Source organism: Pseudomonas sp. PAGU 2196, from assembly GCF_022179005.1.
Taxonomy (GTDB): Bacteria; Pseudomonadota; Gammaproteobacteria; order Pseudomonadales; family Pseudomonadaceae; genus Aquipseudomonas; species Aquipseudomonas kermanshahensis.
In genome coordinates, this window is sequence record NZ_BNTL01000011.1 from 936 (window position 1) to 116,278 (window position 115,343).

Genomic DNA, 115,343 nt, shown 5'->3' on the forward strand with positions numbered 1-115,343 from the left:
CTTCGTCACCCTGACCCTGCTGGGGCTGATCGGCGTGTGGTCGGAGTCGATGACCACCCTGGCGCTGGTGCTCACTTCGGTGTTTTTCTGCGCGGTGATCGGCATCCCGCTGGGCATTGTCTGCGCCCGCAGCAACCGCCTGGAAAGCATCATCCGCCCCGTGCTCGATGCGATGCAGACGCTGCCGGCGTTCGTCTACCTGGTGCCGGTGGTGATGCTGTTCGGCATCGGCAACGTGCCGGGCGTGCTGGTGACCATCGTGTTTGCCCTGCCGCCGCTGGTGCGCTTGACCAACCTGGGCATCCGCCAAGTGCCGGAAGACAAGATCGAAGCGGCCCGCGCCTTTGGCTGCACGCCGCGGCAGATGCTGACCCGCGTGCAGCTGCCGCTGGCCACCTCGACCATCATGGCCGGGCTCAACCAGACCCTGATGCTGTCGCTGTCGATGGTGGTGATCGCCTCGATGATCTCGGTCGGCGGCCTGGGCCAGATGGTGCTGCGCGGCATCGGCCGGCTAGACATGGGCCTGGCTACCGTCGGTGGCATGGGGCTGGTGCTGTTGGCGATCTTCCTCGACCGCCTGACCCAAGCCATGGGCGCGCGCACCAATGCCGACCCGAGCCTGCGCTGGTACCACACCGGCCCGGTGGGCCTGGTGCTGCGCCTGTGTGGCGCGGCGCAACCACAAGGGCAGCGCAAGGCCGCCTGAAACACCGCGTTCTATCTGCCGCAACCCTCGACAACAACCCGAAAAGGTACGCGAAGATGTACGAGTCCCCGTTCACCCGTCGTTTGCTTCAGTGCGCTTGTGCCATGGCACTTTCCGTGACGTGCCTGGGCGCCAGCGCCTCCACCGACAAGCCAGGGGAGGGGGTGAAGATAACCCCGTCGTTCCCTTCGGTGGATGAAGAACGCTTCCGCGGCGAAATCGCCATGCAGGGCCTGCGCGAATTGGGCTACAACGTGCAGAAACCCAAGGAAACCGAATACGCCACGATGATTCTGGCAGTCGGCTACGGCGACGCCGACTTCAGCGTCAACCTGTGGGACAAGCTGCACGCTAGCTTCTACGAGAAGGCCGGCGGCGACCAGAACATGGTCAAGGCCGGCGATATCATGCCTGGCGTGTTGCAGGGCTACCTGATCGACAAGAAAACCGCCGATCAATACAACATCAAGTACATCACCGACCTGAAAAAGCCCGAGCTGGCCAAGCTGTTCGACACCGACGGCGATGGCAAGGCCGACCTGACCGGTTGCAACCCCGGCTGGGGCTGCGAACTGGTCATCGCCCACCACATGAAGGCCTATGACCTGGACAAGACCGTGCACGTCAACCAGGGGTCGTATTTCGCTTTGATGGCCGACACCATCACCCGCTTCAAGGAAGGCAAACCGGTGCTTTATTACACCTGGGTACCCCAGTGGGTGGCCGGGGTGATGGTGGAGGGGCGCGACGTGGTGTGGCTGCAAGTGCCCAACACCGACTTGCCGGGCGGCGGCAACAGCGTCGATACCACGTTCGAGGGCAAGAACCTGGGCTTTGCGGTGGACAAGGTCGAAGCGGTGCTCAACCGAGGGTTCGCCGACAAGAACCCGGCGGCACTGAAGTTTCTGTCGCTGGTGCAGATCAGCGCGGCGGACGAGAGCGCGCAAAACCTCAAGATGCAGAACGGCGAGAAGAACCTGAGCGACATTCAGCGCCACGCCCAGGCGTGGATTGCAGCGCATCGTCAGCAGTTTGATCAATGGCTGCAGGCCGCGCGAGCGACGGCGGTGCAAGCCAGCAACTAGCGGCGCCACCTTGCAGGTGGGTGATTCTTCCAACACTACGATCAAGGAAGCCCTCGCACCATGATGACTTCGCCGTTCTCGATCCCCGCCCAGTCACGCCGTATCGACCCGTCGCGCCAGCGTGCTGCCGCGCTCAGGGCCGACGGCTCGGTCGATGACAACGACCGCAGCGAAATCGGCCCGACCCCTTTGGCGTTCGCCGAGTGGGCCGCGCTCGGCCTGCAGGTGCCGCAGTTGGCGACGATGCGTGAGTACCGCCTGCAACGCATCTGCGAGCAGCTCGTGGCCCGTGACCTCGGCGGCATTCTGCTATTCGATCCGTTGAACATCCGCTACGCCACCGACAGCACCAACATGCAGCTGTGGACCACCCACAACCCCGCCCGTGCCTGTTTCGTCGCTGCCAGCGGGCATGTGGTGCTGTGGGATTTTCATGGCTGCGACCACCTCTCGGCACACCTGCCTTTGGTGCGTGAGCTGCGCAGTGGCGCGTCGTTCTTCTACTTCGAAACGGGCGAGCGTACCGACGAACATGCCCGGCGTTTTTGTGCCCAGGTCGACGAACTGCTACGAACCCATGCCGGCGACAACCGCCGCTTGGCCGTGGACCGCATCGAGGTTGCCGGCCTGCGAGCCCTGGACGCCTTGGGCGTGCAGGTGCACAACGGCCAGGCGGTGACCGAGTTCGCGCGTTTGATCAAGGGCCCCGATGAAATCCTCGCCATGCGCTGCGCGGTGGCTTCCTGTGAAGCTGCCATCGCCGAAATGCGCCAGGCCATGCGCGCCGGGGTAACCGAGAACGACGTCTGGGCGGCATTGCACAGCGGCAATATCCGCCGTGGCGGCGAGTGGATCGAAACCCGCATCCTCAGCTCCGGCCCGCGTACCAACCCGTGGTATCAGGAGTCCGGCCCACGGGTGCTGAGCGACGGCGACCTGCTGTCGTTCGACACCGACCTGATCGGCGTGTACGGCTTTTGCGTCGACATGTCGCGCAGCTGGATGTGTGGCGGGCTTGAGCCGACGGCCGAGCAAAAACGCCTGTATCGAATCGCCCATGAGCACATCCAGGTCAACGCCGACATGGTCAAGCCTGGCGTGCGCTTCTCCGAGCTCACTCGTAACGGGCATCGCCTGCCAGAAAGCTGCCGTGCCCAGCGTTATGGGGTGATGTTCCATGGGGTGGGGCTGTGCGACGAGTATCCCTGCATTCGTTACCCGGAAGACTTCGACGCCTACGGTTACGAAGGGGAACTGCAGCCTGGCATGGCGCTGTGCGTAGAGGCCTATGTCGGGGAGGTAGGAGGGCGTGACGGGATAAAACTGGAGAACCAGCTGCTGGTGACGGAGACGGGGTATGAAGTGCTGACCCATTACCCGTTCGAAGACAGTTTTCTCGCCGAGTGACTGAAGCGGCCCGGGCCCGCTTGGCGGCCCCGGGTCGGTGCAGCGTAGGGGTTATCCGTTCAGCTCGGCGTCGGCCAGGGGTTGCGCCTGCTTGCTCGCAGACTTCTTCTCCTGCACCACTATGTAGAACTCCTCGCCGTGTTTCACCGCGCCATACAGCACGGCCTTTTCGATCAGCTCAGTGCCACGCAGGTGGCGCAGCATCATCGGGTCCTTGCGCAGGTCGCGGTACAGCGCCAGGCACAGCAGCACCATCACCACGACAAAGGGCAGCGCCACCACGATGGTCAGGTTCTGCAGCCCGGTAAGCGCTTCGCCGGGGTCGCGTGGGTCGCCGATCGCCAGCATGATCGCCGCCACCGTGCCGGTCAGTGCCCCCCAGAAGATCACGGTGCGCCGTGATGGCGTAGTGGTGCCGTGCTCCGACAGGGTACCCATGACCAGCGACGCGGCATCGGCACCGGAGACGAAGAAGATACCCACCAGGATCATCACCAGCACCGAGGTCACCGAGGCCAGCGGGTAGCTGTCCAGCAACTGATAAAGGGCATGGTTGCTGTTCACGGCGCCATTGACCAGGGCGAAGCTGCCTTCGCGCAGGGCGTCGATGGCGGCACCGCCGAAGATGGTGAACCACACCAGGCTGACCAGGCTCGGTACCAGCAGCACGCCGGTGACGAATTGGCGGATGGTGCGGCCGCGGCTGATGCGGGCAATGAACATGCCGACGAAAGGCGTCCAGGAGATCCACCAAGCCCAGTAGAACACTGTCCAGCCGGCCAGCCAGCTGTCCATCTGCTCACCACCGCTGGCGTTGGTGCGGGCCATCATCTCTGGCAGCATCTTGATGTAGATGCCGATGGAGGTGGGCAGCAGGTTGAGCATCAACAGCGTCGGGCCAACCAGGAACACAAACACCGCCAGCACCAGCGCCAGCACCATGTTGGTGTTGGACAGCCACTGGATGCCTTTGCCGATGCCAGAGACCGCAGAGGTGACGAAGGCGATGGTCAGCAGGGTGATGATCGAGATGTAGAACAGCTTGCCGGGGCTCTCGATCCAGCCGTTGTATTCCAGGCCACCGGCGATCTGCAGGGCGCCAAGGCCGAGCGAGGCGGCAGATCCGAACAAGGTGGCGAAAATCGCCATCATGTCGATCACACGGCCAATCGGGCCGTTGGCGTGTTTACCGATCAGGGGCCGGAAGGCAGTGGAAATCAGCTGCGAGCGACCGCGTCGGAACGTGCCGTAAGCGATCACCAGGCCAACGATGGCATACATGGCCCAGGGGTGCAGGGTCCAGTGGAACAGGGTGGTGGCCATGGCCACCTGCATGGCTTCGCTCGATTGCCCGGTGGTCGACCCGGGAGGCGGCGACACGTAATGCGACAAGGGTTCGGCAACGCCGAAGAACATCAGGCCGATGCCCATACCGGCGCTGAACATCATGGCCACCCAGGAAACCGTGCGGAACTCTGGCGCTTCGCCATCACGCCCCAGCGGAATTCTGCCGTAGCGGCTGGCGGCCAGCCACAGCACGAAGATGACGAACACGGTCGAAGTAAGTACGAAAAACCAGCCAAAGTTGAGAATGACCCAGGATTGTGCCGAGGACGCGCTGGCGGCCAGGCTGGCCTGGCTGATGAAGCCCCAGATGACGAAGCCGATGGCCAGGATGCTGGTGATGCCAAAGACGATCCAGTCGATCTTGCCCTCGAGGTGCCGGTCCTGGCGCGCTTCTGCAGTCTTCGAGGGGTCCGTCACGCCAAGGTCGAGCGTTTCGGTAATGTGTTCCTTTGCCATGAATGGTGTTGCCCCTTTGTGGCTTACCTGCGCGTGCAGGCTTGTTGTTGTGGGCTGCCGGGGTCGATGACGGTCTCGGCGGGGGAGTCTTGCCGGGCCGATTATCCTGTGCCAGTCACAGCGCTTCCTGTCCCGAATGCGCCGTGGGGCATCCATTGAACGACCTGTTTAATACTTTTAGTTCCGGGGGCGATGGCCCTATTTGTCCCGCGTTCTGGTACCCTGATGGGCATTACCCTGGCCCGCACTCCCGAGCACCGTAGAAGCGGCGCTGCCTGCGAGCCTGGCCTTATCAGGAAACGGAGATTCGTCAATGGCCACTGACCGTGTGAGCCTGATTCATTTCGATAAATTGAGCATGAGCCCTGCCGCTGCCCAACGGTTCCAGACTGCCCTCGATGCCCTGGAAACACTCAAGCTGCAGGACCGGTACGTGTACCTCGTTGCTCCTTATCTGGGTGATATCGCCGACGCCTCTGACCGTGAGCAACTGAAAACTGCCGAGGCACAGTGCGTTCGCGTGGTGGAGGAACTGTTGGCCGCCAAGTCGATTACCAAGGCCAAGTCCGAAGAGCTTCGCAAAGTCTTTGAAGAAGCCGCCGAACGTGTGCGCGCTGAAATGCCCGCCTGAATGTTGGTCTTGAGCGTGTAATGGCCAAAGACATCGACAACCCCTGCGTCTCGCTTTGCCAGCTCAACAGCGAGCTGTGCGTAAGCTGTGGCCGCTCCCGCGAAGAAATCCGCAAGTGGCGCGGCATGAAGCGCCCTGAGAAAATGGCTACCGTGCAGCGCGCGGCCACGCGGATGAAGGCCATCGTCAAGAAGAACGCGAAACGGCAGAATGCCGACTGACCGTTGTCTGCTGCCTCAACACTCAACTCTCTGAACGTTAAATCGAGCCTGGAAAATGGATTCTCACTCGCTTCTTGCCTTTACCCTGGTCGCTGCGATCGCCATCGCCAGCCCTGGCCCTGCAACGCTGATGGCGATCAACAACAGCCTGGCCCACGGGCAGCGCAGCGCTGTCTGGTCCTCGCTGGGCAATGGTTCGGGGCTGTTCTGCCTGTCGGCAGCGGCCATGCTCGGGTTGGGCGCCTTGTTGGCCAGCTCTGAAGTTCTTTTCAATGCGGTCAAGATCATCGGTGCCGCGTACCTGTTCTACCTCGGCGCACGGCAGTTGTTGAAGAAAGGCCCGATGCTCGAGGCGGGGGCTGACGCCGGGGTGGCCAAGCAGCGCCCGACGCCGATGAAGCTGTACAAATCGGCGTTCCTGACGGCGGTGACCAACCCCAAGGCGACCATGTTCTTCACGGCGCTGTTCCCGCAGTTCATCGATCAGGGTGCAGCGTTGCTGCCGCAGTTCCTGATCCTGACCGGGATCTTTGTCGCCTTGTCGCTCGTTTCGCTGACCCTTTACGCCGCGCTGGCCTCGCGGGCCAAGGGTGTGTTGACCCGGCCCAGCCTTTCGCGCTGGGTGAGCCGGGTGGTGGGGACGACCTTCATTGGCTTCGGTGCGGCCATTTTGACGATGCGTCGTCAGGCCGCGTAAAGGTTAACCGCAGGGCCCTCAAACCCGTGTATGCATTTGCAGCAAGCACCCTGAGTCCGGTGCATTGCCCAACGCTTCGAGTTTCAGGGCCTGCCGCGCACTGGTGATGAACAAGGTAGCGCCTGCTTCCCCGCCAAAGCACAGGTCTGTAGGGCACGGCACCGGCAGGCCGATCATGCGGTCCAGATTACCGTCGGCATCGAAGCGTGCCACGCTCCAACCGTCCAGTTGGGTGGTCCACACCCCACCTTCACTGTCCAGCGCCAAACCGCCAAGCCGGCCACCCCCCAGGGGCAGCGATGCGAGCCTGCGCACGCTGCTGCTGCCCGGCTGCAGCAGCAGGATGTCACCGGCTTCCGGGGCCAGTGCATACACCGCTGTGCCCTTGGCGTCCCAACGGAAGGCACTGACTTGCTCCGGTAGCGACCAGCCATGGCGCAACTCGCCCTCAGCACTCAGTTCGCCGATCAGGCAACCACTGGCAGTCTTCGCGCACGCCCACAAGGCCCCCGAAGGGTGCGTGGCCAACGCCAGCAGACGGCTGCCGAGCAGGTCCTGACGCGGGTGCTCATGGCCTTCCCAGTCGACCAACGACCACCCGCCAGCCTGGGCCACCAGCAGCCCGTCGGGGTGCAGCTCCATGCCGCGTACCGGCAGGTCAAGGCGCGTCAGCTGGCGGCTGGTGTGCCCGTCCCAGCAGTGGATCGCCGGTGCCAGGGTGTCGGCCCAGTACAAGCGCTTCTGGCCCGCATGCCAGCGCGGAAACGCGCCATGGAATGCCCACGGCCCGGGTACCACGCTGAGTTCGCCCGCGGCTTGCGGTGCGCTGTCGGGGCGCAATTGCTCGCCTACCCGGCGTGCGGCCTCGGCCAGCTCAGGGCCGAGCAGTGTCAGGCGTTCCAAGGTCAGCCGGTAGGCTGGCCCTGCGACACTCAGGGCGCCACGCACCTGACCTTGCTTGTCGACGATCGGTGCGGCGACGCAGCGCACACCCAGGCGGATTTCCTCGTCGTCCAGGGCGTAGCCGCGGGTCTGGGTGATCTGCAGCTCAGCCAGCAGCCGACGACGGTCAGTGATGGTCAGAGGGGTCAACGGTGCCAAAACCAGCCCCTTGAGAATTTCATCGCGAGCGGCTGCAGGCAGCGCCGACAGAATCGCCTTGCCTTGCCCCGTGCAATACACCGGCTTGCCTTGGCCGAGGCTGGCCGCCGAGCGTTGGGTATGCGCGCCCTCGCAGCGCTCCAGCGATAACACCTGGTTGCCATCGAGCACCGCCAGGTACGAGGTCTCCCCGGTAAGGTCGCGCAGCGCGCGCAGTTCTTCGCTGGCCGCCGCCACCAGGTCAGGTTCAAGGTAGGCGTTACGGACCATCTCCAGGTAGTTGAAACCCAGGCGATAGACCTTGCGGGTCGGGTCGCGGCGGATCATGCCGCGCTCCACCAAGGTGGCGATGATGCGGTACAGCGTGGTGCGCGGCAGCGGTACTTGCTCGGCCAGTGCAGCCTGGCTGATGCCCGAAGCGGTAGCGCCAATGGCTTGCAAAACATCCAGGGCTTTTTCCAGTGCTGCGGTGCCTTCACCCGTTTTCATTGTTTTCCCACCCTTTGGAACTCGGTTGCCAAGGGGCACAGTCTGCCTCTTTTCAGCGGGATTTTCCGCCATAGAATCAGCCTCAGCAGGGCTTGAAGCGATTATGTGTCCCACATTGTGGGATTCCGCCTGGGCCGATCATCGGATGAACCCGCGAGGAGAACCTACAACAATGTCCGTCATCCATAACTACGCCGATGCCCACGAGAGCGTCTCAGCCAAACAGGTCGAGGTGAGCGACGAGGTGCTTGCCAAGCTCGCCACGTGCAGCAGCGGCTCGCTGACCACTCAACTGTTCAAGCGTGGCTTCCGCCAGCCGGCGCTGGTTGGCTTGCGTGCCATGACCCGTGATGTAAAACCGTTCGCCGGGCGTGCCTTCACCATGCGCTTCATCCCGGCCCGTGAAGACATCGACACCTATTCGACCATGACCACCAAGCCCAATGACGACAACCTGCAATGGGTGGGTGTGGAGCAGATTCAACCGGGTGACGTGCTGGTCATCGACAGCCGCAACGACCCGGCTGCCGCCTCGGCCGGCAATATTCTGGTAACCCGCCTGCTGGCCCGGGGGGCCAAGGCCATCGTCACCGATGGCGCACTGCGCGATGGCAGCGAGATCGCTGCCATGAACCTACCGGCCTATGCCCGGGAAATTACCGCCACCACGCGTATCTCCTACCACCACGTGGCCGACCTTCAGGTCCCGATCGGTTGTGCCGGCGTGGCCGTGTACCCCGGCGACATCATCGTCGGTGATGCCGATGGCCTGACCGTGGTGCCTGCGCACCTGGCCGAGGAACTGGCCGAGGTGTGCAGCGTGCAAGACGACATCGAGCACTACCTGGCCATGCGCATCGCGGCCGGCGAAGCGCTGTGGGGCGTGTACCCGCCGAGCCCGGCGTCGGTCTCCGACTACCATGCCTGGGTTGCCGCTGGCCGCCCGGCGATCCCGTCGATCATCACCCAGCAGGGGGCCTGAACCATGGCCGAGCACAAGCATGCGCAACTGATCCGCCGTTATTTCGCTGCCTGCAACGCAGGTGATTACGACCAACTGGTGTCCTGCTTCACGCCTGACGCGGTGCACTACTTTCCGGCGGGCTTGCCAGAAATCCCTTGGCGCAGCGCAGACACCATCGCCCGCAAATGGGTGTGGTGCGTTGAGCAACTGGGCTCGCAGTGGACCATCGAAAAGATCCTGGTCAGCCATGACAGCGACGAAGCGGTGATCGAGTGGACCCACTGGAAGCGCAAGCTCGGCACTGCGGTGCGTGGGGACGAGTGGTACCTGTTCGATGAGCAGACCGGGTTGATCAAGGAAATCCGCGCCTATTACGCCTCGCCAGCGCAGCAGGACGTGGAAATCAACGAACTGGTCGATTTCGACTACGTCGGCCGTGGCTATCACCTGGAGCCGAAGGCTCGTTGAGCACGGTGGCTGCACTGAACGATTCAGGAGTAAAGCAATGACCTCTCATCAAGACCCCAACCTGGCCGCCATCGACGCCATCGTGGCCAAATCTGCTGCCGCTGCGCACGTTTGGGCTGACGCCAGCGCCAGCCAGCGCGCCACGTTGCTGCGCGGCCTGGCCGATGCGCTGGAGCAGCACCAGCCGGACCTGGTCGCTATCGCCGACCGTGAGAGCGGGCTGGGCGAGGCACGCCTCAACGGTGAAGTCGCCCGTACCGCGTTTCAGCTGCGCGGCTTTGCCACTGAAGTGGAAGCCGGCGTGCCTTACCGCCGAGTCGACGATGCCGCAGTGGCGGGTGCTCCTCCCGCTGGCCGCCCACGGCTGTCACGTATCCAGCGGCCATTGGGCCCGGTGGCGATGTTTTCAGCCAGCAACTTCCCGTTCGCGTTCTCGGTGCTCGGGGGGGACACCGCCTCGGCGCTGGCTGCCGGCTGCCCGGTGGTGGTCAAGCCGCACGCCGGCCACCCTGAACTGTCTCGCGCCGTATTCACCTTGGCGGCGGCCGTGGTGCGTGCCCAGGGCCTACCGGAAGGCCTGCTGACCTTGGCCGAAGCCCCCAATCGCGCCGCGGGTACCTACCTGGTGCAGCACCCCTCGATTGCCGCAGTGGCGTTCACCGGGTCCTACCAAGGCGGCAAAGCCTTGTGGCAGGCGGCCAATGCCCGTGCTCGCCCGGTGCCGTTCTTCGGTGAGCTGGGGGCGATCAACCCGTTGGTGGCGCTGCCATCCGCCCTGCAGCACGACAGCGAAGGCCTGGCCAAGACCCTGGCCGCCTCCATCACCCTTGGCTGCGGCCAGTTCTGCACAAGCCCCGGCGTGATCGTGCTGCTGGATTCGCCGCTCAGCCAGCGCTTCATCGCTCAATTGGCCGAAGCCATTGCGCCAATCCGCACGCACCGTATGCTCACCCCCGGCATGCAGCAAGGCTTTGAGGCCGCTGCCGCCAGCGTGGCCGAGCATGCCCGGCCGTTGTTCGCGCAGCAGCCCGAGGGTGCCGGCCCGGCGCCGCGGCTGTTTGCCACCGACGCGGCCGCTTTCATTGCCAATGCGCACTTGCGTGAAGAGATGTTCGGCCCGGCCGCGTTGGTCGTCACCGCGCAGTCGATCAGCCACGTCGCCGACGTGCTGGATGCGGTGGGCGGTACCCTGACCACCACGCTGTGGGGCCTGGACGCCGACAGCGAGGACAACCGCCGGTTGTTGCGTGCTGCGCAGCGGGTATCCGGGCGGGTATTGTTCGCCGGCGTGCCCACCGGTGTTGCCGTGTGCCATGCCCAGCAGCATGGCGGGCCATGGCCGGCCTCCACTGCACCACAGACCACCTCGGTGGGTTTTGCGGCCATCGAGCGGTTCTTGCGCCCGGTCGCCTTGCAGGACGCACCGGCCTGGGTGCTGGGGTGAGGAGGGCAGGGCGATGATGCGACATATCGTGTTGTTCCGCCGGCTGGCCGGGGTGGATGCCCAGCCTGAACTGGAAGGCAGACTGGTGGCTCGGATGCGCGGCCTCACGGAAGAAATCGACTTCATTCGCGACTGGAGAGTCGCCGCTAACGAACTGGATCGGCCGATCTGCTGGGACTACATCCTCGAGTCCAGCTTCGACGATGCCCAGGCCGTGCAGCGTTACCTGCCACACCCGGCGCACCAGGCCCTGGTCGCCGAGCTTAAACAGTACTTCGAGTGGGTAGCGGTGGATTACAGCGTCTAGACCTCTGATCAGCGCCCGGCTCGCTGACGGGGCCAGGCGCTATAACAAAAAAGATCCGGCATCACAGGTGCCGGGCGGAGTCGTACATGAACAAGAAAAAGAACTACCGCTGGACGATCCTGACCCTGTTGTTTCTGGCCATGATCATCAACTATGTCGATCGCGCTGCCTTGTCGATCGCCATGCCTTTCATTACCCAGGAATACCACCTCACGCCCGCCGAGAAGGGCATGATTTTCAGCAGCTTCTTCTTCGGTTACGCGCTGTTCTGTTTCGTCGGTGGCTACTTGGCCGACCGTTACGGCCCCAAACGCGTACTGACCTGGTCCATGAGCTTCTGGTCGGTGCTGTGTGGCTCCACCGCCCTGGCGTTCAACTTCTGGTCGCTGCTGATCGTTCGCGCCCTGTTTGGTGTAGGTGAAGGGCCGGTTTCGACCACGGCCAACAAGACAGTGAACAGCTGGTTCCCGATCAAGGAGCGTGCCCGCGCCATTGGTATCAACCAGGCGGGCGGCCCGTTGGGCGGCGCCTTGGCCGGGCCCATCGTCGGTTTCCTCGCGTTGTGGCTGGGCTGGCGAGTGGCCTTCGTGGTCATCGCAGTGATTGGCGTGCTCTGGGCCATTGCCTGGTGGCGCATGGCAGCGTCCACGCCAAAGGAACACCCGCAGGTTTCGGCCGAAGAACTGGCGCTGATCAACGAGGGCCGCGAAGCCCCCGTGACCGCCGTGGAGGAGGCGCCGCGCACGCCGGTTTTGCAGATCATCCTGCAGCGTTCGGTGCTGGTCACCGGTGTCTCGCTGTTCTGTTACAACTACATTCTGTATTTCTTCATGACCTGGTTCCCCAGTTACCTGATCGACGCCAAGGGCATCGACCTGAAGGCCATGAGTATTGTCACCGCGTTGCCATGGCTGGTGGGCACTGTCGGCTTCGTCTGCGGTGGGCTGCTGATCGACTGGGTGTTCAAACGCACCGGCAAGCAACTGTTTTCGCGCAAGGTGGTGCTGGTTACGTGCCTGCTGATTGCGGCAGTGTGCATCGGTTTGACCGGGCAGGTGCAAAGCGTGACCAGTACGGTCGCGGTCATGACCGTGGCGATCGGCTTCTTGATGCTGACTGCGCCGGCGTACTGGTCGTTGATCCAGGATGCCGTGCCCGATCATCAGGTCGGTACGGCAGGTGGTTTCATGCACGGGCTGGCCAACCTTTCGGGCATCGTTGCGCCGACCGTGACCGGGTTCATTATCCAGTCCACCGGCACCTACGCCAGCGGCTTTGGCCTGGCGGCGGCGCTTGGGGTTGTAGGGGCCTTGATCGTCGCCTTGTTCGTCGGCCAGAAACCGGCAAAACAGGCAGCCGCCGCCGCTACCGCTTGACTTGATTGCACCTCCAGCGGGGCAACCCGCTGGGCTTTTGCACTTCACACGTTTTTGGGAATTCGCCATGCCTACGCTTCTTATCACCGGCGCCGCCGGTATCGTCGGAACCGCGCTGCGCCCTTACCTGCGCGAGCGTTTCACCCTGCGCCTGCTGGACCGTAGGCCGGTCACCGAGTTGAGCGCAGGCGAAGTTGCGCTGGTCGGCGACCTGACCGACCCGGCCTTCGTCCGCCAAGCCACCGAAGGCGTTGACGCGGTGCTTCATCTGGCCTGCGCCCACGGCACCGACATTCACTTTCAGAGCACAGTGCAGCCCAACTACCATGCCACCCTGTACTTGCTCGAGGCCGCGCAACGGGCTGGCGCCAAGCGCTTCGTGTTTGCCAGCAGCCACCATGTGCTGGGCCAGTACCACAGCCAGGCGGCCACTCATTTCGACGACAGCCCGGTGGCCCCGGACAGTTACTACGCCTTGAGCAAAGTGTTTGGCGAAGCGGCCTGCGCCATGTTTTCCCAGCGCAGCGACCTGGCCACATTCGTCGTGCGCATCGGCAATGCCGACCCCAAGGTGGCCGACGCCCGTCGGCTGCGCTTGTGGACCAGCGCCCGCGACCTGGCGCAGTTGGTGCTGATCGGCCTGGAGCACCCGCAGGTGCGTCACGAGATCGTCTATGGCGTGTCGGAGTGCCCGGATGCGTTCTTCCATAACCGCCGCGCCCGTGCGCTGGGCTATTGCCCCCAGGATAATGCCAGCGATCATCTGGCCGACGACTTCCTGGCCTACGAGGCCATGGCGCCGGTTGGCTCTGGCCGTGATCACGTTGGGGGGGCCTACGCCGGTGTGCCTTTGGCCAGTGTTCTGGAGCAAGCATGAAAATCGTCCGTATCGATACCCAGGTCGTGGAAATTCCTTTCCAGGATGGCGGCAAGGGCCTGGGCATCACGCCGACCACCTGGCACACGCTGGAAAACGTGCTGATTCGATTGGAAGACGAGCAGGGTAACGTCGGCTGGGGCGAAGCCTTTGGCTACTTCGTCGCCGATGCCACCAAGGCCCTGATCGATCGCCTGATTGCGCCGCTGCTGCTGCACCGCCAGGTCGATGACATCGCCGCCTTTAACCGCGAACTGCAGTTGCGGTTGCACCTGTTCGGGCGCTATGGGGTGACGATGTTTGCCATTTCCGGGGTCGATATCGCCCTGTGGGACCTCGCCGCCCGCCGCGAGGGCGTGCCCTTGCATCGACTGCTGGGCCAAGCCCACCGCGAGCAGGTGCCAGCCTATGCCAGCCTGGTGCGTTATGCCGATGATGAGGTGGCCCCGGCGATCTGCGAAAAGGCATTGCGCATGGGCTTTGGTGACATCAAGTTGCATGAGGTGACGTTGCCAGAGATCGCCGCCTGCCGCGACGCCGTTGGCAACGACATACCGCTGGCGACCGACGTCAACTGCGCCTGGACAGCTGTGGACACCCGTGCCTGGCTGCCAGCATTGGCGGACCTGCAACTGGCCTGGCTGGAAGAGCCGATATTCCCACCGGAAGATTTCGCCACGTTGGCCAGCTTGCGCGGCCAGGGTGTGCCGTTGTCGGCAGGCGAGAACTGGTGCACTGCCGTGCAGTTCGAGCAGGCGCTGGTGGCAGGTGCGGTCGATTCGATCCAGCCCAGCGTGACCAAGGTCGGGGGTATTTCCGAATGCCTGCGCATCGCCGCGCTCGCCGACCAGCACAACGCCGTGGTATTGCCGCACTGCCCGTACTTCGGCCCCGGCCTGATCGCCACCTTGCACCTGGCGGCGGTGCAACAGCGCGTGCCACAAGTGGAGTACCTGTTCGTCGAACCGGCGGCCTGGTTGTACCCGGTCGAGCAACTGCGCCAGGGCAACCTGTTGCAGATTCCGCAGGGCCCCGGCCTTGGCCTGGACATCGACGTGCAAGTCGCCGAGCGCTACCGCCGCTGACGCTGGCGCGTATCCCGTAATTGCTCCCCTCCGCTGTGCCACGGCGCGGCGGCAGGGGCGACGTGTGCCCGTGAAGGGGCATCGGAGGTCCTATGCAACCGTTGGTTCTGAGCAACGCGACCTGGTCTGTCGGGCTGCTTCCTGCCTGGGGTGGACGTATCGCCCACCTGCGTGCCGAGGGGCTCGACGTGCTGCTGCCGATCTCGGCCGAGCACTTCGACCCGCTCGACTGGCCGCGGGCTGGCGCGTACCCGCTGGTGCCGTACTCCAACCGTATTCGCAATGCCCAACTGCAGTTTGCAGGGCAGGCCTATACATTGCCGGCTCACCCCGCAGCGCGGCCGCACACCTTGCATGGGGTGGCGCACACACTGGCGTGGCACGTGCTGGAACCCTGTGCCGGGCAGTTGACCCTTGCCTGCGATTACCAAGGCGAGCACTGGCCCTGGGCATTTCGTGCCGAACAGCGTTTCGTGCTCGAAGGCAATCGCTTGAGCATCGTCCTGGCGCTGCTCAACCAGGGGGATTCCCCCATGCCTGCGGGCCTGGGGCTGCACCCGTATTTTCAACGTCATGCGGGGCTGAAAGTACGTTACCAGGTTGGGCGGGAATGGCAGATCGATGATCAGTACCTGGCTACCGGCGGCTTTCGGCAGGCCACGCAGCCTGTGTCGATCGACGCCGATGACGCCCAGGCGTTGGCGCACTACCAGTCCTGCTGGGATGGGCTACTGGAACTCGATTACCCGGCGGGCAGCCTCAAACTGCAGGCAAGCCCACCCCTGAGCCATTTCGTTGCCTTTGCCCCGCCCGGCAGCCGCTACCTGTGCCTGGAGCCGGTTTCGCACCTGGCCAATGCCTTCAACCAGCCTGAACGGGCCTGGGACGATACCGGCACCCAGGTGCTGGGCCCTGGTCAGCGGCTTGAAGCCACCCTCGAATTTACCTGGCAGCGACGCTGACAGCTTTGCCGACCGCTGTACCCGACACCCACAATAAAAGAGAACAACAACAATGAAACTCTCCTCGACTGGAGCGGGCTTCGCTCGCGCTGCAAAACCCTTGTCGCTGCTGCTCGGGCTGGGCCCACTGTGTGCCCAGGCGGCCTTTCTGGAGGACGGCAAGGCCAACCTGACATTGCGCAACTTCTACTATAACCACGACCTGCGCGACTCCACCAAGCCTGCGCAGTCCAAGCTGGAGGAGTGGGCCCAGGGCTTCATCCTCAAAGGTGAGTCCGGTTACACCGACACCACGGTCGGGGTGGGCGTGGACGTTTATGCCGGCCTGGGACTAAAACTGGATTCATCGCCATCGCGCAGTGGCTCGGCGCTGCTGCCGGGCGCCTACAACCGTGCGGGTGGGCCCCGCAATGCTGACCCGCGTTCGGCTGACGAGTTTTCCGAGGCTACGGCAGCGGTCAAATTCAAGTATTCGAAAACCGAGTTGAAGGTGGGCGGGCTGTTCCCCAAAATCCCCCTGGTCAGCTCCGGCGATGCGCGCTTGCTGCCGCAGTTTTTCGAAGGCGCGATGCTCGATATACGCGAACTGGACAACCTCGATATTGGCCTGGGCCAGATGCGCAAGGTCAACCAGCGCGAGTTTGCCGGCGCTCGCGACATTCAGGTGGGCAACTACTACAGCGTGTTCAGTGACCGCTTCGACTACTTGGGCGGTACCTGGCGCGCGACCCCGCAGACGTCGCTGGGGCTGTGGACCGGTCGCCTTGCCGACGTCTACCAGCAAACCTTGTATACCGGCACCCAGGCGTTCAAGGCCGGCGACTGGAACCTTTCCGGCACTTTCAACTACCTCGATACTGGCGAGTCGGGCAGTGAGAAGGCTGGCAATCTCGATAGCCGCATGACTTCGGCGATGCTCAGCGCCAACCTCAAAGCCCAGACGTTCCGCCTCGGCTATCAATACAACGCAGGCGACAGCGCCTTGCCGTTCATTCATGACACTGACCTGCCGGGGGTTGCCAACGCCGTACAGGTGCTGCGCTTCGACCGTGCCCAGGAGCGCTCGTGGCAGGCCCGCTACGACCTTGATTTCGCCGCCCTCGGCGTACCGGGGCTGACGGCGTTCGCCCGTTATGTGCGCGGGGACAACTTCAAGGTGGCGGGGGAGGATGGCAGTGAGTGGGAGCGCAACCTGGATGTCACCTACGTGATCCAGAGCGGGCCGCTGAAGAACCTGGCGTTGCGCTGGCGCAACGTCGAACTGCGCGGAGATGCGACCGGGCGGCGCGACGAGAACCGCGTGATCATTGCCTATACCTTGCCGCTGTTTTGAGCCTTTGGCATGGGGCTGCTTTGCAACCCTTTCGCGACGCAAGGCCGCTCCCACAAGGGATCGCGATCTCCTGTAGCAGCGGCCTTGTGCCGCGAAAGGGGCGCAACGCGCCCCCAGCAATCCCGAACCGATTCACAACCCCCCAGGAAGACACCAGTGCCCCAGCCCTTGGACCCCGCCATGCAGGCCTACATCGACAACAGCAAGCGTTTCACCGCGACCGACAACAGCCTGGCCGCCCGACGCTCGGCATTCCTGCAAGCCTGCCGCAATTGCACACCGCCACCGCCTGAAGGCTGGGGTATCAAGGACATCGACCTGCAGGGCCTGCGCCTGCGCTGCTATCAACCCGCCGGCCCGGCACCGGAAGGTGGCTGGCCAACGCTGCTGTACCTGCACGGCGGTGGCTGGGACCTGGGTAACCTCGACACCCACGACTGGTTCGCTTACGCCCTGGCGCGCCGGGCACCGATCGCCATCGTCGCGGTCGAGTATCGGCTGGCGCCAGAGCATGCCTACCCTGCACCGCTGGAGGACTGCCTGAAGGTGTGGTCGGCGTTGCGCAGTGGCCAGGTCGATGCGCGCCTCAGCCAGGCCCGCTTGATGGTCGCCGGCGACAGCGCAGGCGGCACCCTGGCGGCCGGCTTGTGCAGGGTACTGCGCCGTGACGGCCAGCCGCAGCCAGTGGGGCAATTGCTGGTGTACCCGGTACTGACTGCCCGGCGGCAGTTGCCGTCGATGCAGCAGCATGCAGAGGCACCGATGATGACGGTGGCGGGGCTGATGAAGTCCCTAGAAGGGTTTCTGCCGGTCAAGGCCGACCGTGATGACCCCTGCGCGATGCCGTTGGAGGCGGATGACTTCGCTGGGCTGGCCCCGGCCTGGGTGCTGGTGGCCAGTGTCGACCCACTGCGCGATCACGGCATCGCCTACTGTGACGCGCTTGCGGCGCATGGGGTGCAGGCCGATGCCTGGGTAGGCCAGGGGATGGTGCATTCCAGCCTGCGCGCCTTCGGGGTGGCTGAGGTCGAGCAGGCTTGGGACCGAATGGCCGCACAGTTGCTACAGTGGGCGCAGGGCACCCTCGATTCCGCCGACGGCGGGGCATCTGCGCACTGACGAAAAACCTGCCTGCCCGCCATTATGGGCCAGACTGTCTACACCACGCGAAGCCAGATGCTGCAGTCCTCCACGGGATGTGGCAGCCTTTGGCGACCACGCCGGGTCGCCGGGTGCCACTTGTGCCGAGGGTTGTAGATGATCGAGCGTTGCGTTCGCCACGCCTTGCTGTTGTTGCTGTGCGTGTTCCTGCTACCGATGGGCGTGGGTGCGCAGGCGGCATGCCAGCACCTGACGGCCACTGGCAACCCTGAATACCCCCCGTACCTGTGGCGTGACCCACACAACCCTCAGCAGTTGATCGGTGCCAATGCCGACTTGCTCAAGCACTTGGGCAAGCAACTCGGGCTTGAGGTGGAGGTGGTCTATGGCGGGCCTTGGTCGCGTGCCCAGGAGGAAGTGCGCACGGGCCGTATCGACCTGCTGGCCGGGTATTTTCTGACCCAGGCGCGCACCCAGCTGATGGACTTCATAAGCCCCGCGTTCCTGCACACGCCCAGCGTGGTCTGGGTGCGCCAGCAAGGGGCCTTTGCCTATCAGCAATGGGCGGACCTGCAAGGCCGTAAAGGCGGGACACTGGTCAATAACAGCCATGGCCAGCAGTTCGATGACTATGCCAGGGCCAACCTCACGCTCGAAGCGGTGCCCAGCGCCAAGCAGGCCTTCGAGAAACTGTTGCTCAAACGCAGCGACTACGTGGTCTTCGAACAGTACCCCGGCATGGCGTTGGCGCAGACGCTGGGCATGCAGGATAAGCTGCAGGTGCTGGACCCGCCCGTGTCCAGCGAAGGCTTGTACCTGGCGGTGTCACATCAGTCGCCCTGCAATCAGCCGCAGTTGCGCGAAGCGCTGACGCGGGAGATGACCCAGGTCGTGTCCAGCACGTTGCCGGAGCAATTACTGCGGCAGAACCTGGCACGTTGGCAGCAACAGCAGTCGCAAGGGCTCGCTCACTGACCCTCACATCGACGTCAGGGCTTGAGGCACGTCAACGTCCAGCACCACCCCAGCATCGTCGACGGCTACGCTGACACACGCCTGAGGATTGTCCAGGATGACCTGCCTGCCGCCCTGGTCGCCGTGCAACTGCGCCAGTGCCGGCCAGAACGCACGTCCGAAGACCACCGGGTGCCCGCGCTGGCCCTGGTACAGCGGCAGCACGATACGTGTAGCGCTGGCCTGCTCGCACAACGTGTGCAAGGTACGCTGAGCGATCCACGGCATATCCGCCAACAGCACCGCCACCGCCTGGGCGGGGGTCTGCAACAGGGCGGTTACCCCCGCTGCCAGGCTGGCGCCCATGCCATGCTCGGCCTGGTCGGCCCATACGATCCGGGCACGCGGGTCGATGCCCAGTTGTTGCGCGTTGTCGCCCGGGCGCAGCACGATAAGCACCACGGCGAACTGCTCAAATGCCCGCGCCAGCGTCGCTGCCAGCAGCGTCTGCCCCGAAGGCAGCCGTGCCAGGCGTTTGTCGCTGCCAAAACGCTGCGCTCGCCCGGCCGCCAGCACCAGCGCGGCGCAGGTCATGGGGTGTGCAGGCACGCCTCGGCCTCCCGCGCAAACTTTGCCTTGGTCACGTTGACCGCGCCAGGGAGGCTCACGTCGTTCTTGGCGGCAAGGATCTCGGCCATGACGCTGACGGCGATTTCGGCCGGGGTCTTGCTGCCGATGTAGATGCCGATAGGGCCGTGCAGGCGCTGGAGGCTGGCTTCGGTCTCGCCGAAGTGCTCGATCAGGCGCTCGCGGCGCAGCTGGCTGTTGCGCCGCGAGCCGATGGCGCCGATATAGAACGCCGGGCTGTGCAGGGCTTCGAGCAATGCCAGGTCGTCGAGCTTGGGGTCGTGGCTGAGGGCGACGACGGCGCTGCGCAGGTCGGGGGCGAAGGCGCGAACCACGTCGTCCGGCATCCCGGCCAGCTTCACCACGCCTTCGACGCTCCAGCCGCCCATGTACTCGGGCCGAGGGTCGCACACCGACACCGTGAAGCCGTTGAACAGGGCCATGGTCGCCAAGTATTCGGCCAGCGCGCCGGCGCCGATCAGCAGCACGCGGTAGCCAGGGCCGAGGGTGCTGAGCATGCGCTGGCCGTCGAAGCTGAACTGATCCGGTGTGGCGCTGGCCGTAAGCGTGGCTGCGCCGCTGCGCACATCCAGCTCGCGGCGCATTAGGCTACCGCTGTCCAGGCCGGCCAGCAGTTGCGCCAGGTGTGCTGCCGATGGCTCGAACTCGAGGATCAGTTGCAGGGTGCCGCCGCAGGGCAAGCCGAAACGGTGGGCGTCCTCGGCGCTGACGCCGTAGCGAACCACCTCCGGCAGCCCGGTCTGCATGCCGGGGCCGCCATAGGCGGTGGTGTAGCGGTGGATGAGATCGTCCTCGATGCAGCCACCGGACACGCTGCCGACCACGCGACCGTCGCTGCGCAGGGCCATCATCGAACCGACCGGGCGAGGGGAGGAGCCCCAGGTGCGGGCCACGGTGGCCAGCAGGACGCGTTCGCCGCTGGCAAGCCAGTCGCGGGCGGTGCGCAATACCAGCAGGTCGATGCTTTCCATTCTCATTCTCCAAAGCGTAATACCTGTGCCGGCTTCATCGCATATGCAAGATGATTGGGCTGCTGCTGGCCGGGTCGGTGTGCCCGCGCAACGTGCTCACTGCCTGTGCATCCACCGCGCTGCCATGGTTGCCCCAACTGCTGCGCACAAAGCTCAGTACTTCGGCAACTTCCTGGTCCGACAATTGCTCGCGGAAGGCCGGCATGCGGTAGGCATCGGGCAGGCCAGCGGCAACGATGCGTTGTGAGCCGTTGAGGGTGATGTTGATCGCCGAGGCGTTCTCGCTGGCCAAGGCCGAGGTTGCGCCCGCTAACGGCGGCATCCATTCGGCCTGGCCCTTGCCGTCTAGCCCATGGCAAGAGGCGCAGCGCGTGACGTAGGTGTGGGCGCCTGGGCGCTCAAGCGTCGCCGCCGCCGATGCCGCTTGGTACTGCCAGGGCGTGCCGTCACGTTGCGGATCGCCTGGCAGCGATTTCAGGTAGTGGGCGATTGCCGCCAGGTCCTCGTCGGCCATGAACTGCGTGGAGTTGTTGAACGCCTCGGTCATCGAGCCATAGACCACGGCATGCCGGTTACGCCCAGTCTTGAGAAACTGGACGATCTCGGCTTCGCTCCAGCGCCCAAGGCCGGTGTTGTGATCGGCGCGCAGGCTCGGCGCGTACCAGCCATCGAGCAGCGCGCCGGCCAGAAACGGCTTGCCGTCTTCATCCAGAGCCTTCTCGTTGAAAGCCAGGCCGCGCGGGGTATGGCAGCTGCCGCAGTGCCCGGGGCCTTGGACAATATAAGCGCCGCGGTTCCACAGAGGGTCCTGGCCAGCCTTGGTCACGTAGGGCGTAGTGGGCGCAAACAGCCCATTCCACAGCGCGATGGGCCAGCGCAGGTTCAGCGGCCAGGGGATATCGCTGGGGATGTTCGGCTGGCTGGCAGGTTGCACGCCCTGCATGAAAAACGCGTACAACGCACGCACATCGTCATCGCTGAGCTTGGCGTAGGAGGGGTAGGGCATGGCCGGGTACAGCCGCCGGCCACCGGGGGCGACGCCATGACGCACGGCGCGGTCGAAGTCGGCGAGGCTGTAGCCGCCGATGCCGGTGTCCCGGTCTGGGGTGATGTTGGTGGCATGGATCGCGCCTAACGGCGTGGCCATCTCCAGGCCCCCGGCGAACGGCTTGTTGTCGGGCAGGCTGTGGCAGGCCACGCAGTCGCTGAGCCGGGCCACGTACTCGCCGCGGCTGACCAGCGCCGGGTCGACGTTGGCATTGTGTTCGGCCACGAAAGGCGACGCGGGCTCCCGGGTGACATACCAGGCCAGCAGGCCTGCCGCGACCAGGCACGGCAGCGCCAGCCAGCCGGCGGTTCTTGCGAATCGGCTGTGGGTCATGGGCGTTCCTTGTCCTGTCAGGTGAAGGTGTAGCGGCTCAATGGGATGCTGCGGATGCGCTGGCCGGTCAGCCGCGCTACCGCGTTGGCCACCGCCGGTGCAACCGCGGGCAGTGGCGGTTCGCCGATGCCGCCCATCTTCGCGCCGCTTTCGACGATGCGCACATGCACCCGGGCCATGCGCGAAGGCGGCAGGATCGGGTACAGGTCGTAGTTGCGCGCCCGGGGCTTGCCGTCGATGTACACCGCTTCTTCCAACAGGGTCTGCGACAGGCCCAGGGCCACGGCGCCGTTGACCTGCGCTTCGATGATCGCCGGGTTGACGATGCTGCCTGGGTCGATGGCCTGCCAGATGTCGTGCACTTTGACCTGACCGTTTTCGATCGATACTTCGGCGATGACCGCCGCCTCCGAGCCAAACGGCGAGGCCATGGCCACACCGCGTGCCCGTTTGCTGCCGTCCTCGGCGGTGAATGGCCCACGCTTCCAGCCACCGGACAACTCGCCGACCGCCTGTAGCAGGGTGGTCAGGCGCGGGTTGTCGCGCAACAGATGCAGGCGCAATTCATAAGGGTCCTTGCCGCCTTTGTCGGCCAGCTCGTCGAGGAAGGCTTCGTAGAAGAAGTCGTTCAGCGAGTTGCCCACCGAGCGCCAGTAGCCGAGCATGACCGGGCCTTTGACGTAGATTTGGGCAATGCGTTTGTTGGCGATGGCGTACGACTTGCCCGACAGCCCTTCAAGGGCGGTGGGGTCGATCTTGTCACCTTGTTTGCCGGCCAGTGCCTCGGTCGGGCCTTCGGTGGCACTCACGGCTTCTATCGCGACAGGCAGGCCATCGTCATCCAGTGCCCCACGGAACTTGACCACCGCCAGCGGCCGTAACACATCCCGCAGAAACTCTTCTTCGCGGCTCCAGATCAGCTTGACCGGGCGGCCCACCGCTTTGGCCAGGGCGATGGCCTGTGGGTAGGGGTTGGCCGAGTCGTACAGAAAATGCCGGCCAAAAAAGCCGCCCAGCAGGGGTGAGTGCAGGGTGATGCGCGCAGGGTCGAGGCCGGTGCGTTTGGCGATGTCGTCGCGGAACATGTCCGGCGCCTGGTTGGGCAACCACACCTCCAGCGAACCGTCGGGGTTGAAGCGGGCGAGCGCCGAGGGCGGCTCGAGCTGGGCGTGGTTGAGGTACTGGTTGTGGTAGGTCGCCTCGACCTTGGTCTTGGCCTTGGCCAGCACCCCGGCCACATCGCCTTGGTTTTCCTCGTCGCGGGCCGGGCCTTGCTCGGTGGCCAGGCGGTCACGATAGACGTCGCTGGAGAAGTCTGCCGGCATCGACCTTACCGGCGAATCGCTGCCGGGCTCCTGCCAGTCCACCTGGAGGGCCTCGACTGCGCGCTTGGCATGCCACCAGCGTTCGGCGACCACCGCCACCGTGCCAGGTAATTGATGCACCGAATGCACGCCTTTCATGGCCTTGACCTGTGCTTCGTTGCGCAGGCTGCCAACCGTCATGCCCAGGCGCGGTGCGTGCTGGACGGCGGCGTGGAGCATGCCGTCGAGCTTGATGTCGATGGTGTACACGGCTTTGCCGGTGGATTTGTCATAGGCATCAACCCGGCGCACCGGTTTGCCGATCCAGCGGAACTGGCTGGGGTCGCGCAGCTTCACGCTGGCCGGGTCTGGCACCGGCAGGTCGAGGGCGCGCTCGGCCAGTTCGCCGTAGGGCACCGAGCGGCCGGATGCCGCGTGGACGACCTTGCCGGGTTCGGTGGAGAGTTCGTCGACCGGCACCCCCAACTGCTCGGCACCTGCCTGCAGCAACATGGCCCGGGCCAGGGCGCCGAGGCGACGCATGGTTGGGTAGCTCATGCGTACCGACATGCTGCCGCCGGTGATGCGCATGCCGTTTTCCATCACCACGTAAGCCTCGCCAGGCGGCGCGCTGTCGACCAGGAACGTGGCCGGGTCGGCGTCCAGTTCTTCGCCGACGATCTGTGCCATGGCGGTGTAGGTGCCTTGACCGCCCTCCATGAACGGGCAGAGCAGGCGCACGGTGCTGTCCGGGCGAATTTCCAGGAAGGCCGGTACTTGTGTGCCGCGCTCCTGAGCCGCGGCGGTAGCGGCCTGGACCCGTGCCGAGCCCAGCGGCAACCCAAACCCGAGTACCAGCGCGCCTGCGGCGGCGCCCGCCGAGGCTAGCAGGAAGCGACGGCGTGACAGGTTAACCGGCTCACCCAGCGGCAGCGCCGACAGCTCGGCAGGGGTATCGATACGCGTGTTCATCACGCCTCCTCCCGCTGGGCCGCAAGGTCGTGGACGGCGGCATGGATGGCGTTGTAGGTGCCGCAGCGGCACAGGTTGACCATCGCGGCATCGATCTGCGCGTCGCTGGGCTGGGGCGTGTGCTTGAGCAGCGCCGTGGCGGCCATCACCTGGCCTGACTGGCAGTAGCCGCACTGGGCCACCTGGTGCTCGACCCAGGCCGCGACCACGCGCTTGCCAACGGCGTCGTCCTCGATCGCCTCGATGGTGGTCACTTCGCGCCCGACCACGCCTGCCACCGGGGTCACGCAGGCGCGCACCACGCTGCCGTCCACCAGCACCGAACAGGCGCCGCATTGCGCCAGGCCGCAGCCATACTTGGTGCCGGTCAGCCCCAGGTCGTCACGGATCACCCACAGCAGGGGCGTGTCAGCGTCGGCCTCGACCTGATAGGTCTTCTGGTTGATGCGTAGTTCCATGGTTCACCTGCTCATCATCGGTTTGCTGTCGCGTTGTCGTCTTGAGTGGGGATACGTTGCCCCCAATCCAGAAACGCTAGCACAGCGCTACGACCGGCGAGCGGGCGCTGCCGACAGGTCAGGAGGATCAGGCAAGGAATCCGGTGGAATGCGCAAGGCAGGCGTTGGCGGCAGGCAAACAGGACTTCCAGGCGAAAAACCCGGATAATGCCGGCCAATTTCGTTTTGCACGCTTAACTCACGGTAATCCCGCATGGAAATCAAGGTCAATTTTCTCGACAATCTCCGTCTCGAAGCCAAGTTCGACGACTTCACGGTGATCGCCGACCAACCGATCCGTTACAAAGGCGACGGTTCGGCCCCGGGGCCGTTCGACTATTTCCTGGCGTCTTCGGCCCTGTGCGCGGCTTACTTCGTGAAGCTGTACTGCCAGACCCGCGACATCCCCACCGAAAACATTCGGCTGTCGCAGAACAACATCGTCGACCCGGAAAACCGCTACAACCAGATCTTCAAGATCCAGGTCGAGCTGCCTGAAGACATCTCCGAGAAGGACCGCCAGGGCATCCTGCGTTCCATCGACCGTTGCACGGTAAAGAAGGTCGTGCAGACCGGGCCGGAGTTCGTCATCGAGGTGGTGGACAACCTCGACGCCGATGCCCAGGGGCTGCTGATGCCGGTATCGGACACCAGCACCTACATCCCGGGCAAGGACCTGCCGCTGGAGCAGACCATCGCCAACATGTCGGCGATTCTCGCGGGCCTTGGGATGAAGATCGAGATCGCCTCGTGGCGCAATATCGTGCCCAACGTGTGGTCGCTGCATGTGCGCGATGCACAGTCGCCGATGTGCTTCACCAATGGCAAGGGTTCGACCAAGGAGGCCGCGCTGGCCTCGGCGCTGGGTGAGTTCATCGAGCGCCTGAACTGCAACTTCTTCTACAACGACCAGTTCTGGGGCGAGGACATCGCTAACGCGCCGTTCGTGCATTACCCGAACGAGCAGTGGTTCAAGCCGGGCCCCAAGGACGCGCTGCCCAGCGAGATCCTCGACGCGAACTGCCTGGAAATCTACAACCCCGACGGTGAGCTGCGCGGCTCGCACCTGTACGACACCAACTCGGGCAACACTGCGCGGGGCATCTGCTCGCTGCCATTCGTGCGCCAGTCGGACCAGGAGGTTGTGTACTTCCCGTCCAACCTGATCGAGAACCTGTTCCTCAGCAATGGCATGAGCGCTGGCAACACCCTCGCTGAGGCGCAAGTGCAGTGCCTGTCGGAAATCTTCGAGCGTGCGGTGAAGCGCGAGATCCTCGAAGGCGAGCTGTGCCTGCCGGATGTACCGCAGGAAGTGCTGGCCAAGTACCCGGGCATCGTTGCCGGTATCCAGGGGCTGGAAGAGCAGGGCTTCCCGGTGCTGGTCAAGGACGCATCGCTGGGCGGTGAGTTCCCGGTCATGTGCGTGACCTTGATGAACCCGCGCACCGGTGGCGTGTTCGCCTCGTTCGGCGCGCACCCGAGCCTGGAAGTGGCGTTGGAGCGCAGCCTCACCGAGTTGTTGCAGGGCCGCAGCTTCGAAGGCCTGAACGACCTACCGCAGCCCACCTTCGAAAGCCACGCGCTGACCGAGCCGAACAACTTCGTCGAGCACTTCATCGACTCCAGCGGCGTGGTGTCGTGGCGCTTCTTCAGCGCCAAGGCCGATTTCGAGTTCGTCGAGTGGGACTTCTCTGGCCATGGCGAAGATTCCAACGTACAGGAAGCTGCGACCCTGTTCGGCATCCTCGAAGACCTGGGCAAAGAAGTGTACATGGCGGTGTACGACAACCTCGGTGCCACCGCGTGCCGCATCCTGGTACCGGGTTACTCGGAGATCTACCCGGTCGAGGACCTGATCTGGGACAACACCAACCGGGCCTTGTCGTTCCGCGCTGACATCCTCAACCTGCACAGCCTGGACAACCGCTCGCTGAAGTTGCTGCTCAAGCGCCTGGACAACTGCGATGTGGACGATTACACCACCATCACCACGTTGATCGGCGTCGAGTTCGACGACAACACGGTGTGGGGCCAGTTGACCATTCTTGAGCTGAAGCTACTGATCTGCCTGGCCGTGCAGCGCTTCGAAGATGCCAAGGAGCTGGTCGAGGCGTTCCTTCAGTTCAACGACAACACCGTCGAGCGTGGCCTGTTCTACCAGGCGTTGAACGTGGTGCTGGAAGTGGTGCTGGATGATGAACTTGAGATGGAAGACTACGAAACCAACTTCCGACGCATGTTCGGCAACCCGCGGATGGACGCGGTGCTGGGCTCGGTGGACGGCAGCGTGCGCTTCCATGGCCTGACGCCGACCAGCATGAAGCTGGAAGGGCTGGATCGTCATTTGCGTTTGATCGAGAGCTACAAGAAGCTGCATGCAGCTCGGGCCAAGTTTGCCTGATAGACCGAGCGCCGCTTGTGCGGCGCTCGATCCCACAAGCGCCAACCCCCCCAAACGGTACACCTCGCAACCATCCCCATATAGCGGTTAATGCTTTCCGCTATCTCAAATCCGTCTTGCCTCTCACCCCTCACCGCTTGCCGCTTCCTCCATCAGGCGCATAATTTTTTGCTGCCCCCACGGGCTCGACCCCTCAACCTATCCATGGCGCGATGACCGCCAGAAGGACCTCGGCCGCGCACAACACGAAGGCGCAGACCATGAGCACCCCTTTGGATACCAATGCCTTGAAATCCCGCCAGCAAGCCGCATGGGCCAGCGGTGACTACGCCGTGATCGGCACCACCCTGCAGCTGGTGGGTGAACGCCTGGCCGAAGCCTGTGATTTGCGCTGGGACGAGCAGGTGCTGGACGTGGCGGCCGGCAACGGCAATGCCACCCTGGCCGCCGCGCGGCGCGGTTGCCGCGTCACCTCCACCGACTACGTGGCCGAGTTGCTCAAGCGCGGTGAGGCACGCGCTCAGGCCGAGCACCTGAACGTGGTGTTTCAAGTGGCCGATGCCGAAGCGTTGCCGTTCGCCGAGGGTGCATTCGATGCCGTTCTGTCGACCTTCGGTGTGATGTTCACCCCCGATCAGGCCCAGGCCGCGCGGGAATTGAGCCGCGTCTGTCGGTCCGGCGGCCGGATTGGCCTGGCGAACTGGACGCCCCAGGGTTTCGTTGGCCAGATGTTCAAGACGCTCGGGCGCCACGTTCCGCCGCCAGCCGGGGCATTGCCCCCTTCACGCTGGGGTGACGAGGAGCAGTTGCGGGTACTGTTCGACAGGGCGCTGGGCCAGATGCAGGTCACCCGTCAACACTTCAACTTCCGCTATCGCTCTGCAGCGCACTTCATCGATGTGTTCCGCACTTGGTATGGGCCGGTGCACAAGGCGTTTGCGGCATTGGCGCCTGAAGCCGCCAATGCGCTGGAAAGCGACCTGACTGCGCTGTTGAATGAAAACAACGTGGGGGGCGGGGCCTCGCTGGTGGTCCCCAGCGAGTATCTGGAGGTGGTGATCACGCGGCGTTGAGCGTCAGCGACTGCTGCCTAGTTCTTGCACTTGGCCATCACCACCTGGCAGGTCTTCGGCGTCCCCCCAGACCTGCCTGCATAGCGCACACAGTTGTTCAGCGACTTCTGCCGGGCAATGCTCAGGGTATTGCCCCAGGCCAGGCCACCTTCGCCCGTAGTCGGTACGGCCTTGGCGAAGCAGTTGGAGCCAACGGTGGAGGCCGCATAGCGGGCTTGGTTTTTCTTGCTGGAGCAGCCTGCGCTCAGCCCCAGGCCGAGGATGAGCAGCGTGTTCAGTGCCCAGAACGCCCACGTGCGCTCCCGGTAGTCGCTCATGCTGTTCTCCTTGTTCGAATGATGCCGAAGCGCTGAAGGTGGAAAAGCACAGCGCGGGTGCTTGCAGGATACCATTCAAGCGAAACGGTGAACTATCGCGTCGTAGAGACGCTCCTTTCTTTAGCGCACCCCGCGCACGCCTGATGATGTCTTTGCCATCAGGCCCGGGTCACTGAACGATAAGGAGGCGCCGTGACCGCATCTGAGCAAACCCTCTACCGCTGCACGCCAGGCCCATTGCACGCCATGCTGTTGGCCGGGAGTGTTCCGCTGTTCCTTGGCGCGCTGTTGAGCGACATCGCCTACTTCAATAGCTACCAGATCCAATGGAGCAACTTCGCTGCCTGGCTGATCGCCGGTGGCTTGGTGTTTTGTGGGCTGGCGCTGCTGTTCGCGTTGGTCAACCTGATCCGCGCCGAGCGCAAAGGCGGGCGGGCGACCCTGTATTTCGTGCTGTTGCTGGCGACCTGGGTGTTAGGGTTGGTCAATGCCTTCGAGCATGCCAAGGACGCCTGGGCAGTGATGCCGTCGGGGTTGGTGCTGTCGGTCATTGTGACCGCGCTCGCAACCGCAGCGGCGTGGACTGGCCTTAGCAACCTGCGTTCGGGAGGTGTGGCATGAAGCCTTTGCATACCTTGAGCCTGCTGAGCATGGCGTTACTGATAAGTGCCTGTGGTGGGGAAGGCACGCCTACTCAAGCCCATGGCCCGGACCCCAAGCTGCCTGAGCCACAGCGTGGTTTGCTGCCGAGCATGAAGATCGCTGAGCCAGTTGCCTGGGGTGAGCAGAAGCCGACTGTGCCTGAGGGCTTCAGCGTCACGGCAATCGCCACCGGCCTGAACATCCCGCGCCAGAGCCTGGTGCTGCCTAATGGCGATATTCTCGTGGCCGAGGGCCGCGGCGGCAGCGCCGCAAAACTCAAACCCAAGGATGTGATCGCCAGCCAGATCAAGGCCAAGGGCAATACCCAGGTCAAAGGCGGCAATCGCCTGACCTTGCTGCGCGATGCCGATGGCGATGGCACCTACGAGGTGAAGACGGTGTTTGCTGAAAACCTCAACGCCCCTTATGGCCTGGCGTTTGCCAACGGCAAGCTGTACGTGGCCAACCAGGATGCATTGGTGCGTTTCGACTACCAAGAGGGCCAGACCAAGGCCAGCGGCGCGCCGGTCAAGGTCACCGACCTGCCTGCCGAAATCAACCACCACTGGACTAAATCGTTGGCCGTCAGCGCTGATGGGCGCTTCCTTTATGTGGGTATCGGCTCGAACAGCAACATCACCGAGCGCGGCCTGGAAGTGGAGATTGATCGGGCCATGGTCTGGCAGGTCGATGCTCAGACCGGTGCTCACCGGCCCTATGCGACCGGCTTGCGCAACCCGACGGCCTTGGCTGTTCAGCCGCAGAGCGGGCAGGTGTGGGCGGTGGTCAACGAGCGTGATGAGCTCGGCCCTGATCTGGTCCCGGACTACCTGACGTCGGTGCGTGAAGGCGGGTTTTATGGGTGGCCCTACAGTTATTGGGGCCAGAACGTCGATGACCGGGTCAGGCCACAGAACCCGGACAAGGTGGCGGCGGCAATCAAGCCGGACTACAGCCTTGGCTCGCATGTGGCTGCATTGGGGGTCGACTTCTCGGTACCGGCCATGGGCGAGCGCTTCGCCGATGGGGTGTTCGTGGGTGAGCACGGTAGCTGGAACCGGCCAAACCCCGTGGGTTACAAGGTGATCTTCGTGCCGTTCAGTAATGGCAAGCCGGCGGGCGAACCGATCGACTTCGCCACGGGCTTCCGGGGCGAGGACGGCAAGACGCGTGGGCGGCCGGTGGGGGTCACGGTCGACCCGCGCGGTGCCTTGATCATTGCCGACGACCTGGCCAATACGGTCTGGCGGGTGACGCGCAGCCAGTAATGACTATGCTTGTTGGCGCGTGAACCTTTCACGCGCCAACCCGGAAACGAATACAGGGAAGCAGGCCTATGAAACCCATTAGCTCACTCGCTCGCGCTGTTGCACTCGCCTCGCTGGTCTTCGCCGGCAGCTTCACGGCACAGGCCGCTGATGTGCCGATTGGTAGCGAAGCGCTGGAAAGCCATGCCACCACCAAGGTGCAGGCTATCGACCTGGCCAGCCGCCAGGTCACGGTGGAGGGCGCCAACGGCAAGCCTGTGACCTTCCAATTGACCGAGAAGGCCAAGGCGCTGCCCAACCTCAAGGTCGGCGACACGGTCGACATCTACGTGACCCGCGCTGTGGCTTATGTACTCAATACCGACGTGGGCGGCGCGCCTAAAGTGAGTGATGAGTCCGGCAGCATTCGCGCCACCGAGGCCAACCCCAACCCCGGCGGTGAGGCGTTCCGCCAGGTCAAGGTCACGTCGCAGATCAAGAAAATCGACCTCAAGAAGCATGAGGTGAGCCTGCTGCCGCCGGAAGGCAAGCTGCAGGTGGTGAAGGTCGAGAATCCTGACTTGCAGGCGCGCATGAAGAACCTCAAGGTCGGCCAGACGGTCGATGCCATCTACACCGAAGTGCTGCGCGTAGAGACCTCACGCTAAGTTCGGCGTGTGAGGTGCCCGGCTATTCACGCGGCGAATAGTCGGGGTGCATAGGTTTGATTTCCATGACCGGTGCACATCCATCGATCATGGCCTCCATCACACAACAAGGTGAGGGCGGTCATGTTGAGCAAGTCGATGGTTCTGTTGGGTATCCCCGTGGCGATGGCGTTGCTGGCGGGTGCCGTGCTGCCGTTTCAGGCGGCTGGCAATGCTGCTGTTGGTCGGGCCTTGGGCCACTGGTTATGGGGGGCGTTCACCTCGCTGACGGTCAGTTCAGTGGTGGTAATTGCGGCGCTGCTGATACTGCGGGTGCCAACGCCAGACCTGGGCAAGGCGCTCCAGGGGCCCTGGTGGCTGTGGATTGGCGGCGTGCTGGGCGCGCTCTACGTGGCCGGCGCGGCAGCACTGACGCCGAAACTGGGGGCCGCGGGCTTTCTGGTGCTGGTGGTGGCAGGGCAGATCTTGACGGCGGTCATCGCTGACCATTTCGGGGTAATGGGGCTGGGGGGCAAACCGGTTAGCCTGGCCCGGTTGGCAGGCGTGATCCTGATCCTGTGTGGGGTCTTCCTGGTCCAGGGGGCCTGGGGGAGCAGCGCTGCGGCCAAGCCTGTGGTGCTCGAGCAGTCACAGCGCTGATCAAGTGCCTGGCTGGCTGCAGGCCCACACCGCTTCGCGCAGCCAGCGATGCCCGGCGTCGCTGTCTTTGCGGCTGTGCCAGGCCTGCTGATAGGCAAAAGAAGGGATGGCCAGTGGCGGCTCAAACGGGCGCAACGCCTGGTGCTGGCGCAATGAACCTACCGCGCGGCTGGCCACCGTGAGAATCAGGTCGGTGCCCGCAAGCACCTCGACCGCCGCGCTCCAGTGCGGCAGTGCCAGGGCGATGCGCCGCTGCAGGCCGTGGGCGGCCAATGCGCGTTCTATTTCATCATGAGCATCGGGGTGCATGGCCATCAACACATGGGGGCGAGCTAGCCAGTCGGCCAACGCTAGGCCCCCACTGGCAGGCAGCACCTGGCGGTCGGCAACACTGATGAAGTGTTCCTCGAACAGGGGCTGGGCGGTGATGCTCTGCGGCAGCTCGGGGAATAGGCCCAAGGCGAGGTCGAGCTCCCCGTCGAGCAGCTGGGCCAGCATGGTTTCACGGCTGGCCTGGCTGATTGCCAGGTCCACACCGGGTGCTACCTGGCGCACGTGGCGCACCAGGGGCGGAAGGATGATGCGCGAAGCATAGTCGGACAACGACAAACGGAACCGACGCTGCGCCTTGGCAGGGTCGAACAGTGGAGCGGCCAGCAGCGCGTTGAGGTTGCCCAAGGCATCTTGCAGCGGCTTGGCCAGTGCCTGCGCACGTGCGGTCAGGGCCATGCGGCCGTTCTGGCGTATCAGCAAGGGGTCATCGAAGTGCCTGCGCAATTGTGCCAGCGCGTGGCTCACCGCCGGCTGGCTGCGGTGCAGGCGCAGGGCGGCGCGGGTCACGTGCTTCTCTGTCAGCAGTGCATGCAAGGCCAGCAGCAGGTTGAGGTCGATCTTGCGCAGTTCATCCATGGGGCGAATAGTCGAGGCTGGTTGGGCGGGCTTTGATCAGCCTAACAGATGTCCTGGTTTGGGTGCGCGGCGGTGCGAATGGCGGTCAGCTATTGCTGCACAGGTTGCAGAAATCATCTGCACTGCTTCGTATTGTTCAACTTGCTATGCCTAATTAGCCTATATCGAAACCGTCATCCTCACAGGAATCGATCATGGCCAGCCGTATAACACTCAACGCCACCGGCACTGCCGATGTCATGCAGGTGCAGCACGTCCAACCGCAAGTGCCAGGGCCTGGCGAGGTTTGGCTGGAGCAGACCGCCATGGGCGTCAACCCGCTGGACGTACTGCAGCGCAAGGGCGGGGCGCCCCTGGCATTGCCGACTGGCCTGGGGCTGGAGGGCGCCGGGCGGGTGAGCGCGGTGGGTGAAGGGGTGGGCAATGTGCGCGTGGGCGACCGAGTGGCGTATGCGATGGGGCCGGTAGGCGCTTATGCCAGCGGGCGGCTGTTCCCTGCCGAGCGCTTGGTCAAGCTGCCGGACTCACTGGATGACGAAGCCGCCGCAGCCGTCTTGTTCAAGGGCATCACCGCGCAGTACTTGCTCAAGAGCACCTACGCTGTGGGGCCGGGTACCCAGGTGCTGCTGTATGGCGCGGGCGGGGCATTGGGGCAGCTCATGGCGTCTTGGGCCAGGCACCTGGGGGCGACCGTGATTGGCGTCGTGTCGCGACCACAGAGCGTCGAGCGTGCGCGGGCGGCGGGCTGCCATCACGTGCTGGTGTTCGAGGCGGCCACGTTGGCCAGGCAGGTGCGCGAGTTGACTCAGGGCGAGGGCGTGGACGTCGTGTATGACAGTGTCGGCAAGGTGTCGCTGGAGGCCTCGCTGGACAGCCTGCGCCCGCGCGGGTTGCTGGTGTCGTTTGGCGGCACCTCCGGCGCGCCGGCGGCCATTGAAGTGGCCACGCTCAATGCCAAAGGCTCCCTCTACCTGACGCGCCCTTCACTGGCAGCCCATACGCGTACCGTCGAGGAGTACCAGCAGCGCGCCGCCGATGTGCTGGCGGCGGTCGACGCAGGTATCATCCAGCCTCGGGTCTGGCGTCGCTACCCGCTGGCCGAAGCGGCCAGGGCCCACGCGGACCTGGAGCAAGGGCTGTCGGAAGGGGCGCTGATTCTCACTGCCTGACTTTCCTATCTTCTGCCGAGCCTTGCCATGGATGCCTTCGACAGCCGCCGCGCCGATGAACTTGCCACCTTGCTGGCCTTGCACGAGCAGGGGTCGTTCGCGGCTGCTGGACAGCAACTGGCGCGCCACCCCACGGTGCTGTCCAAGCGCCTGAGCGCACTCGAAGCACGCCTTGGCATCCGCCTGGTTGAGCGCAGCACGCGGCAACTGCGCTTCACCGACGAAGGTGAGCGGTTGGTGGCGCGGGTGCGCGAGGCCAGCCGGCTGATCGCCGAAGCCGAACAGGAAGCCACGCAAGGGGCGGTAACGGTGCGGGGGCGTTTGCGCCTCGCCTTGCCGGCGGCCATGGGGCGGCGCTGGTTGAGCGGGATGTTGGCGGATTTTGTGCTGGCCTATCCGCAGGTCACAGTGGAGGCCGAATACGCCGATCGCTTCGTTGACCTGATCGGCGAGGGCTTTGACGCTGCCATCCGTATCGGCGAGTTGGCCGATAACCGCCTGGTGGCGCAAAAGCTGTGCGATCACCGCCGCATCCTCTGCGCCTCGCCGGGCTACCTCGCCCGCCACGGCACGCCGCAGCAGCCTGAGCAGCTAGCCGGGCATAACTGCCTCGGCTTCAGCGGCTTGCGTTCGTTTCCCGAATGGCGCCTCACCCGTCAAGCGCAGCAAGTCAGTGTAAAGGTCAGCGGTTCGTTGCGCAGTAATGACAATGAAGCCCTGCTCGAAGCTGCTCGGCGGGGTGTGGGCATATTGGCTGGCGGCGACTGGCTGATGGGCGAGGACTTGGCCAGTGGGCGCTTGGTGAGGGTGCTGCCGCACTGGCAGCTCGACGTGGCGGCAGGGATCTACCTTGTGCGGCCTACGGCACGGCTGAACACCGCTGCACTCGGGGTTTTCAAAGCGTGGGTGACTGAGCAGTTCAGTGCGGGAGCGCCCTGGCGGCACCAGGGCGATCATCTTTAGATTTAGCCTTAATATTATTGTTTAAGTAATTGAAAATAAACGATAAAACTAATTTTTCTTTCTTTACCTGCTGTTAAGGTTTTGCTGAAAATAATAAGGCTAACCTACTGAAAAATATTAATTTATCGCCTTGCTACGGCATGCTGCACGCATTGCTCGTAATAGGTCTGCTTGATCGCGGCAGGTTTCAATCGCGAACGGCTGTTGTAAGTCTGCTCCGTAATGCCGAACGCGGTCATGCGCATCCACGGCTTGGCGAACTTGCGTGCCTGTAACTTCTTGCGCGTGGCATACAGGGTTACCCCTGATAGCTTGGCCTGCTGGGCTTCTGCGGCGATCTGCGCGCCCCAGCCACAGGTCTGGCGATCGTTCTGGCTCAGCGTCCTGGCCTGCACGCCGAAGGCGGCCGTGGCCAGCAGGCAGCCGGCCATCGTTGCTAGAAGTACTCGCATGTTGCTGTCCTAAGCATCTGAAGGAGAAGGGAGTTTGCCTTCCCTTCAAACACCTGGGGGCCAGCAATTTGCCGTCAGGCAGTGGCCATTCGCAACCGCCCTGAGGCGGGGGCACGCAGGCTGGCACAGGCAAGGCCTGCCACCCAGATGACCGATACGCCGTAGTTCAAGCGTTGGTACAGGCCGAACAGATGGCCGCTTTCAACAGCCTGCCCCATCAGCGCGACGGTCACGATCGCCAGCACTACGGCTGCCAGGGAGAACAGGCTCAAGGCCCGTGAGCCGGCCACCCGGTTGCCTAGCCAGGCCCACAGCGCACTGGCCAGGGTCAACGAAAGGAACATCAGCAAGCCCGAGAGGTTGTGCAACTGCTGCGACAGCGAAGGCTGTGCCGGTGCACACCCTTGGTCGCAGGGGAACCAGCCGGTGCCCAGGCTGCCCAGGCCATGCAGCAGCACCAGGGCCGCGCTGACCCGCGCCAGGGTCGACCCCTGCCAGCGACGGGCCAGGCCCCAGGCAAAGAGTGCGAACAACACGGCCAGTGGGAAGTTGTTGACCAACGAAGACCAGTGCTGGGTGGCTGCACCCACGGCGCCGAGTTGGCTCATGGCCTGTTGCAGGTGGTCATAGCCCGGGTAGGCCTGGGCGGTCAGCCAGACGCCGGCCAATAGCCACAGGGGGATCAGCAGGCCAGTGGAGAGCAGAATTCGGTGGAGGGGTTTCATGCTGTCGTTTCCTTCCATGGATAAGTAAGCGCGAAGCCGCACGGTACAGCCTTTCGCTGGATGTGGGCCAGCGTGTGGCGCTGATTTTTCGCATTCCGCGTGTCGCAGACGCAGTGTGAAATACCGCATTGGGTGTATGTGATCGTACAACTGCTTGCGCTATCATGGGCGCTGTCTTTCAAGGTGAAATACAGGGCATGACAGAGCAGCAGGTACAGGCAAGGACCCGGCGCAAGCCGCGCAGTCTGGCCCAGGAACTGGTCACGGTGCTGACCGAGCGAATTCGCAGCGGCCAGCTCAAGCGCGGCGACAAGCTGCCGACCGAATCGCAGATCATGGCGGAAGAGGGCGTTAGCCGCACGGTGGTGCGCGAGGCCATCTCGCGGCTGCAGGCCGCAGGCCAGGTGGAGACCCGCCATGGCATCGGCACCTTTGTGCTGGACGCACCGGCCACGGGCGGTTTCCGCATCGACCCGGCGACCGTGGTGACCCTGCGCGAAGTGCTGGCAGTGCTGGAGTTGCGCATTGCCCTGGAGATCGAGTCGGCAGGGTTGGCGGCGCAGCGGCGCAGCGATGAACAGCTGATTGGCATGCGCGCAGCGCTGGACGAGCTCAACGAAGGCGCGGCCCATGCGACTGATGCCGTGTCCGCGGACTTCCAGTTCCACTTGCGCATCGCCCAGGCCAGCGGCAACCACTACTTTGCCGACATCATCAACCACCTGGGTACCAGCATCATTCCACGTACCCGGCTCAATTCGGCGCGCCTGGCCCATGATGACCAGGCGCACTACATGAGCCGGTTGATGCATGAGCACGAAGCGATCTACGAAGCGATTGCCCGGCAAGACAGCGAAGGGGCGAAGATGGCCATGCGCATGCACTTGAGCAACAGCCGCGAGCGGTTGCGTCAGGCGCATGAAGAGGCGGAGGCGCAGGGGGTCTGAGCCCTCTGTCGCCCAGGCCGGCCTCTTCGCGGGTAAACCCGCTCCCACAGGATCACTGCAGGCCTGAAATCTGTGCCACCCCTGTGGGAGCGGGTTCACCCGCGAAGGGGCCGGTACAGACAAAGGAAAAAGCCCCGACATGTGCGGGGCTTTTTCCATTCTAAAGACGATCAGATCGCCTCTTCGCTCCACTGCCCATTCACCAGGCGACGCAGCCCCAGCGGGTTGCCATCGCGCAGCGCCTCAGGCAGCAGCGCCTGCGGGTAGTTCTGGTAGCACACCGGGCGCAGGAAGCGGTCGATGGCCAAGGTGCCGACCGACGTGCCGCGTGCATCCGAGGTTGCCGGGTATGGCCCGCCATGCACCATGGCGTCGCACACTTCGACACCCGTCGGGTAGCCATTGACCAGGATTCGGCCGACCTTTTCTTCCAGCAGCGGCACCAGCCAGGCGAACGCTTCGAAATCCTCCGGCTCGCCGATCAGGGTCGCGGTCAGTTGGCCGCGCAGGCCGAGCAGTGCGGCGCGCAGTTGTTCGTTGTCCTGGGCTTCGACGGCCACAGTGGTCGGGCCAAACACTTCTTCTTGCAGCAATGGGTCGGCGTCGACCAACAGGCGGGCGTCAGCCTTGAACAGCTGGGCGCGGGCCTGGTTGCCTTGCTGTGCCTGGCCGGCCAGGTGCTCGATGCCAGCGTGGGCGTGCAGGTGCTCCAGGCCGCCAACGTAGCTGCGCAGGCCGCCGGCGTTGAGCAGGGTTTGGCCAGCCTGTTGGTCGAGGTGCTGGCCGAGGTCGGCCAGCAACTGGCTGAATTGCGGCGATTGCAGGCCGATCACCAGGCCAGGGTTGGTGCAGAACTGGCCGGCACCCAGGCACACCGAGCCTGCCAGTTCGCGGGCGATGGCTTCGCCGCGTTTGGCCAGGGCACCGGGCAAGATGATCACCGGGTTGATGCTCGACATCTCGGCAAACACCGGGATCGGCTGTGGGCGTTCGGCGGCCATGCGGCACAGCGCATCGCCGCCCTTGAGCGAGCCGGTAAAGCCGACGGCCTGGATCGCCGGGTGCTTGACCAGCCATTCGCCGACTCCGCCGCCGAAGACCATGTTGAACACGCCCTTGGGCATGCCGGTGCGCTCAGCGGCGCGCTGGATGGCACAACCGACCAGGTCGGCCGTGGCCATGTGGCCGCTGTGCGCCTTGAACACTACCGGGCAGCCCGCGGCGAGGGCAGCGGCGGTATCGCCACCGGCAGTCGAGAAGGCCAGCGGGAAGTTGCTGGCACCGAACACGGCAACCGGGCCTACGCCAATGCGCATCTGGCGCAGGTCGACACGAGGCAGCGGCTGGCGATCCGGCAGGGCCAGGTCGATGCGTGCCCCCAGGTAATCACCGCGGCGCAGGACTTGCGCGAACAGGCGCATCTGGCCACTGGTGCGCCCGCGCTCGCCCTGGATACGCCCTGCAGGCAGGGCGGTTTCGCGGCAGACGATGGCGACGAAGGCGTCGTCCAGCTCATCCAGTTCGGCGGCGATGGCATCGAGGAATTCGGCGCGGCGCGCCGGGGCCAGTTGACGGAATTCGGCGAAGGCGGCAGCGGCGGCTTGGGCGGCTTGGTCCACTTCAGCCTCGGTGGCCTGGGCAAAGCTGTAGGGCAGGGCCTCGCCAGTGGTGGCGTCCAGGCTCTGCAGGCGTTGCGCGCCAGCGGCGCTGCGCTGGCCGGCGATGAAGTTGTGGCCGAGGATCTCAGGCATGGGGTGCTCCTTTGATGAAATAAAAGGCTGAAGGACGGCACGGTACTTGTGGGAGCGGGCTTGCCCGCGAACACCGGCAAAGCCGGTGCCCTGCATTGCGTTGGCTGCTTCGCGGGCGAGCCCGCTCCCACAGGGGCCATGCCAAACCGCTACATCAGGTAATCGGCGCCGGGTTGAACAGGGTGATGTCGTTGTGCAGCCGGTGTTGTTCGGCCCAGGTCTGCTTGCGGCCGCTGGCCACGTCCAGGTAGTAGTGGAACAGCTCCCAACCCAGTTCCTCGATGCTCGAGCGGCCTGTGGCGATGCGCCCGGCGTCGATGTCGATCAGGTCAGGCCAGCGCTCGGCCAGCTCGGTGCGGGTGCACACCTTGACCACGGGTGCCATGGCCAGGCCGTACGGCGTGCCGCGGCCGGTGGTGAAGACATGCAGGTTCATGCCAGCTGCGAGCTGCAAGGTGCCGCAGACAAAGTCGCTGGCCGGGGTCGCGCAGAAGATCAGGCCTTTGCGGGCGACTCGCTCGCCAGGGCCGAGCACGCCCTGAATAGCGCCGCTGCCGGACTTCACGATCGAGCCCAAGGACTTTTCGACGATATTCGACAGGCCGCCTTTCTTGTTGCCCGGCGTGGTGTTGGCGCTGCGGTCGGCCGCACCTTGCTGCAGGTAGCGGTCGTACCAGTCCATCTCGCGCACCAGCGCATCGGCCACGTCCTGGTTCTCGGCGCGGGAGGTCAGCATGTAGATGGCGTCACGCACTTCGGTCACTTCCGAGAACAGCACGGTCGCGCCGGCACGTACCAGCAGGTCCGAGGCATAACCCAGCGCGGGGTTGGCAGTGATGCCAGAGAAGGCATCGCTGCCGCCGCACTGCATGCCCAGGATCAGCTCGCTGGCGGGCACCGTTTCGCGACGGCGCTGGTCGAGCTTCTTCAGGCGGGTTTCAGCCAGCGCCATGATCTGTTCGATCATTTCGCCGAAGCCCAGGCTGGCGTCCTGCAGGCGATACAGCCACGGGTCGCTGAGGTCTACCGAGGGGTCGTTGTCGTGCATGACCTGGCCGGCCTGCAGCTTTTCACAGCCCAGGCTGATGACCAGCGCTTCGCCGCCAAGGTTAGGGTTGCGCGCCAGGTTGCGCACGGTGCGGATCGGGATGTAGGCATCGCGGGCGTTGATCGCCACGCCGCAGCCGTAGCTGTGGGTGATGGCGACCACGTCATCGACGTTGGGGTACAGCGGCAGCAACTCTTGGCGAATACGCTTGACCGCATGCTCCAGCACGCCGGTCACGCATTGCACGGTGGTGGTGATGCCGAGAATGTTGCGGGTGCCGACGGTGCCGTCGGCATTGCGGTAGCCCTCGAAGGTAAACCCCTCGAGCGGCGGCAAGGCGTCGGGGACGGCGTCGCAGCGCGGCAGGCTGTCCAGCGCTGGGGCTTCTGGCATGGCCAGCTGGCTTTCCTGAACCCAGCTGCCTTGGGGCAAGTCTTCAAGGGCGTAACCGATGATCTGCCCATAACGGCGCACCGGCTCGCCTTTGGCGATCAGTACGGTGGCGACCTTGTGGCTCTGCGGCACGCCTTCGACCAGGGTCAGGCCGTCGGGAAAGCGGGCGCCTTCGCCCAGGCCGCCGTCGTTGACCACTACCACGACATTGTCGTCATCGTGCAGGCGGACGTAGCGGGGCGAGTCGGAATGTTCGATCAACTGCATGTTCGGGCCCTTCTTGTGATTGCTCAGGCTTTATACATCCGCCCGCGGCCGGCAGGTGCCGGGCGCGGGCGTGTTCACTCAGTGTCGGGCGTTTGCCAAGTCACCATTGGCGGTGACGTCGGCTTCAGCCTTTGGGGGTTCATGCAGCTCGATGCGCTTGATCGGGCCGACGATCACCAGGTAGCTGAACACCGCGACCAGGGCGTTGGCGCCTACATACACCAGAGCCCACTTGAACGAACCGGTGGCGCTGATGATGTAGCCGATGACGATGGGCGTGGTGATCGAGGCGATGTTGCCGAAGGTGTTGAACAGGCCGCCGGAAAGGCCGGCGATCTGCTTGGGCGAGGTGTCGGCGACCACAGCCCAGCCCAGTGCACCAATGCCTTTGCCGAAGAAGGCCAAGGTCATGAAACCGACCACCATCCATTCAGCGTCGACATAGTTGCAGAAGACCATGGTGGTCGACAGCAACAGACCGCAGACGATCGGCAGCTTGCGCGAGAAGGTCAGCGAATTGCCGCGGCGCAGCAGCCAGTCCGACAGCACCCCGCCCAACACGCCACCGATGAAACCGCAAATGGCCGGCAGCGAGGCAATGATGCCCGCCTTGAGGATGGTCATCCCACGCTCTTGCACCAGGTACACCGGGAACCACGTCAGGAAGAAGTAGGTGATGGCGTTGATGCAATACTGGCCCAGGTACACGCCCAGCAGCATGCGGCTGGTCAGCAACTGCTTGATGTAACCCCATTTTGGGCCGTCGTTGCCGCGTTTCTGGTCCATGTCCACCAGGCCGCCGTTCTGCTCGATGTGCTCGAGCTCGCTTTGGCTGATGCGCGGGTGTTGCTTGGGGTTGTAGATGGTCTTCATCCACACGAACGAGAACAGGATGCCGAGGCCGCCCATGACCACGAACACGTGTTCCCAACCGAAGCTGAAGACGATCCAGCCCATGATTGGGGCAAACAGTGCGGTGGCGAAGTACTGGGCCGAGTTGAAGATGGCCGAGGCCGTGCCGCGTTCTGCGGTGGGGAACCAGGCCGCGACGATGCGGGCGTTGCCCGGGAACGACGGGGCTTCGGCAAAACCGACCAGAAAACGCAGGGTGAACAGCGTTACGATTGCCCATGCCACCGGCAGGCCACCGACAAACCCTTGCAACAGGGTGAACAGCGACCAAGTGAAGATGCTGAAGGCGTAGACGTTCTTGGAGCCGAAACGGTCGAGCAGCCAGCCACCAGGGATCTGGCCAGCCACGTAAGCCCATCCAAAGGCAGAGAAGATATAACCGAGGGTGACGGCGTCAATGCCGAGGTCTTTCTGCAGGCTGGAGCCTGCGATTGCAATGGTAGCGCGGTCGGCATAGTTGATCGTGGTCACCAGAAACAGCATGAACAGGATCAGGTAGCGCACATGCGTCTTCTTAGTCGCTTGCATGCTGGTAGTACTCCCACTAGTTATTTTTGTGCGGGCTCACGAGGTGTAACCGGAGTGGGGGCTTCCCACTCCGGGTGCGGCTGAGACAGGCCGCGGGGGTTCGCTTATTGCGGACCCATCTTGTCCATCAGGGCTGCGAGCATTTCGTATTCTTCAGCGGTCAGGTCGGTCAGCGGCGTGCGCACCGGGCCTGCGTCGTAACCGGCGATCTTGGCGCCCGCCTTGACGATGCTGACTGCGTAGCCGGCCTTGCGGTTACGGATGTCCAGGTATGGCAGGAAGAAGTCGTCGATCAGCTTGCCAACGGTGGCGTGGTCTTCGCGGGCGATGGCGTGGTAGAAGTCCATCGCGGTCTTTGGCACGAAGTTGAACACGGCCGACGAGTACACCGGTACACCCAAGGCCTTGTAGGCAGCAGCATACACTTCGGCGGTCGGCAGGCCACCCAGGTAGCTGAAACGATCGCCCAGGCGGCGGCGGATCGACACCATCAGCTCGATATCACCCAGGCCATCTTTGTAGCCGATCAGGTTCGGGCAACGCTCGGCGAGTTTTTCCAGCAGGTCGGCGTTCAAGCGGCAGACGTTACGGTTGTAGACCACTACACCGATCTTCACCGATTTGCACACGGCTTCGACGTGGGCGGCGACGCCGTCCTGGCTGGCTTCAGTCAGGTAGTGCGGCAGCAGCAGCAGGCCCTTGGCACCCAGGCGCTCGGCTTCTTGCGCGTATTCGATGGCCTGGCGGGTCGAGCCACCAACGCCGGCGAGGATCGGTACCGAAGTGGCGCAGGTGTCGACGGCAGTCTTGATCACCTGGCTGTATTCGCTGGCCGCCAGGGAGAAGAACTCACCGGTACCGCCGGCTGCGAACAGGGCGCTGGCGCCATAAGGGGCCAGCCATTCCAGGCGTTTGATGTAACCCGCCTGGTTGAAGTCGCCCTGGGCATTGAAGTCGGTGACCGGGAAAGACAGCAGGCCGTGGGAGAGGATGGATTTCAGTTCTTGTGGATTCATTGTTATAGGCATCCTGTGGCGCTTGGGTGAGGGTGTGTAGAAGCGATGGAGGTAAGTTATCGTACAACTTGTACGATGACTAGTCCCTTGATGCATTTTTTTTCCCTGGTGGGCTGAGGAAGGCGTGTTTCTGCAGGCGGCTCTTTCGCGGGTAAACCCGCTCCCACAGGGATATGAGCAAACATTCAGGACCTAGAAAACCCCGTGGGAGTGGGCTTGCCCGCGAATGGGGCGTAGTAGGCGACAACCGATCATGCATGAAGCCTGGCACCCAGGTTCATGGTAAACAGTCATCGTATCTCTTGAGGGGGGAAGGAAAAAACGATCGCGGAGACAGGCACAAGCCCGCCGCCCGCATCCACGGGAAGTGTTCTGGGACCAGCAGAGGGTGACCGGGGAAGCGGGGGCGGCCTTGCGCCGCCCCGCGATCAAAGCTAACGAAGCTTTGTGTCAGGCAGCCTGATGGTGCTTGACCTGGGACTTGCGAACCTGGGCGCGGCAAGCGTCGCCGAAGGCCTGGAAGATCTTAATCGAATCAGGGTTTTTCGCGGCTTGCCACTCGGGGTGCCACTGCACTGCGAACAGGAAGGGCGAAATGCTCGGGGCATGAATAGCCTCGACCAGGCCGTCTTCGGCGAGGGCGATCGGCTCAATGCCTTTACCCAAGTTGCGCAGGCCTTGGCCATGCAGCGAGTTCACGCGGATCTCGTCGCAGCCCAGGGTGTCGCGCAGCCAGCTGCCTGGCTTGACCTTCACGGCATGCACTTGAGCGTACTGCACGTCGACCGGGTCTTCGGGGTTTTCGCGGTGGTCGTTGAAGCCTGGCTCGGCGTACACCTTCTGGTAGATGTCGCCACCCAGCGCCACGTTGATTTCCTGCATGCCACGGCAGATGCCGAAGATCGGTAGGCCACGCTTGAGGGCTGCCTTGACCAGCGGGATGTCGAACAGGTCGCGTGCCTTGTCCTGGCCTTTGCCGGGGGTTTCGTTTTCCTGGCCGTACAGGGCCGGGTCGATGTTGCTGCCGGCACCGGTCAGGTAGACGCCGTCGGCCATGTCCAGGTAGGTCTCGAGGTCTTCAGTGCCACAGCAGGTGGGCACCAAGACCGGGACGCAACCGGCGAAGTCGACCAGCGGAGTAATGTATTTGTGGGTCATGACCTGATAGTCATGGCCTTTGCGCTCTTGGCTGCCCATGGTCATCAGGACGACGGGTTTGCGCAGGGAAGGTTGCTTGTTGCCAATGTTGCTGTTGGACATATGTCACCTTGGGACAGGTTCGACCTGTCGTTGTTGTGCAGGCGCACGGCCGGGGCCTTGAGTGCGACCTGAAGCCCCGAGCACTGCCGGCTCGTCAGAGGCGACGATTCCGGTCGGGACTTGTTGCTAGCTTGCCAGAGCCGTTCGATATGTCAAACGACTGGTAGAGGCTTTAGAGGGGGTATACGCCGATTTCAGGGGGGTTAAACCGTTGCAGGCCTGTGGCGGCAAGGGTTTGGCAGGGGGTGAGGTCAATTATATTTAACGACGCAGTTGGTTCATTGCAGCGGTGCAATGAAGGCGGCGTATGCATTGGCACGCCACCTGTAATCGATGGACTTGTGCTGCGAAGAGGCCAGTGGCAGCCACGAAGATTTACGGTGCTGTCACTGGCCTCTTCGCAGCGCAAGGCTGCTCCTACACGGATCAGTGCAGTATCTGCGCCAGGAACCCTTTGGCCCGCTCGGTCTTCGGTTGGTTGAAGAACACCTGCGGCGGGCTGTCCTCGATGATCTGCCCACCTTCAAGGAACAGCACCCGCTCGGCCACCTGCCGGGCAAAGCCCATTTCATGGGTGACGCAGAGCATCGTCATGCCCGTGTCGGCCAGCTTTACCAGCACATCCAGCACCTCGGCGACCATCTCTGGGTCCAGCGCCGAGGTCGGCTCGTCAAACAGCATGATGCGGGGTTTCATGCACAAGGCGCGGGCGATGGCCACGCGTTGTTGCTGGCCACCGGACAGCTGGCTGGGGTATTTGTGCGCCTGGCTTTCGATACCGACCTTGGCCAGGTACATGCGCGCGCGTTCCTCGGCGTCCTTGCGCGACAGCCCGCGCACGCTGGTGGGGGCCAGCAGGCAGTTGTCGAGCACGCTCATGTGCGGGAACAGGTTGAAGTGCTGGAACACCATGCCGATCTCGCTGCGGATCTGCGCCGCCTGGCGCGTGGTGGCGGCCAGGTCGGTGCCATCCACCTGGACGCTGCCTTTTTCGGCCACTTCCAGGCGATTGATGCAGCGGATCAGCGTCGACTTGCCCGAACCGGACGGGCCGCACAGGACGATGCGTTCGCCTTCGCGGACCTGCAGGTCGATGTCGCGCAAGACATGAAACGCGCCATAGTGCTTGTTCAAACCCTCGATACGGATCAGTACCGGGCGCGGGTCGGGTGCTGGAGCAAGGCTGGCAAGGCTCAAAGGGGCGGTCATATTGTTGTTCTCCGCAGGGTTCAGTCGAAACGTGTCGCGCTGTAGGGCGCAGGGTCGGTAAATGGGCGCTCGCCGGTCAGCAGTTCTGCCAGCAGCCGGCCACTGACCGGGCCCAGGGTGAGGCCATGGTGTGCATGCCCGAAGTTGAACCACAGGCCTTTGTGCCGCGGCGCTGGGCCAATCACTGGGCGCATGTCTGGCAGGCACGGGCGCCGGCCCAGCCACGGCGCGTCATCGAGGCGTTCGCCGAGCGCCGGGAACAACCGCCGGGCCAAGGCTTCACAGCGGCGCAGCTGGATTTCGTTGCCTGGCGCGTCGCTGGCAGCAAATTCGATACCGGTGGTCAGGCGCACGCCCCGGGCCATGGGCGCCAACACATAGCCGCCTTGGGTATCGCAGATCGAATGCTCGAGTTGCGCACCGTCACGGGTGGCGTAGTGCATGTGGTAGCCGCGCTTGATCGCCAACGGGATCTGGTAGCCAAGGCCTTCATAGAGGTCGGCCGACTGTGGGCCGAGGCAGGCCACCACTTCGTCGGCGGTGACCGGGCCGCGACGGCTGTCGACCTGCCATTGCCCTTCGACCTGGCGCAGGCTGCGCGCATCGCCATGCAGGAACTGCCCGCCACGTTGGACGAACAGCGCCGCATAGCCGCGGGTGAGGGCGCCGGGGTTGTTCACGGTCTTCGGGTCGAGCCAATGAATGCCACCCACCACGGTGCTGTCCAGTTGGTGTTCGCGTGCCTGAAGCTGCCCGCATTCGAGAATCTCGTACTGCAGGCCGTAACGGCTCAAGCCTTTGAGGTCCTCCTTGGCCCGCTTGAACAGGGCCGGGTCGCGGAACACCTCGATCCAGCCTTTGGCCTGTACCAGCCCTTCCAGGCCGGCGGCTTCGATCAGCGCGTCATGCTCTTCGATGCACCGCTGTACCAGCGGCAGCATGTCGGCGGCGGCACCCGCCAGGCGCCCCGGCGCCGACTGGCGCCAGTAGCGCCACAGCCACGGTGCGGCCTTGGGCAAGTGCAGCAAGCTGTAGCGTACGTCGGGCTGGCGGTTCAGGCCGTAACGCAGCAGCGCGCCCGCTTGCCGGGGGAAGGCATACGGAATCACGCTGGAGCGCTCGATCAGCCCGGCGTTGCCATGGCTGGTGCCGCTGCCGGGTTCGTCGCGGTCGATCAGAATCACCTGGCGCCCGCGCGCCTGCAGGTGCAGCGCGGTGCTGACGCCGACAATGCCGGCGCCGAGGACGAGAGTCTGGCAATGCATGGAACGTATCCTTCGGTCAGTTCAGGTGGCGGCCCAGGCGGGCTTCCAGGTGTTTCAGGAGGCGCCGCACCAGCTCGACGATCACCAGGTAGAGCACGGCGGCCCACAGGTAGATCTGGAAGTCGAAACTGCGCGAGAACGCCAGTTTGGTCACGCCCATCAGGTCGTAGATGGTCACCAGCGAAGCAATCGCGCTGGCCTTGATCATCAGGATCAGTTCATTGCCCAGAGGGCCGATGGCCACCAGCAGCGACTGCGGCAGGATCACCTTGAAGAAGGTGGTCGAGCGGCTCAGGTTCAGTGCCCGCGCCGCCTCATGCTGCCCAGGCGCGACGGCCATCAGGCTGCCGCGGAAGATCTCGGCCTGGTAGGCGGCGGTGTTCAGGGTGAATGCCAGCAACGTGCAGAACCACGCTTCGCGGAAGAACCACCAGAGGCCGACGTCCTGCCAGAAACCTTTCAACGAGCCGAGGCCGTAATAAAGCAGGAACAACTGCGCCAGCAGCGGTGAGCCGCGGAAGAAGTACACATAACCGGCCGACAGGCGCTGCAGCACCTGGCTGCGCGACAAGCGTGCCAGTGCCAGCAGCAGGCCGAGTACGGCGCCCAGGGTGAATGAAATCGCCACTAGCTTGGCTGTCACCAGCAGCCCATCGACGAAGCGCGGGCCGTAGCGTTCCAGCAGGTCCGGGTCGAGGACGGCTGCCAGCCATTGTTCGATATTCATGCCCGGGCTCCTTGCAGGTGACGGCTGCTGCGCCGTTCGATGAAGGCAAAGACCCGTCCCGAGACCGCCGAGAACAGCAGGTAACCCAAGCAGGCAACGCCATAGAAGAACATCGGCTCTTTGGTCACGCTGACGGCCAGGTTGGTCTGGCGCATCAGGTCGACCAGCGAGATGGTCGACACCAGCGAAGTGTCCTTGAGCAGCGACAACCAGTTGTTGGACAGGCCGGGTAGGGCGATGCGCGTCAGCTGTGGCAGCACCACCTTGAAGAAGCCTGTGCGCTTGCTCAGGCCCAGTGCCGAGCACGCTTCAAGTTGCCCTTTGGGCAGGGTCTTGAAGGCTGCCAGCCAGATTTCGCTGGAGAATGCGGCAAACACAAGGCTGAAGGCGATCATGGCGGCCAGGAACGTGTTGATCAGGAATTCGCCTTGATAGCCGAGGGCGGCCAACACTTTTTGCGCGGCGATCTGGCAGCCGTAATAGATGATCAGCAGCGTCAGCAGTTCGGGCAGGCCGCGGAACACGGTAGAAAAGGTCGTGGCCCAGGCCCGTGGCAGGCGTTTGCGCGAGCGTGCGGCAAACGCTACGGCCAGGCCCAGCGGCAGGCCGATGGGCAGGCAGGCGAGGGCCAGCGAAACAGTGACCAGGGCGCCGGCCAGCAACGCCTGGCCCCAGCCTCCGCTGGCGAAGGACAGCAAGGACAATTGATCGAGCATGACAAACCCCTAAGGTAGGCAACGCGTTCTCTTGGTAGGAGCGGCCTTGTGTCGCGAAAGGGCTGCGGAGCAGCCCCTGGGTGTATGCCGCGGCACAGATTGCAGGGGGCCGCTTTGCAGCCCTTTCGCAGCACAAGGCTGCTCCTACAGGATTGCGTCGTTTCCTGAAGATCAGTTGTAGATATCGAAGGCGAAATACTTGCTGGCGATCTTCTGGTAGGTACCGTTGGCAACGATCTGTTGCAGCGCGGTATTCAGGCGTTGGCGCAGCGCCTCGTCATCCTTGCGCACGGCAATGGCCGCGTCGGCCTTGGTGTCGGCCACGTCGCCGAGAATCTTGCAGCAGTCCTGGCCGTTCTTGGTCATCCACTCGTGCAGGGGGAACTTGTCGGCGATCACGCCATCCAGGCGGCCTGCGGCCAGGTCGGCGTTGGCTTCATCCATGGTCGGGTAGAGTTTCACGTCGGCACCGGCCTTGCCGTAGACGTCTTCGGCATAGATGGCTTGGGTCGACGAGGATTGGGCGCCCACGGTGTAGCCGACGAAGTTGTTCTGAGCGTCGGTGATCTTGCTGTCCTTGGCCACGGCCACGGTCAACGGGGTACGGTAGTAATGATCGGTGAAGGCGATTTTCTTGCGGCGCTCTTCGGTATCGATCATCGACGCGACCACGGCGTCGTACTTGCGCGCCATCAGGGCCGGGATGATGCCTTCCCAGTCCTGGGCGACCAGGGTGCATTCGACTTTCATCTGTTCGCACAGGGCGTGGGTGATGTCGATGTCGAAGCCGTGCAGCTGGTTATCGGCGTCGACATAGTTGAAGGGCGGGTAGGCACCTTCGGTGGCGAAACGCAGGGTTTCAGCGCTGGCGGCGCCCGCCAGCAGCAGGGCACACGCACCTACCATAGCCATGGTCTTGTTCATCTCGCACCTCTTGCACTCTTGCTATTGTTGTTTTCCCGCCGGCCACGAGGTGTAGCCGACGAATTCGTTATGTAGAGCGGCAGTCGCTTCCAAGCGTTTTTCAACATCCGGCCCGAGCTTCTTGCAGACCTCGTTGACCATCAGGTGCACCCACGACAGCATTGTCGCGGTGGATTCCCAGAACAGGTTGAATTCGGTGGGGATGCGGAACACCTCGTCGGCGTTGGCATCGGCCCAGTCACAGAAGGTGTCGGTCACCAGGGTGACCGCAATGCCGGCCTCGCGCGCTTTCTGGCACAGCTGGAGGGCGTGGCGGGAATAACGACGCGCCTCGAACACCACCAGGGCGCTGTCTTCGGCGCGGCCCAACAGCACCTCACCGAAGTGCCCGGCGCTGAGGTCGACCAGTTGTACGCCATCGCGCAGGTACTGCAGCAGGTGGCTCATGCACATGGCGACGCCGCGCTCGGTCTGAAAGCCGGCGATGAACACCCGTGGTTTGCTCGCCAGGCGCTGTGCCACGCGGTGCCAGGGCTCGCTCTGGCGGTACTCGTGCACACGCACCAGGGCGGCTATTTCCAGCTCCAGGCTGCCGGCGTTGTCGCTGGCATCATGGTTCTGGCGGTAGTCTTGCAAGCGGTCACCGACCAGCCACGGGCCATCGCCCAGGTCGTTCTGCAGGTCTTGCTTGAGCGCCTTGAGGTGGGCATAACCTAACGAGCGGCAGAAACGGCCAACACTGGATTCGCTGACACCCAGCTTGGCAGCGATGCTGGCCGAGGTCTGAAAGGGCAGTTCGTGCAGGTTGGCAAGCATGTAGCTGGCGATCGTGCGGCCTGAGGCGGCAGCCCCTTGCAGGCTGTTTTCCAGGCGTTGCTTGATCGGTTGGCTCATGCTGTTTCTCCGGGGGTGAGGCTTGCGATAGAAAATGAATGTTTTCTGTCATCAAGTCAATATTTGACAGATAGCTGTCACATGCAGGAAAGTTTTTGTCGTTGCAACGCTGTAGCCACTCTAATTCCAACAAGGAGCTTCAGATGTCCGCACCTTCCACTGGCACTGCCGTGCGTGTGCCTTTTACCGAGCTGCAGAACCTGTTGCAGGCGATCCTCCAGCGTCATGGCTGCAGCGAAACCGTGGCCCAGGTGCTGGCCCACAACTGCGCCAGCGCCCAGCGCGATGGCGCTCACAGCCATGGCGTGTTCCGTATTCCGGGCTATGTCTCGACTTTGGCCAGTGGCTGGGTCGATGGCCAGGCCAGGCCGAAGGTCAGCGATGTGGCGGCTGGCTATGTGAGTGTCGATGCAGCGGGCGGATTTGCTCAGCCGGCGCTGGCGGCGGCCCGTGAGCTGTTGGTGGCCAAGGCACGCAACGCCGGCATCGCAGTGCTGGCGATTCACAACTCGCACCACTTCGCGGCCCTGTGGCCGGATGTAGAGCCGTTCGCCGAAGAGGGCCTGGTGGCCCTGAGTGTGGTCAACAGCATGACCTGCGTGGTGCCGCATGGCGCACGCAAACCGCTGTTTGGCACCAACCCCATCGCCTTTGCCGCGCCGTGTGCCGAACATGACCCGATCGTCTTCGACATGGCCACCAGCGCCATGGCCCATGGCGATGTGCAGATCGCTGCACGGGCCGGCCAGCAGTTACCTGAGGGCATGGGCGTAGATGCCAACGGCCAGCCGACCACCGACCCCAAGGCCATTCTCGAAGGCGGCGCCTTGCTGCCGTTTGGCGGGCACAAGGGGTCGGCGTTGTCGATGATGGTCGAGCTGCTGGCGGCGGCGCTGACGGGCGGCCATTTCTCCTGGGAGTTCGACTGGTCCTCGCACCCTGGAGCCAAGACGCCCTGGACCGGGCAGTTGATCATCGTCATCGACCCGAGCAAGGCCGAAGGCGAGCGTTTTGCCCAGCGCAGCCGCGAGCTGGTGGAGCAGATGCAGGCCGTGGGCCTGACGCGGATGCCCGGGGAGCGGCGTTACCGCGAGCGCGAGGTGGCCGAGGAAGAGGGCGTGGCATTGACCGAGCAGGAACTGCAGTGCCTCAAGGCATTAGTTGCCTGAACCGGCCTCTTCGCGGGTAAACCCGCTCCCACAGGTTCTGCGTTGTGTGAGCGGGTTTGCCCGCGAAAGGGCCGTTACAGGCAGCACGAATCTAGGGCTGTGCAATCTTGCATAGACAACCTGCACAATCGGTGATGTTCCTCCACCGCGACTCCGGGTATCCTCAGGGCAGCCATTCCGAACTGTCCTGATCCAAGGAGCTGCACGCTGTGTTCAAACATGTCGATGCCTATGCCGGCGACCCGATCCTCTCGCTGATGGAAACCTTCAAGGCCGATCCCCGCGCCGACAAGGTCAACCTGAGTATCGGCCTGTACTACGATGAAGCCGGCGTGGTGCCACAACTGGCGGCGGTGGATGCCGTCGAAAAACGCATCGCAGGCGTTGCTCACGAAGCGTCGCTGTACCTGCCGATGGAAGGCCTGGCCAGCTACCGCCAAGCCATCCAGGCACTGCTGTTCGGTGCCGATCACCCGGCCGTGACCGGCGGCCGCGTGGCCACCGTGCAGACCGTGGGTGGTTCTGGCGCACTGAAAGTGGGGGCCGACTTCCTCAAGCGCTACTTCCCGCAGTCCGAAGTCTGGGTCAGCAACCCGACTTGGGACAACCACCGCGCCATCTTCGAAGGTGCCGGGTTCAAGGTGAATACCTACCCGTACTTCGACCAGGTCAGCCGTGGCGTCGACTTCGACGGCATGTTGGCAACCCTGCAGACCCTGCCGGCCAACAGCGTCGTGCTGCTGCACCCGTGCTGCCACAACCCGACCGGCGCCGACCTGGACCAGAACCAGTGGCAGCAGGTGGTGGAAGTGGTCAAGGCGCGTCAGTTGATCCCGTTCCTCGACATCGCCTACCAAGGCTTCGGCGAAGGCCTGGTGGAAGACGCCTACGCCATCCGTGAAATGGCCCGTGCCGGCGTACCGTGCCTGGTCAGCAACTCGTTCTCGAAGATCTTCTCGCTGTACGGCGAGCGGGTTGGGGGCCTGTCGGTGGTCTGCGACGATGACGCCACCGCGCAGAGCGTGCTCGGCCAGCTCAAGGCTACCGTGCGCCGCAACTACTCCAGCCCACCCAACTTCGGTGCCCAACTGGTCGCCGGCGTACTGGGCGATGCCGCGCTCAATGCCCAATGGGCGGCAGAAGTCGAAGTGATGCGTAAACGCATCCTGGACATGCGTCAGGCGTTGGTCGATGCGCTGGCCACGCTGCTGCCAGGCCAGGACTTCCAGTTCTTCCTGCGTCAACGCGGCATGTTCAGCTACACCGGTTTCAGCGTCGAGCAGGTGCGTCGCCTGCGTGACGAGTTCGGCGTTTACCTGATCGACAGCGGCCGGGTATGCATGTCCGGCCTGCGTCCGGCCAACCTGCAACGGGTTGCCGAGGCGTTCGCCGCCGTTCAGAAGTGATGTGATAGGGGCCGCTTCGCACAACACCTGTAGGAGCGGCCTTGCGCCGCGAATGGGGCGCGAAGCGGCCCCCGGTTTCACCCAGTTGTCATGACAAGTGCAACCGTCCCTCGGACGGGGCTTCGCAACCGCCCACTTTCAGTGCACAATCGCGCCCCTCTTTTTTGGTTGGGGAGCGCGAAGCGTCTGGTTCGCCATTCCCAGCCCTGTTGCAGTCTTGCGAGTGGAGCTACACCCGGAATGAATGAGCAGGCCCCAAGCGTCGAACGGCGCTATGAAGAATCGACCCCGGCAGCCTTGGGCAGCTGGGCACGTCAAGACACCACCTGGATGCTGGGCCTGTTCGGCACCGCCATCGGCGCAGGTACTTTATTCCTGCCCATCAATGCTGGCCTCGGTGGCTTCTGGCCGCTGATCATCCTGGCCGTGCTGGCCTTCCCGATGACTTACTTCGCCCACCGTGGCCTGACCCGTTTCGTCCTCTCCGGGCGCAAGGGCGGGGACATCACCGAAGTGGTCGAGGAGCATTTCGGCATTACCGCCGGTGCATTGATCACCGTGCTGTACTTCTTCGCCATCTTCCCGATCCTGCTTATCTATAGCGTGGCGCTGACCAACACCGTCACCAGCTTCATGGAGCACCAGCTGCACATGACGCCGCCGCCGCGGGCGATTCTGTCGTTCGTGCTGATCCTGGGCCTGCTGGCCATTGTGCGCTGCGGTGAGCAGGCCACGGTCAAGGTCATGAGCCTGCTGGTCTACCCGTTCATCGTGGCCCTGGCGCTGCTGGGCCTGTACCTGGTACCGCACTGGACCGGTGGTATTCTCGACAGCGCCACCCAGTTGCCGTCGGGCTCGGCCTTCCTGCACACCGTGTGGCTGGCGATTCCGGTGATGGTGTTCTCGTTCAACCACTCGCCGATCATCTCGGCGTTCGCGGTCGACCAGAAGCGCCGTTACGGCGAGCATGCCGATGAGCGCAGCGGCCAGATCCTCGCCCGCGCCCACCTGCTGATGGTGGCCATGGTGCTGTTCTTCGTCTTCAGCTGCGTGCTGACCCTCAGCAGCGCCCAGCTGGCTGAAGCCAAGGCACAGAACCTGTCGATCCTGTCGTACCTGGCCAACCACTTCAGCAACCCGACCATCGAGTTTGCCGCACCGCTGATTGCCTTCATTGCTATCGCCAAGTCGTTCCTGGGCCACTACATCGGTGCCAGTGAAGGCCTGAAAGGCATTATTGCCAAGACCGGCGCGCGCCCGGGCGCCAAAGCCCTGGACCGCGTGGTCGCGGCGCTGATGCTGGTGGTGTGCTGGATCGTCGCCACGCTCAACCCAAGCATTCTGGGCATGATCGAATCGCTGGGCGGCCCGATCATCGCGGTGCTGCTGTTCCTGATGCCGATGTACGCCATTCGCCGCGTGCCATCGATGCGCAAGTACAGTGGGGCGATGTCCAACGTGTTCGTGGTCGCGGTTGGCGTGGTTGCGCTGACGTCGGTGGTTTACGGCTTGCTGAGCTGATCCACCGCCCGTGACAATCAATGCCCAGGTCGCCTGTTGCGACCTGGGCATTTTTTTGTCCACAAGAATTGTCTGGCAATAAAACAATTTTTGCTTCACCCATAGGCACCCGGCCGCCTTCATGCTTAACTCGGTGTCCTTTTCAAACCCCGCATAAGGATTTCGTCCATGGCTCAAGTGACTCTCAAAGGCAACCCGGTTCAGGTCAAGGGCAACCTGCCGCAAGCCGGTGCTCAGGCGCCAGCCTTCTCGCTGGTGGGTGAAGGCCTGGCTGACAAGTCGCTGCAGGACTACGCCGGCAAGCGCAAGGTGCTGAACATCTTCCCGAGCGTCGACACCCCAACCTGTGCCACGTCGGTGCGCAAGTTCAATGCCCAGGCCAACGATGTAGCCAACACCGTGGTGCTGTGCATCTCCGCCGACCTGCCATTCGCCCAGGCGCGCTTCTGCGGTGCCGAAGGCCTGGAGAACGTGAAGAACCTGTCGACCCTGCGTGGCGCCGAGTTCCTCGAAAACTACGGTGTGGCCATCGCCGACGGCCCGCTGGCTGGCCTGGCTGCACGTGCAGTGGTCGTGCTGGACGAAAACGATAAAGTGCTGCACAGCGAGCTAGTCGGTGAAATCGCTGACGAGCCGAACTACGAGGCTGCGCTGGCTGTTCTGAAATAAAGGCAGGTCGGGCCGGTGGGTTTATCTGTTCCGGCCCTTTCGCGGGTAAACCCGCTCCCACAGGATGATCACTGGTCTTAGAAACCGTGGTCATCCTGTGGGAGCGGGTTTACCCGCGAAGAGGCCGGCAGAGGCAACGGAACTCCAGCCCTGCCCACCGCTCCAAGCAACACCCTGTAACGGCCCGGAACGATTTCCGGGCCGTTTTCGTTTAAAGTTCAGTGTTTTGGCAACGTCAGGCAAAGGTAAACCTCTGGTAAAGGGCCTTTGCTAAAACGATGCCAGTGCTTATCGTTCAACCCTCCCAAGTCGTCACTCCGAACAAGGTTCGTTCAACCCATGCAAGCGTCCAATTCCCGTTCCCCCCGTCGCTGGCTCGTCGGCCTGCTGATCCTGCTGCTGGTGGCCTTGCTGGCCTGGTGGCTGTGGCCCGCATCGCCTGCACATAAAGAAGCCAGCAGCGGGCGCATGGGCAAAGGCGGGCGCCCAGGTTTCGGGGCCTCCAGCGACCCGGTGCCGGTGCGTGTCGAGCCGGTTCGGGTGGGCGATTTCCCGCTGTACTACAAGGCGCTGGGCACGGTCACCGCGACCAATACCGTGAACGTGCGCAGCCGTGTGGCCGGTGAGCTGGTCAAAATCCACTTCAAGGAAGGCCAACAGGTCAAGGCTGGTGAACTGCTGGCCGAGATCGACCCACGCAGCTACCGCATCGCCTTGCAGCAGGCCGAAGGCACCCTGGCGCAGAACCAGGCACAGCTGAAAAACGCCCAGGTCGACCTGGCGCGCTATAAAGGCCTGTATGCCGAGGACAGCATCGCTAAGCAGACCCTCGACACCGCAGAAGCCCAGGTCGCGCAATTCCAAGGCCTGGTCAAAACCAACCAGGCACAGGTCAGCGATGCGCGCCTGAACCTCGATTTCACCCAGATCCGCTCGCCGATCAATGGCCGGGTAGGCCTGCGCCAGCTCGACCTGGGCAACCTGGTGGCTGCCAACGACGCTACCGCGCTGGTGGTCATCACCCAAACCGAGCCGATCAACGTCGCGTTCACCCTGCCAGAAACCGAACTGAGCACCGTGCTGGAACGCTACCGCAGCGGCGCCAGCCTGCCGGTCGAGGCGTGGGACCGCAGCGACAGCAAGCTGCAGTCCACCGGGGTACTGGGCAGTATCGACAACCAGATCGACACCACCACCGGCACCCTCAAGTTCAAGGGCCGCTTCGAGAACAAGGACCTGGCGCTGTTCCCCAACCAGTTCGTCAATGTGCGCCTGTTGGCCGACACCCTCAAACAGGTGGTGCTGGCCCCGGCCGCGGCTATCCAGTTTGGCAACGATGGCACCTTTGCCTATGTGGTCAACGCCCAGAACACCGTCAATATCCGCAAACTCAAGGTCGGCGCCAGCGATGGCGAGAACAGCGTGATCGTTGAAGGCCTGGCTGCCGGCGATCGCCTGGTGCTGGAAGGCACCGACCGCCTGCGTGAAGGCACCAAGGTAGAGGTGGTCGAAGACAGCTCGCTGGTGCCAACCACCCCGGGCCAGCACCTGCAGGGCCAGGACGCCAAGGGCTCGGCCCAAGCCGGTGAAGCAGGCAAGGCGGGCGCATGAACCTCTCGCGCCTGTTCATCCTGCGCCCGGTCGCCACCACGCTGAGTATGCTGGCCATCGTCCTGGCCGGCCTGATTGCCTACAAGCTGCTGCCGGTATCGGCGCTGCCGCAGGTCGACTACCCGACCATCCGGGTCATGACCCTGTACCCAGGGGCCAGCCCGCAAGTCATGACCAGTGCGGTCACCGCGCCGCTGGAACGCCAGTTCGGGCAGATGCCGGGGCTGACCCAGATGGCCTCGACCAGCTCCGGCGGGGCGTCGGTGCTGACGTTGCGTTTCAGCCTCGACATGAACATGGATGTTGCCGAGCAACAGGTGCAGGCCGCGATCAACGCTGCCAGCAACTTGCTGCCCAGCGACTTGCCGGCGCCACCGGTCTACAACAAGGTCAACCCGGCCGACACCCCAGTGCTGACCCTGGCCATCTCCTCCAAGACCATGCCGCTGCCCAAGCTCAACGACTTGGTCGACACCCGTGTGGCCCAGAAGCTTGCCCAGATCAGTGGCGTGGGCATGGTCAGCATCGCTGGCGGCCAGCGCCAGGCGGTACGTATCAAGGTCAACGTCGATGCATTGGCCGCCAACGGCCTCAACCTCGAGGACGTGCGGACGCTGATCGGGGCGTCCAACGTCAACCAGCCCAAGGGCAACTTCGATGGCCCGACCCGGGTGTCGATGCTCGATGCCAACGATCAACTGCGCTCTCCTGCGGAATACGCCAACCTGATCCTGTCCTATAACAACGGTGCGCCGCTGCGCCTGAAGGACGTCGCCGAGATCGTCGATGGTGCGGAAAACGAGCGCCTCGCGGCCTGGGCCAACGAAAACCAGGCGGTATTGCTGAATATCCAGCGCCAGCCGGGCGCCAACGTGATCGAGGTGGTCGACCGGATCAAGGAACTGCTCCCCTCGATCACCGATAACCTGCCTGCCGGCCTGGACGTGTCGGTACTGACCGACCGCACCCAGACCATCCGCGCCGCGGTCAAGGACGTGCAGCACGAGCTGCTGATCGCCATCGTCCTGGTGGTCATGGTCACCTTTGTGTTCCTGCGCCGCTTCAGTGCCACCATCATCCCCTCGATCGCCGTACCGCTGTCGTTGATCGGCACCTTTGGCGTGATGTACCTGGCCGGGTTCTCGGTCAATAACCTGACCCTGATGGCCCTGACCATCGCCACCGGCTTCGTGGTGGATGACGCCATCGTCATGCTGGAGAACATCTCCCGCCACATCGAAGAAGGCGAAACGCCGATGCAGGCCGCGCTCAAGGGCGCCCGGCAGATTGGCTTCACCCTCATATCGCTGACCTTCTCGCTGATCGCGGTTCTGATTCCGCTGCTGTTCATGGCCGACGTGGTCGGCCGCCTGTTCCGCGAGTTCGCCATCACCCTGGCGGTGGCGATTCTGATTTCCCTGGTCGTGTCGTTGACCCTCACGCCCATGATGTGCGCGCGGCTGCTCAAGCGTGAGCCCAAGGAAGAAGAGCAGGGCCGTTTCTACCGCGCCAGCGGCGCCTGGATTGACTGGCTCATCGAACACTACGGCCGTGGCCTGCAGTGGGTGCTCAAACACCAGCCGCTGACCCTGCTGGTGGCCGTGGCCAGCCTGGGGCTCACCGTGGTCCTGTACATCGCCGTGCCCAAGGGCTTCTTCCCGGTGCAAGACACCGGCGTCATCCAGGGTATTTCCGAGGCGCCACAGTCGACTTCGTTCGCCGCCATGAGCGAACGCCAGCAGTCGCTGAGCAAGGTGATCCTGCAGGACCCGGCGGTGCAGAGCCTGTCGTCCTACATCGGCGTGGATGGCGACAACGCCACGCTCAACAGCGGGCGCCTGCTGATCAACCTCAAGCCGCACGGCGAGCGGGATGTAACCGCTGGCGAGGTCATCAGCCGCCTGCAGCCGCAGCTCGACAAGCTGGTGGGTATCCGCCTGTTCATGCAACCGGTGCAGGACTTGAGTATCGAGGACCGGGTCAGCCGCACCCAGTACCAGTTCAGCCTGTCGTCACCTGACGCCGACCTGCTGGCGCAGTGGAGCGGCAAGCTGGTGCAGGCGCTGCAACAGCGCTCAGAGCTTGCCGATGTGGCCAGCGACCTGCAGGACAAGGGCCTGCAGGTGTACCTGGTGATCGACCGCGACATGGCCAGCCGCCTGGGCATCTCGGTTTCGCAGATCACCAACGCCTTGTACGACGCCTTTGGCCAGCGGCAGATCTCGACCATCTACACCCAGGCCAGCCAGTACCGCGTGGTGCTGCAGTCGCAAGCCGCCGCCAGCATCGGCCCGCAGGCCCTGGAGTCGATCCACGTCAAGGCCACCGATGGCGGCCAGGTGCGGCTGTCGGCGCTGGCCCGTATCGAGCAGCGCCAGGCGCAGTTGGCGATCTCGCACATCGGCCAGTTCCCGGCGGTGATGATGTCGTTCAACCTCGCCCATGGCGCGTCGCTGGGCGAGGCGGTCAAGGTGATCGAACAGGTGCAGCAGGACATCGGCATGCCGATCGGCGTGCAGACCCGCTTCCAAGGCGCTGCAGAAGCCTTCCAGGCCTCGCTGTCGAGCACCTTGCTGCTGATTCTCGCCGCGGTGGTGACCATGTACATCGTGCTGGGTGTGCTCTACGAGAGCTACATCCACCCGGTGACCATTCTCTCGACCTTGCCCTCGGCGGCGGTGGGGGCCTTGCTGGCGCTGCTCATCAGTGGCAATGACCTGGGGATGATCGCCATCATCGGCATCATCCTGCTGATCGGCATCGTCAAGAAAAACGCGATCATGATGATCGACTTTGCCCTTGAAGCCGAGCGCAACCAGGGCATGAGCCCGCAGGACGCCATCTACCAGGCCGCATTGCTGCGTTTCCGGCCGATTCTGATGACGACGTTGGCCGCGCTGTTCGGCGCCGTGCCGCTGATGCTGGCGACCGGGTCCGGTGCCGAGCTGCGCCAGCCGCTGGGCCTGGTGATGGTGGGCGGGCTGCTGGTCAGCCAGGTGCTGACACTGTTCACCACGCCGGTCATCTACCTGTACTTCGACCGCCTGGCCCGCCGCTGGCGCCCGGCCACTGATGCCAAGCAGGCTGAGGCATGAACCTGTCCGGACCGTTTATTCGTCGCCCGGTGGCGACGATGCTGCTGAGCCTGGCGATCATGTTGCTGGGCGGCGTCAGCTTCGGCCTGTTGCCGGTTGCGCCGCTGCCGCAGATGGACTTCCCGGTGATCGTGGTGCAGGCCAACCTGTCCGGCGCCAGCCCTGAGGTGATGGCCGCCACGGTGGCCACGCCTTTGGAACGCAAGCTGGGCAGTATCGCGGGCGTCACTACGCTGACCAGTAGCTCTAACCAGGGCTCGACGCGGGTGGTCATCGGCTTCGAAATGGGCCGTGACATCGACGGTGCGGCGCGTGAGGTGCAGGCGGCGATCAACGCCACTCGCAACCTGCTGCCCAGTGGCATGCGCAGCATGCCGACGTACAAGAAGATCAACCCTTCGCAGGCACCGATCATGGTGCTGTCGTTGACCTCTGACGTGCTGAAGAAGGGCCAGTTGTACGATTTGGCTGACACCATCCTGTCCCAGAGCCTGGCCCAGGTATCCGGGGTAGGGGAGGTGCAGATCGGCGGCAGTTCGCTGCCCGCCGTGCGCATCTCGGTGGAGCCGCAGTTGCTCAACCAGTACGGCCTGTCGCTGGACGAGGTGCGTACCGCCGTGTCCAACGCCAACCAGCGCCGGCCCATGGGTTTCGTCGAGGATGCCGAGCGCAGTTGGGAGGTGCGAGCGAATGACCAGTTGGAAACGGCGAAGGACTACGAGCCGGTAGTGATACGCCAGCAGAACGGCACCATCCTGCGCCTGTCCGACGTAGCCACCCTCACAGACAGCGTTGAAAACCGCTACAACAGCGGCTTCTTCAACGACCAGAGCGCGGTGTTGCTGGTGGTCAACCGGCAGACCGGCGCCAACATCATCGAGACAGTCGACCAGATCAAGTCGCAGTTGCCGGCGTTGCAGTCGTTGTTGCCAGCCAGCGTGCAGCTGAATGTGGCTATGGACCGCTCGCTGGTGATCAAGGCCACCCTCAAGGAGGCCGAGCACACGCTGCTGATCGCGGTAGGGCTGGTGATTCTGGTGGTCTACCTGTTCCTCGGCAGCCTGCGTGCCTCGTTGATCCCGAGCCTGGCAGTGCCGGTATCGCTGGTGGGCACGTTCGCGGTCATGTACTTGTGCGGTTTCTCCCTCAACAACCTGTCGCTGATGGCGCTGATCCTGGCCACGGGCCTGGTGGTGGACGACGCCATTGTGGTGCTGGAGAACATCTCCCGGCACATCGAGGACGGCCAGCCGCCGATGCGTGCGGCGTTCCTCGGTGCCAAGGAAGTGGGCTTCACGCTGCTGTCGATGAACGTTTCGTTGGTGGCGGTGTTCGTCTCCATTCTGTTCATGGGGGGTATCGTACGTAGCCTGTTCCAGGAGTTTTCCATCACCCTGGCGGCTGCAATCATTGTCTCGCTGGTGGTCTCGCTGACCCTCACGCCGATGCTCTGCGCCCGTTGGCTGAAACCGCACCAGGCCGAACAGAGCCGCCTGCAGCGCTGGAGCGACAAGGTTCATCAGCGCATGGTCAACGGCTATGACCGCAGCCTCGGCTGGGTGCTACGGCACAAGCGCCTGACCTTGCTGAGCCTGCTGGCCACCATCGGTATCAACATCGCGTTGTATGTGGTGGTGCCCAAGACGCTGATGCCGCAGCAGGACACCGGCCAATTGATTGGCTTTATCCGTGGTGACGATGGCCTGTCGTTCAGCGTGATGCAGCCGAAGATGGAAACCTACCGCCGCGCCTTGCTGGCCGACCCTGCGGTACAGAGCGTTGCTGGCTTCATCGGCGGTAACAGTGGCACCAACAATGCGATGGTGATTGTGCGCCTGAAACCGATCAGCGAGCGCAAGATGGATGCCCAGAAGGTGATCGAGCGCCTGCGCAAAGAGATGCCCAAGGTGCCCGGCGGGCGGCTGTTCCTGATGGCCGACCAGGACCTGCAGTTAGGTGGCGGTGGGCGTGACCAGACGTCGTCGCAGTACCTTTATACCTTGCAGAGTGGCGACCTGGCGGCCCTTCGCGAGTGGTTCCCGAAAGTGGTCGCGGCGGTGCGCGCATTGCCCGAACTGACCGCCATCGACGCCCGTGATGGCGCGGGTACCCCGCAGGTTACCCTGGTGGTCGACCGTGATCAGGCCAAGCGTCTGGGCATCGACATGGACATGGTGACCACGGTGCTCAACAACGCCTACAGCCAGCGGCAGATCTCGACCATCTACGACAGCCTCAACCAGTACCAGGTGGTGCTGGAGATCAACCCGAAATACGCCTGGGACCCGAGCACGCTGGAACAGGTGCAGGTGATTACCAGCGACGGTGCCCGCGTGCCGTTGTCGACCATCGCCCACTACGAAAACAGCTTGGCCAATGACCGAGTCAGCCACGAAGGCCAGTTCGCTTCCGAAGACATCGCCTTTGACGTCGCCGAAGGCTACAGCCCCGACCAGGCCATGGCTGCAGTGGAGCGGGCGGTGGCCAAGCTTGGCCTGCCCGAGGAAGTCATCGCCAAACTCGGTGGCACCGCCGACGCCTTTGCCAAGACCCAGGAGGGCCAGCCCTTCATGATTCTTGGCGCGCTGGTGCTGGTGTACCTGGTGCTGGGCATTCTGTATGAAAGCTACATTCACCCGCTGACCATTCTGTCGACCCTGCCCTCGGCCGGCGTCGGTGCCTTGCTGGCGCTCTACGTCACCGGAGGCGAGTTCAGCCTGATCTCGCTGCTGGGCCTGTTCCTGCTGATTGGCGTGGTGAAAAAGAACGCGATCCTGATGATCGACCTGGCCCTGCAGCTGGAGCGCCAACAAGGCCTGTCGCCGGAGGAATCGATCCGTCGCGCCTGCCTGCTGCGCCTGCGGCCGATCCTGATGACCACCCTGGCGGCCATCCTCGGCGCCTTGCCGTTGCTGGTGAGCCGTGCCGAGGGGGCGGAAATGCGCCAGCCTTTGGGCTTGACCATCATCGGCGGCCTGGTCTTCAGCCAGATCCTCACCCTTTATACGACGCCGGTGGTCTACCTGTACCTCGACCGCCTGCGTCACCGTTTCAACCATTGGCGCGGCGTGCGCACCGACGCCGCTCTGGAAACCCCGCTATGAATTTTGCCCAGACACCGCTTCACCGTGCCCTGCAGTCATTGACCCTGGGGCGTGGCTCGCGTCTGCTCGGCGCCAGTCTGTGCGTGGCGCTGCTCAGTGCCTGTACCCTGAGCCCGGACTACCACCGCCCCGAGCTGAGCACCCCGGCGCAGTACAAGCAGGCCGAGGGCTGGACCCAGGCCAAGCCCTCGGACGCGATCGCCCGTGGCGCCTGGTGGGAAGTCTACGGCGATGCCGGGCTCAATGCGCTGGTCGAAGAGCTTAACCGCAGCAACCAGACGGTTGCGCAGTCGGAGGCCCAGTACCGTCAGGCCCAGGCCCTGGTGCGCAGCAGCCGCGCCGCGCTGTTCCCCAGCCTGGACCTGAGCGCCAGCAAGAACCGTTCTGCTCAGGGTACTGGCAGCTCGAGTTCCAGCCTGTCGAACAACAGCAGCGGCATCCGTAACACCTACAACACCCAACTCGGCGTGAGTTGGGAAATCGACCTGTGGGGCAAGCTGCGTGAGACGTTGAACGCTAACGAAGCCAGTGCCGAAGCCAGCTTCGCCGACCTTGCCTCGATCCGCCTGAGCCAGCAGTCGGAGCTGGTGCAGAACTACCTGCAGCTGCGTGTGATCGACGAGCAGAAGCGCCTGTTGGAAGCGACCGTGGCCACCTACGAACGCTCGCTGCGCATGACTGAAAACCAATACCGTGCCGGTGTGTCTGGCCCGGATGCGGTGGCGCAGGCGCGCACGCAGCTGAAAAGCACCCAGGCGGACCTGATCGACCTGATCTGGCAGCGTGCGCAGTTCGAAAATGCCATTGCCGTGTTGCTGGGCAAGGCCCCGGCGAATTTTGCCCTGGCAGACAGCAAGACCATCCCGGCGCTGCCGCAAATTCCAGTGACGTTGCCCTCGCAGTTGCTCGAACGCCGCCCGGACATTGCCTCGGCCGAGCGCAATGTGATTGCAGCCAATGCCAATATCGGCGTATCGCGGGCCGCTTACTTCCCCGACCTGAGCCTGAGCATGAGTGGCGGGTATTCGAGCAGCAGCTTCAGCAACTGGATCGAACTGCCGAACCGTTACTGGTCGGTGGGGCCTTCGCTGGCCATGACCTTGTTCGATGCGGGCAAGCGCAGCGCCGAGGTGGACCGCACCGTGGCGGTGTACGACCAGACCGTGGCGCAGTACCGCCAGACCGTGCTGGATGGCTTCAAGGAAGTGGAGAACTTCCTGGTGCAGCTGAAGGTGTACGGCGATGAAGCGGTGGTGCGCCAGGAGGCACTGGACGCGGCGCGTGAGTCGCTGCGCCTGACTGAAAACCAGTACCGTGCAGGGCTGATCGGCTACCTGGATGTGGTGAACGTGCAGACCACCGCGCTGAGCAACGAGCGCAGTGTGCTGAACCTGCTGCAGGGACGGTTGGTGGCCAGTGTGCAACTGATTGCCGCGCTGGGCGGCGGCTGGGATGCCGAGCAGGCGTTTGCCGAACAGGAGTGATGGCCGGCCATTCATGCTTGGCTAAAAGCGCCACTTCGTGGACTTGCCCTCGATCGCTGTAGGAGCAGCCTTGTGCTGCGAAGAGGCCCTAACGGCTAATACATCGCTACCAGGCATGCGGGCCTCTTCGCAGCACAAGGCTGCGCCTACAGGTACGTATGCCCAGACGTGGCATACCAGCGCTTGGATCCATTCCCATTCGCAAAAACCCCGTGCGTTTCGCCAAAGCTTGAGTACAATCGTCAGCTTTTTCCGGGCCCCCTGGCCCGTCGCTGGAACTCCCAATGCTGACCGGTAGCTACTCCTCTTCGCTGGTGTTGATTTCGCTGTGCGTGGCGATCCTGGCGTCCTACACCGCCCTTGACCTGACCGGCCGTATTGCGACGGCCAAGGGCAGGGCTGTGCACCTGTGGATGGGGGGCGGTGGGTTGGCCATGGGGATCGGCGTGTGGTCGATGCACTTCATCGGCATGCTCGCGTTCAGCCTGCCTATCGACCTGGGCTACGACCTTGGCCTGACTGCGTTCTCGCTGTTGATTGCGGTGCTGTCGTCAGGCTTTGCCTTGTGGCTGGTAAGCCAGCCGAGCCTGCCCTGGCTGCAGCTGGGCTTTGGCGCGTTGATCATGGGCGCGGGCATCAGTTGCATGCACTACACCGGTATGGCCGCGCTGCGCATGCTGCCGGGCATCGACTATGACCCTGCGCTGTTCGGCGCCTCGCTGATGATCGCCGTGGGCGCCTCGGCAGCGGCGTTGTGGATCGCGTTCCGCTTGCGCAAGCACACCCCTTACGTCCGGCAGGTTCGTGGCCTGGCAGCAGTGATCATGGGGATGGCCATCGTCGGCATGCACTACACCGGCATGGCAGCGGCCAATTTCCCCGAGGGCAGTTTCTGTGGTGCGCTGGCCGGTGGGCTGCAAGGCGACGGGCTGGTCTACCTGGTGTTGATCACCACCCTCGCAGTGCTGGCGGTAGCTTTGTTGACCTCGGTACTGGACGCGCGCCTCGAAGCGCGCACGGCGGAACTGGCCCGTTCGCTGACCCTGGCCAACCAGGAACTGACCCAGCTGGCCCTGCACGACACGCTCACCGACCTGCCCAACCGCACCTTGTTGGCCGACCGCATCGAGCAAGCCATCGCCAAGGTGGCGGAGCAGGGCGGTTGTTTTGCGCTGATGTTCATCGACCTGGATGGCTTCAAACCGGTCAACGATGCCTTTGGTCACCACGTCGGCGACTTGCTGCTCAAGGCCGTCGCGGCGCGCCTGCGCGGCCATTTGCACAGCCAGGACACGCTGGCGCGCATTGGTGGCGACGAGTTCGTGCTGCTGGTGGAATTGCAGGAGCCCAACGATGCCATGGACGTGGCGGTCAAGCAGGTCAACCTGGTGTCGCGGCCGTTCCGCGTCGCCGAGCATGACTTGCAGCTAACGGCCAGCCTAGGGATCGTCCTGTACCCCGGTAATGGCCAGGATCAGCACGAGTTGCTGCGCAATGCCGATGCGGCGATGTACCACGCGAAAAGCGCCGGTAAAAACGGCTACAGCTTCTTCGACGTGTCGATGAACAGCAATGCCCGGCAGCAATTGCAGTTACTGCAGGACTTGCGCCAGGCCCTGGAGCAGCGCCAGTTCCGCCTGCACTACCAGCCCAAGTTCGATGCCCAGGCCTGCCAGCCGATCGGTGCCGAAGCGCTGCTGCGCTGGGAGCACCCACAGCAGGGCCTGCTGCTGCCTGACCGTTTCATCGGCCTGGCGGAAAAAACCGGCCTGATCATCCCGATTGGCGAGTGGGTGCTCGACGAAGCCTGCCGGCAGATGCGCCAGTGGCTGGACCAGGGCCACCAGGGGTGGCGTATGGCCGTCAACCTGTCGGCCATCCAGTTTTGCCATGCGGGGCTGGTCGACAGCGTGGCCCGGGCCCTGCGCGAAAACGGCCTGCCGGCCAACTGCCTGACCCTGGAGATTACCGAGACCACCGCCATGCATGATGCCGATGCCAGCCTGACGGTGTTGCAGCGCCTGTCCGACATGGGCGTGGACCTGTCCATCGATGACTTCGGCACGGGCTATTCCAGCCTTATGTACCTGAAGCGACTGCCGGCCAACGAACTGAAGATCGACCGGGGGTTTGTGCGTGACCTGGAGCAGGACAGCGATGACGCCGCGATCGTCTCGGCGATTGTCGCACTGGGCCAGGCGCTGGGCTTGCGCATCGTTGCCGAAGGGGTAGAGACGGACAAGCAGCAAGACTTCCTCACCCGCCTGGGGTGCGATTCGCTGCAGGGTTATCTGCTCGGGCAACCGGTGCCGGCCGAGCAATTCATGGGCAAATTGCAGGCCATGCGGGAGACGCCTGAGGTGGCAGTCTAGCCTGCGTCGCGCAGGGCGAAGACGGGTACGAAGGCGTCCATCTCAGCCTCGACCGCTTCAATGATGCGCTCGACATCCGCAGCGGCCATGATCGCAGCGCAGGGGATGCCGGCAATAGCCAGCAAGGTTTCTCCGGTGGCGCGATCGAACAGGCGCGCGATCATGCTGCGCGGTGCATCCATGCTGGCTTCGAAGCCGAGCGGGTGGAAATGCCAGCGCATCACCTGGCAGGCGTTCGGGAACGTCATTTTGTTCATGCCAGCCTCCTTGTCCGTACCTGGACGCGGTGAGCGGGAGGCCGCGTGCACGGCCGCCGGGAATGTAACCATAGCACCTGCCACGCCATTGCCCAGGGTGGGAATACGCCGGAATCGTTGAGGTTTGACCCAGGTCACATTGCTATTATGGCCGCCATCCACCGGCAGCTCGCCTGGCAAACGTTTTCCTTGCGGGGTGCTGCAGGTAACGGCCACATTTACCGCACAGGGTTTTCGGACGAGCGGTGCGTACTACCCCAGCAGGCCGGCCGCAATGTTGATGGTGAACCCCAGAATGGCGGTGTTGAACACAAACCCTACCACTGAATGTGCCAGCACCACCCGGCGCAACCCCCTGCCAGCGACGCCGACATCGGACGTTTGCACCGCCACACTGATAGTGAACGAGAAGTAGTGAAAGTCCCAGTAATCCGGGTTGCGCTCGCCATCGGCGAAGCGCAGCGGGGGCTCATGGTTCTGGCCGGTATAGAACAGCCGGGCATAGTGCAGGCTGAAGATGCAGCCGATCAACAGCCAGGAGCCGGCCACAGTCAACCCGGTGTACAGGTAGTGCAGGGCCAGGGCGCTGCCTTGCAGGCCGCGGCTGGAGACCAGTTGCAAGGTGATCGCGGCCAGGCTGGCGATGGCAGCGATGCAGACGGTGAGCAGGACCAGGCCGGCGTTCTCATCCTCGACCTGGGCAACTTTGCGGACCTTTTCCGGGTTGGCGCTCCAGGTAAGCCACAGGACCAGCAGCAGGTAGAGCCAGACGCCGAGGTTCCAGCCGACCAGAATGTGCTGGACCGCGTCACCGGCAGGGATCAGCCAGGCGCCGATAATGCCGACCAGGGTGGCGAACGTGAGGCGAGGGTGGGTACGTGTCAGGCGGTGAAAAGCCATGGGGCCTCGTTGCCGGGGAGTGGTGGCTAATACTCTAGACCATTGCCCGCTGCTGGCGGCTTTCATCGCGTCGCCCGTCGCGCGGCGTTGCAACTCTCAGTACACTGCACGTTCCAACACCAACATTCGTTGAACTCGAGGTTTCTGCATGACGCTCAGTCCTTTGGCAGGCAAGCCGGCTCCGGCCAGCGTGCTGGTCGATATCCCCCGACTGCTCACCGCTTACTACACCGGCCGCCCCGATGCTGGCGTGGTGGCCCAACGGGTGGCTTTCGGCACCTCAGGGCACCGCGGCACCTCGCTGGAGCTGAGTTTCAACGAGTACCACGTACTGGCCATTACCCAGGCCATCTGCCTGTACCGGCAGGAGAAAGGCATCGATGGCCCGCTGTTCATTGGCGCCGACACCCATGCGCTGTCGGCACCGGCCACGGCCAGCGCCCTGGAAGTGCTGGCGGCCAATGGCGTGCAGGTGATGCTGTCCAAAGACGACGAGTACACGCCGACCCCAGCGGTATCCCACGCCATCCTGTGCTACAACCGTGGCCGCGAGCAGGGCCTGGCCGATGGCATCGTCATCACGCCGTCGCACAACCCGCCGCAAAGCGGTGGCTTCAAGTACAACCCGCCCAATGGCGGCCCAGCCGACAGCGACGTGACCAAGTGGGTCGAGGCCAAGGCCAACGAGCTGCTGGCTGCGAACCTGGCTGGCGTCAAACGCATGGACCATGCCCAGGCACTGCAGGCTGCCACCACGCACCGCCACGACTACGTCAGCCACTACGTGGCAGACCTTGGCAATGTCATCGACTTCGACGTGATTCGCAGCGCCAACCTGCGCCTGGGCGTCGACCCGCTGGGCGGCGCCGGGGTTAACTACTGGTCGGCGATTGCCGAGCATTACAAGCTGAACCTGGAAGTGGTCAACAGCGAGGTCGACCCGACCTTCCGCTTCATGACCGTCGACTGGGACGGCCAGATCCGCATGGACCCATCCTCGCCCTACGCGATGCAGGGCCTTATCGGCCTGCGCGAGCGCTTTGACGTGGCCTTTGCCTGCGACCCGGACCACGACCGTCACGGCATCGTCACACCGGATGGCCTGCTGCAGCCGAACAACTACCTGGCCGTGGCCATCGACTACCTGTTCCGCCACCGCCCCCAATGGCGCAGCGACGCAGCCGTGGGCAAGACCGTGGTGTCCAGCGGCCTGATCGACCGCGTTACCGAGCGCCTGGGCCGTAAATTGTTCGAAGTGCCGGTGGGCTTCAAGTTCTTCGCCCAAGGCCTCTTCGACGGTTCGTTGGGCTTTGGTGGCGAGGAGAGCGCGGGGGCTTCGTTCCTGCGGCGCGATGGGTCGGTCTGGGCCACTGACAAGGACGGCTTGATCCCGGCCTTGCTGGCCGCCGAGATCACCGCACGCACCGGTCGTAACCCGAGCCAGGCTTATGCCGACCTGACCGCAGCACTGGGCAAGCCGTACGCCACCCGCGTCGAGGCCAAGGCGGATGCCCGGCAGAAGGCGTTGTTGAGCAAGCTGGCACCTGAGCAGGTCAAATCGACTGAGCTTGCTGGTGAGCCAATCGTGCAGATCCTCAGCCATGCACCGGGTAATGGCCAGGCGATTGGCGGGTTGAAAGTGATGACCGCCAACGGCTGGTTTGCCGCACGGCCGTCGGGCACCGAGGACATCTACAAGATCTACGCCGAAAGCTTTATCGACGAGGCGCACCTGCAGCGCCTGGTGCAGGAAGCGCAGGTGTTGGTGGACGCGGCGATCGCCTGATTGTACTCAAGGGGCCGCAGGGCGGCCCCGGTTCATCAAGGGGTTGGCAATGCGAACCCCTCGATCCCCCGCCCCAGCTTCAGGGCCTGCGCATGCAGCACCTGCATCAGGTGCAGCGCCGAGTGCGAAGGTGGTTCGAAGCGTGAATAGACGAAACTGATGTCGAAGTGGATTTCGTCGGCCAGGGGGACCACCGTCAAGCCGCTGTCCTGCGCCACGAACTCGTCGATCAGGGTAATGCCCATGCCTTGCTTGACCAAGGCCACCGCTTCGTTGGCATTGGTGAACGACAACAGCGACTCCAACTGCAGCCCGCGCTGGTGGATGTGTTCGGCCAGCAATTTGCCGAACGGCATGTCGGGCCTGAACAGCAGCAGGGCATGGCCTTGCAGTTGCTCCAGCGCCAGTGACGGATGCCGCGCCAAGGCATGCTCCGGCGGCATCACCACCACCATGCGCCCGCGCATGAACGCGCGTGAATGCAGGTGATCGTGGATCACCGGCAAGGCGGCAATCGACAGGTCGACCTTCTTCGACAGGATCTGGTTCGGCATTTCACCCATCAACGAGGTCTGCCACTCGATGTTCAGCGAGGGTGACTCACGCTTGAGTTGGGCCAGCGCAATCGGGATGACCACGGTCGACAGCGAGGCGCTGCACGAGATGCGCAGGTTACGGTGGCCGCCATTGCCCAGTGACAACGCACATTCATTGACCTCCAGCGCAGCCTGATACACCCGCTCGACTTCGCGGTACAGAATCTGCGCTTCGTGGGTCGGCACCAGGCGGTTGTTGATGCGCTCGAACAAGCGGTACGCCAGCCGCCCCTCGATGTACTGGATCAATTTGCTCACGGCCGGCTGCGACACGTAGAGCATCTTCGCCGCCGCGCTGATCGAGCCCGTCAACATCACCGCACGAAACACTTCCATGTGCCGCAGTTTGAACACCAGGTTGCGGGCTTCCGGGCCGTCATGGTCGAGGGGCATAAGCATTACCTTTGGTTATGGTCTTCGCCATCTGGGTATGAGCGCAGACGCCGGGCACGCAGTATCTTGAAGCCAGCCGAGTCGCCTTCGCGGCGCACAATAACAAGATCTGCAGGCAAGCGCAGCGGCGCTTGACGGGAGTGTTGCGTGAACATCTTCGATGAACCCAAGATCGATTGCCATAACCATTTGTTTGACCCCGCGCGCTTTCCCTACCACCCCGACGCGCCTTACGCCCCGTCCGGGCAGGAGGTCGCCACCCTCGAGCAATTCAACCGGGTGATGGACGCCTATGGCGTGCAGCATGCCTTGCTGGTGGGGCCGAACAGTGGCTACCACACCGACAATAGCTGCCTGCTGAGCGCGCTCGCCAGTGGGCAGGGGCGCTTCAAGGGGGTGGCGGTGGTTAGCCCTGACATCACCCTGGATGCGCTGGCTACGTTGCAGGCGCAAGGGGTGGTCGGGGTGGCCTTCAACCCGGCGTTGTACGGTGTGGCGAGCCTGGATGCAGCCGACGGGTTGTTCGGCAAGCTCGCCGAGCTCGACCTGTTTGCGCAGATTCAGGTGTGCGAAGACCAGTTGCTGGCGCTGCGCGGGCTGCTTGAGCGCACGTCGGCGCGCGTGTTAATCGACCATTGCGGCCGCCCGGAGGTGAGCGCCGGTATTCACCAACCGGGTTTCCAGGCCTTGCTGCGGTTGGCCGCAAGCGGCCGGGCCAGCGTCAAGCTGTCCGGCATGCAGAAGTTCGCCTCGGCCGATGCGCTGCAGGCGCAGAGCAGTGCCTACGTTCATGCCCTGCTCGAAGCGTTTGGCCCACAGGCCTGCGTGTGGGGCTCCGATTGGCCGTTCATTCGCCAGCGCTCGCGGGTGGACTACGGGCCGCTGCTGAAACTGGCCGAGCAACTGATGCCAGATGCGCAACTGCGCCGCACCGTCATGTGGGACACGCCGCGACGTCTGTTCGGGTTTGCCTAGCGCACCGCCCTTTGCCATTCCAATAACAAGAGAGCAACCGTCATGAACACTGAACAGAACCTCGGCGTGGGGGCGTTCGACACGCCTGCACGCCTGCAACAACGCACCCGCACCCGCTTCATGATCCTGGCGCTGATCTCCGGCGGCACGATGATCAACTACCTTGACCGCAGCGTGATGGGCATTGCGGCGCCTAGCATCAGTGCCGACCTGGGCCTTAACGCCGCGATGATGGGGGTGATCTTCTCGGCGTTTTCCTGGACCTACGCGGCGGCCCAGATCCCCGGCGGGATCCTCATCGACCGGCTGGGCACCAAGTTCACGTACTGGCTGGCCTTGACGCTGTGGTCGCTGTTCACCGGCCTGCAGGGGTTGGCCCAGGGCTTTCTGTCGCTGTTGGGCATGCGTTTTCTGGTGGGGGTGACCGAAGCGCCTTGCTTCCCCACCAACAGCCGCGTGGTGGCGACCTGGTTCCCACAGAGTGAGCGGGCCAGGGCGACTGGCATCTACACCTTTGCCGAATACACGGGGCTGGCGTTTCTTACGCCGCTGCTGTTCTGGGTACTGCACGCCTATGGCTGGCGTTTTCTGCTGATGGCGGTCGGGCTGATGGGCATCCTTTATGGCCTGGTCTGGTGGCGCAAGTACCATGAACCGCACCAGTCCACCACGGCGAACAAGGCCGAACTCGACTACATCGCAGCTGGTGGTGGCGTGGTCGACGGTGGCCAGAAAGCCACGGTATTCCGCTGGTCGCAGATCCCGGCTCTGCTCAAGCACCGCAACATGCTGGGCATCTGCCTGGGGCAGTTTGCCTGTAACTCGACCAACGTGTTCTTCCTGACCTGGTTCCCGACCTACCTGGTCACCGAGCGGCACATGCCGTGGCTGAAGGTTGGCTGGGTCGCGGTGCTGCCGTTCATCGCCGCCTCGCTGGGCACCCTGGTCGGTGGCTGGTTGTCCGATGCCTTGCTGCGCCGCGGCTACTCCCTGAACGTGGCGCGCAAGCTGCCGGTGATTGCCGGCCTGCTCACCGCGTCGGTGATCGTGCTGGCCAACTATGTCGAGTCCGACGCGCTGGTAATCGCCATTCTCTGCATCGCCTACTTCGCCCAAGGCATGTCGGCGCTGGCCTGGATGATCGTTTCCGACATCGCGCCAAAGGGCCTGCTGGGCTTGAGCGGTGGCCTGTTCAACCTGTTCGCCAACGCGGCGGGCATCGTCACCCCGTTGACCATCGGCATCATCGTTTCGATGACCGGGTCGTTCGTCTGGGCCTTGGCCTTCGTGTCGTCGATCACCGTCCTCGGTGCCCTGTGTTACCTGTTCATGGTGAGCGACCTGCGTCGTCTGCCAGACATCCCTAACCTCGAAAATGGAGCAAAGCAATGAGCCAATACCTGCAAGGGCAGACTGCAATCGTCACCGGCGGCATGCGCGGCATCGGCCTGGGGATTGCACAGCGGCTGCACGCCGCAGGTGCCCACGTGGTGATCTGGGACCTGGCGGTCGATGGCTGGAACACAGCCGAAAACGGCTTCGAGCCGGTGCTTCGCCAGTCTGTCGATGTTTCATCGCTGGCGTCGGTGGAAGCGGCATTTGCCGACGTGCTTGCACACGTCGGGCAGGTCGAGATCCTGGTCAACAACGCCGGTATCAATGGCCCGGTGGTACCCGCCTGGGAATACCCGCCAGCGGCCTGGGACAAGGTCATCACCATTGACCTGAACGGGGTGTTCTATTGCTGCCGCACCGCCATCCCGCACATGCGCGAGCGCGGCTACGGACGCATCGTCAACGTCGCCTCGATGGCGGGCAAGGATGGCGTGCAGTACATCTCGGCGTACTCGGCGGCCAAAGCAGGCGTGATCGCCTTCACCAAGGCCGCAGCCAAGGAGCTGGCGCAGGATGGCGTGCTGCTCAACTGCGTGGCGCCGGCGATGGTAGAAACGCCGCTGATGGCCGAAATGACCCCGGAGCACATCGCAGCGAGCAAGGCCAAGATCCCCATGGGGCGCTTCCTGAAGGTCGAGGAAATCGCCAACATGGTGAGCTGGATCGCCGGGCCAGAGTGCAGTTTCACCACCGGCTTCGTGTTCGACCTCAGTGGCGGGAGGGCGACCTATTGAGGAGCCTGGGCGTCGCTCACCTGACGGCACTGGACCTGGCGCCAGCCGTGCTGGTGCGCGAGGCGAGCCGTGCCGGCTTCAGCGCGGTGGGGCTGCGCCTGCATCCGGTGATGCCGGGTGCGCTGGCCTACCCGGTAACGGCGGGCAGCCTGGCGCTACGTGAGCTCAAGGCGGCGATGGCGGGTGAGGGCGTACGGGTCGCTGATATCGAGTTCGTGTCATTGACGCCCGAGGTGGTGGTCGCCGATTACGAGCCTTTGCTGGCGGCAGGTGCGGAGCTGGGGGCGGTAAGCCTGACGGTGTCGGGCGATGATGCCGATGTCGCGCGGCTGACCGGGCATTTCGCGGCCTTGTGCGAGCTGGCAGGGGGTTATGGCGTGCGCGTGGACCTTGAATTCATGCGCTGGCGGCCGGTGGCGAACGTGCACCAGGCCTCTACCGTGGTGGCAGGGGCGGGGCAGGACAACAGCAGCGTGCTGGTCGATGCCCTGCACCTGTTTCGCGCTGGCGCAGCCGTAGCGGACCTTGCCGGAATCGACCCGCGTTACTTGCGCGCCGTGCAGTTGTGCGATGCCCCACTGCAGGCTCCACCCGACAGCGGCATCATCCACGAAGCGCGTGAGGGCAGGCAGTTGCCTGGCCACGGGCAACTGCCGTTGGCACAGTTGCTCGCAGCCTTGCCCCGCGACGTCAGCCTCAGCGTCGAGGTGCCGTCTGCCCATTTGCACGGGGCAGAGCGGCTAAGGGCAGCTGCGCGAGTCACGCAGGCCTGGCTGAGCGGGGTGCCGGCAGGTCAGGCCTGATCCGGCACCACGGCGATTACATCGATTTCCATCAACCACTCGGCCTGGGCCAGGCCCGCCACCACCAGCCCGGTGGAGATCGGGAACACGCCTTTGAGCCATTTGCCGACTTCCTTGTACACCGGCTCGCGGAAGCGCGGGTCGGTGATGTAGGTGGTGGTCTTGACGATGTGCGACAGGTCCGAGCCGGCCTCTTCAAGCAGTTGCTTGACGTTTTTCATCGCTTGTTCGGCTTGTGCCCGAGGGTCACCCAGGCCTACCAGGCGCCCTTCGAAGTCAGTGCCCACCTGGCCGCGTACGTAGATGGTGTTGCCGGCGCGCACCGCCTGGCACAGGTCGTTGTCCAGGGTCTGGTTAGGGTAGGTGACCTTGGTGTTGAACATGCGGATACGGGTATGGGTTGGCATCAGTGGGCTCCAAGGGTGCTGACGTTGCTGATTGTGGGTTGTTGCTGCTCATCCGCGGTACGTTGCTCGCTGTCGCGGTAGGCCAGGTAGGTCCGTTGCGTGGCGATGTGCCCGGCGACGTGCTTGGCGTCGTGCCACACGCCCCAGATGAACGACGAGCCGCGGCGTGACAGCCAGGGCAGGCCGAGGAAGTACACACCGGGTTCGCGGGCAACACCGCGTTGGTGTTGTGGCTTGCCGTTGGCGTCGAAGGTGTCGACCTGCAACCAGCTGAAGTCCACGCCGTAGCCGGTGGCCCAGATGATGGTGCTGACGCCGGCCTGGGCCAGGTCGAGTGTGTGCAGCGGGTTGCTCAGGCACTCAGGGTCGGGCAGTTGCTTGCGCGCCTCCGGCTCTTCAGGCAGGTCCAGGCCATTGCGTTCGATGTAGGCGTCGGCGGCATCGAGCAGGGCCAGGTAGTTTTCGTCGCCGCGGCGGATGTTGTCTGCCAGGTTGTCCTGGAAGGTGGCAATGCCATCGGCGAACGATTGGGTCAGGCCGACCAGGGTCATGCCTTGGTGGGCGAGGGCGCGGAAGTCCACGGTGTGGCCGCCGCGTGCGCCGCTGACAGCAATGGTCACGTGCTCGCGGCCAGGCTTGGCGATTTCTGCGTCCCACTCGCCCAGCACACCCAGCCACCAGCAGAAGTCGCGGTTGCGGTAGGCACGCGGCGGGCGGTCATGGGCACCGACCGACAGGTACACCTGGCGCCCCGCGCGCATCAGTTCTTCGGCAATCTGCACGCCCGAAGAACCGGCGCCCACCACCAGCACGGCGCCGGCGGGCAGCTGCTCGGGGTTGTAGTAGGCGGCGGAGTGGATCTGGTGCAGGCGCTCGTCCTTTGGCGCGATGGCAGGGATCACCGGGCGCTGGAACGGGCCAGTGGCGGCAACCACGCGGTTGGCGCGGATCACGCCCTCGTTGGTTTCGATGGTGAAGCCTGGGCGATCGCTGTTGCGCACCACCTTCTTCACCTCGATGCCGGTGCGCACCGGCAGGTTGTACTTGCGCACGTACTGCTCGAAGTAGTCGGCAACCTGGTCCTTGCCGGCGAAGGCATCGGCGTCGAGGTTGAATTCCAGGCCAGGGAAGCGGTCGTGCCAGACCGGGCCGTTGGCGACCAGCGAGTCCCAGCGGCCCGTACGCCAGGCTTCGGCGATACGCTTGCGCTCCAGCACCAGGTGCGGCACGCCGAGCTTGTTCAGGTGTTCGCTCATGGCCACGCCGGCTTGGCCGGCGCCGACGACGAGGGTGTCGATTTCGAGGTTGTTCAAAGTCATGTCCGAGCCCTTTATCAGGCGGTTTTTGTCAGGTCGGTTTGGAGGACCGCCGTTGCCTGGGGCCAGACTAGGGACGCTGCGCAAATGGCGAAAATAGTATTTAGCTAGGGCTTGCCGATAAAACGGCGAAGGCCTTGATTCATAGGGCTTGCCGCGGTGCTTGAGGGGGATTTTTGATGCCGTTCGGGGTGGTGCGGGCGGCCTTAGTTTTTTCCTCTTCAAGCCCTCGGAAAAAGGTGGTTTCGCGCGCTGGAGGGTTCCACCCAGAATGCCCTGCATCGGACAGAACAACAGGAACCATGACATGACTTTCTCCATCATCGGTCGTTGCCAGGAAACCGGCCAAGTCGGTATCGCCATCAGCTCGTCGAGCATCGCGGTCGGGGCGCGTTGCCCCTGGGTGCGCGCAGGTGTGGGGGCGGTCGCAACGCAGAACATCACCTTGCCGGCATTGGGGCCGCAGTTGCTCGATGCGCTGGAGCAGGGCCAGTTGCCGCCGGCAGCTGCACTAGACAGAGTGCTGAACGCCAATGGCTGGAGCGAATACCGCCAGGTCACCGTGATCGACAGCCAGGGCCAGGTCGCGTTGTTTACTGGCAAGCAGGCGCTTGGGGTGCACAATGCCGTGGCCGGCGAGCAGTGCGCTGCTGCGGGTAACTTGCTGGCGTCCAAGCAGGTGATCGAGGCCATGGTGCACGCTTTTGAACAGGCCGGCGGGCACCTGGCCGATCGCCTGTTGGCGGCCATGCAGGCGGCGATGGCGGCCGGGGGCGAGGCAGGGCCGGTGCATTCAGCAGCGCTGAAGATCGCCGGCGAGCTGACCTGGCCGCTGGTGGACCTGCGCGTCGATTGGGCCGATGAAGACCCGATCGGCCAGCTCGATGGCCTGTGGCAAGCCTATCGCCCGCAGATGCAGGACTACGTGACCCGCGCCCTCGACCCGACCGCGGCGCCAAGCTACGGAGTGCCGGGTAATGAATGAGCGCACCAGCCGCGCGTTGCTTGCCCGGCTGATCGGTTTTGCCACGGTCAGCCGCGATTCCAACCTCGCGCTGATCGGTTTCATCCGTGACTACCTGGCGGACCTCGGCGTGGAATGCGAGTTGTTCCACAACGCCGAGGGCACCAAGGCCAACCTGTTTGCCACCCTCGGCCCGCAGGACGTTGGCGGTGTAGTGCTTTCGGGGCACACCGATGTGGTCCCGGTTGACGGCCAGGCCTGGACGGTCGAGCCGTTTGCCTTGAGCGAGCAGGAGGGGCGCCTGTATGGGCGGGGTACTGCGGACATGAAGAGCTTCATCGCCTCTGTCCTGGCAGCGGTCCCCGCGTTTCTCGCGCAGCCTTTGCGTATTCCGGTGCACCTCGCGTTCTCCTATGACGAAGAAGTGGGTTGCCTGGGCGTACGCTCGATGCTTGCGGCGCTTGCGCAGCGCCCACACAAGCCGCGGTTGTGCCTGATTGGCGAGCCGACCGAGCTCAAGCCAGTGCTGGGGCACAAGGGTAAGTTGGCAATGCGTTGCCAGGTGCACGGCGCTGCCTGTCACTCGGCGTATGCGCCTTATGGGGTGAACGCCATCGAGTACGCCGCGCAATTGATCGGCAAGCTGGGTGAGATCGGTGATGGTTTGGCGCAGCCTGAGCACCATGACACGCGTTTCGATCCGCCGTTTTCCACGGTACAGACCGGCGTGATCAAAGGTGGTAGGGCGTTGAACATCGTGCCCGAGGAATGCGAATTCGACTTCGAGGTGCGCGCATTGCCAGGGTTCGATGCTCAGGGGGTGGCTGACCAGTTGCAGGGCTACGCCGAGGCTGAGTTGCTGCCGCGCATGCGCGCCGTCAACCAGGGCGCCGATATTCGCCTTCAGGCGCTGAGTGCTTACCCGGGGCTGGCCACGCCGGCTGACAGCGAAGCGGCACGTTTGGTCGCCTTGCTCAGTGGTTCAGCGGCGTTCGGCACGGTCGCGTTTGGGACTGAAGGCGGCTTGTTCGACCAGGCCGGGATCCCGACGGTGGTCTGCGGGCCGGGGAGCATGGAACAGGGGCACAAACCGGACGAGTTTGTCAGTGTCGAGCAGTTGCAGGGGTGCGATGAGATGCTGCTGCGGCTGGTGGATTACTTGCGCGAAGGTTGAGTCATTTTTGCTGGTTTTTAGCATTCCTGGTAGGAGCAGCCTTGTGCTGCGAAGAGGCCCGTGACAGCACAGTGAATTTTCTCTGCTGTCACGGTCCTCTTCGCAGCACAAGGCTGCCCCTACAGGATGCGGGCAATGCCGTTATGAATCAGAACGTGGCCTTGACCTGCAAACCCACTACCAGCGCATTGTCGATAGCTTTGCCCGAGAACGCACCTGGCTCGATGATGTACTGCACATCCGGGCGTAGGTTCAGCCATGGCGTGGCCTGGTAGCCGTAGCTCAGTTCAATCAACTGCTCGGCGCTGTCGATGTTCGGGAACTGTTGCCCTGCGTTGAACGCAGCGTCTTCCAGCACATCGCGGCTGCGCGGGTTCGGCACGGCACGGCCATAGCCCAGCGACAGGGTATCGCGCGGGCGGCCTTCGAACGGCTTGTACAGCACAACGCCGGTGCCATACCACTTGGTGAACGGCGAGGCGGCCTCGCTCGATGCCGAGTACTGGCCAAAGGCGTGCAGGCTGCGGCCTGGCGAGCTTGGATCACTCCACACGGCCTGGTCGATCAGCAGGTAATGGCCGCCGCGGCCGGACACTTCCTTGTCGCTGCCGATGCGTTTCACATCGGAGCTGTCGTAGTAGTAGCCCAGCTTGTACTCACCTGGCAGTTCGCCTTGCAGTTTGTACACCAGCTCAACCGGTACCACGGTACCTGTGGTGTGCTTGGGCCCCAGGTGCCAGGCACGGCTGGAATTGCCGTTGCTCTCGGGGTCGACGTTGAAGGCCGCGACACGCAGCTGCCAGGACGGCGACAGGTCGTATTTCACCCGCACGCCCAGGTGGGCGTTGGGGTAGTTGGTCCAGCCGCTGCCACCCGACATGTTCAGTGGGTGGCCACAGAAGCCGGCGTTCATGAAGTTGCACAGGATGCCACTGTCCAAGCCGCCGAGGTCGTTGCCCATGGCCATGTAGCCGAGCTTGACGTTCAAGGCCGGGGTGAACAGGGTGCGCTCGTAGCTCAGTTCAGTCAGGCGGGTGTACAGGCCACCGTAGTTTTCCTGGATCGGCAAGCGGTTGCCCACCAGGTCTTCCGAGGCGCTGTTGCCGCGACGGTCGTTGATGGTCAACTGCACCTTGCCGCCGTTTTCCAGACCGTACAGTTTCGACAGGTCGAACTGCACGCCCAGCTTGAGGTTCTGCGAGTAGCGGGCCGAACGGTGCAGGCCTCCGTGGGCGTTGTAGGCGGTTTCACCGCTGTAGTCGCCGGTGAACTTGACGCCGTCTTCCTCCAGCTGATGGCGCAGGCCACCCCAGTCACCGGTCATGGTGTTGCGGGTCATCAGGTCGCCGTCGGCGAGGGCGGTGGTGCTGGCCAGGGCGAGCAGGAGGGGAGAAGTGATGCGAATTGCGGATGGCATTGCGGGGTCTCGGGTAGTGTTCTAGGGCCTCTTCGCGGGTGAACCCGCTCCTACAGGGCCTGCACCCTTTGCAAGTGCAGTGATCATCCTGTGGAAGCGGGTTCACCCGCGAAGCAGGCGACGCAGTCTTACGGCAGGGCGTAAGAAATCACATAGTCGCCACGGTCAGTCGACTGACGCGCGCCACCGGCGGTGATAACCACATACTGCTTGCCGGTTTTCGGCGAAACGTAGGTCATCGGGCCGCCCTGGCTGCCAACCGGCAGACGGGCCTTCCAGATTTCATTACCGTTGCTGCTGTCGTAGGCGCGCAGGTAGAAGTCCTGGGTGCCGGCGATGAACACCAGGCCGCCTTGGGTGGACAGTGTGCCGCCCAGGGTTGGCAAGCCGACCTTGATCGGCAGGTGCATGCGGATACCCAGCGGGCCGGTGTCCTCGACGGTGCCGACCGGGACCTGCCAGGCGATTTGGCGGGTCTTCATGTCAACCGCGGTCAGGGTGCCGAACGGCGGAGCCTGGCAAGGGATACCGGCGACCGACAGGAAGCGGTTCTTGTTCACAGCATACGGCGTTCCCTTGAGCGGTACAGCGCCCATGCCAGTATTCAACGCTTCGCCACCAGAGGCCGCGTTGCCTTTGTTCTGCGAAGGGATCATCTGGATCCACAGGCCCAGACGCATGTCGTTGACGAAGATGAAGCCATGCACCGGGTCGGTGGAAATGCTGCCCCAGTTCATGCCGCCCAGCGAGCCAGGGAAGCTCAGCGACAGGTCGGTGCCCGGCGCGGTGTACAGGCCGTCGTAGCGCATTTTCTTGAAGTCGATGCGGCACAGCAGCTGGTCATAAGGGGTGGCGCCCCACATGTCCGACTCGGTCAGGGTCTGCGCGCCGATCTGTGGCATGCCCACCGATTTTGGTTGGGTCGGGGAGTACGGCTCGTTCGGGATGTTGCTCGGTTTGACCGGAACTTCGTCGACCTGGGTCAGCGGTTTGCCGGTTGCACGGTCAAGCACGTAAATCTGCCCGGCCTTGGTGCCGATCACCACCGCAGGCACGGTCTTGCCGTCATCCTTGGTGAAGTCGATCAGGCTCGGCTGCATTGGCAGGTCGAAGTCCCAGAGGTCGTTGTGAACGGTCTGGTACACCCACTTCTGGTTGCCGGTGGTGGCGTCCAGCGCCAGGACTGAAGCACCGTAGGTGTGGTCCAGCTTGTTGCGCTCTACGCCATAGATGTCGGTGGACGACGAACCCATCGGCAGGAACACGGTGTTCATTGCCGGGTCGTACGACATCGGGGCCCAGCTGTTCGGGGTGCTGCGCACGTAGGTGCTGCCGTCGGCCGGGGCGTTGCGGTCTTCCGGGTTGCCTGGGTCGAAGGCCCAGCGCATGGCGCCGGTGATGACGTCGAAGCCACGGATGACACCGCCTGGCATGTCGGTCTGAACGTTATCGGCAACGCGACCGCCAACCACCACGGTGGTACCGGCCATCAGCGGCGCGGACGACAGTTGGTAGAAGGAATCCGGCACATCGCCCAGGCCAGCCATGAGGTTGACCTGGCCGTTGTTGCCGAAGCCTTGGCAGAATTCACCGGTGTCTGCATCGACGGCGATCAGGCGGCCGTCGATGGTGTTGGTCAGCAGGCGGCGCTGGCAGTTGGCACCGGCCGGGACAGTGGCCATGGCGATGGGCGAGCTGTTCGGCTGGGTTGGTTGGGCCAACGTCGCGGTGGCGTCGAAGTAGGCCATGCCGCGGCAACGCTGCCAGACCTTGGACTGGGCGTTGATCTCGTTTTTCCACAGCTCTTTGCCGGTGTCGGCATCGAGGGCGATCAGGTTGTTGTGCGGGGTGCAGATGAACACCTTGTTGCCAACCTGCAGTGGGGTGAGTTGGTCCTCGGCACCGTTGCCGTCGCTGATGGCGACGTCACCGGTGTGGTAGGTCCAGGCCACCTTGAGCTTGTTGACGTTGTCGCGGTTGATCTGGTCCAGCGCGGCGAAGCGGCTGCCACCTTCGGTATTGCCGTAGTGGGCCCAGTCTTTCTGCTCCTTGCCGGCTTCGACCGGGGTCATGCCAGGGCCTTTGCCGGTCGGGGCGACGCTTGGGTGAGCAACGAACATGTTGCCTGCGGCAATGACCAGTGCCACCGCCATCACACCTGCGATGCCGTACGCGCCACGGCCAGCGGTGCCGCCGTTGGCACGTACCAGCAGGGGGTAGACCAGCGCCACGACCATGCCGATTGCACCGAACATGAACACGCGCGAGAACAGCGGCCAGAACACCAGGCCGGTGTCGATCACGGCCCAGATTGCGGTACCGATCAGGAACAGGGCATACAGCCAGGCACCGGCGACCTTGCGGCGGGCGATGAGGATACCGGCGATGGCCATGGCCAGGCCGCCGATCAGGAAGTACCAGGAGCCGCCGAGGCCGGCCAGCTTGATACCGCCGGCGGCCAGGAGCAGGCCGAGCAGGGCGACGATAACGCCCAGGCCGACCAGAATGAGGGTTGTGGCGCCAGAGGCGCGCGGTGTTTCTTTCATGCCAGGGATCTCAGCAGGTGGAATGGGCGCAGTTTAAGCCCTTAGCAAGCTAATTAACAAGTTAGTACAAAATTTTGTGAGGCTGATTGTCGCAGGGTTGAACTTGCCAAGGTGTGGCCAAAAGTCTAGATCAGGCAGCGAAAAATGCAGTAAACAAAGCGTTCATGGCAGATATGGAATCAGTACTCATACTTTGGTCGAGTCGTCGAAAAGCAACGTCAGCAGGGGCCACGCTGCGCCAGCAGGCCCCGATTGGACCGTTCAACACCTATTCCGGCCAAGGGCTGGCGCTGCTGTAGAACACGGCCAGCCATACTGTCGCGATGCCCGGCGCGGTCCATTCCACGCGGTGGCGATAATGCGCCGGTATATCGAGGCAGTCGCCGGGCTGCAGCAGCCGGGTATGGTTTTCATGCTCGAAGCGTAGGCCCGCGGCACCGCTCAGCAGCACAATCCACTCACCTTCGGCCTGGTCGTACCAGTACCCTGGCGGGCTGGATTGGCCGCTGGAAACAATGCGCTCGATGCGCACACCGGGGCGGCTGAGCAGTTCGTCGACGCGCTCGGCAGCGGTCGGGTCGCAGGGCGGCAGGGTGTTCAGCATGTTGAAGGGGGCCATCTGAAATCTCGTTCAAAGGGAGGTGCTTCCACTATGGACGTGATTGCGAGGACGCGCGCTTCTTGACCATCCCTGCGGTTTGTAGGACTGTTCCGAGCTTTAAAAGACGGAAGACACATGGACAAGCTGCTGGCCATGAAGATGTTCGCGGCGACGGTCGATGCCCAGGGGTTTTCCGCGGCCGCGCGCAAGCTTGGCGTGGCGACCTCGTCGGTGACCCGCCTGGTCGATGCACTGGAGGCCGAGTTGGGGGCCACCTTGCTGAACCGCTCGACGCGTCAGGTCAGCCTGACCGAGGCGGGCGCCCGTTACTACGCGCGGGCCCGGGGCATTTTCGAAGCGCTGGATGAAGCCGATGCCAGTGTCGCTGACAGGGGCGAAGAACCGGTCGGTGTACTGCGGCTGTGCCTGCCGGTGGAGTTCGGCCGGCGGGTGATTGCGCCGCACCTGGGGCCCTTTCTGGCCAAACACCCGGCACTTGAGCTGGACATCGACCTGAGCGACCGCCTGGACGACTTGCTCGATGGCCGTTACGACCTGTCTATCCGGCTGGGCGACCCTGCGCCCAATGACGAACTGGTGTGCCGCCCACTGGGCCGGTTCGAGCGTTGGCTGGTGGCCAGCCCGGGTTACCTGGCCGGGCGCGCAGCACTGGCGCACCCGCAGCAATTGCTGGAGCACGCCTGCCTGCGTTTTCGCTATGGGCAGAAGGCGCGCCCCTGGTGCATGACGCGGGGCCAGGAGGTGCTGGAACTTGACGTGAGCGGGCCGTTGCGCAGTGCCAATGCCGACCTGTTACGCGAAACCGCGTTGGCCGGTAGCGGCATTGCCCTGCTGGCCGACTGGCTGGTGCGTGAGGACGTGGCCGATGGCACGCTGCAGCGCGTGTTCGGCGACTGGCAGGTCAGCCCCGGTACTGCCAACGACAGGATCAACGCGCTGTACTTGCCCAACCATCGCGGGTCGCGCCGCGTGAACGCCTTCATCACCTTTTGCGAAGGTCTGTTGACGCACTGAGCCGCCAGCGTTGCGCAGGGTGCAAAGCCCTGTTGCGCGCCCGCCGGATTCTCGCCTGCGGCACGTCTGGGTAAGGTGTGTGGCATATTCCGTCCCTTCTCGAGGAACATCGCATGAACCCCTCCCTAGCCGCAGAGCAGCCGTCGGCCACTGGCCTGAGCCGGGCCTTGGTGACCCTGCTGGCGTTCTGCTGCGGCGCCATCGTTGCCAATATCTACTATGCCCAGCCCATCGTTGGGCTGATCGCTCCCGATCTGGGCCTGTCCACTGAACGGGCCAGCCTGATCGTTTCCCTGACCCAGCTGGGCTATGCCCTGGGCCTGCTGTTACTGGTACCGCTGGCCGACCTGCTGGAAAACCGCCGCCTGATGATCGCTACCGCAGTGCTGGCCTGCGTCAGCCTGCTGTTGGCTGGCACCAGCAGCGGCGGCCAAGGGCAGCTGTTTCTGGGCTATGCGCTGTTGATCGGGTTCAGTTCGGTCGCGGTGCAGATGCTGATCCCCCTGGCCGCGCACCTGGCCCCTGAGCAACAGCGTGGCCGGGTGGTCGGCAACATCATGGGGGGGCTGCTGTTGGGCATTCTGCTGGCGCGGCCGGTGTCGAGCCTGGTGGCCGATCACTTCGGCTGGCGCACCGTGTTCATCGGTGCGGCGGGCGTGATGCTGGCAATCATCCTGTTGTTGGCGTTGACCTTGCCACGCCGGGTGCCCGAGCACAAAGCCAGCTATGCCGGGCTGATGCTGTCGCTGGTCGCGCTGCTGCGCCGTTACCCGGTGCTGCGTCAACGGTCGCTGTACCAGGCGTTGATGTTCGCTGCGTTCAGCTTGTACTGGACGGCTGTACCCCTCGCGTTGGCGGGGGCGCATGGCCTGTCGCAGAGCCAGATCGCGCTGTTCGCCCTGGTAGGGGCGGTAGGGGCCGTGGCCGCGCCCATCGCCGGCCGCCTGGCCGATGCCGGGCATGCCCGTGCAGGCTCCCTGGTGGCCTTGGTACTGGCGCCTGTGGCGCTACTGGTCGGGCTGACGGCACCGGGCTTCAGCGTGATCGGCCTTGGGCTGACCGGTGTGTTGCTGGACTTCGCGGTGCAGATGAACATGGTGATTGGCCAGCGTGAAGTCTATGCGCTGGACCCGGCAAGCCGCGGGCGCCTGAACGCGGTGTACATGACCAGTATCTTCCTGGGCGGGGCGCTGGGTTCGTCGGTGGCCAGTGCCGTATTTGCCCAGTATGGATGGCAGGGGGTTGCGCTGGTGGGTGCCGGGCTGCCGGGTTTGGCGCTGTTGGTGTTCCTCCTGCAAGGGCGCCGCGGCTGAGCTGAATCAGCGCCCCAGTGGCAACGCGACGCCGATCACTGCGAACAAGCTGCCACAGCAGCGGTTGAACCCTTTGCCACCCTTGGCCAGCCAGGGCCGGATGCGAAACGCCAAGCGCGCGAGCCAGTATTCGACCAGGAATTCCACGCTGGCAAAGGTCGCCGCCATCACCACGAACTGCATCAACAGCGCCCGCTGCGGGTCGAGGAACTGCGGCAGAAACGCACCGTAGAACAGCAACACCTTGGGGTTGGCCATGGCCGACAGCAGGCCCTGACGAAATAGGCCCGCATTGCCCAGGCTACGGGCCCGCTGCGTCACTTCAAGGTGCAGCGCCGGGCTGCGCCACAGCTGGATACCCAGCCAGACCAGGTAAGCGCCGCCCACCCATTTGAGTATGCCAAGCACTGCTGCAGAGGATTGCAGCAGGGCACTGAGGCCGAACATCGCCAAGGCTATCAAGGCACTGAAGCCAACTACCCCGCCAACGATGGTGAACAGCGTACGGCGTGCGCCATAAAGCGCGCCGTGGGTTAACGCGAGCAAGCTGTTGGGGCCTGGAGTCAGCGACAGGCCGATGCTGGCCAGCAGATAGATAAGCCAGGTGTCGAGTGCCATGGGGGAGTGCCTGATAGGGTTGGAGAACGCCAGTCTAGGGCACAACGCGTTTTTTCGAAGGTATGATCTGGACATTCGATGGTCTAATCTGGACGTGCTCTCATGCCCCCTGATATCCGCCTGCTGATCCTGCCCCTGCCGGCGTTTGCCCTGCTGCCGTTCGGTGCATTTCTCGACAAGCTGCGTTTCAGCGCCGATGACGAAGATTACAGCCAGCAGCGCTATTGCAGCTGGACCCTGGCAGGCTTGACCCTCGATTCGGTGCCCGCGAGCAGTGGCGCGGTGGTGCAGGTGGAAGCCATTGCCGAACAGCTCGACATGGCCCACTACGACTACCTGGTGCTGTTCGGCGGCCGCAACGCCATGGCCACCGCTGAACTGGCACCGCGCTACAAGGCGTTGCTGAAGCGGGCTGCCAAGGCGGGGGTGAAGCTGGTGGCCGTCGACAACGCCGCCTTCCTCTTGGCCGCTTGCGGCCTGTTGGACGGGCATGACGTAGTGGTCCATTGGCGGCATGAAGCCGAGTTTCGAGCGACGTTCCCTCATCTGAAGGTGCTGCGCGACCAGCTCTATCACATTGAAGGTGGGCGCATTACCTGCGCGGGAGGGACGGCGGCCATCGACCTGGCGGTGGAACTGCTGGCGCGGGCCTGTGGTCGGGCTCGGGCGCTGAAAGGCCTGGCTGACATGTTGGTGGACGAGACGCGCGACAGCCGCCATGCCTTGCGTTCGTTGGAGCCGGGGGGAGGGCACGGGCGAGCGGTGCAGCGTGCCCTGGCGTTGATGCGACATCACCTGGGTTCACCGTTGTCGATCGAGCAACTGGCGGCAGATCTGTGCATCAGCCGGCGTCAGCTGGATCGTCAATTCCAGGCCAGCCACGGGATGAGCGCCAAGGCCTGGTGGTTGGAAATGCGCTTGCAGCAAGCGCGCTGGCGGTTGCTCAATTCCCGCCACGGCCTGGCGCAGATTGCCGATGAAGTGGGGTTGGGGGATGCCAGCCACCTGGGTAAATGCGTGCGGCGGCGCTTTGGCTGTACGGCACTGCAACTGCGCGAGGGTGCCGCTGTTGCCTGAGCGGCCGCATCGCCCGCCCGGGCTGTTCTGGCTTTTACTGCGGTGTGCCAAACATCCCCGTCCAGTAGATCCCCGCATCACTCTTCGGGTCGACGGCATAGGCCGCCCCTAGCTCGCGATAATCCGGGCTCATCAGGGTCGCGCAATGCCCAGGGCTGGCCAGCCAGGCGTCGACCACCTTATGCGCGGTGTCGCGGCCTGCAGCGATGTTTTCGCCGATCTGCTGATACAAGTAACCCGCCAGCTCGGCCCGATCGCCAGGGGTGCGGCCGTCGCGGTCGATATGGTCGAAAAAGTTCTGGTTGGCCATGGCCCGCGTATGGGTGGCGGCAACGCCGGCCAATACGGTGCTCCAGCTCAGCGCGGGCGCGGCGGCAAACGGCTGGCCGCCGCATTGGCGTGGCACCTTGCGCGCCGCGTTGATTTCCTGCAGCACCTTCTGCCCTTCAGCCTGCCAATCCCCCAGGCGGCTGCTGAGCAGGGGGCGGGCAAGGACGATGCGCCAGTCGCGGCCTTCTTGGCTGACACCGATGTCGACGAACTGCGGGTCGAGCACCACCTGGCAGAAGCTTTCCTCGATGGCATGCATGGCCGCGCGCGCATCGCGCGGGCCCGAGAGGCTGATGGCCTGCACGTTGACCATCGGGTAGGCGGCGCGGGACATGGCCTGTTGCAAGTCGCGGGTGCCCTCGGGCGACAGCGCCAGGCGGGTGTCGCTGTTGAGTGGCGGCAGCTCCAGCGACGCCTCGCCACCACAGGGCTGGGCCTTGCTGCGGTAGACGTTGATCGATTCGATCAGTTGCGCCTCCTCGCCGGTGACGGCCAAGGCCCCGGTCGAGACGACCAGGCCCAGCGACAAGGCGGCAACAGATGACAGGACGCGCATGTGAATCTCCCTATGACTGGCAGCGTCGTGGTAAGCGCTGCTCATCCTACACAAGCACAGGGTTTTTGGCCCAGTCCCGTGCAAAGCAATACAAACGACGGCAATCGTTGCAGGCGGCATAAGAGGAAGTAGACCACTGGGCGCGCAAAAAGTGCGATCACTTGGTAATTATTCGTAACTTCAGCTGGAAACAATTCGCAATCGCGATTAATTTATGCCCTCCACCCCACGTTGCCAGGAAGGCGTCCATCCGATACCCAGGAGCCTTTCATGGCACGACCCCGTCATTATCAATCGACCTTTCTCGCTGTCTGCTGTTCCGTTGCGGTTACTGCACAGGCGGCTGATGGCGTGATCCAGCTGGATGCCACTGCTATCGACGCCGAGTCTGCCAAGGTAAAGGGCGAACTCCCGCAAGCCTTTGCCGGTGGGCAGGTCGCGCGGGGCGGGCAGATGGGCGTGCTGGGCAATCAGGACATGATGGACGTGCCGTTCACCATGACCAGCTACACCGCGCAATTGATCGAGGACCAGCAGGCCGAGGATATCGGCGATGTGCTGCTCAACGACCCGTCCGTGCGCCAGTCGTTTGGCTTCGGCAACCAGTCGCAGGTTTTCGTCATCCGCGGGTTGCCACTCAGCGGTGATGATGTGGCGTTCAATGGCCTGTATGGCGTGTTGCCCAGGCAGATGATCTCAACCGATGCGGTAGAGCGGGTCGAGGTATTCAAGGGGCCCAACGCCTTCCTTAACGGCGCCAGCCCGACCGGAACCGGCCTAGGTGGTAACGTCAACCTGCAGCCCAAGCGTGCCGGTGATGTACCCACGCGTCGCTACACCCAAGACATCAGCAGCGACGGCCGCGTTGGCGAACACCTGGACATCGGCCAGCGTTTCGGTGAGGACAACCGCTTTGGCGTGCGCCTGAACTTGTCGCAACGTGAAGGCGAAACCGCAGTCGACGACCAGGATCAACGCAGCAAGCTGTTCATTGCCGGCCTTGACTACCGGGGCGACAACTTCCGCCTGTCTACCGACTTCGGCTACCAGAAGCAGCGCGTCAACCACCTGCGTAACTCGGTGCGCCTGGGGGCCGGCCTTACTGATATCCCGCGGGCGCCGGATGCCGATCACAACTATGGGCAGGACTGGGCCTGGACTGAAACCGAAGACACGTTCGGCATGGCCCGGGGCGACTACGACTTCAACGACAATTGGAGCGGCTACCTGGCCGGTGGCGTCAAGCACACCCATGAGAACGGCTTCTACGGCACGCCGATCCTGACCAACGCCGCCACGGGCGACGCCACCATCGCCGGTTCGAAAATCCCCCACAATGAAGACAACACCACCTTCATGGGTGGCATCAACGGCCGCGTGCAGACCGGCCCGGTCAGCCATCAGCTGAACATTGGTGCGGCCAGCATCTGGACCCAGCAAGAAAATGCGTTCGTCTTCTACAACGCGCAGGCCACCAACCTCTATCACACTGACCCGCTGCCCAAGCCCACCACCCCAACCTTTACCGGTGGCAAGTTGGATGACCCTGGGGTGACCGGCAAGACGCGCAACCGCAGCATTGCCGTGTCCGATACGCTGGGCCTGTTCGACGACAGCCTGCTGGTCACGGTGGGGGTGAGGCGCCAGCAATTGCGGGTCGAAGGGTATGCCTATGACGGCGAGGGCGCGGACCTTGGGCGCAACGCGTTCTACGACGAGTCGGTGACCACGCCTGTCTACGGCATCGTGTACAAGCTCAACCCGTCGATCTCGCTGTACGCCAACCGCATCGAGGGCCTGGCGCAGGGCGCTACGGCGTCGGGGCAGGTCATCAACGCCGGGGAAGTGTTCCCACCCGCCAAGACCAAGCAGGTCGAAGCAGGGGTCAAGCTCGACTACCAGACCTTCGGTGCCAACCTGGCGCTGTTCCGTATCGAGCGGCCCACTGATGGCTTTGTTCAGGGCAATGTATTCGTCCAGGACGGCGAGCAGGTAAACAAGGGCGTTGAGCTGAGCGTGTTCGGCGAGCCGCTGCAGGGGCTGCGCCTGATGGCCGGTGGCACCCGCATGGACACAGAATTGAAAAACACCCAGAACGGTACCAATGATGGCAACCATGCGGTCGGTGTTCCGACCTTCCAGCTCAACGCCAGCGTCGACTGGGACGTGCCTGGCCTGCAAGGCGTAGCGCTTAATGCCCGCATGCTGCGCACCGGTGGCCAGTACGCCAACCCGGCCAACACGCTCACCTTGCCAACCTGGAACCGCTTCGATGTAGGCGCACGTTACCGATTCAAGGTGCAGCAGAAAGAGGTCACCTTGCGGGTGAACGTGGAGAACCTCACCGACAAGAACTACTGGGCCTCGGCCAACGGCGGCTACCTGACCCAAGGCGACCCGCGCCTGGTCAAGTTCTCCGGCTCGATAGACTTCTGACGCTCACTGTAGGAGCAGCCTTGTGCTGCGAAGAGGCCGGTGAAAGCACAGTGAATCTTCGCTGCTTTCACCGGCCTCTTCGCAGCACAAGGCTGCTCCTACACCCAAACACCCACACACGTCAGCGGGCCAGCGCCTGGTTAGGCTTGTAGAACAGAAAATGCGTGGTCTCGGCGGTCTTGCGGTAGGCCTTGGCCCAATCCGGGTGCACATTGCGGTCGTGGAAGTACAGCGCACCGCCGGTAGGGTCCTTGAGCTGCTGGTTGAGCGCCTTGCGCGCAATCTCTTTGGCGATGTCGTAACGCTGCGCTTCCTCGACCTGGTCCGAGCGCCCGTCACACCACCAGGAAAACTGGCAGGCCTTGGTTTCCACGCCCTGTTTGACGACGCCACAAATGGTGTCCGGGAAGCCATCATGGCCCAGGCGGTTGAGCACGACACTGGCCACCGCCGTCATGTCCTTTTCGTTGGCCCCCTTGGCTTCCCAATAGATGGTGCGGGCCAGGCAGGTGATGCTGTCGTCCAGCGGCGATTGGCCTGCCGGGTCGACTGCTTTTACTTCGCCTGGGGTGATGGTTTCGGCCTTTTTCGGCGGCGGGGCGTCCTCGACCACCTTTTCTTCAAGGACTTCGGCCTTGTCCTCTGCGACCGCGGCCTTGGCCGTGTCTGCGGCGTGCAATGGGCCTGCAAGCAGGGCCGAGGTCAAGCCGATTACCATCCACAAGAGGCGCATGGCCGAGCTTCCGATCGCTGAGTTGATTCAGAGTCTAGCCAAGCGTAAGCATTAGCACCAAAGGAAGGGTTGCGGCGGCCACCACGGTCTGCAGAGCGATGATGGTGGCCATCAGCGGTGCGTTGCCGCCCATCTGCCGGGCCATCACATAGGACGAGGACGCCGTAGGCAAGGCCTGGAACAGCACGGCCACCACCGCCGCCTGCCCACCCAGGCCGAGCACACGGCACAGGCCCCAGGTAGTCAGCGGCATGACCAGGAACTTGAACGCCGAGGCGGCCATCAACGGGCGCACCTGGCGGCCGACGCTGGCACCGCCCAAGGCTGCGCCCACGCACAGCAGGCCCAAGGGCAGGGCGGCCTGGCCGAGCGCCTTGACCGTCGGTTCAAGCCCTGCCGGCAGGCCCAGCCCTGTGACCCGCAGCAGCAGGCCACCCGCGCAGCCAACGATCAGCGGGTTGGCGAAGATCGCCCGCAGTACCGTGGCCGGTGAGCTATGGCGTGCGCTGAAACGGGCGAACACCAGTACGCACAGCAGGTTGACCAAGGGCACGATGGCGGCGTTGGCAACGGCCGCCAAGGCAATGCCAGCACTGCCATAGATGCCCGCCGCCAGGGTTGCGCCGATGTAGTTGTTGAAGCGGATGCCACCCTGGAACACCGAGGTGAAATCGGCACCGTCATGGTTCACCGCGCCTTGATACAGCACTAGTAGCAAGGCGCCGAGCAGGGTCGACAGCATCAGCACTCCCACCATGCCCAGTATCGGTACCCCGTCGAGGTTGGCGGTGGCCAGGCCATGCAGGAACAGCGACGGCAGCAGCACGTAATAGCTCAGGCGTTCGGCACCGGGCCAGAAGGTTTCCGCCAGAAAGCCGCGCACACGCAGAAAGGTGCCCAGGGCGATCAGCAGGATGATGGGTAGCAGTGTGGTCAGCAGCAGGTGGAGCATGGTCGGCGTTCCGTCGTCGGGTACCGCTACAGACTACGGGGGCGCTTTGGTTTGTAAAAACGTTGTTTTCTTCATTGACCGTTGAGAATAACTGCACGGTTGCTGCGATTTAGGCGTCCAGGGCCGTCTTTAGCACCGCACTCAGGTGGCGCCGCTGGCTTTTCTCATGCTCCAGCAGCACCACCCGGCGCGTCAGTTGCGGTTCGCCAAACGGCAGGCAGGTCGCCGGCGGCAAGCGCTGCAGGTCCGCGTCGGCCATGGGGATGATGGCCACGCCCAGGCCCATCACCGCCATGCTGGCCAGGGCTTCCTGGCTGTCCAGCTCCATTTGTTCGCTGACTTGCAGGTGCTGGCGGCGCAGCTCTTGTTCGATTTGCCGTCCGGCCCAGGCGCGTTTGTCGAAGCGCAGGAACGGTTGGCTGGCTAGCAGCTCGGGCACGCTCTGGCCAGCCAAATCGGGGCTGGCGATAGCCCAGAAGCGGTCAGCGAACAGCGGGGTGAAGACCAGGCTCTGCGGGTAGGGGCTGACCGGCTCGGTGGTGATCGCTGCATCGAGTTCGCCGTCTTCGACGCGCCGGGCCAATTCCGCCGACATGCCCGACGCAACACTGATGTGCAACTGCGGGTGGTGGGTCTTGATCCACAGCAGGGCCTTGGGCAAGCGCCGGGCCAGCACCGTGTGGATCGCCCCCAGGCGCAAGCGGCCACGCAGGCTCGGGCCACTGGCCAAGGCATCGGCCAGCTCGTCATAGGCGCCGAGGATGCTCTCAGCGCGCGCGACCGCCAACTGCCCGGCTTCGGTCAGCACGACTTGCCGTCGGCTGCGATCGAACAGGGTGACCTGCAGTTCGTCTTCGAGGGTCTTGATGTGCAGGCTCACGGCCGAAGGGGTGAGGCTGAGCAGGTCGGCGGCACGGGCGAAGGTGCCGTGGCGGGCGATGGTCACCAGGGTGCGCAGGGCTTTAAGGGACACGCGAAGGGGCTCCAGGGCTGAGCGGGCAGGCGTGCATTGTCAGTGCGGGGCCGGTCGCCGGCAAGCCGGCATCTGCGTACTTCAACGCCCCGTGCGCCCATACGCCTGGCTGATGCGGTCAATCACCATGGCCAGCGCCACGATCGCCAACCCCGCCTCGACGCCCTGGCCGACGTTAAGGGTCTGGATCCCCGCCAGCACATCCTCACCCAGCCCGCGGGCGCCAATCATCGAAGCCACCACCACCATCGACAACGCCATCATCACCGACTGGTTGAGCCCGGCCATGATGCTGGGCAGGGCCAGTGGCAGGGCGATGCGACGTAGCCGTTGCCAGCGGCTGGCACCCAGGCCGTGCGCAGCCTGCAACAAGGACGGGTCGATCTGCCGCAAGCCCAGTTCGGTCAGCCGCACCAGCGGCGGCAACGCGTAGATCAGGGTGGCGAACACCGCCGGCACCTTGCCCAGGCCAAACAGCGTCAGCACCGGGATCAGGTAGACGAAGGCCGGGAGTGTCTGCATCACATCCAGCACCGGCATCAACAGCCGTCGAGCCAGCGGGCGGGACGCCAGCAGAATGCCCAGCGGCACGCCGACCATCACGCACAAGCCCGTGCTGATCAGGACCAAGGCCAAGGTTTGCAACAGCTTGTCCCACAGCCCGAGCACGCCGATCAAGGCCAGCAGGGCCACCATCATCAGGCTGCGCAACAGGCTGCGGCTGGCATGCCAGGCGAGCAGCCCGACCACCAGCAACAGCGCCCACCAGGGCAACAGGCGCAGCAGGTTTTCCAGGCCCACCAGCAGTTGCAGCAGTTGATCCGAGAGGCTGCGCAAGTGGTCGCCGTAGTTCAACACCAGCCAGTCGACTAGCTGGTTGACGCGACCCGCGAAGGAAAATTGCAGGGCTTCGGGAAAGCCGCCGCTCATAGGCTGCCCTCGACCTTGGCTGCGACCTGCGCAGGCAACCAGGCTTTCCACACATCGCGGTTATCGCGCAAAAAGGCGAGGGCAGCCTGGTTGGGCGGGATGCGCTTTTCGCTCATCTCGGCTAGGGCGCTGTTGAGCCGATCGATCGGCAGGTCGACTTTTTCGAACACCGCCACCAGGTCCGGGTAGCCTTCTTTGAACGCCTTCGAGACGCCGATAGACAATTTGGCTGGCAGTGACTGGCTACCTTGCGGCTTGGGGTTGCTGGCATCTGTCAGGGTGGCCCAGGCCTTTTCATTGAAGGGCGGCTCTTGCAAGCGGATCAGCTTGTAGCGCCCCATGAGCGGGGTCGGGTTCCAGTAATAGAACAGCACTGGCTGGCCGCGGCGGATGGACGAGCTGATTTCGGCATCCAGCGCTGCGCCAGAGCCACTGCGGAAGTTGTTATACAGCGCATCCAGCCCATAGGCCTTGAGTTTCTGGCTGTTGACCGTCTCGGACGTCCAGCCGCTCGGGCTGTTGAGGAAGCGCCCTTTGTCCGGCATTTCAGGGTCCCTGAACACCTCGGGGTAACGCTTGAGGTCGTCGACACTGTGCAGGTCCGGTGCCAAGGGCTTGAGGTTGCGCGACGGGTCGCCCTGGATCACGTAGGCCGGCACCCACCAGCCTTCTTCAGCGTGCTTGACCGTGTCGCCAAGGGCGAACACCTGGCCGGCCTGCTCGGCCTTGATCCAAGCGGGGCTGCGCCCGGCCCATTCCTCGGCGATCACCTGCAGGTCGTTTCGGGCCAAGGCCACTTCCATGCTCACGGTACTGCCGGGCAGTGTGTCGGTGGGGTAGCCGTAACCCCGTTCGACGATCAGGCGCAGTATCTCGGTGGTCAGTGCACCGCTTTCCCAACCAATTGCGCCAAAGTGAATCGGCGCCTTGCGTTCCGCTGAGGCGGCGCTGTCGGTGCTGGCCAAGCCAACAGCCAGCAGCAGGCCGGCCAGCAGCGTTGGAATTCTTTTCATCGGGGCCTCCTCGGTAGCCGCTGAGTCAGTGCCGGCAAGTGTAGACGACACCTTTGCCTGCTTTGCCTGGCGGGAGGCAGGGAAGGCGCTCTCTCTGTGCCCCGTGGCCCGCGGTTGCAAGAGTGTGCGTTGCCATTTCGGCAGCACACTTGGCCCACGGCGCGAGGCATTCCTGATGACCCTTGATTTGAGTTTCGTCTATTACCGCAACTTCTGTTTCGATGGAAAATTTCACGTTCGGTGCATCGGTGCAGACCTGCACAAGGTCAGCCGTATTCGCTATGAGTTGGAGCGGGCCGGGCCTGAGGATGCGGTGTCGTTCAGAGGGGTTTCGGTACAGTCCGAGGTGCACACTGGCCGCTTGGGGGACCATGGATGCCCAGCCACGTTGATCGCCGAAGAAGCGGTTGGTGTCTACAGCATCCGGCCAAGGGTCGTCCTGCTGGATGACTATGCCCGGGCTGCGAACCGGCCTACCGGGGCTGCCGGGATCATTGACTTGCCGCCCCTGGTGCTCGAGATCAAGGCCGAGGAGTTGAACCGACGCGTGCTCGAAAAAATACCGCTGCCGTCCGCGGGCGGGCGGGGCAAGCGTGAGGTGGACCAGAGCAGCCGCGAATACGAACCTCGTGAGCAGCTTGCTCAAGGCCTTGCGGCAGTGGCGCCAGGTGCCGCGTACCCTACGCTGGTTATCGCGTTCGAAGCGGGTGGCTACCAGCGGCTGCTTGATGATCTGCAGCCCGATTCAGGCTCGGTATTGGTTCGTTATTGGCCCAATCTGAATATCGTGCTTAACCCCCGGCCTGTTCTGGATGAGCAGGAGCAGCATGACGATCGGCTTCAGGCATTACGCACGTTCTGCTATCTGGAGCAGCCGCCGAGCATGCTCAACGACACTTACCTCGCACTGCTCAAGACCCTGGCCGCGCTGGAGTACGTGCAGTCCATGCAGTTCCTGCAAGCCAGCGCCGGGCCAAATCTGATCTTGCTTGGCGCGGCGGCGGCGGTAGCCACGCTGTTGACCGGCGCCGCCGTGGTGGCGGGTAATCGAGCCCACGAAAATGCCCAGCCCACGCCCGACTTCGAGCCTCGCCAGCATTACCTAGATGCACCAGGCCCAAGATGGAAAGGGCTGAACGTGCGCAAGGCCTGGGCCGGGGGGGTAACTGGGCGAGGCTCGCGGATCCATTTCAGTGACGGCGGGTTGTTTGCGGAACACGAGGACCTGCGGGGCAACCCTGACCTGAAGATCGTGTCGCTAGCGCCCAACCACGATCCCAAGCACGGGACTGCCTCTGTGGGGGTCATTCTGGCAGCGCGCAATGGGTTTGGGGCAACGGGGGTCAGTCATGATAGCGAAATGTACCTGTACCACAACCGCTCCAAGGATATTCACGGCAACAATCAGGTGCTCAAAGACCTGCTGCGCAACGTGGAACCCGGGGATATTGTCGCTATCAATCGCCAGACTGCCAACCCCGCCGTGCGCAGTACAACGTTGCCGTCCGTGCACGACAAAGCCTGGTGGACAGTGATGCAGCAACTGACCCAGCGCGGCGCTGTGGTGGTCAACGCGGCGGCCAATGGCAGCAGCAAGACCCTGGCGCAACAAGGGACTCAAGCCAACCAGGGCGTCGACCTTGCCAATTGGCCCTACTTCGACGACTACGGCGATGCCGGTGTCATCTTGATTGGCGCGTGTCAATCGTACAGTGGCAAGCCCCACACGTACTCCAATTACCGCTACCGCCATCGCATGCTCAACGCCTGGGGCGACAGTGTGGTGACCCTGTCCAGGGGCGACTTGCAGGACCTGCCGGGTGAAAACAGGGACTACTCCGAGAACTACGCCGGCACCTCCAGTGCAACCCCCATGGTGACGGGCGCCCTGAGCCTGATCCAGTCGTATGCCATGGGGCACCATCACGTCTACCTGAATGCCGACCAGATGCACCTGCTGGTCATGGCGTGCGGCTATGAAGACGCCACCTCGCCGGGCACTGATGTACTGCCGATGGGGGCCAGGCCCAACGTGCACGGTGCGCTGGTAATGCTCGATCGCATACTCGGCAACGGCCGCTTCGAACCTTGAGGTGAGGCCGGCAAGCGTCGGCCTCTAACGCATCAGACGCGGAACTGATCCATCAGCGCCTGTTGTTGATTGGCCAGGCTGTTGAGCGACTGGCTGACCCGAGCCGACTCGTTGGCTTGCCCTGACAGCGATTCGGTGACGTCGCGAATGGTTGCGACATTGCTGTTGATCTCTTCGGCCACCGCGCTTTGTTCTTCGGCGGCCGAAGCGATCTGCAGGTTCATGTCGGTGATCACCGTCACTGCCTGGCCGATGCGCTGCAGTGCTGTGACGGCCTGGCCGACCTGCTGCACGCCGCCCTGGGCCTGGCGGTGGCTGTTATCCATGGCACCGACCACTTCGCGGGTACCGGCCTGCAAGGCTTCGATCACCTGGCGGGTTTCTTCCACCGACTCCTGGGTGCGCCGGGCGAGGTTGCGCACTTCATCAGCGACCACGGCGAAGCCACGGCCGGCCTCACCGGCGCGGGCAGCTTCGATGGCGGCGTTGAGTGCCAACAGGTTGGTCTGCTCTGCAATCGAGCGGATCACTTCCAGCACCGAGCCGATTTTTTCGCTGTTCTGCGCCAGGCCCTCGACCTCGGCCATGGCGTTGTTCATGTCGGCGGCCAGGGCATCGATGCTGTGGGTGGTGCGGTCGATCACGGCCAGGCCCTCGCGGGTGGCCTGGTCGGCCTCGCGGGCTGCCTGCGCAGCCTGGGCAGCGCTGCGGGCAACGTCCTGGGCGGTGGCGCTCATTTCGTGCGAGGCGGTCGCCACCTGGTCAACCTGGCGGTACTGCTGCTCCATGCCAGCGCTGGTCTCGCTGGCGATCGCCGAGGACTGGTCGGCCGTGCCACGGGCGGCCTGCACCGAACGTTTGACCTCGGCAATGGTGGGCTGCAGCTTGTCGAGGAAGCGGTTGAACCAACCGGCCAACTCGCCCAGTTCGTCCTGCTTCTGGTACGTCAGGCGGCGGGTCAGGTCACCTTCGCCACTGGCGATGTCCTTGAGCATCGCTGCCACGCCCAGAATCGGCCGGGTCACACCACGTGCCATCAGCCACACCAGCAGCAGGCCGGCGATTGCGGCGGCCAGGCCCAGGCCCAGCTCCAGCAAGGTGCCACTGGTGTTCAGTGCATCGAGTTCCTGTTTCAACGTTTCGGCGGGCCCGGTCAGGGCGTTTTCCGGCACGTCCAGAAGCACGCCCCAGGGCTGGGCACCAGGGATCGGCTCAAAGGCCGCCAGCACCTTGAGGCGTTGCTGGTCGTGCAGGATGCTCAGCTTGCCCTCGGCTAGCTTGCGCACCAGTTCGGCGCCCTTGGCCGTGTCGACCTGGTCGAAGCGCTGGGCCAGCTTGCCGGCATCGGCGCTGTAACCGGCCAACAGGCCCACCGGGCTGAGAATGCCCACGGTGGTGCGGCCTTCGTACAGGCTGCGGCTGGCATTCTGGGTCAAGGCCTGCAGGCTGTTGAGGTTGATGTCGATCGACAGGGTGGCGATCACCTTGCCGTTGACGGCCAGGGGGAAGACGATACTGGTCATCAGCACCCGCTGGCCATCGATGTCATAGAAGTAGGGCTCCACCACGCAGACCTTGCCGCTGCTGCGCGGGCACACCCACCACGTGTTGGCGGGCTGGCCGCTGGGGCCGACCTCGGTGTTGGCCATGTCATGTTCAGGCAGGGCCATGGCGGTCAGCTGGCCGGCACGTGGTTGCGACCAGTACAGCGCGAAACGCCCGGTTTCGTTGCTGCCCAGCTCTGGCTTGGCAGTGAACAGGTTGTCCTTGTGGTCCAGGGCGTTGGGCTCGAACACCAGCGACATGCCGAGCAGTCCGGGGTTGGCCTGCAACGCGGCGCGCACCTGGCGGGTCATGTCCTCGCGCAGGTCGTAGGCATCGAGAAAGCGCTTTTCAGCCTGCTCGCGCAGGAACAGCACTTGGCGGGCGAAGCCGGCGCCGTACTGATAGGCGTCCATGAATTGACGGCGAATGTTCAAGGCCTGCACTTCACCTTGCGACTCGATGCGCCCCTGGGCCGCATCGGTGAGCATCTGCATGCTGCTCGCCTTGACCAGGTCCGAGCTGTGGTCCATGCGGTACAGCGAAAGGCCGACGAGCAGGGTGACGATGCAGGCCAGGCACAGACCGGCGAGCAGGGTGATCTTCCACTGGATGGAAAGTTGTCGCAAAGGCATGGGGCGAATCCCTTGTAATAGTTCTGGCTGTCGACTGTGTCGGCCATCGCGCTTTTTTCTTTATTCAAACGTTCAATTTAAATTAAGGCGGGGCTGAGTAATGCGCCGCAACATGGCGCTTTTGACATCTGCCGCCCACTGCTTCAGAGTGCGCGCTTTTTTTCTGTCCTTATGAGGTAAGCCAACCATGAATGCAGTGATCGCCGCGGTCGGCATCATGCTGATACTCAGCCTGTCGCGGGTACACGTGGTCATCGCCCTGATCATTGGTGCCTTGGTCGGCGGCCTGGTCGGCGGCTTGGGCATCGAGGGCACGCTGAAGGCCTTCAATGGCGGGCTGGGTGGCGGCGCCACCGTGGCGTTGTCGTATGCGCTGCTGGGCGCCTTTGCCGTGGCCATCGCCAAGTCAGGGCTGGCGCACGCCCTGGCCGATCGCGCCTTGGCCATGATCGACCGCCAGGGCCATGCCAATGGCGGCAAGGTGAAGTGGATGATGATCGGCCTGATGCTGGTGGTGGCGGTGTCGTCGCAGAACATCCTGCCCATTCACATCGCCTTTATCCCGCTGCTGGTGCCGCCGCTGCTGTATGTGTTGACGCGTCTGCGCATCGACCGTCGGCTGATCGCCTGCGTGATCACCTTTGGTCTGATCACCCCGTACATGTTTCTGCCGGTGGGCTTTGGCAACATCTTCCTCAACGAGATCCTGCTGGCCAACGTCGCCCGCGCTGGGGTCGATGTGAGCGGCGTCAATGTCACCCATGCCATGGCCATTCCGGCGGCGGGCATGCTCGCCGGCCTGTTGCTGGCGGTGTTCTTCAGCTACCGCAAGAAGCGCGACTACGACCTGGCGCGTATCGAGCAGGTCGAGCAGGTCAGCGTGCAATACAACCCGTTGACCCTGATGGTCGCTGGCCTGGCGATCGCGGCGGCGTTTATCGTGCAGCTGTTGCTGGACTCGATGATCATTGGCGCCATGGTCGGGTTCCTGATCTTCTCGCTGTCGGGCATCGTGCGCTGGAAAGACACTGACGACCTGTTCACCGAAGGCATGAAGATGATGGCCATGATCGGCTTCATCATGATTGCCGCGTCGGGTTTTGCCGACGTGATGAAGGCCACCGGCGAGGTCAAGAGCCTGGTCGAGACATCGGCGCAGTGGATCGACCACAGCAAGGGCGTCGGCGCCTTGCTCATGCTGCTGGTGGGGTTGCTGGTGACCATGGGCATCGGCTCGTCGTTCTCCACCGTGCCGATTCTGGCCGCGATCTTCGTGCCGCTGTGCGTGCAATTGGGCTTCGACCCCGTGGCCACGGTGTGCATCGTGGGTACCGCCGGGGCATTGGGGGATGCAGGTTCGCCCGCGTCGGACTCGACCTTGGGCCCGACCTCGGGCCTGAACGTGGACGGCCAGCACCACCACATCTGGGACACGGTGGTGCCGACCTTCATCCACTACAACCTGCCGCTGCTGGCGTTTGGCTGGTTGGCGGCGATGACGCTGTAAGGCGGGAGGGCGTCAGCCCTTGTCGGGCGGCGGCGAGATCCTGTTGAGGACTGTGCTGCCGTCCTTGCTGCGGGTCAGGTAGACCGGCAGCACCTTGGGCAGGTTATTGACCAGGCGCCCGACTTCGCGGGTGTTATAGATGCCGCTGATGCGGATCCGCCCGGTGCTGGCATCGGCCAGCAGCAGCGGGGCGTCGAGGTAGCGGTTGATCACCGGCAACGCCTGTTCCAGGCTCAGGTTATCGAGCACCAGCTTGCCATTGCGCCAAGCCAGGGCATTGCCGTAATCGTCGCTTTGCGCGAGTTGCGGCTCGAAATCGCCCTTGTGATAGCTGGCCTGCATCCCAGGGCCCAGGCGGTAGCCGCCGGCACTGCCGTCGCTGGACACAAGCACCGAACCTTCCACCAAGGTGACCTTGACCTGGTCCTGGTACTTCCAGACGTTGAACTGGGTGCCGGTTACCCGGGTCTGGCCGCGGCCAGCGTGGACGATGAAGGGGTGCGCACTGTCGTGCTGGACCTTGAAGAACGCCTCGCCGCGCTTGAGGGTAACCTGGCGCTGGTCCTTGAAGTTGAGGTATGTCAGCTCGGTATTGAGGTTGAGCTGCACCGTGCTGCCATCGCTCAGCTCTACTGTCTGCATCCGGTCGCTGGCTTCGAAGTGCTGGTAATGGTTGGGCAGCCAACCTTGTTCCCAGCCCATCCAGCCTGCCAATGGCAGTACCGCCAGGGCGATGGCTGCAGCCGAGGCCAGCGGGCGCCAGTTGCGCACACGTGCGGCCTGGCGTGACGGTGGGTTGAAATCGACCACGGTCGCGTTGCGCGGCAGCAGGTCGGCGGTCTGCCAGATTTCCAGCATCGCCTGGTATTCCTCGGCGTGCCGTGGGTCAGCCGCCCGCCAGCGGGCGAACGCCTCGCGTTCTGCCGCCGTGCAATCTTCGGCGTGCAGGCGCATGCACCAATGCGCGGCGGCGTCGGTAATGGCATCGTCTGGGCTGGGATTGAGGCGGTCGTGATTCATTGCGGCTCCGGGTTTTGCGCATTCTACCCTTGCTAGAGGGTTCCCGAGAACCGAGGTAATGGCGAATGACTATCAGTTGTGCCGGTTTTTCGTCGGATTTGCAATGGAATTTCAGCGTTTGAGAACCCTTCGCGGGCAGTGCCGGGGGGCGCTTTACGCCCCCACGCTGATCAGAACTGTTCCGCAGTCAACCCGTACAGGCTCACGCTGCCGGCCTGGATACTGGCTTCCAGCCCCAGGCTGCGTGGCAACACGCGCTGGAAGAAGAACGCTGCACACGCCAGTTTCGCCTCATGGAAGGCCGGGTCTTGTTCGCGCTTGGCCTGCGCCACGGCGGCCATGCGCGCCCACATGTAGGCGTAGGCGGTGAGGCCGAACAGGTGCAAATACTCCACGGCCACGCTGCTGACCAGGTTGGCGTCCTGGCTTGCGCGTGCCCGCAGCCATGCGCTGGTGGCTTCCAGGCGCGCCACACTGGCTTGCAGGGCTTCGCGGTACAGTGGCGCGGCAACGCTGAAGGCGCGCACTTCGGCGGTGAAACTGGACAGCGCCTGGCCACTGTCTGCCAGCACCTTGCGCCCGAGCAGGTCGAGGGCCTGGATGCCGTTGGTGCCCTCATAGATCTGTGCGATGCGCACGTCGCGCACGCGTTGTTCCTGGCCCCATTCGCGGATGTAGCCATGGCCGCCATACACCTGCTGGCCGAGCACGCAGCTTTCCAGGCCATTGTCGGTGAAAAACGCCTTGGCCACGGGCGTCAGCAGTGCCACCAGACGCTGGGCATGTTCGCGTTCTCCGGTGTCTTCGGCGTAGCGGGCCAGGTCCAGCTGTTGCCCCACGTACGCCGCAAAGGCCCGGCCACCCTCGGTCAGCGTGCGCATGGTCAGCAGCATGCGCCGCACATCGCCATGCTGGATGATCGGGTCGGCCACTTTGTCCTTCGCCTGCGGACCCGTGGCGGCACGGCTTTGCAGGCGTTCATTGGCGTAGCGTGCGGCGCTCTGGTACGACGCTTCGGCGCAGCCGATGCCCTGGATGCCAATGGACAGCCGCTCGTAGTTCATCATGGTGAACATGGCCGCCAGGCCCTTGTTCGCATCGCCTACCAGGTGGCCGATGGCCCCATCGAAGTTCATCACGCAGGTGGCCGAGGCCTTGATGCCCATCTTGTGCTCGATCGACCCGCACTGCACGGCGTTGCGTTCCCCCAGGCTGCCATCGGCATTGACGTGGTACTTGGGCACCAGGAAGAGCGAGATGCCTTTAGCCCCCGCCGGTGCGTCCGGCAACTTGGCCAACACCAGGTGGACGATGTTTTCGGTCAGGTCCTGCTCGCCGCCGGTGATGAAAATCTTGCTGCCACTGATGCGGTAGCTGCCATCGGCCTGGGGTTCTGCGCGGGTGCGGATCAACCCCAGGTCAGTGCCGGCGTGGGGTTCGGTCAGGCACATGGTGCCGGCCCAACGGCCTTCATAGAGCGGCGGCAGGTAGGTGGCCTTGAGTGTTTCGCTGGCGTGGGCATCGATTGCCAGGCAACTGCCGGCACTCAAGGCCGAATACAGGCTGAAACTGCAGTCGGCGGCGTAGAGCATTTCCTCGAACAGTACGCCCAGCATCTTCGGCATGCCCATGCCGCCATGCTCGGGGTTGCCGCCCAGGCCAACCCAGCCACCTTCCCGGTAGGTGCGCCAGGCGTCGCGAAAGCCATCCGGGGTGGTGACCTGGCCGGCTTCGAAGTGCACACCCTGCTCGTCACCGTTGCGGCTGAGCGGGGCGATCAGCTGGCTGGTGACCTTGGCCGCTTCTTCGAGGATGGCATCGGCGGTGTCGGCGTCGATGCGCTCGGCCAGGGCGGGCAGGCGTGCCCACAGGGCAGGGCCCTGCAACACATCGTGGAGGATGAAGCGCATGTCGTGCAGTGGGGCGGTGTAGTGGGGCATCGTCGGCTCGAAGAAGTGAGTTATAGGTTGTCTGGCCGGGCCTCTTCGCGGGTAAACCCGCTCCCACCGGTTTAATGCAGTTCCCAAGAACGGCGCGGTTCTTGTGGGAGCGGGTATACCCGCGAAGAGGCAGTTACAGCCTTAAAGGGCTTTGGCGCGGTCGCGCAGGACGTACTTCTGGACCTTGCCGGTGGAGGTCTTGGGCAGCTCGCCAAAAATCACGGTCTTCGGCACTTTGAACCCGGCCAGGTGCTCACGGCACCAGTTGGTGATATCGGCTTCGCGGGTGTCTTCCCGGCCAGGCTTGAGTGCCACGAAGGCGCAGGGCGTCTCGCCCCATTTGTCGTCGGGGCGCGCCACCACGGCGGCTTCCAGCACCGCTGGGTGTTTGTAGAGGGCGTCTTCGACTTCGATGGTGGAGATGTTTTCGCCACCGGAAATGATGATGTCCTTGAGCCGGTCCTTGATCTCGACATAGCCATCGGCATGCCAGACTGCCAGGTCGCCAGTGTGGAACCAGCCGCCGCGGAAGGCCTCGGCCGTGGCCTCAGGGTTTTTCAGGTAACCCTTCATCACCGTGTTGCCGCGCATGAAGATCTCGCCCAGGGTGTTGCCGTCGCGCGGCACCGGGGCGAGAGTTTGCGGGTCGGCGACCATCAGGCCGTCGAGCGTCGGGTAGCGTACGCCCTGGCGGGACTTGATACGTGCGCGCGCTTCCAGCGGCAGCGCGTCCCATTCCTCATGCCAGGCGCAGACCGTCACCGGGCCGTACACCTCGGTCAGGCCGTAGGTGTGGGTCACCTGGATGCCCATTTCTTCCACCGCGCCAATCACCTTGGCGGGTGGCGCGGCGCCTGCGACCATGGCCTGCACCGGGTGCTCGATGGCAGCTTTGGCGGCCTCAGGCATGTTGACCAGGGCGTTGAGCACGATGGGCGCGCCGCACAGATGGGTGACCCGGTGTTCGCGGATCAGGGTGAGGATCTTTTGCGGGTCGACCCGGCGCAGGAACACGTGGGTCCCGGCCAAGGCGGTGATGGTCCAGGGGTAGCACCAGCCGTTGCAGTGGAACATGGGCAGGGTCCACAGGTACACCGGGCGGTGGCCCATGGCCCAAGTCATCTGGTTGCCCAGCGCGTTGAGGTAGGCACCGCGATGGTGGTAGACCACACCCTTGGGGTTGCCGGTGGTGCCGGAGGTGTAGTTGAGCGAAATGGCCTGCCATTCGTCATCGGGCCATTCCCAGGCAAATTCCGGGTCGCCCTCGGCCAGCAGGGCTTCGTAGTCAAGCGCGCTGACCGCGCGGCCTTCGCCGTACTCCGGGTCATCGACGTCGACCACCAGGGGCGGGTGTTCGAGCAAGGCCAGGGCGGCTTCGATGACCGTGTGGAACTCGCGATCGGTGATCAGCACCTTGGCCTCGCCGTGTTGCAGCATGAAGGCGATGGCTTCGGCGTCCAGGCGAACGTTGAGGGTGTTGAGCACCGCACCGGTCATGGGCACGCCGAAGTGCGCTTCGAGCATGGCCGGGGTGTTTGGCAGCATCACCGCGACCGTGTCGCCACGGCCGATGCCGCGCCCAATCAGGGCACTGGCCAGGCGCCGGCAGCGTTGGTAGGTTTCCTGCCAGTTGCGGCGGATGGCGCCATGGATGACAGCCGGGTAGTTACCGTACACCGCAGCGGTGCGTTCGATGAAGCTCAGTGGGGTGAGGGCGACATGGTTGACGGCAGCGGGCATCAGGCCCTGGGCATAGATCGACATGCGTTAATCCTGTTGGGGAGGCAAGCGCAGCCTGTGCGCGTGACCCCCGGTGGCTGATTGTTAGCTCTGTTCAGGGTGTGGAAAAGCGTACGGTTGGCCGCTTTCCCCTGTCGCAGTTTTACGCGAGTCGCTATGGTAGATGGAATATCGACTATAGCAATATAGTAAAACTACTATAACAACGAGTTGCACGCCGTGGACAAGACCCTGTCTCCCTTGCTCGCCAAAGACCCGCAGCCCAGCCTGTTGCTGGCCGCCGATGCCAGGCCGCTGGCCACCAACCCGGCCTTACAGGCCTTGCTGCAGGAAGGCCCGCCGCTGGCGGCCTGGCTACCGGCCAACTGTGCTGCGCTGGTGCGGGCCTGCCTGCGGCAGCACCGGGCAATTGCCGACGTGGAAGTACAGGTTGGCGAGCGCATCGTGCTGTGGACCTTTATCCCTGACGACCAGGGCCAGCAGGTACTTGGCCGCTGCCGTGACGCCAGCACCGAACGCCAGGGTGCACGCGAAGCCAGCCGCGCCCGGCGCCTGTACCGTTTGATCATCGAGAACACCACGGACCTGATCTCCCGGCACAGCCCTGACGGCCGCTTTCTCGACGCCTCGCCGGCGGCCTTCCGCCTGTTGGGCCGATGGCCCGAGCAACTGCGGGGCATGGCCGTGCGGACCTTGCTGCACCCGCGTGAACGCCGACAGGTGCTGGCCCAGGCTGCTGCTGCCCTGGACCAGGACGGCTACCACACCATGACCTGCCGGGTGCGCCAGGCGGCGGGCGGCTACCGCTGGTTCGAGATCGCCAGCCGCGCCATCCGCGAGACCTACACCGGGGCAGTGGTGGAAATCGTCAGTGTCTCCCGTGATATCACTTTGCGCATCGAAGCCCAGGAGAGCCTGGCCCACAGCGCGCGGCTGGCCACCTTGGGCGAGTTGGCGTCCGGTATCGCCCACGAGATCAATCAGCCGTTGGCGGCGGTGGTCAACTATGCCAACGCCAGCCAGCGTTACCTGCAAGGCCTGGAGCGCGACCCGCAGGCGCGTGAGCGGGTCGGGCAGGGGCTGCAGCGCATCACCGAGCAGGCTACCCACGCCGCGCAGGTGATCCGCCGGCTACGTGTGTTCCTGCGTAAAGGGCCCCGCCGGCTGCAAGCGCTCGACATGCTCGATGTGGCCAATGAAGCCATGCGCCTGTGTGCCTGGGAGGCGGCGCGTGACCAGGTCAGCATCGAACTGCGCATGAGCGCGCAATTGCCGGCGGTGTATGCCGACCGGGTGTTGCTGGAGCAGGTGCTGCTGAACCTGCTGCGCAATGCCATCGATGCCAATCGCGAACAGCAGGGCGAACGGCCCTCACGTATCCTGCTGGGCGCCGTGCGCGAAGGCGACGGCGTGTTGGTCGAGGTGACGGACCAAGGGCCGGGCGTGGCGGCCGAGCGCCTGGATGAAATCTTTACCCCGTTCACCACCAGCAAGGCTGATGGCCTGGGGCTGGGCCTGAGCATGAGCCGCAGCCTCATCGAAGGCTTTGGTGGCAGCTTATGGGCACGTGCGGGCGCGAACGGTGGGTTGGTGTTGTGCTGCCGCTTGGCAGTGAGCAGGGAATAACGGGAGGTCAGGGTGCAAGCGAAGGTGTATGTGGTCGACGACGACCAGGGCATGCGTGATTCCACGGTCTGGCTGCTGCAGTCGGTGGGGCTCGAGGCCCTGTCGTTTGCCGGTGGGCAGGCGTTTCTGGATGCGTGCATCGATGACGGGCCGGCCTGTGTGCTGTTGGATGTGCGCATGCCTGGGCTGGGCGGGCTGGCGGTGCAGCAGTTGATGAAGGAACGGGGCTTGGAACTGCCGGTGATCTTTGTCAGTGGCCATGCCGACGTGCCGATCGTGGTTAGGGCGTTCAAGGCGGGTGCCTGCGATTTCATCGAGAAACCCTACAGCGACCAGTTGCTGCTCGACAGTGTGCAGGCGGCATTGGAGCGGGCAGGGCGCGCGCGTCAGGGCGACCAGGCGTTGGCCCAGGTTCAGGCGCGGGTCGATGGCCTGACGCCGCGTGAGCGCGATGTGTTCGTGCCGTTGGCCCAGGGCTTGAACAACCGCGAGATCGCCGAGCGCCTCGGGGTTAGCGTGAAGACCGTTGACCTGTACCGGGGGCGGGTGATGAAACGGCTGCAAGCAGGAAGCCTGGCGGAACTGGTAGGCATGGCGATCGCCTGCGGCGCGGTGCCAGCGTTGGGTTTGGCACCTGAGCGGTGACCTAACAGAAATTTGATCTGGCAGGGACTTGTGGGAGCAACTGTCTTGTGGTGCTTGTGCCGGCCTCATCGCTGGCAAGCCAGCTCCCACAGGTTCCGCGCTGGCCTTGAGCACTGCACGGTCCCTGTGGGAGCCGGCTTGCCGGCGATCACCGACGAAGCCGGTGCCAGGCACCGCGGCGCCTCTATCGCTGGCAATCCGGCTCCCACAAGGGTTGTGCTTTGTTCAAGAAAAGCGCGGCCAAATCATGAAATTTTGCATAGCACCCTAATCAAAGCTTTGACATTCACTGCCTAGGCAGTAATATTTTTAAACAATTACCCGGGCAGACTCCATGGCGCATTTCTCTCCAGAAAACTTCCAGACCTGTGCCATTGGCATGCTGCTGGGTCGCGCGGCGATCCTCAAGGACCGCATTCTCGACTGGCACCTCGAATCAGAGGGCGTCACCGCCGCGCAGTTCAAGGTGTTGATCATCGTCACCCAGTACCAGGTGGACACCCCGGCAGAGCTGTGCCGCTACCTGGGCCTGGACAGCGGTTCGATGACCCGCATGCTCGACCGCCTCGAGCAGAAGGGCCTGATCCTGCGCAACCGCTGCGCCGACGACCGACGCCAGGTGCGCCTGGCCTTGACCGCCGATGGCCAGCGCCTGGCGGACCGGCTGCCAGAAATCGGAGCGGCAGCGATGAACGAATTGTGCGGCGCACTGCAACCCGAAGAGCTCAAGACGCTCGAGCGCTTGTTGGCCAAGGTGCTGCTCAGCGCTGGCGACCCTTTGACGATCCGCCGCTTTGGCGATCGTTGACCCCTGTTACGCATTATCCAAGGTATTGTCATGGCCACTTCCACAGACACCCCAACCCCAGCCGACGCGCCTGCGCCGTCACGCAAACGCAAGGCCTGGCTGCTCGGCCTGCTTCTGCTGCTGATCCTCGGCGGTGTCGGCGCCTGGGCCTGGTATTCCCTGGTCGGGCGCTGGCACGAAAGCACCGATGACGCCTACGTCAATGGCAACGTGGTGGAGATCACCCCGCTGGTGACCGGCACCGTCACCAGCATTGGTGCCGATGACGGCGACCTGGTTCACGCCGGCCAAGTGCTGCTGCAGTTCGACCCGTCCGACAGCGAGGTGGCGCTGCAGTCCGCCGAAGCCAAGCTGGCGCGCACGGTGCGCCAGGTGCGCGGCCTGTACAGTAACGTCGATGGGCTCAAGGCCCAGTTGCAGACGCGCCAGGCCGAATTGCAAAAGGCCCAGGACAACTACAACCGGCGCAAGGTGCTGGCCGACAGCGGTGCGATTGCGGCAGAAGAAATCTCCCACGCCCGTGACGACCTGAGTGTGGCCCAGAGCGCCCTGGCCAGTGCTCGTCAGCAGCTCAACACCAGCACCGCGCTGGTCGACGACACCGTGGTTTCCTCGCACCCCGAAGTCATGGCAGCCGCTGCCGACCTGCGCCAGGCTTACCTCGACAACGCCCGCACCACCTTGGTGGCGCCGGTGACCGGGTATGTCGCCAAGCGCACCGTGCAACTGGGCCAGCGCCTGCAGCCGGGCACCGCGACGATGGCGGTGATCCCCCTGGACCAGGTGTGGATCGATGCCAACTTCAAAGAAACCCAGCTGCGCGACATGCGTATCGGCCAGCCGGTTGAAATCAGCGCCGACCTGTACGGCAGCGCGGTCAAGTACAGCGGCACGGTCGACAGCCTCGGTGCAGGCACTGGCAGCGCGTTTGCCCTGCTGCCGGCGCAAAATGCCACCGGCAACTGGATCAAGATCGTGCAGCGGGTGCCGGTGCGTATTCACCTAAGCCCGGACCAGCTCAAGGACCATCCGCTGCGTATCGGCCTGTCGACGCTGGTGGAGGTCGACTTGCACGACCAGAGCGGCCCGACCCTGGCCCAGCAACCGCCGCAGCAGGCCAGCTACACCACCCAGGTGTACGACCGGCAATTGGTCGATGCCGATAACCTGATCGCCCGGCTGATTCACGAGAACAGCGCATCCGGCAAGACGGCGCAGCGATGAACAACCAGGCTGCCGCCCAGTTCACGCCGCCGAGCCTGTTGCTGACCACCATCGGCCTGTCGCTGGCAACGTTCATGCAGGTGCTCGACACCACCATCGCCAACGTGGCCTTGCCGACCATTTCCGGCAACCTGGGGGTGAGCTATGAGCAGGGCACCTGGGTGATCACCTCGTTCGCCGTGAGCAACGCTATCGCCTTGCCGCTGACGGGCTGGCTGAGCCGGCGCTTTGGCGAGGTGAAGCTGTTCATCTGGGCCACGTTGTTGTTCGTACTGGCATCGTTCTTGTGCGGCATCGCCCAGTCGATGCCGGAGCTGGTGGGCTTTCGGGTGTTGCAGGGCGTGGTGGCGGGGCCGTTGTATCCGATGACCCAGACCTTGCTGATAGCGGTGTATCCGCCGGCGAAACGGGGGATGGCCCTGGCGCTGTTGGCGATGGTCACGGTGGTAGCGCCGATTGCCGGGCCGATACTGGGGGGCTGGATCACCGACAGTTACAGCTGGCCGTGGATCTTCTTCATTAACGTGCCGATCGGTCTGTTTGCCGCCGCTGTTGTACGCCAACAGATGCGCTCGCGGCCGGTGGTGACCAGCCGCCAGCCGATGGACTACATCGGCCTTTTGACGCTGATCGTGGGGGTGGGGGCGTTGCAGGTGGTGCTCGACAAGGGCAATGACCTGGACTGGTTCGAGTCGTCGTTCATCATCATGGGCAGCTTGATCTCGGTGGTGTTCCTGGCGGTGTTCGTGATCTGGGAGCTGACCGATCGGCATCCGGTGGTCAACCTGCGGCTGTTCGTGCACCGCAACTTCCGGGTCGGCACGATTGTGTTGGTCGGGGGCTATGCGGGGTTCTTCGGTATCAACCTGATCTTGCCGCAGTGGTTGCAGACGCAGATGGGTTATACGGCGACATGGGCGGGGCTGGCGGTGGCGCCCATCGGGCTGTTGCCAGTGATCATGTCGCCCTTTGTCGGCAAGTACGCGCACCGGTTCGACTTGCGGCTGCTGGCGGGGTTGGCGTTTCTGGCGATTGGCACGAGCTGCTTCATGCGGGCTGGGTTTACCAGTGAGGTGGACTTCCAGCATGTGGCGTTGGTGCAGTTGTTCATGGGGATTGGCGTGGCGCTGTTCTTCATGCCGACGTTGAGCATTTTGCTGTCGGACTTGCCGCCGCATCAGATAGCCGATGGCTCGGGGCTGGCGACCTTTCTGCGTACGTTGGGGGGGAGTTTTGCGGCGTCGCTGACGACGTGGATCTGGATACGGCGGGCGGATCAGCATCATGCGTATCTGAGTGAGAATATCAGCCAGTTTGATCCGGCGACGCGGCATACGCTGGAGCTGCTGGGGGGGGCCAGTGTGCAGAACTATGCGCGGTTGGAGCAGATTGTGAATGCGCAGGCTTACATGATGTCTACGGTGGACTATTTCATGATGATGACTTGGGTGTTTGCGGGGTTGATTTTGTTGGTTTGGTTTGCGCGGCCGCCGTTTACGGCTAAGGCTGGGCCTTCTGCGGGGCACTGATGGGATAGTAGTTGTTGGTGTTGTTGGTGTTGTTGGTGTTGAAGGTGTTGAAGGTGTGGCAGGGGCCAGTTGCCAAGGCGACGCTTAGTCACCTTTCCGCCCTTACGGCGGGTCACTTTTTGGCAAACGCCCCAAAAAGTAACCAAAAAGGGCTGCGCTCCATCATCCGGCCCCTACGCTGCGCTTCGGGGTCCCCTCGCTACGGCCTTGCTCCCGGGAGGACCGCGCTGCAGGGCCCATCCTGGGCCCCAGCGCTTGACGGGCATCCTTGCCCGTCACCTCCCTTCGCAAGGCCTGCGCTCGGCCTCCTGAGTCGCTGAAGGTCAAAAGCCAGATCAAGATCAAGATCAAGAGCTGGATCAAGAGCTGGATCAAGAGCTGGATCAAGGGCCGGATCAAGAGCTGGGTCAACGTCGCGCGCGATTGCGCGCTTTGGGAAGGGGTGGCATTCCCATGCGTTGGCATTTGTCCTATTGTCGAAAGCCCACTTTCAACAGCATTGGCAGGCCCATGGAGAATGTCATCGTCATTACTGGCGCCAGCCGAGGTATCGGCGCGGCGACAGCCCTGCTGGCCGCTCGGCAGGGGTACCGTATCTGCATCAATTACCACGCGGATGACCAGGCTGCCGAGCGCGTCCTTGGGCAGGTCCGCGCGCTTGGCGCCGAAGCGATCGCGGTGCGGGCCGATGTCAGTGTCGAGGATGAAATCATTCAGCTGTTCCAGCGTGTCGATGAGGCGCTTGGCCCGGTGACTGCGCTGGTCAACAACGCGGGCACCATCGGCCAGCAGAGCCGTGTCGAGGAGATGTCCGAGTTTCGCTTGCTCAAGATGATGAAGACCAACGTCGTTGGGCCCATGCTTTGCGCCAAACATGCGCTGTTGCGCATGGCGCGTCGGCATGGCGGGCAGGGCGGGGCGATCGTCAACGTCTCTTCAGTGGCTGCGCGCCTGGGCTCGCCCAACGAATACGTCGACTACGCGGCCTCCAAGGGCGCGTTGGATACTTTTACCCTTGGCTTGGCCAAGGAAGTGGCAGGCGAGGGCGTGCGGGTCAATGGCGTGCGCCCAGGCTATATACACACCGGCTTCCATGCGCTTTCCGGTGACCCGGACCGGGTCGCCAAGCTCGAACCCGGGTTGCCCATGGGCCGCGGCGGCCGGCCAGAAGAAGTCGCCGAGGCCATTGTCTGGTTGCTCTCGGACAAGGCCTCGTATTCCACCGGCAGCTTCGTCGATTTGGGCGGCGGGCGCTGAGGCGCCTTATCCTTCCAGTAACTGGCCGACCTGCTCGGCCAGTGCTTCGAGGCTGAAGGGCTTGGTCAGCACGCGCATGTCGGTCTCCAGGTTGCCGTTAGCCAGCGCTGCACTTTCGTCGTAGCCCGTGACGAAGAGCACCTTGAGCCCGGTGTAACGCCCGCGCAACGTGTCGGCCAACTGGCGCCCGTTGATCCCGCCCGGCAAGCCCACGTCGCTGATCAGCAGGTCGGGCGCGGGTTGCTCTGCCAAGCCTGCAAGCGCTTGGGGGCCATCCTCGAACATCATCACGTCGTGGCCCAGGTCATGCAGCACTTCTGCAATCACCAGGCGCATGGCGCTGACATCCTCGACCACGGCGATCCGCTTTGTCGCGCCTGTATTGGAGCGCGGTAGCGGTACCGCGGGTTTGAGTACGGCAGGCGCAGGCTGCGCGTGGTGTCTCGGCAGCAGCAAGCGCACCGTGGTGCCCTGGCCCAGGGACGATGCGATGTGCAGTTGCCCGCCGGACTGGCGCACAAAACCGAAGACCATCGATAACCCCAGGCCCGTGCCGCGGCCAAGCGGTTTGGTGGTGAAAAACGGGTCCACGGCGCGGGTCAGGGTCTCATCCGTCATGCCACTGCCGTTGTCTTCGACGCTGAGGCAGAGGTAGTCGCCAGGCGTTAGCTCAAGCTGCGCAGCTTGCTCGCTGGTCAACGAGACATTGCACAGGGCGATACGGACCCTGCCCCCGTCGGGCAGGGCATCGCGTGCGTTGATGCACAAGTTGAGCAGGCTGCTCTCAAGTTGAGGAGGGTCGATATGCACCGTCCAACAAGCGTCGCTGCACTGGTAGTCGAGTTCGATGTGGGGGCCGGTGCTGCGGCTGATCAGGTCCAGCATGCCGGTGACCAGCACCGCGACGTCGGTGGCGCGTGGCTGCAAGGTCTGTTGACGGGAGAACGCGAGTAATCGATGAACAAGCGCCGCAGCCCGTTGTGCCGCACTATGGGCGCTTTCCAGCAAAGGGGTGATGGTTGCCTTGGGCTGGTCGATGGCCACCCTGTCCCTGGCCAGCTCCAACGCACCAAGAATGCCGCCAAGCAGGTTGTTAAAATCGTGCGCAACGCCCCCTGTCAGCTGCCCTACAGCTTCGACTTTCTGCGCTTGGCGCAAAGCCTCTTCGGCCTTCTGGCTCTGCGCCACGGCCTGTTCGACACGCTGCTCAAGCTCTGCATTGAGGTCTTGAAGGGCACTCTCAGCGCGCTTGCGCGCTGTCACATCACGAAAGATCACCGCCACCTGATGGTTGTGGGCAGGTTCGATACGGATTGCTGCCAGCCCAAGGCAGCGGCCGGTGGCAAGCAACTCATGCTCGAAGTACAGCGGATTGCCAGTCCGCTCCACGGTGCCGAAGTAGTCCAGCCAGACATGGGCCTCGTCGGGTATCACTTCACGCAGGGTACGGCCCACGACATTGGGCAGCCCGGCATGGCGACAGTAAGCCGGGTTGGCCATCAGGTGTACGTAATCGCTCAATGGCCCAAGCGGGCCATCGATGAACTGGATGATGCAGAAGCCTTCTTCCATGTTCTCGAACAGAAAGCGGTAGCCTTCCGACGCCAGCGCGCGTGCGTTCAAGCGCAACAGTTCGCTGTTCAACTGGCTATTTTGCTGTTCGAGCTGATCGATCCGCTGGCGTAAAACCTCCAGCTCATCGGTTGTATTCAAGCAATCACCGGGCATTCATTTCGCTCCATCGATAAACCACGGGCCACTAATGCATCAGCAGCTGTGCGACTCTTTCCACGAGTGCCGCCAGGTCAAAGGGTTTGGTCAATACACTGGACGCTTCCAGGGGTTGGCCGTGGCTGAGTACAGCGCTTTCATCGTAACCGGTGATGAACAGCACTTTTATGTGCGGGTGCAGTACGCGGCATCGGTCGGCGACTTGACGCCCGTTCAGCCCACCGGGCAGGCCAATATCGGTGATCAGCAGGTGCGGCTGGGGGCACTGCTCAAGGTACGCCAGCGCGCTTGGGCCGTCGGCGAATGCCTGGACGTCATGGCCGAGCTCTTCGAGTACTTCGCTGATGACCAGGCGCAGGGGCTCCTGGTCTTCTACCAACACGATTTGCCCAGCCTGCACGGTGTTGCAACTTGCCGGGAGTTGAGCCGGGGTTTCGAAGCTGTTCATCGCTTGCCACGCAAGGTGGCGGGGCAGGTACAGTTCGATCAGCGTGCCTTCATCGGGCTTGGACAGGATACGCATCTGCCCCCCTGACTGGCGCACGAAGCCGTACACCATGGAAAGCCCAAGGCCAGTGCCCTGGCCCATTGGCTTAGTGGTGAAGAACGGATCCACGGCGCGCGCCGCGACCTCTGCCGACATGCCTCGCCCGTTGTCCTTGACCCCAAGGCGCAGGTAATCGCCTGCAGCCAGGTCGAGGCTTTGGGCGAGCGGCGGGTCAAGGGTCAGGTTGTCGCCGCTGAGGGTAATTGCGCCACCTTCAGGCAGTGCGTCTCGGGCGTTGATGCACAAGTTGAGCAGGGCGTTTTCCAGCTGTGGCGGGTCGATGAACGTTGGCCACAGGTGCTGCGGGAAGTGGCTGTGCAACTGGATGGACGGGCCGATGCTGCCACGGACCAGCTGCTCCATGCCATTGACCAAGCGGGTGACATCGGTGGGCTGGGGTTGCAGCGTCTGCTGGCGCGAGAACGCCAGCAGGCGGTGCACGACAGCGGCGGCACGCTGCGCCGCGCCACTGGCAACGTCCAGCAAGCTGCCGAGTTGGTCGTGACGCGCCTGTTGCAAGCGTTGCTGCATCAATTCCTGGGCCGCCAGAATGCTGCCCAGCAGGTTGTTGAAGTCATGGGCGATGCCGCCACTCAAGTGCCCCACGGCCTCCATTTTCTGCGCATGCCGCAGTGCCTCTTCAGCGTTGAGCAGGCGCTGCTGGGCGGCGACGCGTTCGCTGATGTCATACGCGAACAGGTAGGCACCCAGAATCGCGCCATCAGGGTCGCGAAGGCAGTTGAAGCGCAGCTCGTAATGCCGTTGTGCAGCCCCTTTGCCGAAACGCTGGGTTATCGTGAACTGTTCGCCCGCCAGTGCGCGTTGCCACATCGGCATGATCACGTTCAGGTCGGTGAGGTTGTCGCCCATCAGCGCGGGCACAGAGTCGCCCACTTCCGGGGTGGCGCCGTACAGGTAATGAAATTCCAGCTTGGCCTGCCGGTTGATCGCCAGCCAGCGCAAGTTGCTGTCGATCATGTGCACGTTAGC

The 115,343-nt window shown here is 63.8% G+C and carries 97 protein-coding genes and 1 pseudogene (1 of these 98 only partly in view); 54 read left to right on the forward strand and 44 right to left on the reverse strand.

The genetic code is table 11. From position 1 onward, the window contains the following. The 3 genes from MFF34_RS10315 to dddP all read left to right on the forward strand — a co-directional run. Positions 1-709 (forward strand): ABC transporter permease subunit (locus tag MFF34_RS10315; RefSeq protein ID WP_238213088.1); only part of this gene is annotated, 709 nt, incomplete at its 5' end. Positions 710-765: 56 nt separating this feature from the next. Continuing rightward, the gene (proX, locus tag MFF34_RS10320; RefSeq protein ID WP_238213105.1) at positions 766-1,794 is read left to right on the forward strand and encodes a glycine betaine/L-proline ABC transporter substrate-binding protein ProX; all 1,029 of its coding nucleotides are present in this window, start codon (positions 766-768) and stop codon (positions 1,792-1,794) included. A 60-nt stretch (positions 1,795-1,854) separates the two neighbouring features. Further along, positions 1,855-3,201 (forward strand): dimethylsulfonioproprionate lyase DddP, encoded by a 1,347-nt coding sequence (gene dddP / locus MFF34_RS10325; protein WP_238213107.1) that lies wholly within the window; start codon positions 1,855-1,857, stop codon positions 3,199-3,201. A 51-nt stretch (positions 3,202-3,252) separates the two neighbouring features. Here dddP and MFF34_RS10330 read toward each other — a convergent pair whose 3' ends face one another. Next, positions 3,253-5,004, reverse strand: a complete 1,752-nt coding sequence (locus MFF34_RS10330; protein ID WP_027593643.1) for a BCCT family transporter — start codon at positions 5,002-5,004, stop codon at positions 3,253-3,255. A 313-nt stretch (positions 5,005-5,317) separates the two neighbouring features. On the opposite strand from MFF34_RS10330, the gene MFF34_RS10335 reads away from it, so the two are divergent. Genes MFF34_RS10335 through MFF34_RS10345 form a run of 3 tightly spaced genes read left to right on the forward strand, consistent with a single transcriptional unit; the run spans position 5,318 to position 6,553 of the window. Next, on the forward strand, positions 5,318-5,635 hold the full coding sequence (locus MFF34_RS10335; RefSeq protein ID WP_027593642.1) for a hypothetical protein: 318 nt from the start codon (positions 5,318-5,320) through the stop codon (positions 5,633-5,635). A 20-nt stretch (positions 5,636-5,655) separates the two neighbouring features. Next, on the forward strand, positions 5,656-5,856 hold the full coding sequence (locus MFF34_RS10340; RefSeq protein WP_238213109.1) for a DUF1289 domain-containing protein: 201 nt from the start codon (positions 5,656-5,658) through the stop codon (positions 5,854-5,856). A 55-nt stretch (positions 5,857-5,911) separates the two neighbouring features. After that, positions 5,912-6,553, forward strand: a complete 642-nt coding sequence (locus MFF34_RS10345; RefSeq protein WP_085274357.1) for a LysE family translocator — start codon at positions 5,912-5,914, stop codon at positions 6,551-6,553. An 18-nt stretch (positions 6,554-6,571) separates the two neighbouring features. Here the strand turns inward: MFF34_RS10345 and MFF34_RS10350 are convergent, their stop codons facing one another. Continuing rightward, on the reverse strand, positions 6,572-8,143 hold the full coding sequence (locus MFF34_RS10350) for an IclR family transcriptional regulator C-terminal domain-containing protein (protein WP_238213112.1): 1,572 nt from the start codon (positions 8,141-8,143) through the stop codon (positions 6,572-6,574). Positions 8,144-8,315: 172 nt separating this feature from the next. Between MFF34_RS10350 and MFF34_RS10355 the strand changes: the two genes are divergently transcribed. From MFF34_RS10355 to MFF34_RS10405, 11 genes are all read left to right on the forward strand, one after another. After that, a complete protein-coding gene (locus tag MFF34_RS10355) occupies positions 8,316-9,125 on the forward strand; it encodes a ribonuclease activity regulator RraA (protein WP_099454443.1) in 810 nt (269 codons plus the stop codon). Between the two features lie 3 nt (positions 9,126-9,128). Next, positions 9,129-9,575: a nuclear transport factor 2 family protein gene (locus MFF34_RS10360; protein WP_027593637.1), complete on the forward strand. Its 447-nt coding sequence runs from the start codon at positions 9,129-9,131 to the stop codon at positions 9,573-9,575. A 37-nt stretch (positions 9,576-9,612) separates the two neighbouring features. After that, positions 9,613-11,019 carry an aldehyde dehydrogenase (NADP(+)) gene (locus MFF34_RS10365; RefSeq protein WP_238213121.1) on the forward strand — a complete coding sequence of 469 codons (1,407 nt, stop codon included), beginning with the start codon at positions 9,613-9,615 and terminating at the stop codon, positions 11,017-11,019. A 13-nt stretch (positions 11,020-11,032) separates the two neighbouring features. Further along, entirely contained in the window at positions 11,033-11,326 is a 294-nt protein-coding gene (locus MFF34_RS10370) for a Dabb family protein (protein WP_027593635.1), read from the forward strand. A gap of 86 nt (positions 11,327-11,412) precedes the next feature. Continuing rightward, positions 11,413-12,702: an MFS transporter gene (locus tag MFF34_RS10375; protein WP_238213123.1), complete on the forward strand. Its 1,290-nt coding sequence runs from the start codon at positions 11,413-11,415 to the stop codon at positions 12,700-12,702. A gap of 67 nt (positions 12,703-12,769) precedes the next feature. Further along, entirely contained in the window at positions 12,770-13,579 is an 810-nt protein-coding gene (locus MFF34_RS10380) for an NAD(P)-dependent oxidoreductase (protein WP_238213125.1), read from the forward strand. Next, complete coding sequence (locus MFF34_RS10385; protein WP_238213134.1) at positions 13,576-14,664, forward strand: mandelate racemase/muconate lactonizing enzyme family protein; 1,089 nt, start codon at positions 13,576-13,578, stop codon at positions 14,662-14,664. Before MFF34_RS10380 ends, MFF34_RS10385 begins: the two co-directional genes overlap by 4 nt. 92 nt (positions 14,665-14,756) lie before the next feature. After that, positions 14,757-15,626, forward strand: a complete 870-nt coding sequence (locus tag MFF34_RS10390) for an aldose 1-epimerase (protein ID WP_238213136.1) — start codon at positions 14,757-14,759, stop codon at positions 15,624-15,626. Between the two features lie 52 nt (positions 15,627-15,678). Next, positions 15,679-16,959, forward strand: coding sequence for an OprD family porin (locus MFF34_RS10395; protein ID WP_238213138.1), 1,281 nt, complete (start codon positions 15,679-15,681; stop codon positions 16,957-16,959). 156 nt (positions 16,960-17,115) lie between these two features. Continuing rightward, positions 17,116-18,078 (forward strand): alpha/beta hydrolase, encoded by a 963-nt coding sequence (locus MFF34_RS10400; RefSeq protein ID WP_238213153.1) that lies wholly within the window; start codon positions 17,116-17,118, stop codon positions 18,076-18,078. A gap of 138 nt (positions 18,079-18,216) precedes the next feature. Then, positions 18,217-19,035, forward strand: a complete 819-nt coding sequence (locus MFF34_RS10405; RefSeq protein ID WP_238213155.1) for an ABC transporter substrate-binding protein — start codon at positions 18,217-18,219, stop codon at positions 19,033-19,035. Positions 19,036-19,038: 3 nt separating this feature from the next. Here the strand turns inward: MFF34_RS10405 and MFF34_RS10410 are convergent, their stop codons facing one another. From MFF34_RS10410 to MFF34_RS10430, 5 genes are read right to left on the reverse strand one after another with little or no spacing between them, the layout of a single operon-like run. Beyond that, positions 19,039-19,623: a nucleotidyltransferase family protein gene (locus tag MFF34_RS10410; RefSeq protein ID WP_308445351.1), complete on the reverse strand. Its 585-nt coding sequence runs from the start codon at positions 19,621-19,623 to the stop codon at positions 19,039-19,041. Beyond that, positions 19,605-20,633 carry an XdhC family protein gene (locus tag MFF34_RS10415; RefSeq protein ID WP_238213158.1) on the reverse strand — a complete coding sequence of 343 codons (1,029 nt, stop codon included), beginning with the start codon at positions 20,631-20,633 and terminating at the stop codon, positions 19,605-19,607. The genes MFF34_RS10410 and MFF34_RS10415 overlap by 19 nt, the downstream gene beginning before the upstream one ends. Before the next feature lie 34 nt (positions 20,634-20,667). Continuing rightward, complete coding sequence (locus MFF34_RS10420) at positions 20,668-22,014, reverse strand: cytochrome c (protein ID WP_238213160.1); 1,347 nt, start codon at positions 22,012-22,014, stop codon at positions 20,668-20,670. Between the two features lie 17 nt (positions 22,015-22,031). Continuing rightward, positions 22,032-24,290, reverse strand: a complete 2,259-nt coding sequence (locus MFF34_RS10425; protein ID WP_238213162.1) for a xanthine dehydrogenase family protein molybdopterin-binding subunit — start codon at positions 24,288-24,290, stop codon at positions 22,032-22,034. After that, positions 24,290-24,748 carry a (2Fe-2S)-binding protein gene (locus tag MFF34_RS10430; RefSeq protein ID WP_027593623.1) on the reverse strand — a complete coding sequence of 153 codons (459 nt, stop codon included), beginning with the start codon at positions 24,746-24,748 and terminating at the stop codon, positions 24,290-24,292. Before MFF34_RS10430 ends, MFF34_RS10425 begins: the two co-directional genes overlap by 1 nt. A 253-nt stretch (positions 24,749-25,001) precedes the next feature. On the opposite strand from MFF34_RS10430, the gene MFF34_RS10435 reads away from it, so the two are divergent. Both MFF34_RS10435 and MFF34_RS10440 read left to right on the forward strand, forming a co-directional pair. Beyond that, the gene (locus MFF34_RS10435; RefSeq protein WP_027593622.1) at positions 25,002-27,188 is read left to right on the forward strand and encodes an OsmC domain/YcaO domain-containing protein; all 2,187 of its coding nucleotides are present in this window, start codon (positions 25,002-25,004) and stop codon (positions 27,186-27,188) included. 260 nt (positions 27,189-27,448) lie between these two features. Beyond that, complete coding sequence (locus MFF34_RS10440; RefSeq protein WP_238213164.1) at positions 27,449-28,261, forward strand: class I SAM-dependent methyltransferase; 813 nt, start codon at positions 27,449-27,451, stop codon at positions 28,259-28,261. A 17-nt stretch (positions 28,262-28,278) separates the two neighbouring features. Here MFF34_RS10440 and MFF34_RS10445 read toward each other — a convergent pair whose 3' ends face one another. Continuing rightward, positions 28,279-28,578, reverse strand: a complete 300-nt coding sequence (locus tag MFF34_RS10445) for a hypothetical protein (RefSeq protein WP_085274366.1) — start codon at positions 28,576-28,578, stop codon at positions 28,279-28,281. Positions 28,579-28,824: 246 nt separating this feature from the next. Here MFF34_RS10445 and MFF34_RS10450 point away from each other — a divergent pair, with 246 nt between their 5' ends. From MFF34_RS10450 to MFF34_RS10465, 4 genes are all read left to right on the forward strand, one after another. Continuing rightward, positions 28,825-29,199 carry a DUF2231 domain-containing protein gene (locus MFF34_RS10450; RefSeq protein ID WP_238214381.1) on the forward strand — a complete coding sequence of 125 codons (375 nt, stop codon included), beginning with the start codon at positions 28,825-28,827 and terminating at the stop codon, positions 29,197-29,199. After that, the gene (locus MFF34_RS10455; RefSeq protein WP_238213166.1) at positions 29,196-30,488 is read left to right on the forward strand and encodes a sorbosone dehydrogenase family protein; all 1,293 of its coding nucleotides are present in this window, start codon (positions 29,196-29,198) and stop codon (positions 30,486-30,488) included. Before MFF34_RS10450 ends, MFF34_RS10455 begins: the two co-directional genes overlap by 4 nt. Positions 30,489-30,556: 68 nt before the next feature. Then, positions 30,557-31,135 carry a hypothetical protein gene (locus tag MFF34_RS10460; RefSeq protein ID WP_238213168.1) on the forward strand — a complete coding sequence of 193 codons (579 nt, stop codon included), beginning with the start codon at positions 30,557-30,559 and terminating at the stop codon, positions 31,133-31,135. Positions 31,136-31,258: 123 nt separating this feature from the next. Further along, a complete protein-coding gene (locus MFF34_RS10465) occupies positions 31,259-31,774 on the forward strand; it encodes a DMT family transporter (RefSeq protein ID WP_238213170.1) in 516 nt (171 codons plus the stop codon). On the opposite strand, the gene MFF34_RS10470 is transcribed toward MFF34_RS10465, so the two are convergent. Beyond that, positions 31,775-32,683: a LysR family transcriptional regulator gene (locus tag MFF34_RS10470; RefSeq protein ID WP_238213172.1), complete on the reverse strand. Its 909-nt coding sequence runs from the start codon at positions 32,681-32,683 to the stop codon at positions 31,775-31,777. Between the two features lie 194 nt (positions 32,684-32,877). Between MFF34_RS10470 and MFF34_RS10475 the strand changes: the two genes are divergently transcribed. Both MFF34_RS10475 and MFF34_RS10480 read left to right on the forward strand, forming a co-directional pair. Next, the gene (locus MFF34_RS10475; RefSeq protein WP_238213174.1) at positions 32,878-33,852 is read left to right on the forward strand and encodes a quinone oxidoreductase; all 975 of its coding nucleotides are present in this window, start codon (positions 32,878-32,880) and stop codon (positions 33,850-33,852) included. A gap of 27 nt (positions 33,853-33,879) precedes the next feature. Next, on the forward strand, positions 33,880-34,815 hold the full coding sequence (locus MFF34_RS10480) for a LysR family transcriptional regulator (protein WP_238213176.1): 936 nt from the start codon (positions 33,880-33,882) through the stop codon (positions 34,813-34,815). 122 nt (positions 34,816-34,937) lie between these two features. On the opposite strand, the gene MFF34_RS10485 is transcribed toward MFF34_RS10480, so the two are convergent. Next, positions 34,938-35,267, reverse strand: a complete 330-nt coding sequence (locus MFF34_RS10485) for a hypothetical protein (RefSeq protein WP_085274370.1) — start codon at positions 35,265-35,267, stop codon at positions 34,938-34,940. 74 nt (positions 35,268-35,341) lie between these two features. Further along, positions 35,342-35,992 carry a DUF998 domain-containing protein gene (locus MFF34_RS10490; protein WP_238213177.1) on the reverse strand — a complete coding sequence of 217 codons (651 nt, stop codon included), beginning with the start codon at positions 35,990-35,992 and terminating at the stop codon, positions 35,342-35,344. Between the two features lie 197 nt (positions 35,993-36,189). Here MFF34_RS10490 and MFF34_RS10495 point away from each other — a divergent pair, with 197 nt between their 5' ends. Continuing rightward, the gene (locus MFF34_RS10495) at positions 36,190-36,939 is read left to right on the forward strand and encodes a FadR/GntR family transcriptional regulator (RefSeq protein WP_238213186.1); all 750 of its coding nucleotides are present in this window, start codon (positions 36,190-36,192) and stop codon (positions 36,937-36,939) included. Between the two features lie 170 nt (positions 36,940-37,109). On the opposite strand, the gene MFF34_RS10500 is transcribed toward MFF34_RS10495, so the two are convergent. From MFF34_RS10500 to MFF34_RS10550, 11 genes are all read right to left on the reverse strand, one after another. Continuing rightward, positions 37,110-38,690: an aldehyde dehydrogenase (NADP(+)) gene (locus tag MFF34_RS10500; RefSeq protein WP_238213188.1), complete on the reverse strand. Its 1,581-nt coding sequence runs from the start codon at positions 38,688-38,690 to the stop codon at positions 37,110-37,112. Positions 38,691-38,844: 154 nt separating this feature from the next. Next, positions 38,845-40,398, reverse strand: a complete 1,554-nt coding sequence (gene garD / locus MFF34_RS10505) for a galactarate dehydratase (protein WP_085274372.1) — start codon at positions 40,396-40,398, stop codon at positions 38,845-38,847. 78 nt (positions 40,399-40,476) lie between these two features. Beyond that, positions 40,477-41,838 (reverse strand): MFS transporter, encoded by a 1,362-nt coding sequence (locus tag MFF34_RS10510; RefSeq protein WP_238213190.1) that lies wholly within the window; start codon positions 41,836-41,838, stop codon positions 40,477-40,479. A gap of 104 nt (positions 41,839-41,942) precedes the next feature. Next, complete coding sequence (gene kdgD, locus MFF34_RS10515; RefSeq protein WP_027593606.1) at positions 41,943-42,854, reverse strand: 5-dehydro-4-deoxyglucarate dehydratase; 912 nt, start codon at positions 42,852-42,854, stop codon at positions 41,943-41,945. A gap of 450 nt (positions 42,855-43,304) precedes the next feature. Further along, positions 43,305-44,114: a gamma-glutamyl-gamma-aminobutyrate hydrolase family protein gene (locus MFF34_RS10520; RefSeq protein WP_099429091.1), complete on the reverse strand. Its 810-nt coding sequence runs from the start codon at positions 44,112-44,114 to the stop codon at positions 43,305-43,307. Between the two features lie 426 nt (positions 44,115-44,540). Further along, positions 44,541-45,323 (reverse strand): amino acid ABC transporter ATP-binding protein, encoded by a 783-nt coding sequence (locus MFF34_RS10525; RefSeq protein ID WP_027593604.1) that lies wholly within the window; start codon positions 45,321-45,323, stop codon positions 44,541-44,543. A gap of 20 nt (positions 45,324-45,343) precedes the next feature. Next, the gene (locus tag MFF34_RS10530; RefSeq protein WP_238213192.1) at positions 45,344-46,588 is read right to left on the reverse strand and encodes an FAD-binding oxidoreductase; all 1,245 of its coding nucleotides are present in this window, start codon (positions 46,586-46,588) and stop codon (positions 45,344-45,346) included. Positions 46,589-46,604: 16 nt separating this feature from the next. Next, the gene (locus MFF34_RS10535; RefSeq protein ID WP_027593602.1) at positions 46,605-47,315 is read right to left on the reverse strand and encodes an ABC transporter permease; all 711 of its coding nucleotides are present in this window, start codon (positions 47,313-47,315) and stop codon (positions 46,605-46,607) included. Continuing rightward, positions 47,312-48,031, reverse strand: coding sequence for an ABC transporter permease (locus MFF34_RS10540; protein ID WP_027593601.1), 720 nt, complete (start codon positions 48,029-48,031; stop codon positions 47,312-47,314). Before MFF34_RS10540 ends, MFF34_RS10535 begins: the two co-directional genes overlap by 4 nt. Before the next feature lie 171 nt (positions 48,032-48,202). After that, positions 48,203-48,955, reverse strand: a complete 753-nt coding sequence (locus MFF34_RS10545; protein WP_099429094.1) for a transporter substrate-binding domain-containing protein — start codon at positions 48,953-48,955, stop codon at positions 48,203-48,205. A gap of 21 nt (positions 48,956-48,976) precedes the next feature. Beyond that, the gene (locus MFF34_RS10550; protein WP_027593599.1) at positions 48,977-49,849 is read right to left on the reverse strand and encodes a MurR/RpiR family transcriptional regulator; all 873 of its coding nucleotides are present in this window, start codon (positions 49,847-49,849) and stop codon (positions 48,977-48,979) included. 143 nt (positions 49,850-49,992) lie between these two features. Between MFF34_RS10550 and MFF34_RS10555 the strand changes: the two genes are divergently transcribed. The 9 genes from MFF34_RS10555 to MFF34_RS10595 all read left to right on the forward strand — a co-directional run bounded on the left by MFF34_RS10555 (position 49,993) and on the right by MFF34_RS10595 (position 66,280). Next, positions 49,993-51,018: an Ldh family oxidoreductase gene (locus tag MFF34_RS10555; RefSeq protein WP_238213193.1), complete on the forward strand. Its 1,026-nt coding sequence runs from the start codon at positions 49,993-49,995 to the stop codon at positions 51,016-51,018. A gap of 209 nt (positions 51,019-51,227) precedes the next feature. Further along, complete coding sequence (locus MFF34_RS10560; protein ID WP_099429096.1) at positions 51,228-52,424, forward strand: amino acid aminotransferase; 1,197 nt, start codon at positions 51,228-51,230, stop codon at positions 52,422-52,424. A gap of 240 nt (positions 52,425-52,664) precedes the next feature. Further along, a complete protein-coding gene (locus tag MFF34_RS10565; protein ID WP_027593596.1) occupies positions 52,665-53,945 on the forward strand; it encodes a serine/threonine transporter in 1,281 nt (426 codons plus the stop codon). 168 nt (positions 53,946-54,113) lie between these two features. Further along, positions 54,114-54,614 (forward strand): thiol peroxidase, encoded by a 501-nt coding sequence (gene tpx / locus MFF34_RS10570; RefSeq protein WP_238213210.1) that lies wholly within the window; start codon positions 54,114-54,116, stop codon positions 54,612-54,614. Positions 54,615-54,953: 339 nt separating this feature from the next. Then, complete coding sequence (locus MFF34_RS10575; protein WP_238213212.1) at positions 54,954-56,225, forward strand: MdtA/MuxA family multidrug efflux RND transporter periplasmic adaptor subunit; 1,272 nt, start codon at positions 54,954-54,956, stop codon at positions 56,223-56,225. Next, complete coding sequence (locus MFF34_RS10580) at positions 56,222-59,320, forward strand: MdtB/MuxB family multidrug efflux RND transporter permease subunit (protein WP_238213214.1); 3,099 nt, start codon at positions 56,222-56,224, stop codon at positions 59,318-59,320. Before MFF34_RS10575 ends, MFF34_RS10580 begins: the two co-directional genes overlap by 4 nt. Beyond that, complete coding sequence (locus MFF34_RS10585) at positions 59,317-62,424, forward strand: efflux RND transporter permease subunit (RefSeq protein ID WP_027593592.1); 3,108 nt, start codon at positions 59,317-59,319, stop codon at positions 62,422-62,424. Before MFF34_RS10580 ends, MFF34_RS10585 begins: the two co-directional genes overlap by 4 nt. Then, positions 62,421-63,908, forward strand: coding sequence for an efflux transporter outer membrane subunit (locus MFF34_RS10590; protein WP_238213216.1), 1,488 nt, complete (start codon positions 62,421-62,423; stop codon positions 63,906-63,908). The genes MFF34_RS10585 and MFF34_RS10590 overlap by 4 nt, the downstream gene beginning before the upstream one ends. Positions 63,909-64,192: 284 nt before the next feature. After that, positions 64,193-66,280 carry a bifunctional diguanylate cyclase/phosphodiesterase gene (locus tag MFF34_RS10595; protein WP_238213218.1) on the forward strand — a complete coding sequence of 696 codons (2,088 nt, stop codon included), beginning with the start codon at positions 64,193-64,195 and terminating at the stop codon, positions 66,278-66,280. Here MFF34_RS10595 and MFF34_RS10600 read toward each other — a convergent pair. Beyond that, entirely contained in the window at positions 66,277-66,537 is a 261-nt protein-coding gene (locus MFF34_RS10600; RefSeq protein ID WP_027593589.1) for a DUF1652 domain-containing protein, read from the reverse strand. The genes MFF34_RS10595 and MFF34_RS10600 overlap by 4 nt on opposite strands. A 252-nt stretch (positions 66,538-66,789) precedes the next feature. After that, on the reverse strand, positions 66,790-67,437 hold the full coding sequence (locus MFF34_RS10605) for a DUF1345 domain-containing protein (protein WP_238213220.1): 648 nt from the start codon (positions 67,435-67,437) through the stop codon (positions 66,790-66,792). 148 nt (positions 67,438-67,585) lie between these two features. Between MFF34_RS10605 and pgm the strand changes: the two genes are divergently transcribed. Continuing rightward, positions 67,586-69,223 carry a phosphoglucomutase (alpha-D-glucose-1,6-bisphosphate-dependent) gene (gene pgm / locus MFF34_RS10610; RefSeq protein ID WP_238213222.1) on the forward strand — a complete coding sequence of 546 codons (1,638 nt, stop codon included), beginning with the start codon at positions 67,586-67,588 and terminating at the stop codon, positions 69,221-69,223. A 35-nt stretch (positions 69,224-69,258) separates the two neighbouring features. Here the strand turns inward: pgm and MFF34_RS10615 are convergent, their stop codons facing one another. Further along, positions 69,259-70,212 (reverse strand): LysR family transcriptional regulator, encoded by a 954-nt coding sequence (locus MFF34_RS10615; RefSeq protein ID WP_238213224.1) that lies wholly within the window; start codon positions 70,210-70,212, stop codon positions 69,259-69,261. Between the two features lie 147 nt (positions 70,213-70,359). Here MFF34_RS10615 and MFF34_RS10620 point away from each other — a divergent pair, with 147 nt between their 5' ends. From MFF34_RS10620 to MFF34_RS10635, 4 genes are read left to right on the forward strand one after another with little or no spacing between them, the layout of a single operon-like run. Beyond that, complete coding sequence (locus MFF34_RS10620) at positions 70,360-71,187, forward strand: amidohydrolase (protein WP_238213231.1); 828 nt, start codon at positions 70,360-70,362, stop codon at positions 71,185-71,187. A 42-nt stretch (positions 71,188-71,229) separates the two neighbouring features. Then, entirely contained in the window at positions 71,230-72,579 is a 1,350-nt protein-coding gene (locus MFF34_RS10625) for an MFS transporter (RefSeq protein ID WP_085274278.1), read from the forward strand. Further along, positions 72,576-73,316: an SDR family NAD(P)-dependent oxidoreductase gene (locus tag MFF34_RS10630; RefSeq protein ID WP_238213233.1), complete on the forward strand. Its 741-nt coding sequence runs from the start codon at positions 72,576-72,578 to the stop codon at positions 73,314-73,316. Before MFF34_RS10625 ends, MFF34_RS10630 begins: the two co-directional genes overlap by 4 nt. After that, a complete protein-coding gene (locus tag MFF34_RS10635; RefSeq protein WP_238213235.1) occupies positions 73,313-74,119 on the forward strand; it encodes a sugar phosphate isomerase/epimerase in 807 nt (268 codons plus the stop codon). The genes MFF34_RS10630 and MFF34_RS10635 overlap by 4 nt, the downstream gene beginning before the upstream one ends. On the opposite strand, the gene MFF34_RS10640 is transcribed toward MFF34_RS10635, so the two are convergent. Then, positions 74,110-74,526 carry a RidA family protein gene (locus MFF34_RS10640; protein ID WP_027593581.1) on the reverse strand — a complete coding sequence of 139 codons (417 nt, stop codon included), beginning with the start codon at positions 74,524-74,526 and terminating at the stop codon, positions 74,110-74,112. The two genes, MFF34_RS10635 and MFF34_RS10640, sit on opposite strands and share 10 nt — an antisense overlap. Further along, entirely contained in the window at positions 74,526-75,845 is a 1,320-nt protein-coding gene (locus MFF34_RS10645; RefSeq protein ID WP_099429102.1) for an NAD(P)/FAD-dependent oxidoreductase, read from the reverse strand. Before MFF34_RS10645 ends, MFF34_RS10640 begins: the two co-directional genes overlap by 1 nt. Positions 75,846-76,149: 304 nt before the next feature. Between MFF34_RS10645 and MFF34_RS10650 the strand changes: the two genes are divergently transcribed. Further along, a complete protein-coding gene (locus MFF34_RS10650) occupies positions 76,150-76,827 on the forward strand; it encodes a DUF1028 domain-containing protein (RefSeq protein ID WP_238213242.1) in 678 nt (225 codons plus the stop codon). Next, positions 76,820-77,980, forward strand: coding sequence for an acetylornithine deacetylase (gene argE / locus MFF34_RS10655; protein WP_238213249.1), 1,161 nt, complete (start codon positions 76,820-76,822; stop codon positions 77,978-77,980). The genes MFF34_RS10650 and argE overlap by 8 nt, the downstream gene beginning before the upstream one ends. Before the next feature lie 148 nt (positions 77,981-78,128). On the opposite strand, the gene MFF34_RS10660 is transcribed toward argE, so the two are convergent. The 3 genes from MFF34_RS10660 to MFF34_RS10670 form a co-directional block, all read right to left on the reverse strand. Next, on the reverse strand, positions 78,129-79,397 hold the full coding sequence (locus MFF34_RS10660; RefSeq protein WP_238213251.1) for a carbohydrate porin: 1,269 nt from the start codon (positions 79,395-79,397) through the stop codon (positions 78,129-78,131). 128 nt (positions 79,398-79,525) lie between these two features. Further along, the gene (locus tag MFF34_RS10665; protein WP_238213253.1) at positions 79,526-81,943 is read right to left on the reverse strand and encodes a glucose/quinate/shikimate family membrane-bound PQQ-dependent dehydrogenase; all 2,418 of its coding nucleotides are present in this window, start codon (positions 81,941-81,943) and stop codon (positions 79,526-79,528) included. Between the two features lie 268 nt (positions 81,944-82,211). Continuing rightward, complete coding sequence (locus MFF34_RS10670) at positions 82,212-82,562, reverse strand: cupin domain-containing protein (protein ID WP_099429107.1); 351 nt, start codon at positions 82,560-82,562, stop codon at positions 82,212-82,214. Between the two features lie 117 nt (positions 82,563-82,679). Between MFF34_RS10670 and MFF34_RS10675 the strand changes: the two genes are divergently transcribed. Together MFF34_RS10675 and MFF34_RS10680 are read left to right on the forward strand one after the other, a co-directional pair. After that, on the forward strand, positions 82,680-83,579 hold the full coding sequence (locus MFF34_RS10675) for a LysR family transcriptional regulator (protein ID WP_238213262.1): 900 nt from the start codon (positions 82,680-82,682) through the stop codon (positions 83,577-83,579). A gap of 113 nt (positions 83,580-83,692) precedes the next feature. After that, positions 83,693-84,892: an MFS transporter gene (locus MFF34_RS10680; RefSeq protein WP_238213264.1), complete on the forward strand. Its 1,200-nt coding sequence runs from the start codon at positions 83,693-83,695 to the stop codon at positions 84,890-84,892. A 6-nt stretch (positions 84,893-84,898) separates the two neighbouring features. Here the strand turns inward: MFF34_RS10680 and MFF34_RS10685 are convergent, their stop codons facing one another. Then, positions 84,899-85,510, reverse strand: a complete 612-nt coding sequence (locus MFF34_RS10685; protein WP_238213266.1) for a LysE family translocator — start codon at positions 85,508-85,510, stop codon at positions 84,899-84,901. 102 nt (positions 85,511-85,612) lie between these two features. Between MFF34_RS10685 and MFF34_RS10690 the strand changes: the two genes are divergently transcribed. Next, the gene (locus MFF34_RS10690; RefSeq protein WP_238213274.1) at positions 85,613-86,587 is read left to right on the forward strand and encodes a GlxA family transcriptional regulator; all 975 of its coding nucleotides are present in this window, start codon (positions 85,613-85,615) and stop codon (positions 86,585-86,587) included. Between the two features lie 34 nt (positions 86,588-86,621). On the opposite strand, the gene MFF34_RS10695 is transcribed toward MFF34_RS10690, so the two are convergent. Beyond that, on the reverse strand, positions 86,622-87,473 hold the full coding sequence (locus MFF34_RS10695; RefSeq protein WP_238213282.1) for a CAP domain-containing protein: 852 nt from the start codon (positions 87,471-87,473) through the stop codon (positions 86,622-86,624). Positions 87,474-87,743: 270 nt separating this feature from the next. Between MFF34_RS10695 and MFF34_RS10700 the strand changes: the two genes are divergently transcribed. Then, the gene (locus tag MFF34_RS10700) at positions 87,744-89,909 is read left to right on the forward strand and encodes a TonB-dependent siderophore receptor (protein ID WP_238213284.1); all 2,166 of its coding nucleotides are present in this window, start codon (positions 87,744-87,746) and stop codon (positions 89,907-89,909) included. A gap of 121 nt (positions 89,910-90,030) precedes the next feature. Here MFF34_RS10700 and MFF34_RS10705 read toward each other — a convergent pair whose 3' ends face one another. The 5 genes from MFF34_RS10705 to MFF34_RS10725 all read right to left on the reverse strand — a co-directional run bounded on the left by MFF34_RS10705 (position 90,031) and on the right by MFF34_RS10725 (position 94,510). Continuing rightward, a complete protein-coding gene (locus MFF34_RS10705; protein ID WP_238213286.1) occupies positions 90,031-90,642 on the reverse strand; it encodes a cell wall hydrolase in 612 nt (203 codons plus the stop codon). A gap of 34 nt (positions 90,643-90,676) precedes the next feature. After that, on the reverse strand, positions 90,677-91,594 hold the full coding sequence (locus MFF34_RS10710; RefSeq protein WP_238213292.1) for an AEC family transporter: 918 nt from the start codon (positions 91,592-91,594) through the stop codon (positions 90,677-90,679). Between the two features lie 109 nt (positions 91,595-91,703). Further along, on the reverse strand, positions 91,704-92,567 hold the full coding sequence (locus MFF34_RS10715; RefSeq protein ID WP_085274271.1) for a LysR family transcriptional regulator: 864 nt from the start codon (positions 92,565-92,567) through the stop codon (positions 91,704-91,706). 81 nt (positions 92,568-92,648) lie between these two features. Beyond that, positions 92,649-93,497, reverse strand: a complete 849-nt coding sequence (locus MFF34_RS10720; RefSeq protein ID WP_238213294.1) for a proline/glycine betaine ABC transporter permease — start codon at positions 93,495-93,497, stop codon at positions 92,649-92,651. Then, the gene (locus tag MFF34_RS10725; protein ID WP_238213303.1) at positions 93,494-94,510 is read right to left on the reverse strand and encodes an ABC transporter substrate-binding protein; all 1,017 of its coding nucleotides are present in this window, start codon (positions 94,508-94,510) and stop codon (positions 93,494-93,496) included. Before MFF34_RS10725 ends, MFF34_RS10720 begins: the two co-directional genes overlap by 4 nt. A 175-nt stretch (positions 94,511-94,685) precedes the next feature. Between MFF34_RS10725 and MFF34_RS10730 the strand changes: the two genes are divergently transcribed. Then, positions 94,686-96,602: a S8 family serine peptidase gene (locus MFF34_RS10730; protein ID WP_238213305.1), complete on the forward strand. Its 1,917-nt coding sequence runs from the start codon at positions 94,686-94,688 to the stop codon at positions 96,600-96,602. A 32-nt stretch (positions 96,603-96,634) separates the two neighbouring features. On the opposite strand, the gene MFF34_RS28260 is transcribed toward MFF34_RS10730, so the two are convergent. Together MFF34_RS28260 and MFF34_RS28265 are read right to left on the reverse strand one after the other, a co-directional pair. Further along, the gene (locus tag MFF34_RS28260; protein WP_374707396.1) at positions 96,635-97,390 is read right to left on the reverse strand and encodes a methyl-accepting chemotaxis protein; all 756 of its coding nucleotides are present in this window, start codon (positions 97,388-97,390) and stop codon (positions 96,635-96,637) included. A gap of 102 nt (positions 97,391-97,492) precedes the next feature. Next, positions 97,493-98,779: pseudogene (locus MFF34_RS28265) on the reverse strand (HAMP domain-containing protein); the annotation flags it as partial. A 187-nt stretch (positions 98,780-98,966) separates the two neighbouring features. Here MFF34_RS28265 and MFF34_RS10740 point away from each other — a divergent pair. Next, positions 98,967-100,286 carry a Na+/H+ antiporter family protein gene (locus tag MFF34_RS10740; protein WP_027593561.1) on the forward strand — a complete coding sequence of 440 codons (1,320 nt, stop codon included), beginning with the start codon at positions 98,967-98,969 and terminating at the stop codon, positions 100,284-100,286. A 12-nt stretch (positions 100,287-100,298) separates the two neighbouring features. Here the strand turns inward: MFF34_RS10740 and MFF34_RS10745 are convergent, their stop codons facing one another. From MFF34_RS10745 to MFF34_RS10755, 3 genes are all read right to left on the reverse strand, one after another. Then, positions 100,299-101,306: a FecR family protein gene (locus MFF34_RS10745; protein WP_238213309.1), complete on the reverse strand. Its 1,008-nt coding sequence runs from the start codon at positions 101,304-101,306 to the stop codon at positions 100,299-100,301. A 170-nt stretch (positions 101,307-101,476) separates the two neighbouring features. Beyond that, complete coding sequence (locus MFF34_RS10750) at positions 101,477-103,246, reverse strand: acyl-CoA dehydrogenase C-terminal domain-containing protein (protein ID WP_238213317.1); 1,770 nt, start codon at positions 103,244-103,246, stop codon at positions 101,477-101,479. A gap of 141 nt (positions 103,247-103,387) precedes the next feature. Beyond that, complete coding sequence (locus MFF34_RS10755) at positions 103,388-105,010, reverse strand: acyl-CoA synthetase (RefSeq protein ID WP_238213319.1); 1,623 nt, start codon at positions 105,008-105,010, stop codon at positions 103,388-103,390. Between the two features lie 195 nt (positions 105,011-105,205). On the opposite strand from MFF34_RS10755, the gene MFF34_RS10760 reads away from it, so the two are divergent. The 6 genes from MFF34_RS10760 to MFF34_RS10785 all read left to right on the forward strand — a co-directional run bounded on the left by MFF34_RS10760 (position 105,206) and on the right by MFF34_RS10785 (position 112,075). After that, positions 105,206-106,612 carry a sensor histidine kinase gene (locus MFF34_RS10760; RefSeq protein WP_099429123.1) on the forward strand — a complete coding sequence of 469 codons (1,407 nt, stop codon included), beginning with the start codon at positions 105,206-105,208 and terminating at the stop codon, positions 106,610-106,612. Positions 106,613-106,624: 12 nt separating this feature from the next. Then, positions 106,625-107,257, forward strand: a complete 633-nt coding sequence (locus MFF34_RS10765) for a response regulator transcription factor (protein ID WP_283236618.1) — start codon at positions 106,625-106,627, stop codon at positions 107,255-107,257. Positions 107,258-107,591: 334 nt separating this feature from the next. Beyond that, a complete protein-coding gene (locus MFF34_RS10770; protein ID WP_099429125.1) occupies positions 107,592-108,065 on the forward strand; it encodes a MarR family winged helix-turn-helix transcriptional regulator in 474 nt (157 codons plus the stop codon). 30 nt (positions 108,066-108,095) lie between these two features. After that, positions 108,096-109,289, forward strand: coding sequence for an HlyD family efflux transporter periplasmic adaptor subunit (locus tag MFF34_RS10775; RefSeq protein ID WP_099429126.1), 1,194 nt, complete (start codon positions 108,096-108,098; stop codon positions 109,287-109,289). After that, positions 109,286-110,818: a DHA2 family efflux MFS transporter permease subunit gene (locus MFF34_RS10780; RefSeq protein ID WP_238213328.1), complete on the forward strand. Its 1,533-nt coding sequence runs from the start codon at positions 109,286-109,288 to the stop codon at positions 110,816-110,818. The genes MFF34_RS10775 and MFF34_RS10780 overlap by 4 nt, the downstream gene beginning before the upstream one ends. A 510-nt stretch (positions 110,819-111,328) precedes the next feature. Further along, on the forward strand, positions 111,329-112,075 hold the full coding sequence (locus MFF34_RS10785) for an SDR family oxidoreductase (protein ID WP_027593552.1): 747 nt from the start codon (positions 111,329-111,331) through the stop codon (positions 112,073-112,075). Positions 112,076-112,081: 6 nt separating this feature from the next. Here the strand turns inward: MFF34_RS10785 and MFF34_RS10790 are convergent, their stop codons facing one another. Together MFF34_RS10790 and MFF34_RS10795 are read right to left on the reverse strand one after the other, a co-directional pair. After that, positions 112,082-113,788: an ATP-binding protein gene (locus MFF34_RS10790; protein ID WP_238213338.1), complete on the reverse strand. Its 1,707-nt coding sequence runs from the start codon at positions 113,786-113,788 to the stop codon at positions 112,082-112,084. Positions 113,789-113,834: 46 nt separating this feature from the next. After that, positions 113,835-115,343, reverse strand: the 3' portion of a protein-coding gene (locus MFF34_RS10795) for a PAS domain-containing sensor histidine kinase (protein ID WP_238213340.1). It continues 561 nt past the right edge of the window; 1,509 of the gene's 2,070 nt are visible here — the last part of the coding sequence; its start codon lies off the right edge, out of view; its stop codon occupies positions 113,835-113,837.

Coding starts and splice junctions, on each gene's coding strand:
- proX (WP_238213105.1), top strand. CDS start 766: ATGTACGAGTCCCCGTTCACCCGTCGTTTGCTTCAGTGCGCTTGTGCC.
- dddP (WP_238213107.1), top strand. CDS start 1,855: ATGATGACTTCGCCGTTCTCGATCCCCGCCCAGTCACGCCGTATCGAC.
- MFF34_RS10330 (WP_027593643.1), bottom strand. CDS start 5,004: ATGGCAAAGGAACACATTACCGAAACGCTCGACCTTGGCGTGACGGAC.
- MFF34_RS10335 (WP_027593642.1), top strand. CDS start 5,318: ATGGCCACTGACCGTGTGAGCCTGATTCATTTCGATAAATTGAGCATG.
- MFF34_RS10340 (WP_238213109.1), top strand. CDS start 5,656: ATGGCCAAAGACATCGACAACCCCTGCGTCTCGCTTTGCCAGCTCAAC.
- MFF34_RS10345 (WP_085274357.1), top strand. CDS start 5,912: ATGGATTCTCACTCGCTTCTTGCCTTTACCCTGGTCGCTGCGATCGCC.
- MFF34_RS10350 (WP_238213112.1), bottom strand. CDS start 8,143: ATGAAAACGGGTGAAGGCACCGCAGCACTGGAAAAAGCCCTGGATGTT.
- MFF34_RS10355 (WP_099454443.1), top strand. CDS start 8,316: ATGTCCGTCATCCATAACTACGCCGATGCCCACGAGAGCGTCTCAGCC.
- MFF34_RS10360 (WP_027593637.1), top strand. CDS start 9,129: ATGGCCGAGCACAAGCATGCGCAACTGATCCGCCGTTATTTCGCTGCC.
- MFF34_RS10365 (WP_238213121.1), top strand. CDS start 9,613: ATGACCTCTCATCAAGACCCCAACCTGGCCGCCATCGACGCCATCGTG.
- MFF34_RS10370 (WP_027593635.1), top strand. CDS start 11,033: ATGATGCGACATATCGTGTTGTTCCGCCGGCTGGCCGGGGTGGATGCC.
- MFF34_RS10375 (WP_238213123.1), top strand. CDS start 11,413: ATGAACAAGAAAAAGAACTACCGCTGGACGATCCTGACCCTGTTGTTT.
- MFF34_RS10380 (WP_238213125.1), top strand. CDS start 12,770: ATGCCTACGCTTCTTATCACCGGCGCCGCCGGTATCGTCGGAACCGCG.
- MFF34_RS10385 (WP_238213134.1), top strand. CDS start 13,576: ATGAAAATCGTCCGTATCGATACCCAGGTCGTGGAAATTCCTTTCCAG.
- MFF34_RS10390 (WP_238213136.1), top strand. CDS start 14,757: ATGCAACCGTTGGTTCTGAGCAACGCGACCTGGTCTGTCGGGCTGCTT.
- MFF34_RS10395 (WP_238213138.1), top strand. CDS start 15,679: ATGAAACTCTCCTCGACTGGAGCGGGCTTCGCTCGCGCTGCAAAACCC.
- MFF34_RS10405 (WP_238213155.1), top strand. CDS start 18,217: ATGATCGAGCGTTGCGTTCGCCACGCCTTGCTGTTGTTGCTGTGCGTG.
- MFF34_RS10415 (WP_238213158.1), bottom strand. CDS start 20,633: ATGGAAAGCATCGACCTGCTGGTATTGCGCACCGCCCGCGACTGGCTT.
- MFF34_RS10420 (WP_238213160.1), bottom strand. CDS start 22,014: ATGACCCACAGCCGATTCGCAAGAACCGCCGGCTGGCTGGCGCTGCCG.
- MFF34_RS10425 (WP_238213162.1), bottom strand. CDS start 24,290: ATGAACACGCGTATCGATACCCCTGCCGAGCTGTCGGCGCTGCCGCTG.
- MFF34_RS10430 (WP_027593623.1), bottom strand. CDS start 24,748: ATGGAACTACGCATCAACCAGAAGACCTATCAGGTCGAGGCCGACGCT.
- MFF34_RS10435 (WP_027593622.1), top strand. CDS start 25,002: ATGGAAATCAAGGTCAATTTTCTCGACAATCTCCGTCTCGAAGCCAAG.
- MFF34_RS10440 (WP_238213164.1), top strand. CDS start 27,449: ATGAGCACCCCTTTGGATACCAATGCCTTGAAATCCCGCCAGCAAGCC.
- MFF34_RS10445 (WP_085274366.1), bottom strand. CDS start 28,578: ATGAGCGACTACCGGGAGCGCACGTGGGCGTTCTGGGCACTGAACACG.
- MFF34_RS10450 (WP_238214381.1), top strand. CDS start 28,825: ATGCTGTTGGCCGGGAGTGTTCCGCTGTTCCTTGGCGCGCTGTTGAGC.
- MFF34_RS10455 (WP_238213166.1), top strand. CDS start 29,196: ATGAAGCCTTTGCATACCTTGAGCCTGCTGAGCATGGCGTTACTGATA.
- MFF34_RS10460 (WP_238213168.1), top strand. CDS start 30,557: ATGAAACCCATTAGCTCACTCGCTCGCGCTGTTGCACTCGCCTCGCTG.
- MFF34_RS10465 (WP_238213170.1), top strand. CDS start 31,259: ATGTTGAGCAAGTCGATGGTTCTGTTGGGTATCCCCGTGGCGATGGCG.
- MFF34_RS10470 (WP_238213172.1), bottom strand. CDS start 32,683: ATGGATGAACTGCGCAAGATCGACCTCAACCTGCTGCTGGCCTTGCAT.
- MFF34_RS10475 (WP_238213174.1), top strand. CDS start 32,878: ATGGCCAGCCGTATAACACTCAACGCCACCGGCACTGCCGATGTCATG.
- MFF34_RS10480 (WP_238213176.1), top strand. CDS start 33,880: ATGGATGCCTTCGACAGCCGCCGCGCCGATGAACTTGCCACCTTGCTG.
- MFF34_RS10485 (WP_085274370.1), bottom strand. CDS start 35,267: ATGCGAGTACTTCTAGCAACGATGGCCGGCTGCCTGCTGGCCACGGCC.
- MFF34_RS10490 (WP_238213177.1), bottom strand. CDS start 35,992: ATGAAACCCCTCCACCGAATTCTGCTCTCCACTGGCCTGCTGATCCCC.
- MFF34_RS10495 (WP_238213186.1), top strand. CDS start 36,190: ATGACAGAGCAGCAGGTACAGGCAAGGACCCGGCGCAAGCCGCGCAGT.
- MFF34_RS10500 (WP_238213188.1), bottom strand. CDS start 38,690: ATGCCTGAGATCCTCGGCCACAACTTCATCGCCGGCCAGCGCAGCGCC.
- garD (WP_085274372.1), bottom strand. CDS start 40,398: ATGCAGTTGATCGAACATTCCGACTCGCCCCGCTACGTCCGCCTGCAC.
- MFF34_RS10510 (WP_238213190.1), bottom strand. CDS start 41,838: ATGCAAGCGACTAAGAAGACGCATGTGCGCTACCTGATCCTGTTCATG.
- kdgD (WP_027593606.1), bottom strand. CDS start 42,854: ATGAATCCACAAGAACTGAAATCCATCCTCTCCCACGGCCTGCTGTCT.
- MFF34_RS10520 (WP_099429091.1), bottom strand. CDS start 44,114: ATGTCCAACAGCAACATTGGCAACAAGCAACCTTCCCTGCGCAAACCC.
- MFF34_RS10525 (WP_027593604.1), bottom strand. CDS start 45,323: ATGACCGCCCCTTTGAGCCTTGCCAGCCTTGCTCCAGCACCCGACCCG.
- MFF34_RS10530 (WP_238213192.1), bottom strand. CDS start 46,588: ATGCATTGCCAGACTCTCGTCCTCGGCGCCGGCATTGTCGGCGTCAGC.
- MFF34_RS10535 (WP_027593602.1), bottom strand. CDS start 47,315: ATGAATATCGAACAATGGCTGGCAGCCGTCCTCGACCCGGACCTGCTG.
- MFF34_RS10540 (WP_027593601.1), bottom strand. CDS start 48,031: ATGCTCGATCAATTGTCCTTGCTGTCCTTCGCCAGCGGAGGCTGGGGC.
- MFF34_RS10545 (WP_099429094.1), bottom strand. CDS start 48,955: ATGAACAAGACCATGGCTATGGTAGGTGCGTGTGCCCTGCTGCTGGCG.
- MFF34_RS10550 (WP_027593599.1), bottom strand. CDS start 49,849: ATGAGCCAACCGATCAAGCAACGCCTGGAAAACAGCCTGCAAGGGGCT.
- MFF34_RS10555 (WP_238213193.1), top strand. CDS start 49,993: ATGTCCGCACCTTCCACTGGCACTGCCGTGCGTGTGCCTTTTACCGAG.
- MFF34_RS10565 (WP_027593596.1), top strand. CDS start 52,665: ATGAATGAGCAGGCCCCAAGCGTCGAACGGCGCTATGAAGAATCGACC.
- tpx (WP_238213210.1), top strand. CDS start 54,114: ATGGCTCAAGTGACTCTCAAAGGCAACCCGGTTCAGGTCAAGGGCAAC.
- MFF34_RS10575 (WP_238213212.1), top strand. CDS start 54,954: ATGCAAGCGTCCAATTCCCGTTCCCCCCGTCGCTGGCTCGTCGGCCTG.
- MFF34_RS10580 (WP_238213214.1), top strand. CDS start 56,222: ATGAACCTCTCGCGCCTGTTCATCCTGCGCCCGGTCGCCACCACGCTG.
- MFF34_RS10585 (WP_027593592.1), top strand. CDS start 59,317: ATGAACCTGTCCGGACCGTTTATTCGTCGCCCGGTGGCGACGATGCTG.
- MFF34_RS10590 (WP_238213216.1), top strand. CDS start 62,421: ATGAATTTTGCCCAGACACCGCTTCACCGTGCCCTGCAGTCATTGACC.
- MFF34_RS10595 (WP_238213218.1), top strand. CDS start 64,193: ATGCTGACCGGTAGCTACTCCTCTTCGCTGGTGTTGATTTCGCTGTGC.
- MFF34_RS10600 (WP_027593589.1), bottom strand. CDS start 66,537: ATGAACAAAATGACGTTCCCGAACGCCTGCCAGGTGATGCGCTGGCAT.
- MFF34_RS10605 (WP_238213220.1), bottom strand. CDS start 67,437: ATGGCTTTTCACCGCCTGACACGTACCCACCCTCGCCTCACGTTCGCC.
- pgm (WP_238213222.1), top strand. CDS start 67,586: ATGACGCTCAGTCCTTTGGCAGGCAAGCCGGCTCCGGCCAGCGTGCTG.
- MFF34_RS10615 (WP_238213224.1), bottom strand. CDS start 70,212: ATGCCCCTCGACCATGACGGCCCGGAAGCCCGCAACCTGGTGTTCAAA.
- MFF34_RS10625 (WP_085274278.1), top strand. CDS start 71,230: ATGAACACTGAACAGAACCTCGGCGTGGGGGCGTTCGACACGCCTGCA.
- MFF34_RS10630 (WP_238213233.1), top strand. CDS start 72,576: ATGAGCCAATACCTGCAAGGGCAGACTGCAATCGTCACCGGCGGCATG.
- MFF34_RS10640 (WP_027593581.1), bottom strand. CDS start 74,526: ATGCCAACCCATACCCGTATCCGCATGTTCAACACCAAGGTCACCTAC.
- MFF34_RS10645 (WP_099429102.1), bottom strand. CDS start 75,845: ATGACTTTGAACAACCTCGAAATCGACACCCTCGTCGTCGGCGCCGGC.
- MFF34_RS10650 (WP_238213242.1), top strand. CDS start 76,150: ATGACTTTCTCCATCATCGGTCGTTGCCAGGAAACCGGCCAAGTCGGT.
- argE (WP_238213249.1), top strand. CDS start 76,820: ATGAATGAGCGCACCAGCCGCGCGTTGCTTGCCCGGCTGATCGGTTTT.
- MFF34_RS10660 (WP_238213251.1), bottom strand. CDS start 79,397: ATGCCATCCGCAATTCGCATCACTTCTCCCCTCCTGCTCGCCCTGGCC.
- MFF34_RS10665 (WP_238213253.1), bottom strand. CDS start 81,943: ATGAAAGAAACACCGCGCGCCTCTGGCGCCACAACCCTCATTCTGGTC.
- MFF34_RS10670 (WP_099429107.1), bottom strand. CDS start 82,562: ATGGCCCCCTTCAACATGCTGAACACCCTGCCGCCCTGCGACCCGACC.
- MFF34_RS10675 (WP_238213262.1), top strand. CDS start 82,680: ATGGACAAGCTGCTGGCCATGAAGATGTTCGCGGCGACGGTCGATGCC.
- MFF34_RS10680 (WP_238213264.1), top strand. CDS start 83,693: ATGAACCCCTCCCTAGCCGCAGAGCAGCCGTCGGCCACTGGCCTGAGC.
- MFF34_RS10685 (WP_238213266.1), bottom strand. CDS start 85,510: ATGGCACTCGACACCTGGCTTATCTATCTGCTGGCCAGCATCGGCCTG.
- MFF34_RS10690 (WP_238213274.1), top strand. CDS start 85,613: ATGCCCCCTGATATCCGCCTGCTGATCCTGCCCCTGCCGGCGTTTGCC.
- MFF34_RS10695 (WP_238213282.1), bottom strand. CDS start 87,473: ATGCGCGTCCTGTCATCTGTTGCCGCCTTGTCGCTGGGCCTGGTCGTC.
- MFF34_RS10700 (WP_238213284.1), top strand. CDS start 87,744: ATGGCACGACCCCGTCATTATCAATCGACCTTTCTCGCTGTCTGCTGT.
- MFF34_RS10705 (WP_238213286.1), bottom strand. CDS start 90,642: ATGCGCCTCTTGTGGATGGTAATCGGCTTGACCTCGGCCCTGCTTGCA.
- MFF34_RS10710 (WP_238213292.1), bottom strand. CDS start 91,594: ATGCTCCACCTGCTGCTGACCACACTGCTACCCATCATCCTGCTGATC.
- MFF34_RS10720 (WP_238213294.1), bottom strand. CDS start 93,497: ATGAGCGGCGGCTTTCCCGAAGCCCTGCAATTTTCCTTCGCGGGTCGC.
- MFF34_RS10725 (WP_238213303.1), bottom strand. CDS start 94,510: ATGAAAAGAATTCCAACGCTGCTGGCCGGCCTGCTGCTGGCTGTTGGC.
- MFF34_RS10730 (WP_238213305.1), top strand. CDS start 94,686: ATGACCCTTGATTTGAGTTTCGTCTATTACCGCAACTTCTGTTTCGAT.
- MFF34_RS28260 (WP_374707396.1), bottom strand. CDS start 97,390: ATGGAGCAGCAGTACCGCCAGGTTGACCAGGTGGCGACCGCCTCGCAC.
- MFF34_RS10740 (WP_027593561.1), top strand. CDS start 98,967: ATGAATGCAGTGATCGCCGCGGTCGGCATCATGCTGATACTCAGCCTG.
- MFF34_RS10745 (WP_238213309.1), bottom strand. CDS start 101,306: ATGAATCACGACCGCCTCAATCCCAGCCCAGACGATGCCATTACCGAC.
- MFF34_RS10750 (WP_238213317.1), bottom strand. CDS start 103,246: ATGCCCCACTACACCGCCCCACTGCACGACATGCGCTTCATCCTCCAC.
- MFF34_RS10755 (WP_238213319.1), bottom strand. CDS start 105,010: ATGTCGATCTATGCCCAGGGCCTGATGCCCGCTGCCGTCAACCATGTC.
- MFF34_RS10770 (WP_099429125.1), top strand. CDS start 107,592: ATGGCGCATTTCTCTCCAGAAAACTTCCAGACCTGTGCCATTGGCATG.
- MFF34_RS10775 (WP_099429126.1), top strand. CDS start 108,096: ATGGCCACTTCCACAGACACCCCAACCCCAGCCGACGCGCCTGCGCCG.
- MFF34_RS10780 (WP_238213328.1), top strand. CDS start 109,286: ATGAACAACCAGGCTGCCGCCCAGTTCACGCCGCCGAGCCTGTTGCTG.
- MFF34_RS10785 (WP_027593552.1), top strand. CDS start 111,329: ATGGAGAATGTCATCGTCATTACTGGCGCCAGCCGAGGTATCGGCGCG.